At 61.8% G+C, this 115,343-nt stretch carries 96 protein-coding genes and 2 pseudogenes (1 of these 98 running past the window's edge); 50 read left to right on the plus strand and 48 right to left on the minus strand.

Going from position 1 to position 115,343, the window contains the following annotated elements:
• Positions 1–488 precede the first annotated feature (488 nt).
• From C6558_RS29435 to C6558_RS29460, 6 genes are all read left to right on the plus strand, one after another.
• Complete coding sequence (locus tag C6558_RS29435) at positions 489–1,715, plus strand: ABC transporter substrate-binding protein (protein WP_025425374.1); 1,227 nt, start codon at positions 489–491, stop codon at positions 1,713–1,715.
• 78 nt (positions 1,716–1,793) lie between these two features.
• Positions 1,794–3,425, plus strand: coding sequence for an ABC transporter permease (locus C6558_RS29440; protein ID WP_051509141.1), 1,632 nt, complete (start codon positions 1,794–1,796; stop codon positions 3,423–3,425).
• Complete coding sequence (locus C6558_RS29445; protein WP_025425372.1) at positions 3,426–4,091, plus strand: ATP-binding cassette domain-containing protein; 666 nt, start codon at positions 3,426–3,428, stop codon at positions 4,089–4,091. It begins immediately after the preceding gene.
• On the plus strand, positions 4,088–6,547 hold the full coding sequence (gene hrpB / locus C6558_RS29450; protein ID WP_025425371.1) for an ATP-dependent helicase HrpB: 2,460 nt from the start codon (positions 4,088–4,090) through the stop codon (positions 6,545–6,547). Before C6558_RS29445 ends, hrpB begins: the two co-directional genes overlap by 4 nt.
• Before the next feature lie 40 nt (positions 6,548–6,587).
• Positions 6,588–7,892, plus strand: coding sequence for an ActS/PrrB/RegB family redox-sensitive histidine kinase (locus C6558_RS29455; RefSeq protein WP_025425370.1), 1,305 nt, complete (start codon positions 6,588–6,590; stop codon positions 7,890–7,892).
• A gap of 83 nt (positions 7,893–7,975) precedes the next feature.
• The gene (locus C6558_RS29460) at positions 7,976–8,560 is read left to right on the plus strand and encodes an ActR/PrrA/RegA family redox response regulator transcription factor (protein ID WP_025425369.1); all 585 of its coding nucleotides are present in this window, start codon (positions 7,976–7,978) and stop codon (positions 8,558–8,560) included.
• On the opposite strand, the gene C6558_RS29465 is transcribed toward C6558_RS29460, so the two are convergent.
• Positions 8,561–9,100 carry an MmcB family DNA repair protein gene (locus tag C6558_RS29465; RefSeq protein ID WP_025425368.1) on the minus strand — a complete coding sequence of 180 codons (540 nt, stop codon included), beginning with the start codon at positions 9,098–9,100 and terminating at the stop codon, positions 8,561–8,563.
• A gap of 183 nt (positions 9,101–9,283) precedes the next feature.
• On the opposite strand from C6558_RS29465, the gene C6558_RS29470 reads away from it, so the two are divergent.
• Positions 9,284–9,973 carry a L,D-transpeptidase gene (locus tag C6558_RS29470; RefSeq protein WP_025425367.1) on the plus strand — a complete coding sequence of 230 codons (690 nt, stop codon included), beginning with the start codon at positions 9,284–9,286 and terminating at the stop codon, positions 9,971–9,973.
• 269 nt (positions 9,974–10,242) lie between these two features.
• Entirely contained in the window at positions 10,243–12,180 is a 1,938-nt protein-coding gene (locus C6558_RS29475; RefSeq protein ID WP_057206497.1) for a methyl-accepting chemotaxis protein, read from the plus strand.
• A gap of 134 nt (positions 12,181–12,314) precedes the next feature.
• Here the strand turns inward: C6558_RS29475 and C6558_RS29480 are convergent, their stop codons facing one another.
• Positions 12,315–14,486 carry a malate synthase G gene (locus C6558_RS29480; protein WP_025425366.1) on the minus strand — a complete coding sequence of 724 codons (2,172 nt, stop codon included), beginning with the start codon at positions 14,484–14,486 and terminating at the stop codon, positions 12,315–12,317.
• A gap of 115 nt (positions 14,487–14,601) precedes the next feature.
• The gene (locus C6558_RS29485) at positions 14,602–16,605 is read right to left on the minus strand and encodes a hydantoinase/oxoprolinase N-terminal domain-containing protein (protein WP_025425365.1); all 2,004 of its coding nucleotides are present in this window, start codon (positions 16,603–16,605) and stop codon (positions 14,602–14,604) included.
• A 144-nt stretch (positions 16,606–16,749) separates the two neighbouring features.
• Between C6558_RS29485 and C6558_RS29490 the strand changes: the two genes are divergently transcribed.
• The gene (locus C6558_RS29490) at positions 16,750–17,370 is read left to right on the plus strand and encodes a hypothetical protein (RefSeq protein ID WP_025425364.1); all 621 of its coding nucleotides are present in this window, start codon (positions 16,750–16,752) and stop codon (positions 17,368–17,370) included.
• On the opposite strand, the gene C6558_RS29495 is transcribed toward C6558_RS29490, so the two are convergent.
• From C6558_RS29495 to hslV, 5 genes are all read right to left on the minus strand, one after another.
• Positions 17,324–18,718 carry a cytochrome P450 gene (locus C6558_RS29495; protein WP_025425363.1) on the minus strand — a complete coding sequence of 465 codons (1,395 nt, stop codon included), beginning with the start codon at positions 18,716–18,718 and terminating at the stop codon, positions 17,324–17,326. The two genes, C6558_RS29490 and C6558_RS29495, sit on opposite strands and share 47 nt — an antisense overlap.
• A gap of 74 nt (positions 18,719–18,792) precedes the next feature.
• Positions 18,793–19,737, minus strand: coding sequence for a DUF1402 family protein (locus tag C6558_RS29500; RefSeq protein ID WP_025425362.1), 945 nt, complete (start codon positions 19,735–19,737; stop codon positions 18,793–18,795).
• A 217-nt stretch (positions 19,738–19,954) separates the two neighbouring features.
• On the minus strand, positions 19,955–21,259 hold the full coding sequence (gene hslU, locus C6558_RS29505) for an ATP-dependent protease ATPase subunit HslU (protein ID WP_025425361.1): 1,305 nt from the start codon (positions 21,257–21,259) through the stop codon (positions 19,955–19,957).
• The gene (locus C6558_RS29510) at positions 21,256–21,777 is read right to left on the minus strand and encodes a GNAT family N-acetyltransferase (protein ID WP_025425360.1); all 522 of its coding nucleotides are present in this window, start codon (positions 21,775–21,777) and stop codon (positions 21,256–21,258) included. The genes hslU and C6558_RS29510 overlap by 4 nt, the downstream gene beginning before the upstream one ends.
• Positions 21,767–22,324, minus strand: a complete 558-nt coding sequence (gene hslV, locus C6558_RS29515; RefSeq protein WP_025425359.1) for an ATP-dependent protease subunit HslV — start codon at positions 22,322–22,324, stop codon at positions 21,767–21,769. Before hslV ends, C6558_RS29510 begins: the two co-directional genes overlap by 11 nt.
• 223 nt (positions 22,325–22,547) lie before the next feature.
• Between hslV and hisB the strand changes: the two genes are divergently transcribed.
• Genes hisB through coaA form a run of 7 tightly spaced genes read left to right on the plus strand, consistent with a single transcriptional unit; the run spans position 22,548 to position 27,184 of the window.
• A complete protein-coding gene (gene hisB / locus C6558_RS29520; protein WP_025425358.1) occupies positions 22,548–23,156 on the plus strand; it encodes an imidazoleglycerol-phosphate dehydratase HisB in 609 nt (202 codons plus the stop codon).
• A gap of 24 nt (positions 23,157–23,180) precedes the next feature.
• Complete coding sequence (locus tag C6558_RS29525) at positions 23,181–23,651, plus strand: DUF2628 domain-containing protein (protein WP_025425357.1); 471 nt, start codon at positions 23,181–23,183, stop codon at positions 23,649–23,651.
• A complete protein-coding gene (gene hisH, locus C6558_RS29530) occupies positions 23,651–24,301 on the plus strand; it encodes an imidazole glycerol phosphate synthase subunit HisH (protein ID WP_025425356.1) in 651 nt (216 codons plus the stop codon). The genes C6558_RS29525 and hisH overlap by 1 nt, the downstream gene beginning before the upstream one ends.
• A 31-nt stretch (positions 24,302–24,332) precedes the next feature.
• The gene (gene hisA / locus C6558_RS29535; RefSeq protein WP_025425355.1) at positions 24,333–25,070 is read left to right on the plus strand and encodes a 1-(5-phosphoribosyl)-5-[(5-phosphoribosylamino)methylideneamino]imidazole-4-carboxamide isomerase; all 738 of its coding nucleotides are present in this window, start codon (positions 24,333–24,335) and stop codon (positions 25,068–25,070) included.
• Between the two features lie 4 nt (positions 25,071–25,074).
• Positions 25,075–25,851, plus strand: coding sequence for an imidazole glycerol phosphate synthase subunit HisF (hisF, locus tag C6558_RS29540; protein ID WP_025425354.1), 777 nt, complete (start codon positions 25,075–25,077; stop codon positions 25,849–25,851).
• Positions 25,852–25,868: 17 nt separating this feature from the next.
• Complete coding sequence (locus tag C6558_RS29545; protein ID WP_025425353.1) at positions 25,869–26,192, plus strand: phosphoribosyl-ATP diphosphatase; 324 nt, start codon at positions 25,869–25,871, stop codon at positions 26,190–26,192.
• On the plus strand, positions 26,189–27,184 hold the full coding sequence (gene coaA, locus C6558_RS29550; RefSeq protein WP_025425352.1) for a type I pantothenate kinase: 996 nt from the start codon (positions 26,189–26,191) through the stop codon (positions 27,182–27,184). The genes C6558_RS29545 and coaA overlap by 4 nt, the downstream gene beginning before the upstream one ends.
• A gap of 99 nt (positions 27,185–27,283) precedes the next feature.
• On the opposite strand, the gene C6558_RS29555 is transcribed toward coaA, so the two are convergent.
• From C6558_RS29555 to C6558_RS29575, 5 genes are all read right to left on the minus strand, one after another.
• Complete coding sequence (locus tag C6558_RS29555) at positions 27,284–27,895, minus strand: alpha-ketoglutarate-dependent dioxygenase AlkB (RefSeq protein ID WP_025425351.1); 612 nt, start codon at positions 27,893–27,895, stop codon at positions 27,284–27,286.
• Between the two features lie 10 nt (positions 27,896–27,905).
• Positions 27,906–28,355, minus strand: a complete 450-nt coding sequence (locus C6558_RS29560) for a hypothetical protein (RefSeq protein ID WP_025425350.1) — start codon at positions 28,353–28,355, stop codon at positions 27,906–27,908.
• Entirely contained in the window at positions 28,352–28,825 is a 474-nt protein-coding gene (gene lysM, locus C6558_RS29565) for a peptidoglycan-binding protein LysM (protein ID WP_025425349.1), read from the minus strand. Before lysM ends, C6558_RS29560 begins: the two co-directional genes overlap by 4 nt.
• A 93-nt stretch (positions 28,826–28,918) precedes the next feature.
• Positions 28,919–29,353 carry an alternative ribosome rescue aminoacyl-tRNA hydrolase ArfB gene (gene arfB, locus C6558_RS29570; RefSeq protein ID WP_025425348.1) on the minus strand — a complete coding sequence of 145 codons (435 nt, stop codon included), beginning with the start codon at positions 29,351–29,353 and terminating at the stop codon, positions 28,919–28,921.
• Between the two features lie 217 nt (positions 29,354–29,570).
• Complete coding sequence (locus tag C6558_RS29575) at positions 29,571–31,181, minus strand: phosphoenolpyruvate carboxykinase (protein ID WP_025425347.1); 1,611 nt, start codon at positions 31,179–31,181, stop codon at positions 29,571–29,573.
• Positions 31,182–31,510: 329 nt separating this feature from the next.
• On the opposite strand from C6558_RS29575, the gene chvI reads away from it, so the two are divergent.
• The 12 genes from chvI to trxA all read left to right on the plus strand — a co-directional run bounded on the left by chvI (position 31,511) and on the right by trxA (position 49,309).
• Positions 31,511–32,239: a two-component system response regulator ChvI gene (gene chvI / locus C6558_RS29580; protein WP_025425346.1), complete on the plus strand. Its 729-nt coding sequence runs from the start codon at positions 31,511–31,513 to the stop codon at positions 32,237–32,239.
• 228 nt (positions 32,240–32,467) lie between these two features.
• Positions 32,468–34,249: a sensor histidine kinase gene (locus tag C6558_RS29585; protein WP_025425345.1), complete on the plus strand. Its 1,782-nt coding sequence runs from the start codon at positions 32,468–32,470 to the stop codon at positions 34,247–34,249.
• A gap of 29 nt (positions 34,250–34,278) precedes the next feature.
• The gene (locus tag C6558_RS29590) at positions 34,279–34,701 is read left to right on the plus strand and encodes an HPr kinase/phosphorylase (RefSeq protein ID WP_051509138.1); all 423 of its coding nucleotides are present in this window, start codon (positions 34,279–34,281) and stop codon (positions 34,699–34,701) included.
• Positions 34,702–34,857: 156 nt separating this feature from the next.
• Complete coding sequence (locus C6558_RS29595) at positions 34,858–35,259, plus strand: PTS sugar transporter subunit IIA (protein ID WP_025425343.1); 402 nt, start codon at positions 34,858–34,860, stop codon at positions 35,257–35,259.
• Entirely contained in the window at positions 35,256–35,549 is a 294-nt protein-coding gene (locus tag C6558_RS29600; RefSeq protein ID WP_025425342.1) for an HPr family phosphocarrier protein, read from the plus strand. The genes C6558_RS29595 and C6558_RS29600 overlap by 4 nt, the downstream gene beginning before the upstream one ends.
• A gap of 168 nt (positions 35,550–35,717) precedes the next feature.
• Positions 35,718–37,118 (plus strand): adenosylhomocysteinase, encoded by a 1,401-nt coding sequence (ahcY, locus tag C6558_RS29605; protein WP_025425341.1) that lies wholly within the window; start codon positions 35,718–35,720, stop codon positions 37,116–37,118.
• A gap of 306 nt (positions 37,119–37,424) precedes the next feature.
• Positions 37,425–39,905, plus strand: a complete 2,481-nt coding sequence (locus C6558_RS29610) for a PAS domain-containing sensor histidine kinase (RefSeq protein ID WP_025425340.1) — start codon at positions 37,425–37,427, stop codon at positions 39,903–39,905.
• Positions 39,905–41,416 (plus strand): tRNA (adenosine(37)-N6)-threonylcarbamoyltransferase complex ATPase subunit type 1 TsaE, encoded by a 1,512-nt coding sequence (tsaE, locus tag C6558_RS29615; RefSeq protein WP_025425339.1) that lies wholly within the window; start codon positions 39,905–39,907, stop codon positions 41,414–41,416. Before C6558_RS29610 ends, tsaE begins: the two co-directional genes overlap by 1 nt.
• A gap of 10 nt (positions 41,417–41,426) precedes the next feature.
• On the plus strand, positions 41,427–42,158 hold the full coding sequence (locus tag C6558_RS29620) for a nucleotidyltransferase family protein (RefSeq protein ID WP_025425338.1): 732 nt from the start codon (positions 41,427–41,429) through the stop codon (positions 42,156–42,158).
• A gap of 2 nt (positions 42,159–42,160) precedes the next feature.
• Entirely contained in the window at positions 42,161–45,340 is a 3,180-nt protein-coding gene (addB, locus tag C6558_RS29625) for a double-strand break repair protein AddB (RefSeq protein ID WP_025425337.1), read from the plus strand.
• The gene (gene addA / locus C6558_RS29630) at positions 45,330–48,899 is read left to right on the plus strand and encodes a double-strand break repair helicase AddA (protein ID WP_057217170.1); all 3,570 of its coding nucleotides are present in this window, start codon (positions 45,330–45,332) and stop codon (positions 48,897–48,899) included. The genes addB and addA overlap by 11 nt, the downstream gene beginning before the upstream one ends.
• An 86-nt stretch (positions 48,900–48,985) precedes the next feature.
• A complete protein-coding gene (trxA, locus tag C6558_RS29635) occupies positions 48,986–49,309 on the plus strand; it encodes a thioredoxin (protein WP_025425335.1) in 324 nt (107 codons plus the stop codon).
• Positions 49,310–49,545: 236 nt separating this feature from the next.
• Here the strand turns inward: trxA and C6558_RS29640 are convergent, their stop codons facing one another.
• Genes C6558_RS29640 through C6558_RS29660 form a run of 5 tightly spaced genes read right to left on the minus strand, consistent with a single transcriptional unit; the run spans position 49,546 to position 54,621 of the window.
• Positions 49,546–50,889 carry a folylpolyglutamate synthase/dihydrofolate synthase family protein gene (locus C6558_RS29640; RefSeq protein ID WP_025425334.1) on the minus strand — a complete coding sequence of 448 codons (1,344 nt, stop codon included), beginning with the start codon at positions 50,887–50,889 and terminating at the stop codon, positions 49,546–49,548.
• Positions 50,890–50,916: 27 nt separating this feature from the next.
• Positions 50,917–51,834 carry an acetyl-CoA carboxylase, carboxyltransferase subunit beta gene (accD, locus tag C6558_RS29645; RefSeq protein ID WP_025425333.1) on the minus strand — a complete coding sequence of 306 codons (918 nt, stop codon included), beginning with the start codon at positions 51,832–51,834 and terminating at the stop codon, positions 50,917–50,919.
• 50 nt (positions 51,835–51,884) lie between these two features.
• On the minus strand, positions 51,885–52,724 hold the full coding sequence (gene trpA, locus C6558_RS29650; RefSeq protein ID WP_025425332.1) for a tryptophan synthase subunit alpha: 840 nt from the start codon (positions 52,722–52,724) through the stop codon (positions 51,885–51,887).
• A gap of 5 nt (positions 52,725–52,729) precedes the next feature.
• Entirely contained in the window at positions 52,730–53,950 is a 1,221-nt protein-coding gene (gene trpB / locus C6558_RS29655) for a tryptophan synthase subunit beta (protein WP_025425331.1), read from the minus strand.
• Positions 53,947–54,621, minus strand: a complete 675-nt coding sequence (locus tag C6558_RS29660) for a phosphoribosylanthranilate isomerase (RefSeq protein ID WP_057217168.1) — start codon at positions 54,619–54,621, stop codon at positions 53,947–53,949. Before C6558_RS29660 ends, trpB begins: the two co-directional genes overlap by 4 nt.
• A gap of 131 nt (positions 54,622–54,752) precedes the next feature.
• Between C6558_RS29660 and C6558_RS29665 the strand changes: the two genes are divergently transcribed.
• Positions 54,753–54,953, plus strand: coding sequence for a YqaE/Pmp3 family membrane protein (locus C6558_RS29665; RefSeq protein WP_025425329.1), 201 nt, complete (start codon positions 54,753–54,755; stop codon positions 54,951–54,953).
• 12 nt (positions 54,954–54,965) lie between these two features.
• On the opposite strand, the gene C6558_RS29670 is transcribed toward C6558_RS29665, so the two are convergent.
• From C6558_RS29670 to C6558_RS29710, 9 genes are all read right to left on the minus strand, one after another.
• Positions 54,966–55,721, minus strand: a complete 756-nt coding sequence (locus C6558_RS29670; RefSeq protein WP_025425328.1) for a M48 family metallopeptidase — start codon at positions 55,719–55,721, stop codon at positions 54,966–54,968.
• Positions 55,722–55,931: 210 nt separating this feature from the next.
• A complete protein-coding gene (locus C6558_RS29675; RefSeq protein ID WP_025425327.1) occupies positions 55,932–56,360 on the minus strand; it encodes a DUF2852 domain-containing protein in 429 nt (142 codons plus the stop codon).
• A gap of 148 nt (positions 56,361–56,508) precedes the next feature.
• Positions 56,509–57,783 carry a polyhydroxyalkanoate depolymerase gene (gene phaZ / locus C6558_RS29680; RefSeq protein ID WP_107028045.1) on the minus strand — a complete coding sequence of 425 codons (1,275 nt, stop codon included), beginning with the start codon at positions 57,781–57,783 and terminating at the stop codon, positions 56,509–56,511.
• A gap of 331 nt (positions 57,784–58,114) precedes the next feature.
• Positions 58,115–59,137, minus strand: coding sequence for a zinc-binding alcohol dehydrogenase family protein (locus C6558_RS29685; RefSeq protein WP_057206483.1), 1,023 nt, complete (start codon positions 59,135–59,137; stop codon positions 58,115–58,117).
• 31 nt (positions 59,138–59,168) lie between these two features.
• Positions 59,169–60,146: an ABC transporter permease gene (locus tag C6558_RS29690; protein WP_057206480.1), complete on the minus strand. Its 978-nt coding sequence runs from the start codon at positions 60,144–60,146 to the stop codon at positions 59,169–59,171.
• A 39-nt stretch (positions 60,147–60,185) separates the two neighbouring features.
• Complete coding sequence (locus tag C6558_RS29695) at positions 60,186–61,739, minus strand: sugar ABC transporter ATP-binding protein (protein WP_025425323.1); 1,554 nt, start codon at positions 61,737–61,739, stop codon at positions 60,186–60,188.
• Between the two features lie 110 nt (positions 61,740–61,849).
• Positions 61,850–62,839 carry an ABC transporter substrate-binding protein gene (locus C6558_RS29700; protein ID WP_025425322.1) on the minus strand — a complete coding sequence of 330 codons (990 nt, stop codon included), beginning with the start codon at positions 62,837–62,839 and terminating at the stop codon, positions 61,850–61,852.
• 236 nt (positions 62,840–63,075) lie between these two features.
• On the minus strand, positions 63,076–64,095 hold the full coding sequence (locus C6558_RS29705; protein WP_025425321.1) for an aldo/keto reductase: 1,020 nt from the start codon (positions 64,093–64,095) through the stop codon (positions 63,076–63,078).
• Positions 64,096–64,135: 40 nt separating this feature from the next.
• The gene (locus tag C6558_RS29710; RefSeq protein WP_025425320.1) at positions 64,136–65,641 is read right to left on the minus strand and encodes a UxaA family hydrolase; all 1,506 of its coding nucleotides are present in this window, start codon (positions 65,639–65,641) and stop codon (positions 64,136–64,138) included.
• 269 nt (positions 65,642–65,910) lie between these two features.
• Here C6558_RS29710 and C6558_RS29715 point away from each other — a divergent pair, with 269 nt between their 5' ends.
• On the plus strand, positions 65,911–66,789 hold the full coding sequence (locus tag C6558_RS29715) for a GntR family transcriptional regulator (protein WP_025425319.1): 879 nt from the start codon (positions 65,911–65,913) through the stop codon (positions 66,787–66,789).
• 20 nt (positions 66,790–66,809) lie between these two features.
• Positions 66,810–67,898, plus strand: a complete 1,089-nt coding sequence (locus C6558_RS29720) for a D-mannonate oxidoreductase (protein ID WP_025425318.1) — start codon at positions 66,810–66,812, stop codon at positions 67,896–67,898.
• Here C6558_RS29720 and hpaI read toward each other — a convergent pair.
• Both hpaI and gabD read right to left on the minus strand, forming a co-directional pair.
• Positions 67,892–68,698: a 4-hydroxy-2-oxoheptanedioate aldolase gene (gene hpaI, locus C6558_RS29725; protein ID WP_025425317.1), complete on the minus strand. Its 807-nt coding sequence runs from the start codon at positions 68,696–68,698 to the stop codon at positions 67,892–67,894. The genes C6558_RS29720 and hpaI overlap by 7 nt on opposite strands.
• Before the next feature lie 109 nt (positions 68,699–68,807).
• Positions 68,808–70,262: an NADP-dependent succinate-semialdehyde dehydrogenase gene (gene gabD / locus C6558_RS29730; RefSeq protein ID WP_025425316.1), complete on the minus strand. Its 1,455-nt coding sequence runs from the start codon at positions 70,260–70,262 to the stop codon at positions 68,808–68,810.
• Between the two features lie 276 nt (positions 70,263–70,538).
• Here gabD and C6558_RS29735 point away from each other — a divergent pair, with 276 nt between their 5' ends.
• On the plus strand, positions 70,539–71,135 hold the full coding sequence (locus tag C6558_RS29735; protein ID WP_025425315.1) for a nitroreductase family protein: 597 nt from the start codon (positions 70,539–70,541) through the stop codon (positions 71,133–71,135).
• A 166-nt stretch (positions 71,136–71,301) separates the two neighbouring features.
• Here C6558_RS29735 and gyrB read toward each other — a convergent pair whose 3' ends face one another.
• From gyrB to C6558_RS29760, 6 genes and pseudogenes are all read right to left on the minus strand, one after another.
• Positions 71,302–73,737 (minus strand): DNA topoisomerase (ATP-hydrolyzing) subunit B, encoded by a 2,436-nt coding sequence (gene gyrB / locus C6558_RS29740; protein ID WP_057206475.1) that lies wholly within the window; start codon positions 73,735–73,737, stop codon positions 71,302–71,304.
• Between the two features lie 135 nt (positions 73,738–73,872).
• Positions 73,873–74,250, minus strand: coding sequence for a helix-turn-helix domain-containing protein (locus C6558_RS29745; protein ID WP_025425313.1), 378 nt, complete (start codon positions 74,248–74,250; stop codon positions 73,873–73,875).
• A pseudogene (locus C6558_RS41760) lies at positions 74,247–74,594 on the minus strand (Smr/MutS family protein); the annotation flags it as partial. The pseudogene C6558_RS41760 and the gene C6558_RS29745, both read right to left, overlap by 4 nt.
• Before the next feature lie 110 nt (positions 74,595–74,704).
• A pseudogene (locus C6558_RS41765) lies at positions 74,705–74,816 on the minus strand (DNA mismatch repair protein MutS); the annotation flags it as partial.
• A complete protein-coding gene (locus tag C6558_RS29755; protein WP_025425311.1) occupies positions 74,809–75,915 on the minus strand; it encodes a murein transglycosylase A in 1,107 nt (368 codons plus the stop codon). The gene C6558_RS29755 and the pseudogene C6558_RS41765, both read right to left, overlap by 8 nt.
• A gap of 15 nt (positions 75,916–75,930) precedes the next feature.
• A complete protein-coding gene (locus C6558_RS29760; RefSeq protein WP_025425310.1) occupies positions 75,931–76,635 on the minus strand; it encodes a Tim44/TimA family putative adaptor protein in 705 nt (234 codons plus the stop codon).
• Between the two features lie 130 nt (positions 76,636–76,765).
• On the opposite strand from C6558_RS29760, the gene C6558_RS29765 reads away from it, so the two are divergent.
• Together C6558_RS29765 and secB are read left to right on the plus strand one after the other, a co-directional pair.
• Positions 76,766–77,272 (plus strand): FxsA family protein, encoded by a 507-nt coding sequence (locus tag C6558_RS29765; RefSeq protein ID WP_025425309.1) that lies wholly within the window; start codon positions 76,766–76,768, stop codon positions 77,270–77,272.
• An 80-nt stretch (positions 77,273–77,352) separates the two neighbouring features.
• Complete coding sequence (secB, locus tag C6558_RS29770) at positions 77,353–77,856, plus strand: protein-export chaperone SecB (protein ID WP_025425308.1); 504 nt, start codon at positions 77,353–77,355, stop codon at positions 77,854–77,856.
• A gap of 57 nt (positions 77,857–77,913) precedes the next feature.
• Here secB and dnaQ read toward each other — a convergent pair whose 3' ends face one another.
• From dnaQ to C6558_RS29795, 5 genes are read right to left on the minus strand one after another with little or no spacing between them, the layout of a single operon-like run.
• The gene (gene dnaQ / locus C6558_RS29775; protein ID WP_025425307.1) at positions 77,914–78,621 is read right to left on the minus strand and encodes a DNA polymerase III subunit epsilon; all 708 of its coding nucleotides are present in this window, start codon (positions 78,619–78,621) and stop codon (positions 77,914–77,916) included.
• A complete protein-coding gene (gene coaE / locus C6558_RS29780) occupies positions 78,614–79,213 on the minus strand; it encodes a dephospho-CoA kinase (RefSeq protein WP_025425306.1) in 600 nt (199 codons plus the stop codon). The genes dnaQ and coaE overlap by 8 nt, the downstream gene beginning before the upstream one ends.
• Positions 79,210–80,070, minus strand: a complete 861-nt coding sequence (locus C6558_RS29785) for a shikimate dehydrogenase (RefSeq protein WP_025425305.1) — start codon at positions 80,068–80,070, stop codon at positions 79,210–79,212. Before C6558_RS29785 ends, coaE begins: the two co-directional genes overlap by 4 nt.
• Positions 80,063–80,662 (minus strand): Maf-like protein, encoded by a 600-nt coding sequence (locus tag C6558_RS29790; protein ID WP_025425304.1) that lies wholly within the window; start codon positions 80,660–80,662, stop codon positions 80,063–80,065. The genes C6558_RS29785 and C6558_RS29790 overlap by 8 nt, the downstream gene beginning before the upstream one ends.
• 31 nt (positions 80,663–80,693) lie before the next feature.
• The gene (locus C6558_RS29795; RefSeq protein WP_025425303.1) at positions 80,694–81,515 is read right to left on the minus strand and encodes a pyruvate, water dikinase regulatory protein; all 822 of its coding nucleotides are present in this window, start codon (positions 81,513–81,515) and stop codon (positions 80,694–80,696) included.
• A gap of 406 nt (positions 81,516–81,921) precedes the next feature.
• On the opposite strand from C6558_RS29795, the gene hemE reads away from it, so the two are divergent.
• From hemE to C6558_RS29835, 8 genes are all read left to right on the plus strand, one after another.
• On the plus strand, positions 81,922–82,953 hold the full coding sequence (gene hemE / locus C6558_RS29800; protein WP_107028046.1) for a uroporphyrinogen decarboxylase: 1,032 nt from the start codon (positions 81,922–81,924) through the stop codon (positions 82,951–82,953).
• Complete coding sequence (hemJ, locus tag C6558_RS29805; protein ID WP_025425301.1) at positions 82,953–83,492, plus strand: protoporphyrinogen oxidase HemJ; 540 nt, start codon at positions 82,953–82,955, stop codon at positions 83,490–83,492. The genes hemE and hemJ overlap by 1 nt, the downstream gene beginning before the upstream one ends.
• A 191-nt stretch (positions 83,493–83,683) precedes the next feature.
• Positions 83,684–84,949, plus strand: coding sequence for a transcription termination factor Rho (gene rho / locus C6558_RS29810; protein WP_025425300.1), 1,266 nt, complete (start codon positions 83,684–83,686; stop codon positions 84,947–84,949).
• Between the two features lie 366 nt (positions 84,950–85,315).
• Positions 85,316–86,641 (plus strand): tRNA uridine-5-carboxymethylaminomethyl(34) synthesis GTPase MnmE, encoded by a 1,326-nt coding sequence (gene mnmE, locus C6558_RS29815; RefSeq protein ID WP_025425299.1) that lies wholly within the window; start codon positions 85,316–85,318, stop codon positions 86,639–86,641.
• Between the two features lie 95 nt (positions 86,642–86,736).
• Positions 86,737–88,620: a tRNA uridine-5-carboxymethylaminomethyl(34) synthesis enzyme MnmG gene (gene mnmG, locus C6558_RS29820; RefSeq protein ID WP_025425298.1), complete on the plus strand. Its 1,884-nt coding sequence runs from the start codon at positions 86,737–86,739 to the stop codon at positions 88,618–88,620.
• On the plus strand, positions 88,617–89,258 hold the full coding sequence (rsmG, locus tag C6558_RS29825) for a 16S rRNA (guanine(527)-N(7))-methyltransferase RsmG (RefSeq protein ID WP_025425297.1): 642 nt from the start codon (positions 88,617–88,619) through the stop codon (positions 89,256–89,258). The genes mnmG and rsmG overlap by 4 nt, the downstream gene beginning before the upstream one ends.
• A gap of 15 nt (positions 89,259–89,273) precedes the next feature.
• Complete coding sequence (locus tag C6558_RS29830; RefSeq protein WP_025425296.1) at positions 89,274–90,068, plus strand: ParA family protein; 795 nt, start codon at positions 89,274–89,276, stop codon at positions 90,066–90,068.
• A 35-nt stretch (positions 90,069–90,103) separates the two neighbouring features.
• Complete coding sequence (locus C6558_RS29835) at positions 90,104–90,991, plus strand: ParB/RepB/Spo0J family partition protein (RefSeq protein ID WP_025425295.1); 888 nt, start codon at positions 90,104–90,106, stop codon at positions 90,989–90,991.
• Between the two features lie 153 nt (positions 90,992–91,144).
• On the opposite strand, the gene holA is transcribed toward C6558_RS29835, so the two are convergent.
• The 3 genes from holA to leuS all read right to left on the minus strand — a co-directional run bounded on the left by holA (position 91,145) and on the right by leuS (position 95,434).
• Complete coding sequence (gene holA / locus C6558_RS29840) at positions 91,145–92,179, minus strand: DNA polymerase III subunit delta (protein ID WP_025425294.1); 1,035 nt, start codon at positions 92,177–92,179, stop codon at positions 91,145–91,147.
• Positions 92,180–92,292: 113 nt separating this feature from the next.
• Positions 92,293–92,817, minus strand: a complete 525-nt coding sequence (gene lptE, locus C6558_RS29845) for an LPS assembly lipoprotein LptE (protein ID WP_025425293.1) — start codon at positions 92,815–92,817, stop codon at positions 92,293–92,295.
• Complete coding sequence (gene leuS, locus C6558_RS29850) at positions 92,804–95,434, minus strand: leucine--tRNA ligase (protein ID WP_025425292.1); 2,631 nt, start codon at positions 95,432–95,434, stop codon at positions 92,804–92,806. Before leuS ends, lptE begins: the two co-directional genes overlap by 14 nt.
• Positions 95,435–95,658: 224 nt before the next feature.
• Between leuS and C6558_RS29855 the strand changes: the two genes are divergently transcribed.
• Positions 95,659–96,318 (plus strand): YggS family pyridoxal phosphate-dependent enzyme, encoded by a 660-nt coding sequence (locus tag C6558_RS29855; RefSeq protein WP_025425291.1) that lies wholly within the window; start codon positions 95,659–95,661, stop codon positions 96,316–96,318.
• A 113-nt stretch (positions 96,319–96,431) separates the two neighbouring features.
• Positions 96,432–98,339 (plus strand): AMP-binding protein, encoded by a 1,908-nt coding sequence (locus tag C6558_RS29860; RefSeq protein ID WP_107028048.1) that lies wholly within the window; start codon positions 96,432–96,434, stop codon positions 98,337–98,339.
• Positions 98,340–98,461: 122 nt separating this feature from the next.
• Here C6558_RS29860 and C6558_RS29865 read toward each other — a convergent pair whose 3' ends face one another.
• Positions 98,462–99,331 (minus strand): LysR substrate-binding domain-containing protein, encoded by an 870-nt coding sequence (locus tag C6558_RS29865; protein WP_025425289.1) that lies wholly within the window; start codon positions 99,329–99,331, stop codon positions 98,462–98,464.
• Positions 99,332–99,468: 137 nt separating this feature from the next.
• Here C6558_RS29865 and C6558_RS29870 point away from each other — a divergent pair, with 137 nt between their 5' ends.
• The gene (locus C6558_RS29870) at positions 99,469–99,855 is read left to right on the plus strand and encodes an ectoine synthase (protein ID WP_025425288.1); all 387 of its coding nucleotides are present in this window, start codon (positions 99,469–99,471) and stop codon (positions 99,853–99,855) included.
• 63 nt (positions 99,856–99,918) lie between these two features.
• Here the strand turns inward: C6558_RS29870 and C6558_RS29875 are convergent, their stop codons facing one another.
• The gene (locus C6558_RS29875; protein WP_025425287.1) at positions 99,919–100,620 is read right to left on the minus strand and encodes a DUF1013 domain-containing protein; all 702 of its coding nucleotides are present in this window, start codon (positions 100,618–100,620) and stop codon (positions 99,919–99,921) included.
• A 223-nt stretch (positions 100,621–100,843) separates the two neighbouring features.
• On the opposite strand from C6558_RS29875, the gene acs reads away from it, so the two are divergent.
• Entirely contained in the window at positions 100,844–102,793 is a 1,950-nt protein-coding gene (gene acs / locus C6558_RS29880) for an acetate--CoA ligase (RefSeq protein ID WP_025425286.1), read from the plus strand.
• 237 nt (positions 102,794–103,030) lie between these two features.
• Here acs and C6558_RS29885 read toward each other — a convergent pair whose 3' ends face one another.
• Positions 103,031–103,231 (minus strand): DUF1674 domain-containing protein, encoded by a 201-nt coding sequence (locus C6558_RS29885; RefSeq protein ID WP_038575773.1) that lies wholly within the window; start codon positions 103,229–103,231, stop codon positions 103,031–103,033.
• Between the two features lie 125 nt (positions 103,232–103,356).
• On the opposite strand from C6558_RS29885, the gene htpX reads away from it, so the two are divergent.
• The 4 genes from htpX to purH all read left to right on the plus strand — a co-directional run bounded on the left by htpX (position 103,357) and on the right by purH (position 109,496).
• Entirely contained in the window at positions 103,357–104,319 is a 963-nt protein-coding gene (gene htpX, locus C6558_RS29890; protein WP_025425285.1) for a zinc metalloprotease HtpX, read from the plus strand.
• Complete coding sequence (locus C6558_RS29895; RefSeq protein ID WP_025425284.1) at positions 104,319–105,731, plus strand: RsmB/NOP family class I SAM-dependent RNA methyltransferase; 1,413 nt, start codon at positions 104,319–104,321, stop codon at positions 105,729–105,731. The genes htpX and C6558_RS29895 overlap by 1 nt, the downstream gene beginning before the upstream one ends.
• A gap of 334 nt (positions 105,732–106,065) precedes the next feature.
• A complete protein-coding gene (locus C6558_RS29900) occupies positions 106,066–107,751 on the plus strand; it encodes a heparinase II/III family protein (protein WP_025425283.1) in 1,686 nt (561 codons plus the stop codon).
• A 134-nt stretch (positions 107,752–107,885) separates the two neighbouring features.
• On the plus strand, positions 107,886–109,496 hold the full coding sequence (gene purH / locus C6558_RS29905) for a bifunctional phosphoribosylaminoimidazolecarboxamide formyltransferase/IMP cyclohydrolase (RefSeq protein WP_025425282.1): 1,611 nt from the start codon (positions 107,886–107,888) through the stop codon (positions 109,494–109,496).
• A 145-nt stretch (positions 109,497–109,641) separates the two neighbouring features.
• On the opposite strand, the gene C6558_RS29910 is transcribed toward purH, so the two are convergent.
• A complete protein-coding gene (locus tag C6558_RS29910; RefSeq protein WP_057217162.1) occupies positions 109,642–111,075 on the minus strand; it encodes an MFS transporter in 1,434 nt (477 codons plus the stop codon).
• Positions 111,076–111,314: 239 nt separating this feature from the next.
• On the minus strand, positions 111,315–115,343 hold the 3' portion of the coding sequence (locus C6558_RS29915) for an NAD-glutamate dehydrogenase (RefSeq protein WP_025425280.1). The gene runs 765 nt beyond the window's last position; 4,029 of the gene's 4,794 nt are visible here — the last part of the coding sequence; its start codon lies beyond the right edge, outside the window — the gene reads right to left on this strand; its stop codon occupies positions 111,315–111,317.

Raw genomic sequence — 115,343 nt, forward strand, 5'->3', positions numbered from 1 at the left:
GTCCCGACCAATCAGCATCCGCCAATCAAGGAAACCTTAAAACGAAGGACATCGTCGCCAGCAGCGCCGCCGCCCTCGTTCAGTGATCGGGCTTATAGACCCCACTCACCGAACACGTCAACAGGCAATCGCAAAAAATCGACAAGATCGAACAACACATTGAAAATACACACGAATTGGAAGCGAGAGTTATCAACAGCCCAGCCGAAACCACCAAACCAGCAAAACCAGAACCAGAATCATTCGCCAATCGGTCGAAAAGCGTTGCCAAGAGCCAGGGAAACGCCGTCGCTCACGCTTACCTCTCCTTAGGAGCTTCGCAAAAAGGCCGCCCACCCGGCGGAAAACGCCCATCTTCACGGCAAACCGTGCTCATCGAGACTGCCGTCGTTTCACCGAAACGTGACGGTCGCCACCATCGGCGCGCATTGACGCCACAGGCGCTTGGCTTACCTTCGCGCCGAAACACGAATGCGGGGGAGTGCAGCATGATCGGATGGGTAAGACGATGGGCAGCGGCGGTCGTCGCCACACTTAGCCTTGCCTGCCCGGCGGCCGCTTTCGACATCGACAACTGGGCTTCGGTCGTTTCCGAGGCCAAGGGCGAGACGGTTTATTTCAACGCCTGGGGCGGTTCAGCCAATATCAATGCCTATATCGCCTGGGCGGGCGAACAGATGAAGGCGCGCTACGGCGTCAACGTCGTGCATGTAAAACTCGATGACACTGCCAAAGCGGTCGCAACCGTGCTTGCGGAGAGATCGGCGGGCAAGGATGCTGCCGGCACCGTCGATCTCATCTGGATCAATGGCGAGAACTTTGCCGCGATGAAGCGGCAGGGCCTGCTCTTCAGCCCCAGCTGGGCAACCCGGCTTCCGAACTGGGCCTATGTCGACCACGAGACGAAGCCGACAATCCTCACCGACTTCACCGTACCGACGGAAGGGCTCGAAAGCCCTTGGGGCGGCGCCAAACTGGTCTTTTTCTATGACAAGGCCCGCACGCCAACCGCGCAGCTGCCCACATCGGCAAAAGACCTGCTTGGCTGGGCAAAGGCCCATCCGGGACGCTTCTCCTATCCGCAGCCGCCGGATTTCGCCGGCTCCTCGTTCTTGAAGCAGGCGCTGATCGAGCTCATCGATAACAGGAGCAAGTTGCTGAAGCCCGTGGACGAGGCAACGTTTCAACAGGATGTGGCGCCGCTCTTTGCCTATCTCGACCAGCTGACGCCGTTGTTATGGCGCAAGGGAAAGGCCTATCCGCAGAACTACCCCGATATGAAGCAGAAGCTGGCCGACGGGGAACTCGACATCATCTTCGCCTTCAATCCCGCCGAAGCTTCGGCGGCTATCGCCAATGGCGAGCTGCCGGACACCGTCCGCTCCTTCGTCTTTTCCGGCGGAACGCTTGGCAACACCCATTTCGTTGCCATTCCCTATAACGCCAATGCTGGTGCGGGCGCGCTGCTGCTTGCGGATTTCCTGCTCTCTCCCGAGGCGCAGTTGCGCAAACAGGACGCCCAATACTGGGGTGACCCGACGGTGCTGGCGATGGTGAAACTACCGGATGCCGACCGTGCCGCCTTTGCAGCCCTCGATCTCGGGGTGGCGACATTGCCGCCCGATCAGCTCGGCCCGGCGCTTGCCGAACCGCATCCCGACTGGATGACGCGGATCGAAACCGAATGGATCCGCCGATATGGCGCCGCCAATTAACGGCGAGTGCCGGCGCCATCGACGGACATCCCTGTGAGGGACGCCCTGCAGCGGGGCATCGGCACAGGTGTGGCGGTCATGCTGTGCCTGCCGGTTTTGGCTGGTCTCGCCGGCACCCTGCTTCCGGCCTTCGGCTACCTGCCCGCACTCGGCGGTACGCAGCTCACGCTCGGGCATTTCGAGGCGCTGGTCGCCCAGCCGCATATCCTGCGCTCGGCTCTGATCAGTCTGGCGGCAGGGTTGATCAGCACGTTTGTCACCCTGATGGTGGTCTGCACCTTTGTCGCGGGTTTCGCCGGAACGCGACCCTTCGCCTTCATCCAGCATCTGCTTTCACCGCTGCTGGCCGTTCCGCACGCCGCATCGGCATTTGCGATCGCCTTCCTGATCGCGCCGTCCGGTTTTCTCATTCGGCTCGCCTCTCCCGAACTCACCGGCTTCGACCGACCGCCGGACTGGCTCGTGCCGAACGATCCGCTCGGGTTGTCGATGATATCCGGTCTTATTGCCAAGGAGATGCCCTTTCTGCTGCTGGTAATGCTGGCGGCACTGCCGCAGCTGCCCGTGGCGAATGCGCGACGTTTGATGTCAGCTCTCGGCTATGGCCGGGTATCGGGCTTTATCATCGCGCTCTGGCCGCTGCTTTATCGGCAGATCCGCCTGCCTGTCTTCGCGGTGCTGGTCTACTCGACCTCGGTGATCGACGTCGCGATGATCCTTGGGCCCCGATTGCCGCCGACATTGCCGGTACGTATCGCCCAATGGCTGGCCGACGACGACATCGGCGCCCGGTTCCTCGCTTCGGCCGGCGCCGTGCTGCAGCTAGCGCTCGGCCTGTTCGCGATCGTGGTCTGGATCGGCGTCGAACGGCTCGGTCGTCTTTGTCACCGGCGCCTGAGCGCTTCGGGAAAACGCCTGAGTGACGACCGACTTCTTCGCCGGACCGCAGCCGTGATCACGACCTTGTCCGCGGCGTTGATCTTTACCGGGCTCGGCCTGCTGGCGCTCTGGTCGATTGCAGGGCTGTGGCCATTCCCTGATAGTCTGCCGACAAGCCTCACCTTCAGAACATGGCAACGCGCCCTTGGAGGGTTCGCCGGACCTCTGGCCAACACTATCATCATCGCCCTGCTGTCATCGCTCCTCGCACTTGCGATCGCCATCGGCCTGCTATCGCGCAGTGCTCACGGCACCGCCGAGCGCTGGTTTCCCGTCTTCCTGCCATTGCTGGTCCCGGAGATCGCCTTCGTGTTTGGATTGCAGATCCTGGCAGCAATGGCGGGGTTTTCGCCGTCGATCGCCACCGTTGCCGCCGTGCATCTGGTCTTCGTTCTGCCCTATGTGCTTCTGTCACTAGCGCCGCCCTGGCGGGCGCTCGACCGGCGCTACGAACAGGTCGCATCGGGACTGGGTAAATCGCCACTCAAGATCCTCATGACCATTCGACTGCCCATGCTGCTTCGCGCCTGCCTGACGGCATTTGCCGTCGGCTTTGCGGTCTCCGTCAGCCTCTACCTGCCGACCGTGCTGATCGGCGCCGGACGGGTGACGACGATCACCACCGAGGCGGTGGCGCTTTCGTCGGGAGGAGATCGGCGCATCATCGGCGTTTATGCGCTGCTTCAGGCACTGTTGCCGTTTCTCGGTTTTCTCATTGCATCGCTCGTGCCGCAGTTGCTATTCCGCCACCGACGGGCAATGAGGATCTGAATGCGAACGCCAGGCAAGACGATGCCTCTGACTTTGTCCGATGTGACGATCCGGCTGGCCGACCGGCTGCTGCTTTCCGTTTCGGCGACGGTCATGCCCGGCGACGTCCTGACGATCATGGGTCCGTCGGGCTCCGGCAAGTCGACGCTGCTCGCCTATATCGGCGGATTTCTCGACCCTGCCTTTACCGCCAGCGGTGCAGTTCTGCTCGGGCAGGACGATCTGATCGCGCTGCGGCCGCAACAGCGCCACACCGGCATTCTCTTCCAGGATCCGCTGCTGTTCCCGCATCTTTCGGTCGGCGGCAACATCGTCTTTGCCATACCCGAGGCGTTCAAGGACCGAGACGTCAGGCGTCGGATGGCAGAAAACGCGCTCGATGAAGGCGGGCTTGGCGGGTTCTTCGACCGCGACCCGGAGACGCTTTCGGGCGGGCAGAAGGCGCGTGTCGCGCTCCAACGCGTGCTTCTCTCCGAGCCGCGCCTGCTGCTGCTCGACGAGCCTTTTTCCAAACTCGACATGGCCTTGCGCCAGCAAACGCGCGAGCTGGTCTTTGCGAAGGCGCGGTCCGCAGGCCTGCCGACAATCCTCGTGACCCATGACCGCGCGGACGCGGACGCCGCCGGCGGTGCGCTCATCCATATCGGAGCGGAGAGACAATCGTGACGCTTACCCTGCCCGCCTTGCCGGTTCGCGAGGTCCTGCCCGAGATCGCCGAAGCTCTCGACAAGGCCCGCTCCGTCGTGCTTTCGGCGCCACCCGGCGCCGGCAAGACGACGCTCGTGCCGCTGTTCCTGCTCGAGCAACCGTGGCTCGACGGCGGCAAGATCGTCCTGCTCGAACCCCGGCGGCTCGCCGCCCGGGCAGCGGCCGGGCGCATGGCGGAGCTACTCGGCGAGAAAGTGGGCGAAACCGTCGGCTATCGCATGCGACTCGACAACCGGATATCGGCCAAGACCCGGATCGAAGTAGTGACCGAAGGCGTTTTTGCCCGCATGATCCTCGACGATCCGGAGCTGGCGGGCGTCTCCGCGGTTCTCTTCGACGAATTTCACGAACGTTCACTCGATGCCGATTTCGGCCTGGCACTGGCGCTCGACGTCCAGTCTGCGCTGCGCGACGATCTCCGGATCATCGTCATGTCGGCAACACTCGACGTCGAGCGCGTTTCAAAACTGCTCGGTGACGCGACCGTCGTCGAAAGCCAGGGGCGTAGTTTCCCCATCGACATCCGCAACCAGGACCGCGGCGGCGAGAGCGTCGAGGACGCAGTCGTGCGCGCCATCGTCGAGGCGCATCGCAGCGAAGAAGGATCGATCCTCGCCTTTCTGCCGGGACAGGCCGAAATCACCCGGACGGCGGCACGGCTTGCCGACCGGTTTACAGCCGATACGACGGTCGTTCCGCTTTACGGAAACCTGACGCAGAAGGAGCAGGATGCGGCGATCCGGCCGGCGCCGAAAGGCACGCGCAAGATCGTTCTTGCCACCTCGATCGCCGAAACCTCGATCACCATCGACGGCGTGCGGATCGTCATCGACAGCGGCTTGCAGAGACTGCCGGTCTTCGAAGCGTCGACCGGCATCACCCGGCTTGAAACCGTGCGCGTCTCGCGTGCGTCGGCCGATCAGCGCGCCGGCCGAGCCGGGCGAACGGAGCCGGGCATTGCCATCCGCCTCTGGCATGCCGGCCAGACTGCAGCGCTTGCGGCCTTCACGCCGCCGCAGATCCTGGCCAGCGATCTTTCCGGACTGCTGCTCGACATGGCGCACTGGGGCGTCACCGATCCCGCAGCGCTTGCCTTCATCGACCCACCGCCGGAAACGACCCTGATGGAAGCGCGAAAGCTGCTGAGCGAGCTTGGCGCGCTCGATGGTTTCGGCGCGCTGACCCCAAGGGGACGCAAGATCCGTGATCTGGCCCTGCCGCCGCGCCTTGCGGCCATGGCGGTTTCGGCGGCCGAGGAGGGCCAGGGCGAGGCGGCCTGTCTGCTCGCGGTCATGCTGACGGAGCAAGGCCTTGGCGGCAACGCCATCGACCTGGAGGACCGGCTGCGCCGCTTTCGCCAGGAGCGCGGCGAGCGCGCCGAAGCCTCGCGCAATCTTGCCCGCCGCATGGCGGCGGAACTCAAAGGGGCGCGAAAGTCGAGCGAACCGGTCCAGCCCGGCGCCTTGCTGATGCACGCCTTCCCGGACCGCATCGCGCTTCAGCGCGGTGGCCGTGGGCGGTTCGTGATGGCAAACGGCCGTGGGGCCGAGATCGCCGAGACCGAGCGCCTCGCTGCGGCAAACATGCTTGTGATCGCCGACCTCACGGGCCGCGCCGGCGGCCAGCGCGTGCTGGCGGCGGCCGAGCTTTCGCGCGCCGACGTCGACGCGCATATGCCCGAAGCGATCGTGCGGGAAGAGCAAAGCGTCTTCGACCGGGCGAGCCGCCAGGTGCGCGCGCGCCGCGTCACCCGGCTGGGTGCGATCATCTTCGAGGAGGCGCCGCTTCCAAGACCGACTGGCGAAAGCGCAGCACGCGCGCTTGCCGATGGCGTTCGCCAGCTTGGACTGGCGGTCCTGCCGTTTTCCAAGGAGGCGATGCAACTGCGCGATCGCATCGGTTTCCTGTATCGCTCGCTCGGCGAACCCTGGCCGGACGTTTCCGACGCAGCCCTGCTTGCGACGCTCGAGGACTGGTTCGTTCCGTTTCAACACGGCGTCACCGCTATCGCCGACATCAAGGCCGGCGCGCTTTCCGAAGGATTGCTGTCGCTGGTCCCGCACGACCGGCAGCGGGAGCTGGCAAAACTGGCACCGACGCATTTCGAGGCGCCGACGGGACAACGGCATCCGATCCACTATGACGGCGACGAACCGCTTCTCTCCATCCGGGTGCAGGAACTCTTCGGGCTCAAAAAACACCCTGCTATCGGCGATGGCCGGCTGCCGCTGCTGCTCGAACTGATTTCGCCCGGCCGGCAGCCGATCCAGACCACGCGTGACCTGCCGGGTTTCTGGGCCGGGTCGTGGCGGGATGTCCGGGCCGACATGCGCGGGCGTTATCCCAAGCACCCCTGGCCGGAGAACCCGGCGGAGGCCGCGCCGACGACACGGGCAAAACCGCGTGGTACATGAGGCAATACCCTTGACGGGGGCCATAGGAACAAGAGCAGGCATGACGGCAGTGGCACTGGAACACAATGATCCGACTTCGAACAGAAGCCTGCGCCTGCAGACGCTCATTCGCCTGCGCTGGCTTGCGGTCGGCGGCCAATCGATCGCCGTCATCATCACAACGCTGTGGCTGCAGTTTCCGCTGCCCTTGCTCTTGTGCCTGGTGCTGATTGCCACATTGGCGCTGGTCAACACCTACCTCACCCTGCGCTTCCCCCCGACGCACCGGTTGCGACCGCCGGCCGCATTTGCCTTGCTCGGGCTCGATCTCGCGCAGCTGACCGGCCTGCTCTTCATCACCGGCGGGCTTGCCAATCCGTTTGCGCCGCTGCTTTGCGTTCCGGTCATCATTTCCTCGGCCTCGCAGCCGAAGCCGCACAGCATCGTTCTTGCCGGCCTTGCGGTCATCGGTGTGACCGTCCTTGCCTTTTCGCCGTTCCCGCTGCCCTGGTATCCCGGCACGCTTCTCTTGATGCCGCGGGTGCTGACGGCCGGCATCTGGTTCGCGATCGTGTCGATGACGGCCTTTGCCGCGTTCTATACCTACCGCGTCTCGCTCGAAGCGAGCGAACTGTCGGAGGCGTTGACGGCGACCGAGCTCGTGCTCCAGCGTGAAAAACACCTTTCGCAGCTCGACGGCCTGGCGGCGGCCGCTGCCCACGAGCTCGGCACGCCGCTTGCCACGATCAGTGTCGTTGCCAAGGAAATGGAGCGTGAGCTCGGTGACGACCCACGCTTCGGCGAGGACGTGCATCTGCTGCGCAGCCAGAGCGAGCGATGCCGCGACATTCTCAAGCGGCTGACGACGCTGTCCTCCGAAAGCGAAGAGCATATGCGGCTCTTGCCGCTATCCTCGCTGGTCGAGGAAGTGATGGCGCCGCACCGCGAGTTCGGCATTCACATCAATCTTGTCGAAAAGGGTGACAAGGCATCGGAGCCGGTCGGCAACCGCAATGCGGGCATTCTCTACGGGCTCGGCAATCTACTGGAAAATGCGGTCGACTATGCCAAGCAGGAGGTGACCGTGACGGTCGAGCACACCGCCGACCACGTCAAGGTGACGATTGCCGATGACGGCGATGGATTTGCCCCCGATATTCTGATGCGCATCGGCGAACCCTATGTCACGCGCAGGCAGAAGGATGACAGCGCCGGCGGCCTGGGGCTCGGCCTGTTCATTGCCAAGACCCTGCTCGAGCGGTCCGGCGCGCGCCTACGCTTCGAGAACGGCGGCGCCGATCGCCCCGGCGCCAAGGTCAGCGTCGAATGGCCGCGTGCGCTGATGGACACGAAACTGGCGAAATGACGTTTGGCAGTTTATTGAACGGGATGACAGGAAACCTATAATCTCGGTGAAAACGTCCCGTTTTTCGCCCAAGGATTGCGAGAATGACCGAAAAATCGACAGCTTCGCCCAGCACGCACGCCCAGGACGCCGAACTGATCGGACCGGACAGAACGCTGCTGCTCGTCGACGATGACGCGCCGTTCCTTCGACGCCTCGCCCGCGCCATGGAAGCGCGCGGCTTTACCGTCGATATCGCCGAGTCCGTTGCCGAAGGCATCGCCAAGGCGAAGGGCAACCCGCCGAAATACGCCGTCATCGATCTGAGGCTCGGCGACGGCAGCGGCCTCGACGTAATCGAGGCGATCCGCAGCCGCCGTGACGACACCCGCATGATCATGCTTACCGGCTACGGCAATATTGCAACGGCCGTGAATGCGGTGAAGCTCGGCGCGGTCGACTACCTCGCCAAGCCTGCCGACGCCGACGACATCTTCGCAGCACTGGTGCAGCGCCAGGGCGAACGGGTCGAACCACCGGAAAACCCGATGTCGGCCGACCGGGTGCGGTGGGAGCATATCCAGCGCGTCTATGAGATGTGCGAGCGCAACGTGTCGGAGACGGCGCGTCGGCTCAACATGCATCGCCGAACGCTGCAGCGGATCCTGGCAAAACGCGCGCCGAAGTAGTCAACCCTCGGCTGACCCGTCGCGGGAGCCGGAAACGATATCGCGAATGGAGTTGCCGAGTTCGCCATTGCGCTCGGCAGCCCACTCCGCCAGCATCAGCCGTTGTGCGGCGGTGCGGGCAAAGAGCTGCAGCACGGACTTGCGGGTTGCCGGTGCAAGCCGGTGTTCCGGTGCCTCGCGAATGATGTGTCCGTCGTAGCCATCCGACAGCAGCAATCCACAATCATCCGGAAAGATATCGAGCGGGACGTCACCATGGGTGGCGAAGAACAGCCGGTCGCAGTGCTGCCGATAATCAGGCCATTTGCGATCGACGCGGAAATCCTCGATCGACGTCTTGATCTCGACGATCCAGATTTCGCCCTTCGCCGACAGCGAGATGAGATCGGCACGCCGGCCGCTGGCGAGCGTCAATTCCGGCAGCACCGCGTGGCGCAATTCCGTGAAAAGCCGCTGAACCCCGCGGCGCACCATGAGCGCGCGATTCGATTGTCGACCGTCCACGAGAGGGTTGTCGTCATGGATAGAGAGAATTGTCATTCGTCTAGACTCTCGTCTGCCACCGCTTTTGTTGCAAAAAAGCCAGCGTCACGGAATTTACACTTTCCCGCCGCCTTGTTGCCACGCAATCCCTTGCATAGCAGCAACTAATCGAAAATAACCGTTGTCACTGATGGTCGGGCCGACCCAGTTTTTCTTCGCTTCTTATTTTAAGAGACTCCTATGCGCTTCCGCAATGCCTTCCTCCTGTGCAGCCTGGCGGCGACACTCGCCGTAGCCGGCTGCTCGACAACTTCGACCAAGTCCGAGACGGCAAGCGGTGAGCCTGCTCCCGTTGCGGAACAGGTCGCTTCGGATCAGATCTTTTCGGGCAATTATGGCGCAGTTGAGGATCACGGTTACGCGCTCCCTGCAGTTCCGATCAACAAGGTCGATGGCCGCTTCCATCGCCAGATCGTCGATTATTCGACGAGCGAGCGTCCCGGCACCATCGTCGTCAACACCCCGAACCGGTTCCTCTACTACGTGCTGCCCGGCGGCAAGGCCGTTCGCTACGGAATCGGCGTCGGCAAGGCCGGCTTTGCATGGGAAGGCGAAGCCTATATCGCCTGGAAGCAGGAATGGCCGATGTGGCACCCGCCGAAGGAAATGGCGGAACGGAAGCCGGAAGTGGCCAAGTATGTCGAGGCAGGCATGGGCCCGGGCCTGAAGAACCCGCTCGGCGCTCGTGCACTCTATCTCTTCAACGACCAGGGCAAGGACACGCTGTTCCGCCTGCATGGCACGCCGGAATGGTCGTCGATCGGCACGGCCGCTTCGTCGGGCTGCATCCGTCTGATGAACCAGGACATCATCGATCTCTACTCCCGCGTTCGTCCGGGCAAGAACGCACGCGTGGTCGTTCAGCAGTAAAACGCGACCAGGATCATGCAATCAGAAAGCCGCCGGATTCCTCGGCGGCTTTTTTGTTGGCCGAACGTCCGCGACGATATTTCCTCGACGTCGCTACGCAGAGTTGCCCCGCTTCCGGTGCTTCAAACCAGGGTGGCTGGCTTCCGGTTCCGTTGCGATTATTTGTTCAAAAAACGCGCAAGAAGGCCTGAAATTCAGCGCCTTATTAAGTAAGGATTATCTAATTAATTAAAAAGTGTGGCCGAGAGATACCTAACCAAGGGACCGCCATGCTGATCAAGACCAAGCTCCTGAGTGCGATTGCACTGTTGTCACTCATCGCGATCGGCATTGCCGTCTACAGCCAGCATGCGCTTGCCGAAAACAGCGCGACGATGGATGCGGTCTATGCCGACCGTATCGTTCCCTTGAAAAATCTGAAGGCAACATCGGACGCTTTTGCCGTCTCGATCGTCGATGCGGCGCACAAGGTGCGCAACGGAAACGAGACGATGGAGGCCGGTCTTGCCTCGGTCAACGACGCCCGGCAGGTGATAACCGCCAATTGGGACGCCTATGTCGCGACCTCTATGACACCGGAGGAGCAGAAGCTTGTCGAGAACGCCAAGCAGCAGATGGTGGTCGCGATGGACTCGATCGCAACGCTGACGAAAATCCTGTCTGAGCGTGATTCTGCGGCGCTCGACAGCTTCGTTCGCACCTCGCTTTACGAAACCATCGATCCCTTGACCGAGACCATCTCGGAAATTTCCGACCTTCAGGTGCACTTGTCGGACAAGGTCTTTCAGGAACAGCATCGCGAATTCGAAACGGTGCGAGCTGTCAGCATCGGCATCATCCTGCTCGTTCTCGCGCTGGCTGCTGGAACCTACCTGGTGGTTTCACGTGGCGTCATCGGTCCGCTCGCCAGGCAGATCGGGGCGATGCGCAAGCTGATCGACGGCCATCTCGAAGACGACGGATCGAATGTGACCGGCAAGGACGAAATCGCCGAGATGGCCCGCGCCATCCAGTCGTTCCGGGAAGCGGCCCGATCCAACCTTCGTCTGCAGGCCGAGGCCGAGGAAAGCCGCCGCAATGGCGAAGCGGAACGCACGCGGATGCAGGACGAGGCCGAAGAGGCCGCGCAGCAGAAATTGATCCAGGCGACGTCAGGCCTTGCGACCGGCTTGCAGCGGCTGGCCGACGGCGATCTCGCCGTGCGGCTGGAGGAACCCTTCTCCGCAGAGTTCGAGCAGTTGCGTCACGACCTCAACAAGGCCGCCGCGCAGCTCAACGATGCCATGCTCGCCGTCGCTGACAGCGCCGGCAATATCGGCATGGGCACCCGCGAAATCAGCCAGAGCGCCGACGACCTGTCGAAACGCACGGAGCAACAGGCGGCATCCCTGGAGGAAACGGCAGCGGCCCTCGACCAGATCACCGCCAATGTCAGCAATTCCTCGCGCCGGACGGAGGAAGCCCGCGACGTGGCAGGCGAAGCAAAGACCAGCGCGACGCAGTCGGCCGTCGTCGTGGCCAATGCCGTCGAGGCGATGCGGCGGATCGAAGAATCATCCAGTCAGATTTCCAGCATCATCGGTGTGATCGATGAGATCGCCTTTCAGACCAACCTTTTGGCGCTGAACGCCGGCGTCGAGGCAGCGCGGGCGGGCGACGCCGGCAAGGGATTTGCGGTCGTGGCGCAGGAAGTGCGCGAACTGGCGCAGCGTTCGGCAAAGGCAGCCAAGGAAATCAAGGAACTGATTCGCAGCTCCAGCTCCGAAGTCGAGAGCGGGGTGCGGCTGGTGCGCGACACCGGCGAGGCGCTCAAGACCATCGAGGCGCACGTCATCACCATCAACGAGCATATGGCTGCCATCGCCACCTCGGCCCGGGAACAGTCGGTAGGGCTGGCCGAGGTCAATACCGCCGTCAACCAGATGGATCAGGTGACGCAGCGCAACGCCGCCATGGTCGAGGAGGCGAATGCCGCGTCGGCGACGCTTGCCCAGGAAGGCACGAACCTTCGCGCCCTGATCGGAAGGTTCCAACTTTCCGGGGAAACCCGTGCCGCGGCCAAGCCAGAGGCGCGGCGGACGCCGCCCCGCGCCGTCACGCCCCAACAGCACGCGAACATCGGAAACCGACCGCCTGCGGTACGATCGGCTGGGTATGCGGTGCAGGGCAACGCGGCCTTGTCCACCGAAGGCTGGGCCGAGTTCTGATCTACAGCGTTTCCGCCCCAAACGGAGGCACGGAAACGCCCTATGTCTTTGGTTTTTCGCGTTTCCGGACGGAAAACCGCTTCGCAGTTTTCCTGGAAAGTCTCCGGCGTTGATGAAGCCCGGCGCCGCCTTGATCAGGCGGCCAGCCGGGCCTTCAACTCGCGGCGACGGCGATGCAGGACCGGTTCGGTATAACCGTTCGGCTGCTCGCGGCCCTTGAGCACCAGCTCGAGCGCTGCCTGGAAGGCAATCGAGCCGTCAAAATTGCCGGCCATCGCTGCATACTGTGCATCATCGGCGTTCTGGCCGTCGACGACGGCGGCCATGCGCTCCATCGTCTCGACCACCTGCGCCTCGGTGACGACGCCGTGATGCAACCAGTTCGCCATGTGCTGCGCCGAGATGCGCAGAGTGGCACGATCCTCCATCAGGCCGACATTGTTGATGTCGGGCACCTTGGAGCAACCGACGCCCTGATCGACCCAGCGCACGACGTAGCCGAGAATGCCCTGCGCGTTGTTATCGAGCTCGCGCTGGATTTCCTCTGGCGTCCAGTTCGGACGGGTCGCGACCGGAACCGACAGTATATCGCTGAGCTTGGCCCGTGCCCGGCTCTTCAAGCCGGCCTGAACGTCGGCGACATTGACCCGGTGATAATGCGTAGCGTGCAGGGTCGCAGCCGTCGGCGACGGCACCCAGGCGGTATTGGCACCCGCCTTCGGGTGGGCGACCTTCTGCTCCAGCATCGCCGCCATCAGGTCCGGCATGGCCCACATGCCCTTGCCGATCTGCGCATGGCCGGAAAGCCCGCATTCGAGACCGATGTCGACGTTCCAGTTTTCGTAAGCGCCGATCCAGGCGGCCTGTTTCATGTCGCCCTTGCGGATCATCGGACCGGCTTCCATCGAAGTGTGGATCTCGTCGCCGGTGCGATCGAGGAAACCGGTGTTGATGAAGACGACGCGTTCGCGCGCGGCGCGGATGCACTCCTTGAGATTGACCGTCGTGCGGCGCTCCTCGTCCATGATGCCCATCTTCATGGTGTTGGCGGGCATGCCGAGTGCCGCCTCGACGCGCGAGAAGATCTCGCAGGCGAAAGCGACTTCTTCCGGCCCATGCATCTTCGGCTTGACGACATACATTGAGCCGTCGCGGGAGTTCATGCGGCGGCCGCCCTGGCCGATATCGTGCAGAGCGATCAGCGCGGTTGCCATCGCGTCCATGATGCCTTCCGGCACCTCGTTTCCGTCGCGATCAAGGATAGCCGGATTCGTCATCAGGTGACCGACGTTGCGCACCAGCATCAACGAGCGGCCTGGCAAGGTCAGCGTGCCCCCACTTGGCGCCGTGTAGACGCGATCGGCGTTGAGGCGGCGCATGAAGCTGCGGCCGCCCTTGGCGACTTCCTCCTCGAGATCGCCCTTCATCAGGCCGAGCCAGTTGCGGTATACGACGACCTTGTCTTCGGCATCGACCGCCGCAACCGAATCTTCGCAGTCCATGATGGTGGTGATCGCGGATTCGAGAATGACGTCGGAAATATGAGCCGGGTCATCCTTGCCGATCGGAGTCGTCGCATCGAGAACGACGACGGCATGCAGATTGTTGTGCCGGAGAACGATCTGCGACGGCGCTTCGTGCGAACCCGCAAAGCCGGCAAACTGCTCGGAGTTGCGAAGCGTCGTCTTCGCTCCGCCCGCAAGCGCAACCGAAAGGCTGCCGGAAGCAATCTTCAGCGACGCAACATCCGCCCAGCTGCCGCTTTCCAGCGGCGCGCTTGCATTGAGGAAGTCGCGCGCCCAGGCAATGACCTTGGTGCCGCGCTTGGGATTGTAGCCGCGTCCCTTTTCCGCACCGCCTTCGTCGGAAATGGCATCGGTGCCGTAGAGGGCGTCATAGAGCGAACCCCAGCGTGCGTTGGCGGCGTTGAGGGCATAGCGTGCATTCATGACGGGAACGACGAGCTGCGGACCGGCGATCGTAGCGATTTCAGGATCGACATTATCAGTCGAAACAGAAAACTCGGGGCCCTCAGGCAGGAGATAACCTATCTCCTTCAGAAAGCCCTGGTAGGCTTCGAGGTCGCTCGGCGCGCCATTTTCGCGATACCAGGCATCGATCCTGGCCTGCAGATCGTCGCGCTTGGCAAGCAAGGCGCGGTTCTTCGGCGCGAGGTCATGGACGATCTCCGACAGCGCGGAAAAAAACCGCTCGGCGTCGACGCCGGTGCCCGGCATCGCCTCGTCGACCAGAAAGCCATGCAGACCTGCATCGATCTTCAATCCGTATTTCTCAATGCGGTCCATCTTTTTACTCCTTGAAACAGGCCACTCGCGCGCGTGAAAGGCCGGCAGTTTCTCACCAATTCATTCCCTGTCAATTCAGCAAGGATGCGAAGAATTATTTCCAAAATCGAAAAGATCAGCCATGGGCAATGCGCGGCCTGCCGCTCGCCGACGCGATGAAACGTGCCTCGACCAGCTTGCGGCTTCCTTCGACCTCGGGAGCGTCGATTTCTTCTCGCAGCATCGAAGCCGGCTCGTCGGCACCGTTGGTGCGTGCCGCCTCAAGCGCCATCGTCTCGGCGCGACGGCGGGCCGCTGAAAAGGCCTGGTCCTGATCGAGAAAACGCTCGCTCACCCCTGCTCCGTTGACGATGAAAATGCCCTCTTCCGGCGTGGTGACGAACACGGTGACGGTTGCCCGCACCTGGCCGACAACCGCACCGATGGCATTTGCGACATCGGCCTCATCAGGGATGGATGGCTCGGTGCCAAGCATGTCGGCAATAGCGGGATAATAGACCGGGGCCGAAGCCCCCAAACCGACGAGCGGGCGATCGAGACCGATCGAAAACCGCACGATACCAGGCGCGCGGGTCAGAGCACGATCGACTGCCTGCGAGACCGCCGGGTCGATGGCCCCTGCCCCGTCTTCGCCGAGACAGGCCTGCAGGATGACTTCGCACGATTGGCGCGTGACGCGATCGACGATCATCTCGGCCATCGCCTCGGCAGATGCAGCAATCGGCTGGCCGGAGCCGTCGCGGATGCGCGCTGCCAGTTCGATGCCGAGACGGGCAGCCTCGACGCTCCATTGCGACTGCCTGCCGAGCACATGCATTGCATCGGAGGGCGTCAGGCCGCAGATATGCACCAGGCCGCGTGCCACCAGCCGGTCCAGCGTTGCCCGCTGCGGCGTCGAGGTCAGCAGGTTTTCAAGCGAGATCGGCACTGTGCCGATGCGCTCGTAGAGCGCCTGCTCCTGTGGCTGCAGACCGCTCGCCAGATGGTCGGGTAGACCGGTGCGAACAGCCAGGCGGCCGTTGTTGCGGCCGGCATGTTGCGCCCGCAGTTGTTTTTCCAAAACGGACAGCACCGCATCGCCATGCAGCGCCGCCGCGAGGCTGAGCGGCATCAACCGCCTCGGCCCAAGGTCGATCTTCGCCTTCAGCCCACGATCATTGATGCGGACCTCCGAATCGCCGCCAAGGCCATAGGTGCGCATCGCCACCGCCTCGACCATGGTGCGGAAACCGCCGACCACCGCACCTTCGCCATCGAGCCGCGGACGACCGCGGTCAAGTACCGCGACATCCGTCGTCGTGCCGCCGATATCCGAGACCACGGCATTGTCGAGGCCGGTCAGGTGCCGCGCACCGACAAGGCTGGCGGCAGGGCCGGAAAGGATCGTCTCGATCGGCCGAAGTCTTGCCTCCTCGGCCGAGATCAAGGCGCCATCGCCGCGCACAACCATCATGGGCACATCGATGCCGCGGGACTTCAAAAAGCCCTCGCACGAGCCGATCAGGCGATCGATCATCGAGACGAGCCGGGCGTTCAGCAGTGTCGTCAGCGCCCGGCGCGGGCCGCCGAGCTTGGACGAAAGCTCATGGCTGCAGGTAACCGGCAGATGCGAGACTTCGCGGATGCGGTCGCGCACCCGCTTCTCGTGATCCGGATTGCGGACGGCAAAATAGCCGGCGATCGCAAAGGAGGAAACCTGATTGGCCAAGGTCGGCAGGGCCTCATCGAGCGCGGTCATGTCGAGCGGCGTCTCGCCGCCGTGAACGTTGTGACCGCCCGGCAGGAAGATCACCGGATCGGAGCCGAGCGCATCCTGCAGCCCGTCACGCTTGAGATCGTCTGGCCCGAAGCCGATCATCACCAGGCCGGCACGGCCGCCCTGGCCCTCGACGAGCGCGTTGGTCGCAAGCGTGGTCGACAGGGATACGAGGCCGATGGCGGAAGCCGGGACGCCGGCCTTCTCCAAGACGGATTCCACCGCGCCGGAAATCCCGACGGCCAGATCGTGGCGGGTCGTCAGCGCCTTTGCCTTGGCGACGACACCCGCCGTTTCGCTGAAGAGAACGGCGTCGGTGTAGGTTCCGCCGGTATCGATGCCGAGAAGAAAATGGGACGTCAATTCAAGCCAGTCCAGTGTTTCGGCCCGGGGTAGCGCCGGGTTCAATGGGGATCGATCCGGTGATATGACATATTGGAAGAGAAGGCCATCGTGTCGCGGACATTCGCAGTCAGCAGAGCGACACGATACGAACGGGGGTGCGGCATGACGTTTTCCAGAGCTTCGGCAGTCGCCGGCATTCTTGCGGCAGGTCTGCTCTTCGCCCAGCCGGGCGGCGCGCAGGACGCCGTGGAGGAGGAATACAAGCCGCAACTGCCCGACGTCTCGATCTACAAGGCGATGCTCGACGCCAACAAGCAGACCGGGTGGATCCAGTTTCGCAACTACGACGACCGGCAGCTGATCTATTTTACCGCGCTGCAGACGATGCATTGCCGGCTATCGGAAATCCGCTACTCGATCAACTCGGACGCTCTCGACAAGCGCTTCCCCTTGGCAAAATGCAATCCGCAGATCCCCTTCAACCTGCCCGCCGACGAAACGGCCGAGTATGTCTACATCTCGCTGCCCGCAAACGAGGCCAAGACATTGACGATCCAGGCGGTGTGGGACGACGGTGCCGGCAGCGAGATCGTCGTCTACAAGCCCTGCGACAATGTCGGGGATGCGACCTGCGCCGCGATCAAGACCATCAAGAAGCCATCGAAGCTGTTGCCGCAGCCGATGCCGGCGGATTCGCCGGTGCGTGGCGTGCAATCGGCTATTCCCGGCAAGACCTTCAGCGAGCCGAAACCCGCATCGGCAAGCCGCCCCGCGGTTGAGTAGTCAGCCTCTGCACCGGCCAGGGCCGGGTCTCGTCGGTGACGTCGAAACGGAACCGATGCATCAGGACGGCAAGCGCAATGACCGCCTCCTGCAGCGCGAAGGTCGCGCCGATGCAGATGCGCGGTCCGGCGCCGAAAGGCAGATACTGAAAACGATGCAGCTTCTCGCGGTTTTCCGGCAGGAAACGCTCGGGCATGAAGGCGCGCGGCCGGTCCCAGTAGAGCACGTGACGGTGCAACGTCCACGGCATCACCAGAACCGCGATGCCCTTGGGTATCCTGACGCGCTCGCCGGACGGTGACGTCCATTCGTCCTCCTCGATGGCGGCGCGATTGATCGACGGCGCCGGCGGGTAGAGACGCATCGCCTCCTCGAAGGCCGCCAGCACATGCGGCATCAGGTTCAGCCATTCGACCGGTTCGGCACCGCTCTTGAGCACGGTGTCGATCTCCGCCTCCATCGTCTCGCGGAAAGCCGGCGTGTTGGCGACGCAATAGAGCGTCCAGGCCAACGCCCGGGCAGTGGTCTCATGCCCGGCGCCGATGAAGGTGAGGATATTGTCCTCGATCTCTTGCGTCGAAAGGCCGTTTGCGCCCTCCGTCTGCAGCAGCAATGTGAGGAAATCGTTGGGCGTGCCTGCTGGGTCCGTCGCCATGCGCTGGCGCCTCATCGCCATCGTTTCCGAGACGATCGACCGGAACCGGTTCATGACCTTCTTGCCGCCGATGCGGGTCAATCGCGGCAGCCATTCCGGCGCCAGCAGGATATCCATCGGATCGACGCGCCCCATGCGGTGCAGAAGCTCTTCGACACTCTGGACGAAGCCCTCCCTTTCGACGGCGACCTCACCGGAAAACAGCGTTTCCGCCAGGATATCGAAGGTCAGTTCGGTCATGTCGCTGGCGACATTGGTGGTGAACGGCTTCACCTTCGCGTGCGCGTAGCGTTCGACGAACTCTTCCGACCGGCGCAGCATCTGCCCGGCGAATCCCTTGGCGTGGCGCGGGGTAAAAACCGGCGCAATGGCCTTGCGCGACCGTTTCCAGATCTCGCCTTCGGCCGTCAGAAGACCGTCACGCAGGATCGGGCGGAGGATCAGCCGCCGAACCTTCGACATCTCATAGTTGCTGACGTTTTCGACGAGGATATAGCGGATGAGGCCGGGATCGTTGACGATCAGGGTGCGCTGCGTGATGAACTTGGTCTCGATCCACGGCAGCGTGTAGGACGGCTCGCCCCAGAGTTCGAGCGGATTGCGCAGAACAGTCTTGATGATCTTCAGGTAGGACGGCACGCCGACCCGAGGAATGGGAGCCGGTGGTTCGAAGGGCTCCGGACGCATGTCCATGGTGATAGGCCTTTCTCGATTGCGCCAGGATTTCAGGTTTTTACGGCGCAATCAAGGAAAGTGCTTCACATGAATCACAACAGGCCTTCGAGCTCCACGAGCTTGTCGTTCACCAGCCAGCCGTAATAGTTTTCTTCGGGCCACTGGGTCTCGCCGCCCTGGTTCCTGGCGGCAAGGGCTGCTGCGCGTTGGTCCGGATTGCCGACATTGTAAAGCGTGGCGGTGACGCCGGGATTGCCTGAAATATCGACGCCGGCGATCGACTTGTAGACGTCGATCGAGTGGCGGATCGAGGCGGCCATATAGGCGAGCGAGACATCAGGATCCATGATCGCCTCGTAGACCCCGGCGGCGTTGTTCTCGTCGAGCCGTTCGTAGCCCGACGTCTTCGAGACGATATCGGTCAGCATCAGGGCGGTCAGCGGATTGATCTGCCCGAGGCCAAAGGTCTGGCCGGCAAAGAACGGCTGGAAGAAAACGGCGCTGAAACGGTTGTTCGGGAAGGACTTGCCGTCGACGGACTTGCCGCGGAATTCGCTGTCCCAGACCCGCTCGCGGCAGCTCCACAGCGAATAGGAGCTCTTCTTTCCGGTGCAGTCGGCAAATTGCGGGCGGGCGACGAACTCAGCCACCGTCTCGCCGTCATAGCCGAACTGGAAGCTGTTGCCGGCATAGGCTGCAGCCTTGACGTAGTAGGACTGCAGCCGATCGTAGGCATCGACATTGTAGGTATGTTCGCCGACGATGGCGCCGATCATGTGGATCGGTGCGATGCCATAGGCGCGCGACGTCGACTTGATCTTGCTGATCAGCTGCCGGTCATTGGCGAGCAGATCCCGCACCTTCTCGAATTTGGCATCGAAGGACGTGCGGCCGGCCTTGGTGCGGCGAACGGATGCGCCCGGGATGCCGGGTTGTTCGACGTTCCGGTTGCCCGGCGGAACAACATTGGCCGCCATCGTCTGGCCTGCGGTCAGGCAAAACGTGGCAATAGCGAGCATGCAGGCGGTAAAACGCACGATCTCTTCTTCCTATGAACGGTGGAGACGCCCTATCCGGCGGTGCGGCTCCTACGACAGGATCGTGTCGGAAAGATGCCTCCGGCCACGATCGATTGCGGTTTCCGTGTTAGAAAAAATGAAGGCGCCTGTCGAGAGACAGGCGCCTTGCATCTTCACGGTTGCCTGACGGCAAAGGATTGCCGCCACCTCCGCGTTACAGGATGCAACGCGTGCGTCACAGGATGTAACGCGACAGGTCGGTGTTGGCGGCGAGATCGCCGACGTGCTTGCGCACATATTCGGCATCGATCGTGATAGCCTGGCCAGCGCTATCCGGCGCATTGAACGAGATTTCATCCAGCACGCGCTCCATCACCGTCTGCAGCCGGCGGGCGCCGATGTTCTCGACGCTCGAGTTGAGCTGGACTGCCACGTCGGCAAGCGCATCGATGGCATCGTCGGTGAAGTCGAGTTTCACTTCTTCCGTCTCAAGCAGAGCCTTGTACTGACGGATGAGGCTCGCCTCGGTCTCCGTCAGGATGCGGCGGAAGTCTTCCTTGGTCAGGGCACGCAGCTCGACGCGGATCGGCAGGCGGCCCTGCAGTTCGGGCAGAAGATCGGAAGGCTTCGACACATGGAAGGCGCCCGAGGCGATGAAGAGAATGTGATCGGTCTTTACCGGTCCATACTTGGTCGCAACCGTCGTGCCTTCCACCAGCGGCAGCAGATCGCGCTGAACGCCTTCGCGCGATACGCCGGCACCCATGCCGCCTTCACGCGATGCGATCTTGTCGATCTCGTCGAGGAAGACGATGCCGTCGTCCTCGACCGCCCTCATCGCCTCGCGCTGGATCTGCTCGTTGTCGAGCAGCTTGTCGGACTCGTCGTTGACGAGCACCTCATAGGAAGCCTTGACCGTCGTCTTGACCTTCTTGGTGCGTGCGCCCATCGCCTTGCCGAACATTTCCGACAGGTTGAGTACACCGATATTGGCGCCCGGCATGCCCGGAATTTCGAAGCCGCCCGGCGCGCCGGTCTCGGCGATATCGACCTCGATCTCCTTGTCGTCCAGTTCGTTGGCGCGCAGCTTCTTGCGGAAGGAATCGCGCGTTGCCGGCGAGGCCGTGGCGCCGACCAGCGCGTCAAGCACCCGCTCCTCGGCATTCTGGTGCGCCCTTGCCTTGACCTCCGCCCGGCGCTTTTCGCGCACGAGACCGATGCCGACCTCGACGAGGTCGCGGATGATCTGTTCGACATCGCGGCCGACATAGCCGACTTCGGTGAACTTGGTCGCCTCGACCTTGACGAAGGGTGCACCGGCAAGCTTTGCCAGACGGCGGGAGATTTCCGTCTTGCCGACACCGGTCGGCCCGATCATCAGAATATTCTTCGGCATGACCTCGTCACGCAACTCGTCGCCGAGCTGCTGGCGCCGCCAGCGGTTGCGCAGCGCAATCGCCACCGCGCGCTTGGCGTCGTTCTGGCCGATGATGAACCGGTCGAGTTCCGACACGATTTCCCTAGGTGAAAAAGTACTCATGTATTCCTCTCAAACTCGGTCCGCGTCAGCTCCATCAGGAGTGTGCGGCCGGACGCATCTATCCATTCGCCAAAGGGCACGAAGCCAGCTTTCGCATAGGCCCTCACGGCCCTTCTGTTGCCCGCATCGGGGTCGATCACGATCCGTGGTGCGCCGGCGGCAAAAAGCGTCTGCGCAAAGGCCCTCAAGGCCAGCGACGCCACGCCTTTTCCGGTCATCTCCGGCGGGCCGATGAAGATATCGACGCCGGGGACATCGCCGGGCAGATCCTTCGCCCACGGCTCTTCGTCATATTCGGACGGTGTCCAGGACTGGATGTAGCCGGCGGGCTCGCCGGCTACATGGAAGATGAAGCCATCCACTTCGCCCGTGGCGCAGCCGTCGCGGATCAACACGACTTCCTTGTCCGGATCACCCCACCATTGCCGCACATGCGGCTCGCTCAACCAGGCATGCAGCATCGGCAGGTGGTCATCGGCCACCCGTTCGAAGCTGACATGAACCTGGTCAGTTGCCATCCAGCGTCTCCACCACGATATTGTGGTTGGTATAGACGCAGATGTCGCCTGCGATCTCGAGCGCCCGGCGGGCGATTTCTTCGGCCGACTTGTCGCTGTCCATCAGGGCGCGGGCCGCGGCAAAGGCATAGTTGCCGCCCGAGCCGATGGCGATCGTTCCATGTTCCGGCTCCAGCACGTCGCCATTGCCGGTAATCGCCAGCGTGATCGACTTGTCGGCGACCAGCATCATCGCTTCGAGATTGCGCAAATACTTGTTGGTGCGCCAATCCTTGGCGAGTTCCACTGCCGCGCGCATCAACTGGTCGGGATATTGCTCCAGCTTGGCTTCGAGCCGCTCCAGAAGCGTGAAGGCATCGGCCGTCGCCCCGGCAAAGCCGGCGATAACGTCGCCCTTGGCGAGACGCCGTACCTTGCGGGCATTGCTCTTCATCACCGTCTGGCCAAGGCTGACCTGGCCGTCGCCGGCCATCACCACCTTGCCGTCCTTGCGCACCGTGATGATGGTGGTCGCATGCATCGTTCCGTAGGGATTGTGTTCACTCATTGAAGATACCTGTCGGCCCCAGAACCAGGGGCGTTGGGGGCTCGAACGAGCCTGGTTGCTTGGAGCCTATGTAAGTGCGCCTTACGCGATTGCAAATCCCGGTGAGCCACGCAGTTGACCGTAAATCGGGCGCCTGCCCGAATCGTTCGAATCTCAGCCGCGGTTCTGGATATTTTCCGCCTCCCCTGATAAGGAGCGGCTCCAGCGCATACAGGAGAGCCTGATGGCAGAAGCCACGTCCAGCCGCACCGGCCAAGTTTCGCGAAAGACGAATGAAACGGCCGTGTCCGTATCCGTCAATATCGATGGAACCGGAACGTCGAAGATTGCGACCGGAGTCGGCTTCTTCGACCACATGCTGGACCAGCTTTCCCGACATTCGCTGATCGACATGGACATCAAAACCGATGGCGACCTCCATGTCGACGATCACCACACTGTCGAAGACACTGGCATTGCCATCGGCCAGGCCATTGCCAAGGCGCTTGGCGACCGGCGCGGCATTACCCGCTACGCCTCGCTCGACCTTGCCATGGACGAGACGATGACGCGCGCGGCGGTGGATGTGTCCGGCCGGCCGTTCCTTGTCTGGAACGTCGCCTTTACCTCACCGAAGATCGGCACGTTCGACACCGAACTGGTGCGCGAATTCTTCCAGGCGCTCGCCCAGAATGCCGGGATCACGCTGCATATCCAAAATATCTACGGCGCCAACAACCATCATATCGCCGAGACCTGCTTCAAGTCCGTCGCCCGCGTGCTTCGCACGGCAACCGAAATCGACCCGCGCCAGGCCGGACGCGTTCCCTCGACCAAGGGTACGCTTGCCTGAGCGGTCATTATCTGGCTGATGACCATGGCCTCTTACATGATCCTGACCCCGCCGGGCGCCCGCGCCGACGATGACCGAGCGCGTTTCGTCGCCGACGGCTTCTCGTGGGGCGCCTTTCTGTTTCCGGCGCTCTGGCTTTTCGCCAAGCGCATGTGGCTCTTCGGAATCGCAGTTGCTGTTCTGCAGATTTTGTTAATCTCTCTGTCGGTGATCGGTGGCGGCCTCCTGGCAGCGCTGCTGTTGCATCTGGCGCTCGGCCTCATGGTCTCGCTGGAAGGCCCTGTTTTCATCGCCCGCCGCCTGATCGCCCGCAACTGGACGGTGCGCTCGATCGTGCCGGCGCGCGATCTTGAGACCGCCGAGGAAATCTACTTCGCAAACGTGGCCCCGGCCGACCGAAAGGCAGCGGAGCGGCCATCTGTCGACTGGCCGAGACAGGCGCCGGCAAACACCGGCCCGGGTCTTGGGCTTTTTGAATCCTACGGAGAACGCTGATGCGCGTCGCCATTATCGACTATGGATCGGGCAATCTGCGCTCGGCAACGAAGGCTTTCGAACGGGCAGCGCGGGAAGCCGGCATCGACGCAGAGATCGACCTGACGGACAGGCCCGAGCGGGTGGCGACCGCCGACCGCATCGTCCTGCCGGGCGTGGGCGCCTATGCCGATTGCCGTCGCGGCCTTACGGCCGTCGACGGCATGGAGCAGGCACTGACCGAGGTCGTCGAAGAGGCCGGTCGCCCGTTTCTCGGCATCTGCGTCGGCATGCAGCTGATGTCGTCGCGCGGCCTGGAAAAGACCACGACCCACGGCTTCGGCTGGATCCCCGGCGACGTCGTAGAAATGAGGCCGGCGGATCCGTCGCTGAAAATCCCACAGATCGGCTGGAACACGCTGCGGCTTGCCCGCACGCACCCGCTGTTTGACGGCATCCGCACCGGCGACGACGGCCTGCACGCCTATTTCGTGCACTCCTACCATCTGGCCGCGGAAAATGCCGGCGATGTTGTGGCCGAGGCGGATTACGGCGGCGCCGTCACCGCCTTCGTCGCCAATGGCAACAAGGCCGGCTCGCAGTTCCATCCGGAAAAGAGCCAGGCGCTTGGCCTTGCCCTCATCTCGAATTTCCTGCGTTGGAAGCCCTGAAGGCTCCGGCGACCTCTGATCGGATAGATACATGATCCTTTTTCCCGCTATCGACCTGAAAGACGGGCAATGCGTGCGCCTGAAGCTCGGCGACATGGAGCAGGCAACGGTCTACAACCCGGATCCGGGCGCCCAGGCGCGCGCCTTCGAGGAGCAGGGTTTCGAGTGGTTGCATGTGGTCGACCTCAACGGTGCCTTTGCCGGCGAGACCGTTAATGGTGCTGCCGTCGACGCGATCCTCAAGTCGACCAAGAACCCGGTCCAACTCGGCGGCGGCATCCGTACGCTTGACCATATCGACAACTGGCTGTCGCGCGGGCTTGCCCGCGTCATCCTCGGCACCGTCGCGGTGCGCGACCCGGCACTGGTGATCGAAGCCTGCCGAAAATTCCCGGGCAAGGTCGCCGTCGGCATCGACGCTAAGGGCGGCAAGGTTGCGGTCGAGGGCTGGGCCGAGGCGTCGGAACTCGGCGTCATCGAGCTTGCGAAGAAATTCGAGGGTGCCGGCGTATCGGCGATCATCTACACCGACATCGATCGCGACGGCATTCTCACGGGCATCAACTGGCCTTCGACGCTGGAGCTTGCCGATGCGGTTTCGATCCCGGTGATCGCTTCGGGCGGTCTCGCTTCGATGGATGATATCCGGCGAATGATCGCCCCGGATGCGGCAAAACTTGAAGGCGCGATCTCCGGCCGTGCGCTCTATGATGGCCGCATCGACCCGCAGGAAGCCCTGGCGCTGATCCGCGCCACGAGAAAGGCATGAGCCGATGACCCTCAAAGCCCGCGTTATCCCCTGCCTCGACGTCAAGGACGGTCGGGTCGTCAAAGGGGTCAACTTCGTCGACCTGATCGATGCCGGCGACCCGGTGGAGGCAGCCCGCGCCTATGATGCGGCCGGAGCGGACGAGCTCTGCTTCCTCGACATCACCGCCTCGTCGGACAACCGCGAAACCATCTTCGATGTGGTGGCGCGCACGGCCGAGCAGTGTTTCATGCCACTGACCGTCGGCGGTGGCGTGCGTCAGGTGGCCGATATCCGCAAGCTGCTTTTGGCAGGCGCCGACAAGGTGTCGATCAACACGGCGGCGGTGAAGAACCCGGAGTTCGTCGCCGAAGCCGCCGACAAGTTCGGCAACCAGTGCATCGTCGTTGCGATCGACGCCAAGAAAGTCTCGAAGGACGGCGAAGAGAACCGCTGGGAAATCTTCACCCATGGCGGCCGCCAGACGACGGGCATCGATGCGGTGGACTTTGCCCGGCGCGTCGTCGATCTCGGTGCCGGCGAAATCCTTTTGACCTCGATGGATCGTGACGGAACGAAGAGCGGCTACGATATCGCGCTCACCCGGGCGGTTGCCGATGCGGTGCGTGCGCCGGTCATTGCGTCCGGAGGCGTCGGCACGCTCGACCATATGGTTGCCGGCATCCGCGACGGCCATGCGACGGCGGTTCTGGCCGCTTCGATCTTCCACTTCGGCACCTATAGCATTGGCGAAACCAAGCGCTATATGGCCGAACATGGCATCGCCATGCGTCTCGATTGAGTTTCAGGGTTTCGTTCATGAGTGATTTCTCCCTTTCCGACCTCGAGACCATCGTCGCCGCGCGCGCCAAAGCGTCACCGGACGAATCCTGGACGGCGAAACTGGTCGCAAGCGGCCAGCAGAAAGCGGCCAAGAAGCTGGGCGAGGAAGCGGTCGAAACCGTGATCGCAGCGATCCGCAACGACCGCCAGAATCTCGTCGATGAGAGCGCCGATCTGCTCTATCATCTCATGGTCGTATTGAAAATTGCAGACATTCCGTTGCAGGATGTGCTCGACGAACTTGCACGGCGGACAAGCCAATCCGGTCTGCAGGAAAAGGCTAATCGGCAGGATCCATGACCCTAGCTGCGCAAGACATCGAAACGGTCGATCTCCCGGACAATCTCCAGAACCGGGACTATTCGCCCTATCATCTGTTTTCTGCCGAAGAGTGGTCCCGCTTTCGCGCGGACACGCCCCTGACGTTGACGGCAGACGAAGTGCAGCGTCTGCGCTCGCTGAACGACCCGGTGGACCTCGGCGAGGTCAGGCAGATTTACCTGTCGCTGTCGCGGCTTCTGTCCGCGCATGTGGAATCGTCCCAGCTTTTGTTCGAGCAGCGCAAGCGCTTCCTCAGCATGTCCGGCGAGACGAAGACGCCCTTCGTCATCGGCATTGCCGGATCGGTCGCCGTCGGCAAGTCGACGGCCGCACGTATCCTTGCCCAGCTCCTGTCGCGCTGGCCGTCGAGCCCGAAGGTCGATCTGGTGACGACGGACGGCTTCCTCTATCCGAACGCCGTCCTGCAGCGCGAAAACATGATGGATCGCAAGGGCTTCCCGGAAAGCTACGACCTCGGCGCGCTGCTGCGGTTCCTCTCGGCGATCAAGGCCGGCCAGCCCAATGTCAAGGCACCGAGCTATTCGCACATGACCTATGACGTGCTGCCGGACCAGTACACGGTCATCGACCGGCCCGACATTCTGATCTTCGAAGGCATCAACGTCCTGCAATCGCGCAACCTGCCCGCCGACGGCAAGATCGTGCCGATGGTCTCGGACTTCTTCGACTTCTCGATCTACATCGACGCCGAGGAGAGCCTGATCCACAGCTGGTATGTCAGCCGCTTCATGCGCCTCAGGGAAACGGCCTTCAAGAATCCGGAATCCTACTTCCACCGCTATGCGACCATCAGCGAGGATGCGGCGCGCGCGATCGCCGAAGGACTTTGGCACAACATCAACCTGAAGAACCTGCACCAGAACATTCTGCCGACGCGGCCGCGCGCCGACCTCATCCTGCAGAAAGGCCCCAACCACCTCACCGAGAAGGTGGCGCTGCGCAAGCTTTGAGCGTGCAACATGCGTGCGACCCGAGAATACGCAGCGATGGCTTCGCGGAAAATGTGGGCGTGACGCGAAGGCTGCCGCTCTATTTTGACGCGACATGCCTTAGGGGTTCACCCGGCGCAGCGTCAGATTGAGTCGGCCACCGTTCTTGAGCAGCGTCGATGTGTTCGGATAGATCCGGTCGACGCCGTGGAAGGCCAGACGCCCCTCGCCGCCGAGCACGACGATATCGCCGCTTTCGAGCCTGAAGGATATGGTCTGGCTGCCGCGCTCTCTGCCGCCGACCCGAAACAGGCAGCTATCGCCAAGGGAAATCGAGACGACTGATGTTTCCAGATCGCGCTCGTCCCTGTCTTGGTGCAGACCCATGCGGGCCTCGTCGGAATAGAAATTCACCAGGCATGCTTCCGGCCGTTTGTCGCTGGCCGAAACCGCATTCCAGATTTCAAGGAGAACATCCGGCATCGGCGGCCACGGCCTGCCCGTCCCCGGATGCTGCGGCTGATAACGGTAGCCCTTCTCGCGGTCGGTCACCCAGCCGAGCGGGCCGCAATTGGTCATGCGCACCGACATCGGCTTACCGGTCTTCGGCATCGCCGGCACGAACAGCGGCGCTTCGTGCACCACGCCCCTGATCGCTTCAACGATCTGCTCCTGACGGGCCCGGTCGAGAAAGCCAGGGATGTGTTTTATTCCTTTCGGGAGAACCTGCATGAGGTTGCCCTCACTCCTCAAGCCCGAGCAGTTTTGCCGGGACGCCGTAGCGCTCAGACCAGCCGGCATAGGCGACATCCGTCGGACCAACGACGTGATCCACCAGATTCCATCGACCGCCCTGGAAGCTGACGAGCGCGAACACCGTCAAGCCATCCATCATGTCGGCCTCGTCGCGAAACCCGGTCTGCGCGAGATCGATGCTGCCGCCGCCCGGACGTTGCGGCTCGACCTGGACGAAGGCCCAGTTCGGCGCCGCTCGCATCGTCGTGACGACGAATTCAACCGAACCGCGCATCTCCGCCTCGACGGCAGGCCGCAAGGCATCAAGGATCGCTGCACGCTCCGAACTACCCTTAGCCGGCTCACGCAGCGATTGCGCGGTGCCGGCGGAGGCAAGTCCAAGACTTGCGACCACCAGAACGACGCTCGAAAATGCACGCATCGACAAGGCTGTCACGCGGCATCCAGATCCGGAATGCGCAGCACCTGACCGGGGTAAATTTTGTCGGGATGGGTCAGCATCGGTTTGTTTGCCTCGAAGATGACCGTGTGCTTGGCGCCCTTGCCCTTGCCGTACTGCGCCTCGGCGATCTTCCAGAGGTTGTCGCCCTTCTTGACGGTATAGAAGACGGGGGCCTTGGCGGGCGCGGGCGCTGCACCGGCATCCGCCACCTTCAGCTCAGACGCTTCGACCGAAGACACGCCGAGCGTGTTGCCGACGGCGACGACCGCCTTCTCGAACGCCGTCTGATCCTTGACGACACCCTTCAGCACCACCTTGTCGTTGACGACTTCGACCTGGACGTCCTTGGTGCCGAGATCGTGCGAAGCGAGTTCCTTCTGGACGCTGTCGGCATCAGGCGCATCGTCGTCACCGCCAATGCCCAACTTCTTGCCGGCGTTCTTGATAAAACTGAAAAGGCCCATGGATTTCTCCTTCTGCAAAAGTTCCTGCGCGATAAGAGAGGGCGCTTGGCGACAAAAGACAAGGGACAGCCGAAAAGAATCCGCAACCGCAAGTCACTCGCCAGTCGGGCGGCCGCGCAACTTCTTGGTCTCGCCGCGACCGGTTTTTTCCTTCAGTCGGCGCTCGATCGAGCCGCGTGTCGGCTTGGTCTTCCTGCGCGGTGGCGGCGGCGGCTCCGCGGCCTTCAGGATCATCTCCTTCAGCCGTTCACGGGCATCCTCGCGGTTGCGCTCCTGGCTGCGAAAGCGACTGGCCTCGATCATCAACACGCCGTCTTTCGAGGCGCGGCGACCGGCGAGCTTCAGGGTGTTGGCCTTGATGCGATCGGTGAGCGCGGGCGAGGCCTGGACATTGAAGAACAACTGAACGGCCGTCGACACCTTGTTGACGTTCTGTCCACCCGGCCCGCCAGCCAGCACGAATTGCTCGCTGAGTTCCCACCCGGCGATAACGATCTGTTCGTTGATGTATAAAGGGTCGCTGGCCATGATCGCTCCTGGCGCTTTCTACTGCATAATTCCTAAAACCGGAATCGATTTACGGAGAAAATTATGCAGCAGATCTCGAGCCTTACAGCGTCCTTTGCGCGTCACATTTGACGCGTGCGCTGCAGCGCACAGAGCGAACCGCTTGAAAACAAGCAACCACAAAAAGTGAAACCCGGCCATTGAGGCCGGGTTTCACGTGAATCATAGCCAGCAATGCTTATTCGGCGGCAATCTTCGTGCCGGGAGCTGCATCGCGGACGCTGCCATCGACATGGTCTTCGAACTTGGCGAAGTTGGCGACGAACATATCGACGAGGCGACGGGCCTGAGCGTCATAGGCGTTACCATCAGCCCAGGTCGAGCGCGGATCAAGAATGCCGTCGTCGACGCCCGGTACCGAAACCGGCACGGCGAAGCCGAAGTTCGCGTCAGTGCGCAGTTCGCTAGCGTTCAGCGAACCGTCGAGGGCTGCCGCGAGCAGGGCGCGGGTCACCTTGATCGGCATGCGGCTGCCGGCGCCATAGGCACCGCCGGTCCAGCCGGTGTTGACCAGCCAGCAGGTGACGCCGTTGTTGGCGATCAGATCCTTCAGCAGGTTGCCGTATTCCGACGGGTGACGCGGCATGAACGGCGCGCCGAAGCAGGTCGAGAACGTTGCTTCCGGCTCGGTGACGCCCTTCTCGGTGCCGGCGACCTTGGCGGTGTAGCCAGACAGGAAGTGATACATCGCCTGTTCCGGCGTCAGCTTGGCGATCGGCGGCATCACGCCGAAGGCATCGGCGGTCAGCATGATGATCGTGCGCGGCTGCGGCGCGGTACCGGTTTCGCTGGCATTCGGGATGAAATCGAGCGGATAGGCGCAGCGGGTGTTTTCGGTCAGCGAACCGTCGTCGAAATCGGGAACCCGGCGTTCGTCGAGAACGACGTTCTCCATGACGGTGCCGAAGCGGCGGGTCGTCGCGAAGATTTCCGGCTCGGCCGCTTCGGAGAGACGGATGGCCTTGGCATAGCAACCGCCTTCGAAATTGAAGACGCCCTGCTCTCCCCAGCCATGCTCATCGTCACCGATCAGCGTGCGGGTCGGATCGGCCGAAAGCGTGGTCTTGCCGGTGCCCGACAGGCCGAAGAAGATGGCGGTATCGCCTTCAGGGCCGACATTGGCCGAGCAGTGCATCGGCATGACGCCCTTCTTCGGCAGCAGGTAGTTCAGAACGGTAAATACCGACTTCTTCATCTCGCCGGCATAGGACGTACCGCCGATGAGAATGAGACCGTTGGTCAGATCGCAGGCAATGACCGTTTCCGTGCGGCAGCCGTGCCGCTCGGGATCAGCCTTGAAGCTCGGCAGGTCGATGATCGTCAGCTTCGGCAGGAAGGAAGCCAGCGCACCACGCTCCGGACGGATCAGCAGGTTGCGAATGAACAGCGAATGCCAGGCAAATTCCGTGACGACGCGGGTCGGCAGGGCATTGTCCTTGTCGGCGCCGCCAACGAGATCCTGGACATAGAGCGACATGCCCTTGGCATGATCAAGCATATCCTGGCGCAGCACGGCGAAATGCTCCGGCGACAGCGGCTTGTTGTTGTCCCACCAGATCTGATCGTCGGTGGACGCATCACGAACGACGAACTTGTCCTTCGGGGAGCGGCCGGTGTGCTGACCGGTGCGCGCAACGATCGCGCCGTGCGCCGTCAGCTGAGCCTCGCCGCGGCGAATGGCTTCTTCATAAAGCTCTGGGGCTTCGAGGTTGTAGCGGACCACATCGAGATCCGTAAAGCCGAGTTTTTCCAAGCCGTTCGCTGCATTGCGAGTGCCGAGTTGCTCCATGGTCAAGCTTCCTTCGTGTTTGGCCATTGGCGTTAAATCTGGCCGGAACATACTTGCATGCTCGCTCAAAAACAAGGCGACGTCAAAAAAAGAATAATGATTTCAGTATATTAATCGATTTAAAGAAAATTATCGTTTTTTTAATCGGTTGAATCCGAGTTCCCTGCGCCATATCTGCCTCTGGGCGACGGAGTGTACGCTTGAGCGCATTTTGGGCTTCGCCACAATTTGTTCCACCTTTATACTCAAGTAACGCACCCGTGACTCGCGGTTGCCGCAGATTCGGAGACGAAACCGGCGATCGGCCTCAAATGACGGAGTTGAACACGATGCAGACCATCGCGCTTGTCGATGATGACCGGAATATCCTGACGTCCGTATCCATCGCGCTTGAAGCTGAAGGCTACAAGGTCGAGACCTATACCGACGGCGCCTCGGCGCTCGAAGGCCTGTTGGCCCGACCGCCGCAGCTTGCGATCTTCGACATCAAGATGCCGCGCATGGACGGCATGGAGCTGTTGCGGCGCCTGCGTCAGAAGTCGGATTTGCCGGTGATCTTCCTGACCTCCAAGGACGAGGAAATCGACGAGCTCTTCGGCCTGAAGATGGGTGCGGACGATTTCATCACCAAGCCGTTCTCCCAGCGCCTGCTGGTCGAGCGCGTCAAGGCGATCCTGCGCCGGGCGGCCAACCGCGAAGCGGCTGCAGCCGGCGGCACCGCCGGAACACCCAAGACTTCCGACACGCCCTCGCGCTCGCTCGAGCGTGGGCAGCTGGCCATGGACCAGGAGCGCCACACCTGCACCTGGAAGAACGAGCCGGTCACGCTTACGGTGACCGAGTTTCTCATTCTTCACTCCCTCGCCCAGCGCCCGGGCGTGGTGAAGAGCCGCGACGCGCTGATGGACGCCGCCTATGACGAGCAGGTCTATGTCGACGACCGCACCATCGACAGCCACATCAAACGGCTGCGCAAGAAGTTCAAGATGGTCGACAATGACTTCGACATGATCGAGACGCTTTACGGCGTCGGCTACCGCTTCCGCGAGATGGCCTGAAGCGACGCGGGGTCTCAGCACTTGCCATCGCGTCGTTTGTGGAGCATTCAGAACCGACGCGATGGCGGCAGGCTTTGACCCGCCTCTTGGCTTGGCCGGTGGCATCGGATCCACGAGACCGAAGACCAGAAAGAACATCCGCGGATCTGCGAAACCCGACATCCGGGTGACGCCTGGTCGCAATCAGAAGATACGGCGGGGATACTCCCGCTGCGGGAGCGGAAAGACTTGGTGGAAGTCTTGCAAGGCGATGTCGATGAACTTGACGGACGGACATCGGCGAAAGGCCGGCGCTGGGCCTATTCGTTCACGCTGATTCGCCGCCTGTTCGGCAACGCCGTCTTTTCGAGCCTGACGCGACGGATCGTCTTCTTCAATCTCGTTGCGCTCGTGGTTCTGGTCGGCGGGATCATGTATCTCAACCAGTTTCGCGAAGGGCTGATCGACGCCCGCGTCGAAAGCCTGCTGACCCAGGGCGAAATCATCGCCGGCGCCATTTCGGCTTCCGCCTCCGTCGACACCAATTCGATCACCATCGATCCTGAAAAACTGCTGGAGCTGCAGGCCGGCCAGAGCATCACGCCGCTGCCGAGCGACGAAGACCTCGATTTCCCCATCATCCAGGAACGGGTGGCTCCGGTGCTCAGGCGGCTGATCTCGCCGACCCGCACCCGCGCGCGCCTGTTCGACGCCGATGCGGATCTGCTGCTCGATTCGCGCCACCTTTATAGCGGCGGCCAGGTGCTGCGCTTCGACCTGCCGCCCGTCGATCCCGAAGCCACCGGTATCGAGGAAAAGTTCGGAAGCTGGATCAACCGCCTGCTGCAGTCGGGCGACCTGCCGCTCTACAAGGAGCCGCCGGGCGGCAACGGATCGATCTATCCGGAAGTGATGAACGCGCTGACCGGCGTGCGTGGTGCGGTGCGCCGCGTGACCGAAAAGGGCGAGCTCATCGTCTCGGTCGCCGTGCCAGTGCAGCGGTCCCGCGCCGTTCTCGGCGTGCTGCTCTTGTCCACCCAGGCCGGCGATATCGACAAGATCGTGCATGCCGAACGCCTCGCCATCATCCGCGTGTTCGGGGTAGCCGCCCTCGTCAACGTCATTCTGTCGCTGCTCTTGTCGTCGACGATCGCCAATCCGTTGCGGCGCCTTTCGGCCGCCGCCATCCGGGTGCGTCGCGGCGGTGCCAAGGAGCGCGAGGAAATTCCTGATTTCTCGTCGCGCCAGGACGAGATCGGCAATCTCTCCGTCGCGTTGCGCGAGATGACGACCGCACTCTACGACAGAATCGCGGCGATCGAGAATTTCGCCGCCGACGTCAGCCATGAGTTGAAGAATCCGCTGACGTCGCTGCGCAGCGCAGTCGAAACGCTTCCGCTCGCCCGCACCGACGAATCGAAGAAGCGGCTGATGGACGTCATCCAGCATGACGTTCGTCGCCTCGACCGCCTGATCAGCGATATCTCCGACGCCTCGCGTCTTGACGCCGAGCTTGCGCGTAGCGACGCCAAGGTGATCGACCTCGAAAAACTGCTGGGCGACCTCGTCGATATCTCGCGCCAGATCCGCAGCAAGAAGAAGCCGGTGCTGCTCGATTTCGTCATCGACCGCAAGGACAGCCCCAAGGCGCGCTTCGCCATCAACGGCTACGAACTGCGCATCGGCCAGATCATCACCAATCTGATCGAAAACGCCCGCTCCTTCGTACCCGAACAGGGCGGCCGCATCGTCGTGCGCCTGACGCGCTCCCGGTCGCGCTGCCTCGTCTATATCGAGGACAATGGTCCCGGCATCCAGGCAGAAGACATCGACCGGATCTTCGAACGCTTCTATACCGACAGGCCGGAAGGCGAAGACTTCGGCCAGAACTCCGGTCTTGGCCTGTCCATCTCCCGGCAGATTGCCGAAGCGCACGGCGGCACGCTGAAGGCCGAGAACATCATGGGTCCGGATCGGCGGATCGTCGGCGCCCGCTTCGTGCTTTCCCTGCCCGCCGAGCCGCACGCGTGACGCCGCGGCACAACATTCACGGCACGGCAATGGTTCTCGGCACGACCGGCTTTCTGGTAACCGGACCTTCCGGCATCGGCAAATCGCGGCTGGCGCTCGCCTGTATTTCGGCGGCACAGCAGATGGGACACTTTGCGGCACTGGTCGCCGACGATCGTGTCGACCTGTCAATGGAGCAGGGCCGAATAATCGCCCGTTGCCCCGCGTCGATCGAAGGCCTGATAGAGATCCGCGGCGCCGGCATTGCCAGGCTCGAGACGGTGCATGCAGCGGTAATGGATTGGGCAATCCTGCCCGTCAACGCGCCATTCGATCCGCGCATGCCGCCGGAAAACGAGGAACTTCCCCTACCCGGCGGTGGCAGCCTGCCAATTGTTCGCGTCCCCATTGAAAACGGCGTACACGTGCTTGCTGTTCTGCGTGTGCTGCTACCCGAAAAATTAGGATTTTAGCTATAGTTGCAGGCAACTGGGCTGGTTTTTCGGCATTTTTGGCTTGCACTTCGCCTTTTCCTTGCCAAGATGGCCGCCCCAACAGGTGGACGAAATTGCTGCATTGCGATATCTGACCATCAGTGAATTGCGCGTGCAGTCGGAGAAAAGATACCCATGATCGGACTTGTGCTTGTCACCCATGGCAAGCTGGCTGAGGAATTCCGGCACGCGCTCGAGCATGTTGTCGGTCCGCAAAAAGCTATCGAGACCGTTTGCATCGGCCCCGAGGACGACATGGATCAGCGTCGGCAGGATATCCTCGACGCCGTGACCAATGTCGACGAGGGCCACGGTGTCATCATTCTCACCGATATGTTCGGCGGCACGCCTTCCAATCTTGCCATCTCGGTCATGCGCAGCGGCACGGTCGAAGTCATCGCCGGCGTCAACCTGCCGATGCTGATCAAGCTGGCCGGCGTGCGTGGCGAAAGCGACATGGACAAGGCCCTGCTGGAGGCTTCCGAGGCGGGACGCAAATACATCAACGTCGCCAGCCGCGTCCTGAGTGGAAAATGATGGACCATCGCACCGACATGTTGCTGACGCGCGAGCTCCTCATCGTCAACAAACGCGGCCTCCACGCCCGCGCTTCGGCGAAGTTCGTACAAACGGTCGAGGCCTACGATGCCGAAATCACGGTGTCGAAGGACGGCAGCACCGTCGGGGGCACCTCGATCATGGGCCTGATGATGCTGGCCGCCAGCACCGGCTCAAGCGTTTGCGTCACCGCCAGCGGTGCGCAGGCCGAAGAAGCGCTGAATGCGCTCGACGCGCTTGTGCGCGACAAGTTCGGCGAAGAAATGTGACCGACAATATAAAGATATAAAGACTTCTTTATATCGAGGTTGCCCTGCCCCAGGATTCCTGATAGATCGATCGCACTCTCACCGCGATGACATGCGCGGGAGGCATAGTCGTGCCGCCGGATGGCCAGAGGGCCAGAGCGGCTTGAAGAGATCAGCCTGGAGAATTTCATGACCACCACTCAGGATTACATCGTCGCCGACATCGGTCTTGCCGATTTCGGACGCAAGGAAATCACGATCGCCGAAACCGAGATGCCGGGCCTGATCGCCTGCCGCGAAGAGTTCGGCGCCTCCAAGCCGCTGAAGGGCGCGCGGATCACCGGTTCGCTGCACATGACCATCCAGACGGCCGTGCTGATCGAGACGCTCGCGGCTCTCGGCGCTGACATCCGTTGGGCCTCGTGCAACATCTTCTCGACCCAGGACCACGCAGCCGCAGCAATTGCTGCCAGCGGCATCCCGGTCTTCGCCGTCAAGGGCGAAACGCTTGAAGAATACTGGACCTACACCGACAAGATCTTCCAGTGGACCGACGGCGGCGTCTCCAACATGATCCTGGACGACGGTGGCGACGCGACCATGTACATCCTGCTCGGCGCCCGCGCCGAAGCCGGCGAGGACGTTCTCTCCAACCCGGGTTCGGAAGAAGAAGAGATCCTGTTCGCGCAGATCAAGAAGCGCCTCCAGGCTTCGCCGGGCTGGTTCACCAAGCAGCGTGACGCCATCAAGGGCGTGACCGAGGAAACGACGACAGGCGTCAACCGTCTGTACCAGCTCCAGGCCAAGGGCCTGCTGCCCTTCCCGGCAATCAACGTCAACGATTCCGTCACCAAGTCGAAGTTCGACAACAAGTACGGCTGCAAGGAATCGCTGGTTGACGGCATCCGCCGCGGCACCGACGTGATGATGGCCGGCAAGGTTGCCGTTGTCTGCGGCTACGGCGACGTCGGCAAGGGCTCGGCTGCTTCGCTCAGCGGCGCTGGCGCCCGCGTAAAGGTCACGGAAGTCGACCCGATCTGCGCCCTGCAGGCAGCCATGGACGGTTTCGAAGTCGTCCAGCTCGAAGATGTTGTTTCGTCTGCCGACATCTTCATCACCACGACCGGCAACAAGGACGTCATCCGCATGGACCACATGCGCGAGATGAAGGACATGGCGATCGTCGGCAACATCGGCCACTTCGACAACGAAATTCAGGTCTCCGCGCTGCGTAACCTGAAGTGGACGAACATCAAGCCGCAGGTCGACATGATCGAGTTCCCGAAGGGCAACCGCATGATCCTTCTGTCGGAAGGTCGCCTGCTCAACCTCGGCAACGCCACCGGTCACCCGTCCTTCGTGATGTCCGCTTCGTTCTCCAACCAGGTGCTGGCTCAGATCGAGCTTTTCACCAAGGGTGAGAACTACAAGAACGAAGTCTACGTTCTGCCGAAGGCGCTCGACGAGAAGGTTGCCCGCCTGCACCTGAACAAGCTGGGCGCGAAGCTCTCCGAGCTGTCGCGCGAACAGGCCGACTATATCGGCGTCGGCCAGCAGGGTCCGTTCAAGCCGGAACACTACCGGTACTAATCGTTACCCGGGCAATCCACAACATGTTGTGGCCGCGTTCTTGACAAGAGAGCGCGGCCTCTTTTTTGGGCAGCTCCCTTCCCGGCGATTCGTCAACGAAGTATGCTCTAACCCATTGATTCGTGATGCCGGTGCGGACCTTCGGGCATTGCGAGTGGGATGTCTTGTCGGCAAGCGGCAAACAGACGGAGACAGACCGGGGATGCAATCAGAACTGACGCGAACCCTTCAACCGGGTATCGCCGGAACTGCGCATGGCACTACAGGGCCGGCAGCACCCTTCGGGCAGACGGGGACGGCAGCGCCATGACAACAGCACAACAAACCTCATCGGGCGGTCGCCGCAAAGGTCCGGTATATCTCCGCCGCCTGATTTCTTGCACGGCGCTTTTCGCTGCGACCGATGCGGTCGCCCAGGTCTCGGCGCAGAAGGCGAATATCTTCGGTTCGTCGGAGGTCATCACCTTCTCCGTCCTCATCGGCGTCATTTCCGCGGCGATGATCTCGGCAATCTGGCTGATCCGCCAGCGCGGCAATATCGAGGCTGAAAACCGCGAGCTGCGATCCGACCTTTCGGACGCCAATCAGCGCCTCTCGCGCTTCCAGGCGCTCATTGCCGACAAGAACCGCCGCATCGTCATCTGGGATGGGCTTGCCGAGCGGGCCGAGTTGCTCGGCCAGTTGCCGGCAGAAACCGGCGCGCCTGCAGACGATCGCGAGTTCCTGGCCTTTGGGCGCTGGATTAAGGCGAATTCCGCCAGCGAGCTCGAAAAGGCGATCGACGCCTTGCGCACGCAGGCACGCAGCTTCGATCTGGTGCTCGAAACGACGCGCAACGAAGTCCTGGAGGCACAAGGCCGCGTTTCCGGCGGACGCGCTTTTGTGCGCTTCATCGCGCTTAACAACATGCGGGCTGAACTGGCTGAACTGAAGCTCGAACGCGATCGCCTCAACAACTCGCTGACGTCCTTCCGCACCCTGCTCGACGCGATCGACCTGCCGGTCTGGCAGCGCGGCACCGATGGAGCGCTGAGCTGGGTCAACGAGGCCTATGCCGACGCCGTGGAAGCCCCCAACGTCGCTGCAGCCATCGCCGAGGGCCGTGAACTGCTGGCGACCGTGGCACGCGAAAAAATACGCGCCGTCTCGACCTTCGACACGCCATTCCGAGACAAGCTGTCGACCGTGGTCAAGGGCAACCGCACATTCTTCGACGTCGTCGACGCACGCAGCCCGGCCGGAACGACCGGCATTGCCATCGACGTCTCCGGCGTCGAGGCTGTGCGGGAAGAACTCAATCGCACGCTCAAGAGCCACGCGGAAACGCTTGACCATCTCGCAACGCCGGTCGCAATCTTCGACGGCAATCAGCGCCTGCAATTCTACAACCAGGCCTTCCAGCGCCTCTGGAACCTGGACATGGGCTTCCTCGAGCGCAAGCCGGACAATGGCGAAGTGCTCGACCGTCTGCGCTCGGGCGGACAGCTGCCCGAACAGCTCAACTGGAAACAGTGGAAGGCGAACGCGCTCTCCGTCTACCAGGCGCTCGATACGCAATCCGACCTCTGGCACCTGCCGAACGGCCAGACGCTACGGGTATTCGCAACGGCACGGCCGCAAGGCGGCGTCACGTGGGTATTCGAGAACCTAACCGAGAAGGTCGATCTGGAAACCCGCTACAACACGCTGGTCCAGGTCCAGGGCGAAACGATCGACCATCTGGCCGAAGGCGTTGCGGTGTTCGGTCCCGATGGCCGCATCCGGCTTTCCAACCCGGCCTTTCGCGCGACCTGGGGCATCAACGAGACCGAGGCGAAGCCAGGCACGCATATCCGCGCGATCGAGCAGGCCTGCCTCATGTCCTACGACCAGCCGGACGGCTGGAAGCGGTTCTCCCATATCATCACCAGTTTCGACGACGAACGGCCCTCGAGTCGAGGCATTCTTGAACTTCGAACCGGGCTGATCCTCGACTACGCCGTCATTCCGCTGCCAAACGCCCAGACGATGCTGACCTTCGTCAACATCACCGACAGCGTGCGGGTCGAACGGGCACTGACCGAGAAGAACGATGCGCTGCGCAAGGCGGATGCGCTGAAGAACGACTTCGTTCATCACGTGTCCTACGAGCTGCGCTCGCCGCTTACCAACATCATCGGTTTTGCCGATTTGCTGAAGACGCCTGCCTTTGGTGACCTCAACGATCGGCAGGCGGAATATGTCGATCACATCGCCACGTCCTCGTCGCTGCTTTTGACCATCGTCAACGACATTCTCGATCTTGCGACCGTCGACGCCGGCATCGTCGAGCTCGACATGTCGGAAATCAATCTTACCGACTTCCTCGACGACATCGCCCATCAGATGGCTGACCGACTGGTCGAGGGCGGCGTCACACTGCGCGTTGCGGCACCCGACAACCTCGGACGCATGGTCGCCGACCAGCAGCGGCTGAAGCAGATTTTCGTCAAGCTGCTCACCAACGCCGCCAACTTTGCTCCTGACGGTAGTGTCATCGAGCTTTCGTGCCGGCGCGACGGTGGAGACTTCGTCTTTTCCGTTTCGGACAGCGGACCGGGCATTCCCCAGGACGTGCTCGATACGGTGTTCAACCGCTTCGAAAGCCACGGTCAGCGCGGCGGCGCCGGCCTTGGCCTGTCGATCGTCGAGAGCTTCGTCAGCCTTCACCACGGCACCGTGTCGATCCGCAGCCGTGAGGGCGAAGGCACCGAGGTCAGCTGCCGTATCCCTTCGGCAGAGGTCCCGAAGATCGTCGCGGCGGAATAATGAAGCCGATCGAACGCTTCCTGAAGGACGAGGCAGCCACGATCCAGCTTGGCGAAGACCTGGCTCTGGCGCTGAAAGTCGGCGACTGCCTGGCTCTCTCGGGTGATCTTGGGGCCGGAAAGTCGACCTTGGCACGCGCCTTCCTGCGCGCCGTCGCCGATGACGACGGGCTGGAAGTCCCGAGCCCGACATTTACGCTGGTGCAGAGCTACGACCTGCGCATTCCCGTGGCGCATTTCGATCTCTATCGGCTGGCAGATGCCAGCGAACTCGATGAGCTGGGCTTCGACGAGGCGCTGTCTCTGGGCGTCTGCCTGGTCGAATGGCCGGAGAGGGCCGACGGGGCGTTGCCTTCCGACAGGATCGTGCTGCAGATCACCCATGAGGCGGCCGGACGAACCGCCAGCATCGCCGGCCCCGAAGATGCCCTGCAGCGCATTACCCGCTCGCTGGCGATCCGCGATTTCCTCGCAGGTAACGGATTTGCGGACGCGCGCCGACGTCACCTGAGCGGCGATGCCTCGGTGCGAGCATACGAACGGGTCGACGGCCGAGACGGCCTTCCGAGCCGGATCCTGATGGATGCCGCGCGGCATAAGCCCGGTCCGATCCTCCAGGATGGCAGGTACTACCAGCAACTCGCGCATATCGCCGAAGATGTGATCCCCTTCGTCGCCATCGACGAGCTCCTCAGAGAACGGGGCTTTGCAGCACCTGTGATCTACGCACGCGATCTCGACCAGGGAATTCTGCTGATCGAGGACCTCGGCTCCGAAGGAGTACTCGACGAGGCCGGGAAGCCGATCGAGGCACGCTACGTCGAAAGCGCGCGCTTGCTCGCCCGACTTCACGCCACCCCGGCAAGGCGTGACATCGCGCTCTCCGGCGGCGTAGAGCACCATATCCCTGATTTCGACCGGAGGGCGATGAAGATAGAGACCCGGCTGCTCACCGACTGGTACCTGCCGTGGAAACGCGGCGAGCCGGCGACGGAACAGGAAAAGCAGGAATACGCGGCGATCTGGGACGACCTCATCGACCTCATCGCGACGTCGGAGAAGAACCTGCTCCTGCGCGACTTTCACTCGCCGAACATCATCTGGCGTCCCGAGCACGAGGGTCTCCAGCGTGTCGGCCTGATCGACTTCCAGGATGCGATGATTGGCCCGACGGCCTATGACGTGGCGTCACTGGTGCAGGACGCTCGGGTGACGATCGAACCGGCACTGGCAAGCCGCATGATGGATGCCTATCTCGGCGACCGCCGCGCTGCCGGTTCGTTCGACGAGGCCCTGTTCCTTCGCGACTGGCATCTGATGTCGGCGCAGCGCAACTGCAAGCTCGTCGGCATCTGGGTGCGGCTGATGCAGCGCGACGGCAAACCCGGCTATATGAAGCATATGCCGCGCACTTTCGCCTATCTCGAAGTCGCTCTCATGCACGAAGCGCTGAAACCCTTGCGCGACTGGTGTATGAAGACGGGAATCATCGTGCCCGAATCAGCGAACTGACAGAGAAGCAATGTCGATCAGCAATGCGATGGTGCTCGCGGCGGGCCTCGGTACCCGTCTACGCCCGATCACCAACTCCATCCCGAAGCCACTGGTGAAGATCGCCGGCAAGCCGATGATCGACTATGTTCTGGATCTGCTGGTGAACGCCGGCGTCACCAGGGCAGCCGTCAACGTCCACCACTTCGCCGACCAGATGGAAGCACATCTGGCGCAGCGCCCGGCGCCCGAAATCGTGATTTCCGACGAACGCGATGCGCTGATGAATTCGGGCGGTGGCCTGGTCAAGGGGCTGAAGCTGCTTGCCGATGGCCCCGTTCTGGTGATGAACGCCGATCTCTTCTGGGTTGGCGAGGAAGCGGGCAAGCCCAGCAATCTCGAGCGGCTCGCCGGCTTCTTCGATCCGCAGCGCATGGACATGGCACTGCTTTGCGTGCGCGACGAGGATACGACCGGGCACAACGGCAAGAGGGACTTTTCGCTCGGCACCGACGGCCGTCTGGTCCGCTATGCCGAGGGCATGGACAATCCCGTGGTCTATGCCGGCGCGATCGCGCTCGACAAGAAACTGTTTGCCGACGCGCCGGATGATGCGTTCAACCTGAACATCTATTTCGATCGGGCGATCGCCGAAGGCCGATTGTTCGGCATCGTGCTCGACGGCCACTGGATGACTGTGGGCACGCCAGAGGCGATCGAAGACGCTGAAGCCGCGATCCGCCGCTACCAGCCGGAAGGATGAGCATGTCCTATCGCGGAACCAACGTCTTTACGATTCCGCCGGGCCTGCCCTTCCTGAAGACACTTGCGCGCAAACTCTGCGACGGGACGCTGACGCCGGATTTTCGCTACGATCCCGCGGATCCGCTGCCGCTTGCCGGCGTGACGATTTTCGTCCCGACGCGTCGGTCCGCCCGCGTGCTGCGCTCCGAATTCGTCGATCTGCTCGGCGGCCGTTCGGCAATCCTGCCGACGATCCGGGCACTCGGCGAAACCGATGACGACAGCGGCTTCTTCGATGCGGAAGTGCCGGCGATCTTGGACCTGGCGCCGCCCCTTCCCGGCACCGCCCGCCTGATCGAACTTGGCCGGCTTATCCTTGCCTGGCGAAACCGCCTGCCGAAGGTGGTGCTCGACATTCACGCGGAAAGCCCACTGATCGCCCCCGCAAGCCCGGCGGACGCCATCTGGCTGGCGCGCAATCTGGCCGAACTCATCGATGCGATGGAGACGGAAGAACTCGACTGGGAGCAGCTCGACAGTCTCGATGCCGGCGAACATGCGCTGTGGTGGCAGCTGACGCTCGAGTTCCTGAAAATCGCCCGCACCTATTGGCCGGAGCGGCTGGAAGAACTCAAACAATCCTCGCCGGCACGACATCGCAACGCCATCCTGCAGGCCGAGACCCAGCGCATTGCCGCGGGCGCGCTTCAAGGGCCGATCGTCATTGCCGGTTCGACCGGCTCCATCCCGGCGACGGCCGCCCTGATTGCCGCGGTTCAGAAGCTGTCCAACGGCACGATCGTGCTGCCGGGGCTCGACCAGACGATGACCGACGCCGAATGGGGCATGATCGTCGGCGAGACCGTCACCGGCGGCAGATCCGATCCGGCCAGCCGCAGCCACCCGCAATACGGCTTTCACCGCCTGCTGCAACGCATGCAGGTGGAACGCCGCGATATCCCGACCCTCGACCAGGCCGATGCAGGGCTCATCGATCGCAGCGAAATCCTGTCGCATGCGCTTTTGCCCGCCAAGGCGACGAATGGCTGGACTGAAACCCGCAACGAACTTAAGCCCGAAACATTGCAACGGGCCTTTGGCGACGTCGCCCTGATCGAAACCGCCAATGAGCGCGAGGAGGCGACGGCGATCGCGATCGCACTGCGGCTGGCGCTTGAGGGAAGCGACGACAGCCAGGCGGCCCTGATCACCCCCGACCGCAATCTTGCGCGCCGTGTCGGCGCGGAGCTGGCACGTTTCGATATCGAGGCCGACGATTCCGCCGGCACGCCGCTCGCCTCTACGCCTGCCGGCACGCTGATGCGGCTTCTGCTGGAGGCAAGTCTCAGGCCCGGCGATCCGGTACCGTTGGTCGCTTTGTTCAAGCATCCCCTAGCCCGCTTCGGCCTGCCGCAGGCGGAGATGCGCCGCAGCGCCGATGTGCTGGAGCGCTTGGCGCTGCGCAGCGGCACCGATATCGCCGACATTTCGCTTCTGGTGCCGCTGCTCGAACAGGCAGCCGGCCATCACAGGACGGACCGCCATCCCCCGGAATGGCGGATCGGCATTACCGAGGACGACATTCTCGCCGCGAGGGGCCTCGCAGCGCGGGTAAAGGTGGCAACGGACCCACTCGCCGGCGCGCTGGTGCGGCGCAGCCATGGCCGCCGCCCCTTCTCCGAGATATTTACCTTTGCCGAATGGGCGACACGAACCGGCCAGGCGCTGGAGGCCGTCTGCGGCGACGAGCGCGCCGACCTCAGCGGTCTATGGTCCGGCGAGGCAGGCGAAGCCTTGGCGACGCTGCTGCGCGGCATCATCGAGACCGAAGGCCAGATGGATGCCGACGGACCGCAATGGTGCGACATCATGGAGGCGCTTGCCGCCAGTGAGGCGGTCAAGCCGCGCTCGATGCGCCACCCCCGCGTCTTCATCTTCGGCGCGCTGGAATCGCGCCTGCAGAGCATGGATCTCGTGGTGCTTGGCGGCATGAACGAAGGCAACTGGCCGGGGCAAACCGCCAATGATCCCTTCCTTTCCCGAACGATGAAAACCGGGATCGGCCTCGAGCCGCCCGAACGCCGCATCGGCCAGCTCGCCCACGACTTCCAGATGGCGTGCGGCACCCGCAAGCTGATCTTCACCCGCTCGATGCGCCAGGGATCGGCGCCGACCGTCGCATCGCGATGGCTGCAGCGGCTGCTGGCGCTGGGCGGCAAGCGGCTGGCAGAGAACCTGCGATCGAACGGCAGCGACTATCTCCTGTGGGCGCGGATGCTCGACAAGGGTGGGCGTCAGGCCTTGGCCGAGCGCCCGGCACCCAAGCCGCCGGTCGACCTGCAGCCACGCAAATATTCGTTCAGCGAAGTCTCGCGGCTTCGCCGCGATCCCTATTCGATCTACGCGCGCCGGATCCTGCGTCTGCATCCGCTCGACCCGTTCAATCGCGATCCGGGCGCGTCAGAACGCGGCACGCTCTATCACCGCATCGTCGATCGTTTCGTGCGCGGCGGCTTCGACATCCTGTCCGCGGCTGCAGAAGAGGCGATGGGCCGCCTGCTCAATGAAGCCTTCGACGAAGAACGGCTGCCCGCCCATATCGACACCATATGGCGGCCACGCTTTGCAGCGGTCGGCAAGGCGTTCGTCGCCTGGGAACGGGAGCGTGCGCGGTTTATCCGCAAGCCGTTGACCGAAGTTGCGGCATCGATGGAGATCGGGGTGGTGGATATTCGCCTGACGGGGATCGCCGACCGGCTCGACACGATGACCGACGGGACGGTGGAAATCATCGATTACAAGACCGGCTCCAGCCCGTCGATCAAGGAAGCCCGCGTGCTGCTCGATCCGCAGCTGGCGCTGGAAGCGGCAGCGCTGAAAGCCGGTGCGTTCAAGGGCATGGGTCCCGGCCACCCGCAATCGCTGCTCTATGTCCGGTTGAAGCCCGGCTCCCGCTTCAAGGTCGAGACCGTCAACAACGAAAACAGCCGCGCCAAGGAAACGAAATCGGCCGATCAGCTGGCGGACGACGCCCTGACTGAGCTTAGAAAGCTGCTGACCGCCCTGATGTCGGGCAGACATGGCTTTGCCTCACGACTGATCGTGCAGAAGGAACGCGACTACGGCGGTGAATACGACCATCTGGCCCGGGTTGCGGAATGGTCGACAGCCGACAGCGAGGATGACAGCGATGAGGGATGAAAGCGCCGGCCCCGACGAAAGGACGCCCGAAGCCTGGCTCGACTGGACGTCGCGCCGGCAGTCGCTCGCCTCCGATCCCGCTCGCTCCGCCTGGGTTTCAGCCAATGCCGGGTCGGGCAAGACCCACGTTCTGACGCAGCGCGTCATCCGGCTGCTGCTTGCGGGCTGCAGGCCTTCGGCCATTCTGTGCCTGACCTATACCAAGGCGGCGGCTTCGGAAATGTCGAACCGCGTGTTCGAACGCCTTGCCGAATGGGTGACGCTCGACGACGAGGCGCTGGAAAAGCGGATCGAAACCATCGAGGGCGAGTTGCCCTCGCGGCTGAAGCTCCAGGAGGCGCGGCGGCTGTTTGCGCGCGCGCTCGAAACGCCGGGTGGCCTGAAGATCCAGACCATCCACGCCTTCTGCGAGGCGCTGTTGCACCAGTTTCCGCTCGAGGCAAACGTTGCCGGGCATTTCTCGGTTCTCGACGACCGGGCGGCGGCCGTGCTGCTGGCAGACGCGCGCCGCGCCCTCTTGACCGCGACAACGGCTGACAGCGATGCACCGCTTGCCGATGCCTTTGCCACCGTGCTCGAGCTTGCCGACGACACCGGGCTTGAAAAACTGCTGGGTGCGATCGTCTCCAACCGCACGGCGATACAGGCATTTCTCGACCATGCTGACCTCCATGGCGGCGTCGCCGTGCAACTGCACGCGGCACTCAGGCTTGAACCTGAAGACAGCGTCGAGCGCATCCTCGAAAGCGTCTGGCCGCTTCCCGGCCTTAACGGCCCGGCCCTCGAACGCTACCTTGGATTGGCTGCCAGCGCCGGCGGCGCCAAGGTGCTCGATTTCGCCGAGGGGCTTCGCGCAACGGCCAAGCTTGTCGATCCGATGGCCCGATACGAGGGGCTGCAGGAGCTGTTCTTTACCGGCACCGGCAAGCCGCGCGCCGAATCGGCCTTCGTAAACAAGGCCATGCTCCAGGCCGCGCCGGATCTGATTGAGCTGGTCGAAGCCGCCCGCGATCATGTCATCGCCTGCGCCGACCGGCTGAGCATCATCCAGATGTACGAGGCGACACTCTCGGCGCTGACGCTCGCCGATCGGCTCAACAACGACTATGAAGCGCTGAAGCGCACCCGCAGCCAGCTCGACTTCGAGGACCTGATCAATCGCACCGCAAGCCTGTTTGCGCGCGGCGACGTCAGCGCCTGGGTTCACTACAAGCTGGACCAGGGCATCGACCATATCCTTGTCGACGAAGCCCAGGATACGAGCCCGACGCAATGGACGATCATCCAGGCGCTGGCGGCGGAATTCTTCTCGGGCGACAGTGCGCGCGGCAACGAGCGCACCATGTTTGCCGTCGGTGACGAGAAGCAATCGATCTACTCGTTCCAGGGCGCACGCCCCGAGCGTTTCTCGCGCGAAAGCATCGAGACCGAGCGGCGCGTGCGAGACGGCGGCAAGGCGTTCAGTCCGATCCGCCTGCAGCTCTCCTTCCGCTCCACCGTCGACGTGCTCTCCGCCGTCGATACCGTCTTTGCCAACCCGGCGCATGCGCGTGGGCTGAGCGCCCGGAACGAAGCGGTCGTGCACGCCTCGAACCGCATCGGCCATCCCGGCGCCGTCGACATCTGGGATGTGATCGCGGCCGAGCCGACGGCGACCGACGACGAATGGACGGCCCCCTTCGATGCCACGCCGGAAACGGCACCGGTCAACATTTTGGCACGGCGCATTGCCGCCGTACTCGATAGCTGGATCGGGCGCGAGACCATCATCGAAAAGGGCGTGCGCCGCGCCATGCGCCCGGGCGATGTCATCGTGCTCGTCCGGAAGCGCGACGCCTTTGTCAATGCGCTGACCCGCGCCCTGAAGCGGCGCAGCGACATCCCCGTCGCCGGTGCCGACCGGCTGGTTCTGACGAGCCATATCGCCATCCAGGACCTGCTGGCGCTCGGGCGCTTCATGCTGCTGCCGGAGGACGACCTGTCGCTCGCGGCGCTGTTAAAGAGCCCGCTGTTTAACCTCGACGAAGACATGCTTTTCGAACTCGCTGCCCGACGGGACGAAGGCGCTAGCCTCTGGCAGAGGCTGCAGGAATCCGGCGCCATCGAAGGCTCCCCACATGAGGGAACCGTCAAGGCGCTTCTTCGTTATGCCGCCCTTTCTCAACAATTGGCCCCGCATGATTTCTATGCCCGCGTGCTTGGCGTTCATGGTGGGCGCGCGGCGTTTCTCGCCCGGCTCGGCAGCGAAGTGAGCGACATTCTCGACGAGTTCCTGACCTTTGCGCTCGAACACGAAAGAAGCGGCCTGCCCGGCCTGCAGGCTTTCGTCTCGACGCTCGAAATCGAGGCGCCGACCGTCAAGCGCGAGCAGGACAAGGAGCGCGACGAAGTCCGGGTCATGACGGTGCATGCGGCCAAGGGGCTGGAGGCGCCGGTGGTGTTTCTGGTCGACGGCGGCGGCAAGCCTTTCAACTCCCAGCACGTGCCCGATCTTCGCTTCCTCGAGATGCCACTCGCCGATGGCTCGAGCTACCCGCTGCCCGTCTGGCGGGCGCCCGGTTCGGCTTCGAATTCACTCATCGCCGCCGACAGCGACCGGCTGAAGACGCTGGCCGAGGAAGAATACCGCCGGCTGCTTTATGTGGGCATGACCCGGGCTGCCGACCGGCTGGTCGTCTGCGGGTATCGCGGGCAGCGGCCAAGTGCGGACACTTGGCACGCCATCGTGCAGGCGAGCCTTTCGCAGGACGAGAATGGTCGCTGCACCCCTGTCACCTTCAAGGCGGGTGACGAAGAATGGCCAGGGCACTCCTGGCGGGAAACGCATGTGCCGCGCGAAGTGCCGTCAGGTGACGAGCTATCGGACCTCATGGCCCCCGCGAAGACCGGCCTGCCGATTGCTCTTTCGACGCCGCTGCCGCCGCCACGGCGGTTGCCGCGGCCGCTGAGCCCATCGGGCGTCGGCATTGCGGTCGATGAGGACGACGGCGACATGATCGTCAGCTCGGCGCTGTTTTCCGTGAAAACGCCAGCAAATTTCTCGATGCTGCGCGGCGCCATCCTGCACCGGCTGCTGCAGGTGCTGCCGTCGATCGCCCCGTCCGAGCGCCTGGCGGCGGCCGACCGATATCTCGCCCGCTCGGTGCCGCGTTGGCCCGAAACGCAACGCAAGCGCCTGCGTGATGCCGTCCTGCAGGTCCTCGATCATGGTGACCTGCGCGCGCTCTTTTCCGGCGCCAGCCGCGCAGAAGTCTCGGTCATGGGCACATTGAAGCTCGCAAACCGCGAATTTGCCGTTTCCGGCCGGATCGACCGGCTGTCGGTGGCGGATGGCGTCGTCACCATTGCCGACTTCAAGACCAATCGCAGCGTGCCCGCGTCAGCCGACAACGTCCCCGCCGCCTATAAAACCCAGCTTGCGATCTATCGCGAGCTGCTGCGGCCACTTTATCCCGCGCACCGCTTCCAGTGTGCGTTGATCTTCACCGAAGGCCCCGTCATCCACGTGCTCGAGGATGCGGCACTGGACAGGAGCCTTGAAGACCTCGCGACAAAGTGAGATACCCGATATTGAAAATCCAGTGGGACAGCCTCACATGAGACACAACATCTGGACACCGACATTTCGAACGCAAGGAGCAGCCGATGGCTACTGTAAAAGTCGATACATCCAATTTTCAGCAGGAAGTGCTGAACGCCGCCGAGCCGGTGGTTGTCGATTTCTGGGCTGAATGGTGCGGCCCGTGCAAGATGATCGCGCCGAGCCTTGAGGAAATCTCCAACGAGCTCGCCGGCAAGGTCAAGGTCGTGAAGCTGAACATCGACGAGAACCCGGAGCTGGCCGCGCAATACGGCGTGCGCTCGATCCCGACGCTTGCGATGTTCAAGGCCGGTGAAGTTGCCGACATCAAGGTTGGCGCTGCTCCGAAGACGGCCCTGACGTCCTGGATTTCGACTGCGGCCGCTTAAGGCCACCACATCGAAGTGACTTCAAAGCCCGGCTTGCCGGGCTTTTTTCTTGTCAAGAGCGTTTCCGATTTATGCGGAACCGCACAAACGCTCTATCTCTTTGTTTTTACGCATTTCCTGACGGAAAACCGCTTCGCACTTTTCCTGGAAATGCTCTAGAGGAAATTGCCCGGCTGCCAATTTTCGGGCGCCAGCGCAAATGGCGGCCTGTTGCGATCCTTGTCGCAGGCAACCGATCACTTCGGTGGCGTACCGTTATCGGCAAGCACGTCGCCGACGAGATAGAGCGAACCGCCGATCAGGATGCGTGGCGGCATCGGGTCTTCGTCGACGAGATTGGCGATGACGGTCAACGCTTCGGCCACCGATGACACGGCGGACGCCTCGAAGCCGACCGAGGCCGCGTCCTGCGCCAGGGCCACCGGATCCAGACCGGCATCGGAGCCACGAATCGGCACCGTGAAGACCTGTTCGGCCAGATCAAGGAAGGCGCGGAAGTAACCGAGCTGATCCTTGGTGCTGATCATGCCGATGATCAGGAACAGCGGGCGGGACTCCCGCTCCTCGAAATTCGCCATGGCTTCGGCGATCACCTGGCCGGCACCGGGATTGTGCCCGCCATCGACCCAGATTTCCGCATCCTGCGGGCCGTAGTGACCAAGCTTGCCACCGGCAAGACGCTGCAAGCGTCCGGGCCACTCGACGCCGGCGACACCGCGCTCGATGGCCGCATCCGGCACGTCGAAACCGGCGGCGCGGACGGCGCGGATGGCCGCGGCTGCATTGGCATACTGGTGACGGCCGGGCAGCTTCGGCAGGGGAAGGTCAGACAGACCCCGCTCGTCCTGATAGACAAGGCGGCCGAATTCCTCATGCGCCATGAAGTCCTGCCCGTAGACGGACATCGGGCAGCCGAGACGCTCGGCGGTCGAGGTCAGGACGTCGCGGACGCCTTCTTCTTCCTGCTGGCCGATGACGACGGAGCAGCCACGCTTCATGATGCCGGCTTTTTCCGCTGCGATCAGTTCGACCCGGTCGCCGAGATAGGCCTGGTGATCGAGCGAGATCGGCATGATCACGGAGACCGCAGGGCGGGTTATGACATTGGTCGCGTCGAAGCGGCCACCGAGACCGACCTCGATGATCGCGACATCTGCCGGGTGTTCGGCGAAAAGAACGAAGGTAACGGCGGTCAGGATTTCGAAGACGGTGATCTTCTCGCCGCCATTGGCTTCCGCGACGCGCCGAACCGCATCGGCAAGCACGGGATCGCTGACGAGCCTGCCCTTGCCACCCTTGACGCCAAGCCGATAGCGCTCGTGCCAGTTGACCAGATGCGGCGAGGTGTGGACGTGAACGCTCAAGCCCGCGGCTTCAAGCACCGCCCGCGAGAATGCGGTGACGGAGCCCTTGCCGTTAGTGCCGGCCACGTGAATGATCGGCGGCAGCCGATCCTGCGGATTGCCGAGCGCGGCCAGAAGCCGGGTTATCCTGTCCAACGACAGGTCGAAGCCTTTCGGATGCAAGGCAAGGAGTTTTTCGATCTCATAGCCTGCTTCGCTGGCTTCCACCGCTGTCATCTCGCCCTGCCCCGATAGGATCGTATGCTATGCGCTTGCCGCAACCGGCAAAGCCGCTGGTTCTGCACCGCCGCCGTTGAGTTTTACCGCATCGGCCGGCTTCTTCATCAGGATCTTCAGCACACGGGCCAGCGTCGAGGGAATGTCATGACGCTTGACCACCATGTCGACCATGCCGTGCTCCAGCAGGTATTCCGCGGTCTGGAAGCCTTCCGGCAGCTTTTCGCGCAGGGTCTGCTCGATCACGCGCTTGCCGGCAAAGCCGATTTCGGCGCCGGGTTCGGCCAGATGGACATCGCCAAGCATGGCGTAGGAGGCGGTTACACCACCGGTGGTCGGGTTCGTCAAAACGACGATATAGGGAAGGCCCGCTTCCTTGAGCATGTTGACCGCAACGGTCGTGCGCGGCAGCTGCATCAGCGACAGGATGCCTTCCTGCATGCGGGCGCCACCGGAGGCCGGGAAGATGACCAGCGGGCACTTCTCCGCAATCGCCTTCTCGAAGGCCTTCACGATCGCTTCGCCTGCGGCCATGCCGAGCGAACCGCCGATGAAGTTGAACTCATGCACGACGCCGACGAGCTTGACGCCCTGGACGCGGCCGACACCGGCCACGATCGTATCTTCCAGCTCGGTCTTGGCGCGACTGTCACGAAGGCGATCGGAGTATTTCTTGGAGTCGCGGAACTTCAACGGATCCTGCGCCACCTTGGGCTGCGGCAGGGCTTCATAGATGCCACCGTCGAACAGATCCTTCAGTCGCGCCTTGGCCGGCATCTTCATATGGAAGCCGGATTGCGGGATGACCCATTTGTTTTCCTCGAGATCGCGGTGATACACCATCTCGCCGGTTTCCGGGCACTTGATCCAGAGATTTTCCGGAACTTCCCTGCGGCCCAGCATCGAATTGATCTTCGGCCGAACGTAGTTTGTGATCCAGTTCACTTATAGACTCCTGAAGATTTTCTTCGGGTTGTGCGCGCTAATATAGGCAATTATTCGGCTGCTGCGAGCCGTGCGGACCGCACGCCAGCCGAAAGGCCCCTTACCAACGCTTCGACACCCGGTACCGTCGCGTCCGTTGCCCTGCCCTCTTCGGTCAGGCTCGACGCGATCTGATTGACGATCGCCGTACCGACGACGACGCCATCGGCGGAAGCACCAATGGCTCTTGCATGTTCCGCCGTCTTGACGCCGAAACCGACGCAAACGGGCAGTTTCGTATGGGCCTTGATGCGCTGAACGGCACCGGCAATCAACGACGGATCCGGCAGTGCCGAGCCGGTGATGCCGTTCATCGAGACGTAGTACACGAAGCCCGAGGTATTTTCGAGAACCTTCGGCAGACGACGGTCATCCGTCGTCGGCGTCGCCAGGCGAATGAAACTGATGCCCTTCTGCAAGGCGGGGATGCAGAGTTCATCGTCCATCTCCGGTGGCAGATCGACAACGATCAGGCCATCGATGCCTGCGTCCAAAGCATCCGTCAGGAAGCGATCGACGCCGTAGATGTAGATCGGATTGTAGTAGCCCATCAGCACGATCGGCGTGCGCTGGTCTTCCTCGCGGAAACGGCGAGCGATCTCCAGCGTCTTTGCCAGCGTCTGGCCGCCCTTCAGCGCGCGCTGGCCGGCAAGCTGGATCGCCGGTCCGTCGGCCATCGGGTCCGAAAACGGCATGCCGAGTTCAATGACGTCGGCACCGGCCTTCGGCAGCGCCTTCATGATGGAAAGGGACGTTTCGAAATCGGGGTCGCCACCCATGAAATAGGTGACAAGGACCGGACGTCCTTCCGACGCCACATCGGCGAACTTTCTGTCCATGCGTGCGGTCATGATCGTTATAGCCCCATACCCAGAATCTTGCCGACGGTGAAGATGTCCTTGTCGCCGCGACCGGAGAGATTCATCAGGATGATCTCGTCCTTGCCCATCTTCGGCGCACGCTTGATGACCTCGGCCAAGGCGTGCGAGGGCTCCAGCGCCGGGATGATGCCTTCAAGGCGGGTCAGCATCTGGAATGCCTCCAGCGCCTCGTGGTCCATGATCGGCACATATTCGACGCGGCCGACATCGTTGAGCCAGGAGTGTTCCGGGCCGATGCCGGGGTAGTCGAGGCCGGCCGAAATCGAGTGGCCTTCCTTGATCTGTCCGTCGCCGTCCTGCAGCAGATAGGTGCGGTTGCCGTGGAGCACGCCCGGCGAACCGGCCGTGATCGACGCGCAATGCTCGTCGCCGTCGAGCCCCTTGCCGCCAGCCTCGACGCCGACGATCTTCACGCCTTCGTCGTCAAGGAACGAGTGGAAGATGCCGATCGCATTGGAACCGCCGCCGACGGCAGCAATGACGAGATCGGGCAGCCGGCCTTCGGCCGCAAGCATCTGTTCCTTCGCCTCCTGGCCGATGACGGCCTGAAAGTCGCGGACCATTTCCGGATAGGGATGCGGACCGGCAGCCGTGCCGATCAGGTAATAGGTGTTGTCGACATTGGTAACCCAATCGCGCAGCGCCTCGTTCATCGCATCCTTGAGCGTGCCGTTGCCGGCGGTCACCGGCTTCACCTCGGCACCCAAAAGCTTCATGCGGAAGACGTTCGGCGCCTGACGCTCGACGTCGGTCGCGCCCATGTAGACGACGCAAGGCAGGCCGAAGCGGGCGGCGACGGTGGCCGAGGCCACGCCGTGCTGACCGGCGCCGGTTTCGGCGATGATGCGCGTCTTGCCCATGCGCTTGGCAAGCAGGATCTGGCCAATGCAATTGTTGATCTTGTGCGAACCGGTGTGGTTCAACTCTTCGCGCTTGAAGTAGATCTTGGCGCCGCCGAGTTCTGCGGTCAGCCGTTCGGCGAAATAGAGCGGGCTCGGGCGACCGATATAATGCGCGCCGAGATTGTCGAGTTCGGCCTTGAAGGCCGGATCGTTCTTTGCCTTGTCCCACTCGGCCTGCAGATCGAGGATCAACGGCATCAGGGTTTCAGCAACGAAGCGGCCACCGAAAATGCCGAAACGGCCGTCTTCGTCAGGGCCCGCCCGGAAGGAATTCAGTTTTGGCGCCTCGTTCACGTCTTGCTCCCTGACCGTGCCGTAACCGCCTCCGCCTGGCGAACGGCATCGAAAAACGATTCCATGAGCTTCAGATCCTTGACGCCCGGCGCGCTCTCGACGCCGGAGGAGGTATCGATGGCGCGGGCGCGCGTCTGCGCCAGGGCCTCACCGATGTTGTTCACGTTCAAACCACCGGAAAGCATGTAATCGACGCTGCCGTCAAGCGCATCGAGCAGCTTCCAGTCGAAGGAAACACCGTTGCCGCCGGGCAATTCCGATCCTGCTGGGGGCTTTGCATCGAAGAGAAAGCGGTCGGCGATCCCGATATAGGGCTCGACCTTTTTCAGATCGTCGGCGTCGCGGATCGACAGGGCCTTCATCACCGGAAGGCCGTAGACCGCCTTGACGGTGAGCACCCTGTCGGGCGTCTCGCTGCCATGCAGCTGCAGAATGTCCGGATTAAGCGCGGCGACGATTTCATCGAGATCGTCATTGTCGGCATTGACGGTCACGGCGACGATTTTCGCCTTGCCTCGGATTCTTTCCGCCAGGCGGCCAGCGTCATCGGGTTCCAGGTTGCGCGGGCTCTTGGCGAAAAAGATGAACCCCGTGTGCGTTGCGCCGAGCGCAACTGCGCGATCCACCGCTTCCGCGGTCTTCAGCCCGCATATCTTCACTTCGGTTTTCATGAGAAGCGACCTTGCATGAAATGTCGCTGGAGTCGAGCCAAAAACCACCCTGCACACCGTCGTCCAGAGGGTGCGGCATTGCGGTGTCGGCGTGCGCTCACCATATGCATTCTATCACAACGGAGAGACGAATGCGTCTGCTGCTTGCCCTCATTCTTCCCTGGCTTCAGTTCTTCACCATCGGCCGTCCCTTTGCAGGCATCATCTGCCTCATTCTGCAGATTACCCTGATCGGCTGGGTACCGGCAGCGATCTGGTCGGTCTATGCGCTTAGCCAGTACAAGACAGACGAGAAAATTCAGGCGGCACTCGCCGGCCCCAGCCGCGGCTAATTCCAAAGCAAATCAGTCGAAGTCGATGGCGTGCAGCATCGTGCCGTTGCGCCTTAGCCAGCGCTTGGCATCGTTGGTGTCGGGGCAAAGCTTTTCGCACAGCGCCCAGAATTGAGGGCCGTGGTTCATCTCCTGGAGATGCGCGACTTCGTGTGCTGCGAGATAGGCGATGACCTTCGGCGGCGCCATGACGATGCGCCATGAGAAGCTCAGGGCGCCATCGGCCGAACAGGAGCCCCAGCGGCTGCGCGTGTCCTTCAGGCTCAGCGATTTGGGCCGCCGGCCGATCCGGCCGGCATAGACCGCGACCAGGCGATCGAGATCGTGCCGCGCTTCCTTCTTGAGAAAGTCGACGATGCGGCGGCGCAGATGTTCCTCGCCGCCGCTGACACGCAATATCGCGTCTTCGCCGACGATGATTGCCTCGGTCAAACCTCTGATTTTTCCTGACCTTTCGATCCGATGCGCGATACCGCGGATCAGGATCGAGCCGCCCTCTTCCAGTTGGCTTTCGCCGGAAAACCGCGCCAGCTTTGTCATCAACCAGCCCTGATGGCGGTTGAGGAAGGCGTTTACCTCCCGATCGGCCAGCCCTTGCGGAACCGTCAGCTTCAGCGCCCGACCGCCGGGCTCGATGCGCAGCGTCATTCGTGTGGCGCGCGAATTCTGGCGGATGGTTAGCGGAAGCATCTTGCCCGCGACTTCGATTTCTCGGGTCGTGTCGACAGGAGCCGGGGGAATGCGCCGCCGCGTGAAAGAAGGGAACATGACGGCTTTCTATCCGATTCGCGGTCTTTTCGGCTAATGCATAATTCCCTAAGGCATCAACGATCCAGGGAATTGCCAGTGCCTGATGATCGAAGCGCCTGATGATCGATAAGGATCGGCCCGTTTTCTCATCGAGAGAGACACGTGGCCCGCATGGCTGATCGCGACATCCGGCGTTTCATGTGAAACACCGGATGTCTTTTTCGTCACTCAGTTTGCCTCGAACGGGGCTACCGGTCCGGAACCGCCGTTGCGGCGTTCGCGCATGAAGCGGTCGAACTCTTCCTGGTCCTTGGCGCGGCGAAGCTCGCGCACGTAGGAATCGAATTCCTCGCGCATTTCATCGAGCTTGCGACGCTCTTCATCGAGGCGGGTAAGCTCGGCTTGGCGCCAGTCATCGAAGGCGACGTTGCCGGTGCGATGATGCTGCGTCCAGTTGGCGCGATTGCCGCGCTTGAAGGCGGAGCACATGCCATCGACCGTGCTGTTGGCGTCCTTCTTGAACGTTTTCAGTTTCTCGCCGAAGAGGATGTAGGCGAGCATGGCCAGGCCGAGAGGCCAGAAGACCACGAAACCGAGCACCATCAATGCAATGGTCGCGGGCGTCCAATCCGGACGGATCAATGCAGATTGGTTCATCTTCAGGATTCCTCGCAATCACCCGGGCCACCCATTGCGGCCCGGTGAAAACGATGTGGGAAGGCGGGCTTTCGACTACAAGACGCCCTTCCCCGGAATCGGACAAACCCTTGACTCTAAGCGGGCAAAAGCCCGCATTTTACGGGGATCAGGCGGTTTTGCCGCCCTTGATCAGCTGCTTTACCGGCTTTGCGTGGCGTGCGTGCTCGCGCTGGAAGGCGACGATGCGCGGCGCGATCTCGCGACGGAAACGCGAACCGTTGAAGACGCCGTAGTGGCCGACGTCCGGCTGCATGTAGTGCATCCGCATGTGCTCGGGGATGTTGGTGCAGATCGTCTGCGCCGCCTTCGTCTGGCCGAGACCGGAAATGTCGTCATTCTCACCTTCGACCGTCAGCAGGGCCACCTTCTTGATCGCCGTGGTATCAACCCGGCGACCGCGATGCATCATCTCGCCCGTGGGCAAGGCATGCTGCATGAAGACGACCTGAACGGTCTGCAGGTAAAACTCTGCCGTCAGATCCATCACCGCAAGATATTCATCGTAGAAATCCCGGTGCTTCTCGGCCGCATCGCCGTCGTTCTTCACCAGGTGGGCGAAGAATTCCTTATGGGCGATCAGATGCCGGTCGAGGTTCATCGACATGAAGCCGGAGAGTTGCAGGAAGCCGGGATAGACCATGCGCATGAAGCCCGGCTGCGGCCACGGCACCGGCATGATCACGTTGTCGCGGAACCACTCGATCGGCCGTTCCTTGGCCAGCAGATTGACGGCTGTCGGGTTGATGCGCGTATCGATCGGCCCACCCATCAGCGTCATCGACGCCGGCGACAGCGGATCATCAGCCGCTTCCATCAGGGCGACGGCGGCAAGCACCGGAACGGCGGGCTGACAGACGCCGATGACATGGGTGTCGGGTCCGAGGAAGTGCAGCATCTGGATGACGTAGTCGATGTAGTCGTCGAGATCGAAGGTGCCCTCGCTCAAGGGAACCATGCGCGCGTCTATCCAGTCGGTGATGTAGATGTCGGAATGGGGAAGCAGGGCCTCAACGGTTCCACGCAAGAGCGTGGCATAATGGCCCGACATCGGCGCGACGATCAGCGCCTTCGGATCGGCAGCCCGCCCCTTGGGAAGCGCGCGCTCGAAATGGATCAGATTGCAGAACGGCTCGCGCCAGACGATGCGCTCGTGAACGCCAACGGGCTCGCCGTCGATCAGCGTTTCGGGAAGGCCGAATTCCGGCTTGCCGTAGCGGCGCGTCGACCGCTCGAAGACCTCGAGGCCAGCCGCCGTCGCGCGGCCGAAATAGGTGTGCGAGATCGGGTTCATCGGATTGCTGAAAGCAAGCCGCATGGCATCCGCCGCCGTTCGCCACGGCGCCATCATGGCATGATTCAATTCATAGAGCTGGTAGAACATAGGAAGCGTACCCCTTGGTTCAATCAACGACAACGCCGCTCCCAGTCGGACGCAAGCTTGCGATTGTTTGTCTTGGTGTCCGCAATCCCTGCCAGACTACCATGTTTCTTGTGCACTGCAACAAGTATACCCGTTTCGGTTCTAGACAAGCGACTTCTGCGAGAATGCGCCCGGATTACTGACAATTAACAAACGGACTTGCTCGGAGCTGGCCGAAAAGTCGCGTTTTCGTCAAAAATCGCGGATTTCGGCGAAGGCGTCTTACTTTCTCCGGCCGGCTTTCGATATCTGGCCGCCGATCCGCTTTCTCGCATCGCAGCAGAACGGGTCGTCACGCCGCCGCTATCCGGACGATCGCCTTGACCAGGCCCGACTTCTCATGCGCCCAGCGCGGCAGATCGTGGACCACCGCGTCCATCGTCGTTCGGTGGGTGATCAACCGCTCCACCGGCACCAGCCCCTCGCGTATCGAATTTACGACATGGTCGAAATCCTTGCGCGTGGCGTTACGGCTGCCGATCAACGTCATTTCCCGCTTGTGAAATTCCGGATCGGAGAAACGGATGCTGTCCTTGACGACGCTGACGAACACCAGTGTTCCCCCATGAGCCACATGGCCGAAGGAAGCCTCCATCGAACCGCCATGGCCGGTGGCATCGAAGACGACATCGAAACCATCGCCCCCGGTCGCCTCGGCGACGCGCCGAACGCACGCTTCGTCGGCAACGATGCCGGAACCGAAACCGAGCCGGTCGGTCGCAAACGCCAGCCGTTCGATGCTGGTATCCATCAGCGTCACCGCATGGCCGGCGATGCGCGAGAAGATGGCGGTTCCAAGCCCGATCGGCCCGGCGCCAATCACCAGAGCACGAACGCCGGCAGGGGCCGCAGCCCGGCGCACGGCATGGGCGCCGATAGCGAGGAATTCCACCGTCGCTGCCGCCTCTGGCGACAGATCGATCGCCGGATAAAGATTGCCCTCGGGAACGAGGATTTCCTCGCAGAAGGCTCCGTCGGTATGGACGCCGAGCACCTTGATCGCCGTGCAGCAGTTCGGCTTCCCCCGGCGGCAGGCGACACAGTCGCCGCAGGAAAGGTAGGGGTTGACCACCACAGGCGTTCCCGGCGCGATCGTCGTCGCCGGTCCGTTGGCAATTACCGTCGCGGAGATCTCATGCCCCATCACTCGCGGATATTCCAGGAACGGGTGCTTGCCGGCGAAGATGTGGTAGTCGGTGCCGCAGATGCCGACATGGCTGACGGCAACCCGCACCCACCCGGCCGATGGGGCGGGCGCGGGCGCGCGTTCAACAATCTCCAGGCGGCCGGGTTCCGGGCAGAGGACGGCTTTCATGTCATTTTCCGCATGTTGTCAGGGCCGGCGCCTAGCGCGCGCCGCGCCGCCTGAGCTGATCAAAATAGACGATCACGATGATGAGCACGCCGGTGATAATGCGCTGCCAGAACGAATTGACGTTGAGCAGGTTGGCGCCATTGTTGATCGTGGCGAGAATGAAGGCGCCAAGCAGCGGGCCGTGCACGGAGCCGACCGCGCCGAAGAGGCTGGTGCCGCCGATGACCGACGAGGCGATCGCCTGCAGCTCCCAGCCTTCGGCTTGCGTGGCGTTGCCGATGCCGATGCGGGAGGCGAGCAGCAGGCCGACAAAGGCCGCGCAGGTCGAGGACAGGATATAGGCAAGATAGATCGTGCGATGCACGTTGACGCCGGAAAGGCGGGCCGCCTCACTGTTGGAGCCGACGGCGAAGAGATAGCGGCCAAAGCGGCTCAAGTGCAGGAAGACATAGGCCGGGATCGCCACCACGATCACCATCCAGAACAGGCTGGGTACCCCGAGGAAGTTGGCGCGGGAGAAATTGGTGAAGGCCTCGTTGGTGATCGAGATCGTCGAGCCATTGGTGATCAACAGTCCGATGCCGCGCAGCGAGGTCAGGGTTGCAAGCGTGATGATGAACGGCGGCAGACCCATGCGGACAATACCGAAGGCGTGGAAGGCGCCGATCAGCACGCCGAAGGCGAGCGTCAGGATGATCGCAATCCAGAGCGGCACGCCGGCGGCAAGCAGCCAGGCGACGATCACGCTGGTGAAGCCGACAACGGCACCCACGGAAAGATCGATGCCCGCAGTGATGATGACGAAGGTCTGGCCGACCGCAAGGATCGCCGTCATGGCGCCCTGGCGCAACAGGTTGCTGATGTTGTTCGGCGTCCAGAAACTGTTGGTGGCAAGCCCCAAGAGCAGCCAGAGGAAAAGCAGGAGCCCGAGAAGCGTGAGCCCGAACAGGATGCTCACGCCTTTCCGCGGCGCGGGGCCGGCTCCGCTGTCGACCGTATCAGCACTCATCGTCGTCCTCCTGCTTCTTCTTGATTGTCATTGTCGCGATCAGACACCGATCGCCTGTGTCAGCACTTCCTCGTGGCTTGCCGCGTGATAGTCGTGGCTGGCGACCAGCCGTCCCCGGCGAAACACGTGCAGGCGATCGGACAGTTCGTAGACTTCAGGCAGGTAGGAGGAGATCAGGATGATCCCCGCTCCGTTTTCCAGAAGCCGGGCGAACAACCGGTAGATTTCCGCCTTGGTGCCGACGTCGACGCCGACCGTCGGCTCATCGAAGATGAAAAGCTTGGCGCCGTGGCTCAGCCACTTGCCGATGACGATCTTCTGCTGGTTGCCGCCGGACATCGCCGAGACAAGCACGCGGCGCGATGGCGTCTTGATCTTCAAATCCCTGATCTGCCGATCCGCATTCTCGATTTCCTTCTGACGGTTGATCGTCAGCCCGCGCGTCAGCCGACTGAAGATCGGCAGGTTGATGTTGAGGCCGATCGGCAGATTGAGGCAGAGGCCCTGATCGCGCCGGCTTTCCGGTGCCAACGCAATGCCGAGGTCTATCGCGATCCGCTCGTTGGCGATATTGACCTTGCGCCCCTGCCAGTAGACCTCGCCCGCAGTCGATGCATGGCGACCATAGAGGCCGAGCGCAAACTCGCTGCGTCCGGCACCGATCAGACCGTAGAGGCCGACGATCTCGCCGGCGCGAACGGTCAGCGACACATCCGCGAAACCGGGGCCGCTCAAGCCCCGGGTCTCGACGATCACTTCGCCGGCCGGAAAGTGTTCCTTGTGGTAGATCTGCTCGATGGTGCGATTGATCATCAGGGTGATCAGTTCGGCGTCGTTGGTCTCGCCGATCTTTCGCGTGCCGACGTGGGTGCCGTCGCGCAGCACCGACACACGATCGGCCAGCTCGAAGACTTCCTCCATGCGGTGGCTGATATAGACGATCGTCACACCTTCGCCCTGTAGCCGGCGAATGAGTCGGAACAGTTGCGCGGATTCCTGACGGGTCAGATAGGCGGTCGGCTCGTCGAAGATCAGAAACTGGGTGCCGCGCATGGCGGCGCGAGCGGTCGCGACCAACTGCTGCTGGCCGATCGTCAGGCTGCCGAGCGCCGCCGCGGCCGGCAGGTTGAAACCGAGATCGTCAAGGACGCTCTGGGCCGCCTCGGTCATGGCGCGCTTGCGCATCAGGCCGGCGCTGTTGATCTCGTCGCCGAGGAACATGTTGGCGGCGACGCTCAAGTGCGGGCATAGCACCACCTCCTGATGCACGGCGTTGATTCCGCGCGCAATCGCTTCTTGAGGATTGTCGAGCTGGACCGGCTTGCCGCACCAATAGACTTCGCCAGACGTGCGCCGGATGACGCCGGTCAAAAGCTTGATCAGTGTCGATTTTCCGGCACCGTTTTCACCAACGATGGCGTGAACTTCTCCTGATAGAAAGGTGATGGAAGCGGGCTTCAACGCTTCGACGGCGCCATATTTCTTCTGAAGCGCGCGCATTTCCAGGATCGGTTCGCCCCTCGGCACTGGGTGGCGGGCAGCCGTCCTCAAACCGTCGCTCTTGTTATCGCTGACCTCATCGAGACCTGGCATCTGCGCACTCCTCCCAATCGCACAGACTGCCAGCGGCCGGTCCTCGTATCCGGCCGCTGGCAACCGTATTCTCGGCGGCAGGCAATGCTCGCGCCTGCCGCCGATTGCCGTCAATTGACCTTCGGGTTCAGCAGTGCGTCGATCTTCGGTTCAGCCATGTTGGCCTTGGTCACCAGATTGGCGCCGGTATCGACATTGGCTTCGACCTTCTCCTTCTTCGAGACCGCAAGCGCCGTCTTCACGCCATCATAACCCATGCGGTAGGGATCCTGAACGACCAGGCCGGCCAGCACGCCTTCCTTGAGGAAGCCGACAGTCTTCTCGTCGCTATCGAAGCCGATCACCTTGATCTTGTCGCCGAGCTTGTTTTCGGCAATCGCCTGGCCGACACCCTGTGCCATGATCAGGTTGGAGGCAAAGACGCCGACGAGATTCGGGTTGGCGGTGATCAGGTCGGTCATCATGTTGAGACCGGTGGTTGCCTGGCCATCGGCATATTTGTCGGCCACGACCTTGAAGCCCGGATATTTCGTCTTGATCTGGTCGAGGAAGCCTTCGCGGCGCTGATCGAGCGAACCGACGCCCGGCAGGCTGGTGATGATGGCGATATCGCCTTCTTCCTTGCCCGACATTTCCTTGATCGCTGCAGCCAGACCATCGGCCGCGATCCTGCCACCCTGAACGTTGTCGGTCGTCAGGAACGAGGAGAACGCCTTGGAATCGGCGCCGGAGTCGATGCCGATGATCGGAACCGCCTTGGCAGCTTCGTCGATCGGCTTGCCCAGCGCCTTGAACTCGGTTGGTGAGATCACCACGGCAGCCGGAGAACCGGCAACGGCGTTTTCGAGGATGCTGATCTGACCGTTGATATCGGATTCGGACTGGGCGCCGAGCTCGGGAACGTTGACGCCGAGATCCTTGCCGGCCGCGCGCGCACCGGCCAGCACGATCTGCCAGTAGAAGGACGTGGTATCCTTGACGATGATCGGGATCGTGACATCCTGCGCGAAGGACGCGACGGGTGCCATCGCGGCGATCATCGTCGCGCCGGCCAGGGCAGTGAAGGCACGGCGGGAAAGAATGTGCTTGGCTATGCTCATTGGGGTTCTCCTCTCAGTGCACCTCGTTCCACCTTATGGAGATCGATTCGCCAGGTGCTTGCATATCGATCTTTTATCGATAAAAAACATATTGAAACGCTAATACAACGCTGTCCGCTTTGCAAGCAGTCGTTGCTGCGATTTACGTGACTGCACTGTCTCCTCCCAGATTACGTTTCGTTATGTGAAATTCGGGTTGTGCCTGCAAGGACCCGCGGGCTCGGCACCCTCAAGCATCAGGCCCGGACTGCCTCCAATCCAAGCTCCGGCGCCACAAGCGTGTAGGGCTCGAAAGCCGAGAAATCGTCCTTTGACATACGATGCCGCAGCGCATCGATGTTGCGCCTCAAGCTTTCCGGTTTCGCTGTCCCAAGCAGGACCGAGGCAACCACCGGATTGTCGAGCGGGAACTGCATGGCGGCAGCGGCCAACGGCACACCACGCTCCCGGGCAATGCGTTCCATCGCGCCGACCTTTTCGCGCACCTCGGCATTTGCTCGCATATAGTCGAAATGCGCGCCATCGACCGGGCCAGTCGCCAGGATGCCCGAGTTGAACACACCGCCGACGATCAGCGACGTCTTCTTTGTCTCGCAGAGCGGCAGGAGTTCGGCGACTGCGGAACGATCAAGCAGCGTATAGCGCCCCGCAAGCAGGATGCAGTCGATGTCGGCACGGCGCATCACCTCCAGGCAAACCGGAACCTCGTTGACGCCAAGCCCATAGGCCGCGATCACGCCACCAGCCTTTAGTTCCTCCAGCGCCTTAAGGCCGGAATCCAGCAATTGCCTGAGATAGACGGCGTTGCGGGCGACACCGTGCGTGTAGACGCCGATATCATGGACATAGAGGATATCGATGCGATTGAGGCCGAGGCGCGCATAGCTGAATTCCACCGAACGCATGATGGCATCGTAGCTGTAGTCGTAACGCACGTCGAAGTTCAGCGCCTTGACGTAGGAATAGTCCGGCACGGCGCCTTCAGGCACGGGATGCAGCAGCCGTCCGACCTTGGTGGACAGCACATAGTCACCGCGCGGCTTGTCGCGCAGGAAATCGCCGACCCGCCGCTCTGCAAGACCGAGCCCGTAATAGGGTGCGACGTCGAAATAGCGCAAACCAGAGCCCCAAGCGGCGTCCAGCGTTTCGATCGCCGCTTCGCGCGTGCATTCGCGGTAGAGCCCCCCAAGTCCGGCGGCGCCGAAGCTGTATTCGGTCACCGGCAGGTCGGTTCGACCGATCTTTCTCGTCTGCATTCCCTGTCTCCTCCCTCCTAGGATGCGCAAGCTCACATCATCAGAGTGTTGCCCCGAGATGCCAGGGCACGAATTCGTTGTCGCCGTAGCCGAAGAGTTCGCTCTTGGTCTTCTTTCCCGAAGCGGTATCGATGATGAGATCGAAGATCTCGCGACCGAGGTCGGCGATCGTCGCCTCGCCGGATGCGATCACGCCGCAATCGATGTCCATGTCTTCTTCCATCGCGCGGAACAGCGCGGTGTTGCTGGTCAGCTTGATCGACGGTGCCGGCCGACAGCCGAAACAACTGCCGCGGCCGGTGGTAAAGGCGATGACATTGGCTCCGCCGGCCACCTGGCCGGTCGCCGACACCGGATCGTAGCCGGGCGTATCCATGAAGACGAGCCCGTGTTCAGTGACGCGTTCGGCATAGCCGTAAACCGCATTGAGCGGTGAGCGCCCGCCCTTGGCGACCGCACCCAGCGACTTCTCCAGAATGGTTGTGAGGCCACCGCGTTTGTTGCCCGGCGAAGGATTGTTGTCGAGCGATGCACCATGCAGCGCGACGTAGTTTTCCCACCAGACAATCAGCCCGTCGAGCTTTGCGGCGACCGCCGCGCTGGCGGCACGGCTGCGCAACAGATGTTCGGCGCCGTAGATTTCTGACGTTTCGGAAAGGATGGCGGTACCACCGGCAGCCGCCAGGATATCCACCGCCGCTCCCAGCGCCGGGTTAGCGGTGATGCCAGACAGCCCGTCCGAGCCGCCGCATTGCAGACCGACGATGATTTCGCTGACCGGAATGGCGACGCGACGTTGCCTGCCGACTTCCTGGGCAATTTCATCGAGGATGCCGAGTGCACGCTCGACCGAGCGTCGGGATCCGCCGGCCTCCTGGATGTTGAAGTGGCGCTTTTCCTGCCCGGCTCCGCTCTGCCCGTAAAGCGTCAACTGGTTGACCTCGCAGCCGAGCCCGACCATCAGCACCCCGCCGAAATTGGCGTGGCGCGCGTAGCCCGCCAAGGTCCTGTGCAGGTTCATCATGCCGTCGCCGGTCGAAGACATGCCGCAACCCTGGTCATGCACGATCGGCACGAATCCGTCGATGCCATCATATTTCGGCAAGATGCGTCTGTTGGCCTCCTCGGCGATTGCCCGGCAGACGGTGGTGGAACAGTTCACGCTGGCAATGATGCCGATATAGTTGCGCGTCGCCGCCCGTCCGTCTTTGCGCCGATAGCCCATGAAGGTGCGCGCCCTGTCGGCGGCGCTCGCCTCTTCCGGCGCGCCTTGTGGACTGATGGCCAAGCGATCCTGATCGAAGGAGAGGTTGTGGGAATGGACATGCTCGCCGGCTTCTATATCGCTGGTCGCGCGTCCGATCGCCTGGGCATATTTGACCACGGGGTCGCCCGCACGAATCCGCCGTATGGCGACCTTGTGCCCCAGATCGATCTTCGTGGCGGTGCGAACTCCGCCCGGCAGGGCCTCGCCGGCAGCGATTGCCAACGTCGCCACGGCCACATTGTCCTCAGGAGCCAGAAGGATTGAAGACGGCACAGACACTCTGAATTTCTCCGTGAAAACTGCTGCGATTTTGAGAAGGGTCTATTTGTCTTTTATCCACAATAGACAGATCGCCGTCAATGGGTATTATGAAACGAGACAGCGCCGCCCGCCCGCAGGCACAGCAGCAACAGGGGAGAAACGTCATGATTTTGGTGCGAGAGCCAAAGACAAGCGCGCGCCGGCAGGTTAGATCGGCGGCCGACGAAAGCTGATCTTCCGATCAGCGGCTCATCGCTCGCGCAACCCCAACCGTCCGGATCCTGGCAATGGCAAAACAGAACACCGTCTTCAAGGATGCCTATAACCGCTGCCTGAAAGTGCTGGCGGAGACATCTTCCCTGCCCTCCGAGCCGGAACTCGGTCAGGTGCTCGGCGTGAGCCGGACGACGGTGCGTGCCATTCTCCGCCGCTTCGAAGAGGCGAAGCTGATCACCTGGGACAAGCGCAAGAAGATCGTGCTGCGCCAGCCGCAACCGGACGACTATTTCCCGACGGAGGAAACGGATTCGCTGGCCGAGATCATCGAGCGCAGCTTCATGCGCCGGATTCTGGCCGGCGGCGCCGAGCCTGGCATGCAGATCAACGAACTGGAGCTGGCACGCGAGATCGGCGCCGGTACCACGAGCGTGCGGGAGTTCCTGATCCGCTTCAGCCGGTTCGGGCTGATCGAGAAGCGACCGAACAGCCACTGGATCCTCAAAGGTTTCACCCGCGAGTTTGCGCTGGAACTGACCGAGGTCCGCGAGATGTTCGAGCTTCGCTCGGCTGCAAGTTTCGTTGCGCTGCCGGACAGCCATCCGGCCTGGCAGGAGCTGAACAGGATCGAGGCGCTGCACCACGAAATCCTGGCCGACATCGACAACCGCTACAAGGAATTCTCCGAACTCGACGAGCGCTTCCACCTCCTGGTGCACAAGTCGTCGAGCAATCGTTTCATCGTCGATTTCTACGACATCATCTCGATCGTGTTCCACTATCACTACCAATGGAACAAGACCAACGCGCGGCAGCGAAATGCGCGCGCGCTTGAAGAGCACCTTGCTTACATCGAAGCGCTCAGGTCTCACGATCCAAAACGTGCCGAGGAAGCCTGCCGGCGACACCTGCGCTCGGCACGCGAGACCCTGCTGCAATCCATTCCATAGCCAGCTACCGGAGCACCGGCATGAAGACCCCATTTGTGCAGTTTGGAACGAGCCGCTTTCTTCAGGCGCATGCCGATCTCTTCATCAGCGAGGCGCTGGAAAGGCAGGAAGCACCGGGGCGGATCACGGTGGTACAGACGACCGGCTCAGCGGAACGGTCGGGACGCCTGGTGGCACTGACGCAACCCGATGGTTATCCCGTGATGATCCGTGGCCTTGCCGACGGCAAGCCGGTGGACAAGATCGAGCGGGTCAAGAGCGTCGTCCGGGCCGTGTCAACAAACGACAACTGGGATGCTGTTTGCCATATCGTGGCGGACGAGGCCGAATTCCTGATCTCGAACACCGGTGATACCGGCTACGACGTTTCCGGCGACGACCTGTCGACATACGTGCCGCTGTCTTTTCCCGGCAAACTTCTCCTGCTTTTGAAAGCCCGCTTCGATGCCGGCGGCAAACCGCTGACCATCCTTCCGTGCGAACTGGTGTCGCGCAATGGCGACGTGCTGAAAGCCATCGTGCTGGAGCTCGCGCGCGAGCGCCTCGGCGACCCGCAATTCGTGTTCTGGCTGGCGAACGCGATAATCTGGGCCAACACGCTGGTGGACCGGATCGTCTCGGAACCGATCGAGCCCGCCGGCGCCGTGGCCGAACCCTACGCTTTATGGGCGATCGAGAAACAGCGGGGGTTGAGAGCGCCTTGCGCGCACGAATGCGTGATACTGGTCGACGACCTGACGCACTACGAAAAATTGAAGCTTCATATCCTCAACCTCGGCCACACGGTGCTCGCGGATATCTGGCTGAGGCAGGGCCGCGATCCCGACGAAACAGTCCGGCAGATCCTTGCCGATGCGGACGTCGCCAGGCGGCTCGAGGATATCTACGCACAAGAAGTCGTTCCTGCCTTTGCCGCCAAGGGCCTCGGGCGACAGGCGAGTGCCTATGTCGCAACGACGCTCGACCGCTTCCGAAATCCGTTCCTTGACCATCGCATGGGCGATATCGCCAACCATCACACTGAAAAGATCGTGCGACGGATTGCCGAGCTCCGGCGCTGGAGCCCTGAAGTTGCCATGCCGATGCTCAGCGCGATCTGCGATCAGTAGCCGGATTCCAGCTTGTCGGGTTTATGCCCCTGCTCGTCGGTAAATTCCTGGCGCAGCGCCTGTGTCGCCCGAACCAGGGATGTGACATCGGTGCCGATCGCCATGAAATCGGCCCCGAGATCGCGATACTCGCGTGCCTGCGCGAGATCGAGCGTCATGATTCCGCGCGCTTTTCCGGCCTTGTCGATGCGCGCGAAGGCATCGACAATCGCCGCCCGTACATCCGGGTGTCCTGGGCTGCCGAGATAGCCCATATCCGCGGCGAGATCCGACGGTCCGATGAACAGGCCGTCGACGCCTTCAAGAGCGGCAATCTCATCGATCGCCGCCAGGCCGGCGCGGCTCTCGATCTGCAAGAGAAGGCAGATCTGGTCATTTGCGGTGTGGAGATAGTCGGCTATCCGGCCGAATTGCGATGCACGCGCCAGTGCCGCGCCGACACCGCGAATGCCATGCGGCGGATAGCGGGTTGCTCGAACAAGTTCCCTGGCCTGCTCGGCGCTTTCGACCATCGGGATCAGCAGCGTCTGGACGCCGACATCGAGGATCTGCTTGATCAGCGCGGTATCGCCGACAGGAAGGCGAACGATCGGGTGGCTGGCGGATGCCGTCACTGCCCGGAACTGCGCCGACAACAGCGGCAGGTCGTTGGGCGCATGCTCGCCGTCGATCAACAGCCAGTCATAACCGCTGTTGGAGACGACTTCGGCCGCATAGGGGCTCGCCAGCGCGACCCAAAGCCCGAGTTGAAAGCGCTGCTCGCGAAGGGCGGCCTTGAAGGGGTTGGTTGGTGCCGGCATCGCGTCATCTCCTCTTTTCACGACGTCAACTTCTGTACCGGCAAACGAAAAAACCGGCCAGAGCTTTCCGGCCGGTTTCGCGATCAGATTGTATCGGACTGCAAATGCGTCAGGCGATGCCGCCGAGGCAGACATATTTGATCTCGGTAAACTCCTCGATCCCGTACTTCGAACCTTCGCGGCCGAGGCCCGAGAGCTTGACGCCGCCGAACGGTGCTTCCGCCGTGGAGATCAGCCCGGTGTTGACGCCGACCATGCCGTATTCCAGCGCCTCGGCCACGCGGAACACCCGCGCCAGATCCTTGGCATAGAAATAGGAGGCCAGCCCGAACTCGGTGTCATTGGCCTGTTCGACGACATCGGCCTCATCCTTGAAGCGGAACAGCGGCGCGACCGGGCCGAAGGTTTCCTCGCGGGCGACTGCCATCGCCTGGGTGACATCGGCCAGAACCGTTGCTTCGAAGAAGGTGCCGCCGAGCGCATGGCGCTTGCCGCCCTGGATGACGCGCGCGCCCTTGGCGGTGGCATCGGCGATATGCTCTTCCACCTTCTCCAGTGCCGCCTTGTCGATCAGCGGGCCGAGGATGACGCCCTGGTCGAGACCATTGCCGATCTTGAGCTTGGCAACGGCCGCCGCCAGCTTGTCGGAGAAGGCATCATAGACCTTGTCCTGCACGTAGATACGGTTAGCGCAGACGCAGGTCTGGCCGTTGTTGCGGAACTTGGCGATCAATGCGCCTTCCACGGCCGCATCGAGATCGGCGTCGTCGAAGACGATGAACGGCGCATTGCCGCCGAGTTCCAGCCCGAGCTTCTTGATCGTGCCGGCGCTCTGGCGATAGAGCTCGGCGCCGACCTCGGTCGAGCCGGTAAAGGTCAGCTTGCGCACCACCGGATTGGCGGTCATTTCGGCACCGATTTCGCGGGCCGAGCCGGTCACGACGCTGAAGAGCCCCTTGGGCAGGCCGGCGCGCTCGGCAAGAACGGCGATGGCAAGGGCCGAGAACGGCGTCTGCGACGCCGGCTTCAACACCATGGCGCAACCGGCGGCAAAGGCCGGGCCGGCCTTGCGGGTGATCATCGCGTTGGGGAAGTTCCAGGGCGTGATCGCAGCGACGACGCCGATCGGCTGCTTCATCACCATGATGCGCTTGTCCGGCTGATGGCCTGGGATCAGGTCGCCGTAGATGCGACGGCCCTCTTCGGCAAACCATTCGACGAAGCTGGCGCCATAGACGATTTCGCCGGTCGCCTCTGCCAGCGGCTTGCCCTGTTCGAGCGTGAGGATGCGGCCGAGATCGTCCTTGTTCTCGATCATCAGCTCAAACCAGCGGCGAAGCACACCGGCGCGATCCTTGGCGGTGCGGGCAGCCCAACCCTTCTGCGCCAGACGCGCCGCTTCGATTGCCGCCTTGGTTTCCTTGCCTCCAAGCTTCGGTACGCGGCCGACGAGTTCGCCCGTTGCCGGGTTCACCACATCGATCGCATTGGCGGCATCCGCTTCGATCCATTCGCCGCCAATCAAGGCAGCCTGGCGAAACAGTGACGGGTCCTTAAAAGTCATCGCGCGTCCTCTCTCAGAAAAATCTACAGAACTTATACAACTTTTTTATCGATCTCGACAATCACCCGAAACGCCGTTTCTGCATATTCCGTTTTAGCACCGGATCGGGCCGACAAAAGGACCGACGATCCGCGCGCAAAGCCGGTTTCATCGCTCCTCGATCCCATGTAGCGTCCGCAGCGAATCTCGCCCTACGTCTCGCTAACGACGGCAATCGTCATCGACGGCGGCGCGCTCCTCCCACGGGATTCCCGATACGATAAAAGAGGTATGTTCATGACGGAAAGCAATCACAGAACCGCCGACCACCCGATCGACACCATGTTCCTGAAACGCTGGTCGCCACGTGCGTTCACCCAGGAGGAGATCAGCGAAGAAGAACTGCTCTCACTGCTCGAAGCCGCCCGCTGGGCACCCTCGGCGAGCAACAGCCAACCCTGGCGGTTCGTCTATGCCCGCCGCGGCACCGAGCATTTCGCGCGCCTGCTGGATATTCTCAACGAGAGCAATCAGCGCTGGGCGAAGCATGCCGCAGCCCTGGTGATCGTTATCTCCAAGACGCACACGCAGGCAGCCACCGGCGAGATGCGGGCCGCCTACACCCATGCCTTCGACACCGGCGCCGCCTGGTTCAGCCTTGCGCTCCAGACAACCGCTGCCGGCTGGCACGCGCATGCAATGGCGGGCATTGATCGCGACAAGGCGATGACGAGCCTTGGCGTGCCCGCGCACTACCGGGTCGAGGCGGCGGTAGCAATCGGCCGGCTTGCCGACCCCTCGACGCTTCCGGACGATCTGCGTGAGCGGGAAAAGCCGAGCCAACGCAAGCCGCTTGCCGAACTGGCCTTCGAAGGCCGGTTCAAGGGGGAATAGAGCCTTTCCAAGAAAGGTGCGGAACGGTCTTCCGCCAGGAAGTGCGCAAAAACAAAGAGATAGAGCGTTTCTGCGTCTCAGTTTAAGCCGGAGACACTCCAGACAAAAAAGATCCCGGTGCCTTGCGGCACCGGGATCATTAGAAGTGCGGCTGATCGTATTGCGATCAGATATCGAGGTTGGCGACGCTCAGCGCGTTTTCCTGGATGAAGTCGCGGCGCGGCTCGACCTCGTCGCCCATCAGGCGCGAGAACAGGCCATCCGCGTCCGTCGCGTCGTTCACCCGAACCTGCAGCAGCGAACGCACGTTCGGATCGAGCGTCGTCTCCCAGAGCTGCTCGGCATTCATCTCGCCAAGACCCTTGTAACGCTGCATCGACAGACCCTTGCGGCCTGCTGCGAAGATTGCATCCAGAAGCGCGCGTGGGCCGCTGATATCTTGCCCACCATCGCGGCGGCGAAGCACCGGAGGCGCGGAATAGATCTCCTTGAGCTTCGATGTCAGCTGGTCGATGTGGCGGGCGTCGGACGAGCCGATCAGCGCCATATCGAGGATGGCGACTTCCTTGACGCCACGAACCATGCGTTCAAGCTTGAGACCGCCTTCGGCGGTGACCGCTCCGGTCCAGCCGCGTTCAGTCTCTTCGGCGATCACATCAAGCCTGCGCGCCACTTCGATCGCGACCTGCTCGTATTGTTCGCGCTGGCCGTTGAGTTCGACATTCAAGGCGCCGGCAATGGCTGCCTGTTCGACAATCGAACGATTGTAGCGCGAGTGAAGACCATCCATCAGGTTACGCACGCGCAACGCATCGTTGATGACTTCGCGCAGGTCCTGACCGGCGCGAACCTCACCGGAAGCAAGCTCCAGCGTAGCTTCCTCGAGGCCCATCGAGATCAGGTAATCTTCCAGCGCCTGCTCGTTTTTCAGGTACTGGGCGGACTTGCCGCGCGTCACCTTATAAAGCGGTGGCTGGGCAATATAGAGGTGGCCGCGCTCGATCAGCTCCGGCATCTGCCGGAAGAAGAAGGTGAGCAGCAGGGTGCGGATGTGGGCGCCGTCGACGTCGGCGTCCGTCATGATGATGATCTTGTGGTAGCGCAGCTTGTCGGCGTTGAACTCGTCTTTACCGATCGATGTGCCGAGCGCGGTGATCAGCGTGCCGATTTCCTGGCTCGAAAGCATCTTGTCGAAACGCGCGCGTTCGACGTTCAGGATCTTGCCACGCAGCGGCAGGATCGCCTGGTTTTCGCGCGAGCGTCCCTGCTTGGCCGAACCGCCTGCCGAATCACCCTCCACCAGGAAGACTTCGGATTTTGCCGGATCGCGTTCGGAGCAGTCCGCCAACTTGCCCGGCAGCGAGGAGATGTCGAGCGCGCCCTTGCGGCGCGTCAGTTCGCGTGCCTTGCGCGCCGCCTCGCGTGCGGCGGCCGCTTCGACGACCTTGCCGACAAGGATCTTGGCGTCGGAGGGATGCTCCTCCAGCCAGGTGCTCAAGGCTTCGTTGACGAGGCTTTCGACCACCGGACGAACTTCCGAGGAAACCAGCTTGTCCTTGGTCTGCGATGAGAACTTCGGATCCGGCACCTTGACCGAGAGAACGGCGGTCAGGCCTTCGCGGCAGTCGTCGCCGGTCAGCGTGACCTTTTCCTTCTTGGTGATACCAGAGCTTTCGCCATAGGAGGTGATCTGCCGGGTCAGCGCACCGCGGAAACCGGCCATGTGCGTGCCGCCGTCGCGTTGCGGAATGTTGTTGGTGAAGCAGAGCACGTTCTCGTGGTAGCTGTCGTTCCACCACATCGCGACTTCGACGGTGATACCGTCCTTTTCGCCGCGGATCGAAACCGGCTTCTGCACGAGCGGCTTCTTGGCCCGGTCGAGATAGGCAACGAAGGCTTCAAGGCCGCCGTCATACATCATCTCGTCCTGGCGCACGTCCGAATGGCGCTTGTCGGTCAGGACGATGCGCACGCCGGAATTCAGGAAGGCGAGTTCGCGCAGGCGATGCTCGAGCGTGCCGTAGTCGAAGTCCGTCTTGGTAAAGGTGTCTGTGCTCGGCAGGAACGTCACTTCGGTGCCGGTATCGGTGCCGGCGTCGCCGATCACCTTCAGCGGGCTGTCAGCCACGCCGTGGGTGAAGCTCATCTCATGGATCTTGCCCGCACGGCGGATCTTCAACCGCAGCATGACGGACAGCGCGTTGACCACCGAAACGCCAACGCCGTGCAGACCGCCGGAAACCTTGTAGGAATTCTGGTCGAACTTACCGCCGGCGTGGAGTTGCGTCATGATGACCTCGGCCGCCGAGACGCCCTCTTCCTTGTGGATGTCGGTCGGGATGCCGCGGCCGTTGTCGGTTACCGTCACCGAGCCGTCGGCATTGAGCGTCACCGTGACGATATCGGCGTGGCCTGCGAGAGCCTCGTCGATGGCGTTGTCGACCACCTCGTACACCATGTGATGCAGACCGGAGCCGTCGTCGGTGTCGCCGATATACATGCCCGGCCGCTTGCGTACGGCATCCAGGCCCTTCAACACCTTGATGGAGTCGGCACCATATTCGGCGGCGGCGCCGGTATCGGTTTCAGGAATATCGGTCATTCGGCTTCGGGTCTTTCCAGGTTCTTCGGACGGGGTGATTCGTTGCGAATCACGTCTCGGACGCCTCGCGGACTATAGAAAATTTGTCCACGGTTCCAAATCCCGGACCGCGCGCAGCGGCCGGAAAACAGCTGTTCATCCCCTGTCATTAGCAGGAAATGTGGCTTTTTCCAAAACATCTTCCAGGGCGCGGATCGTGTCGATGGACAAATAGCGGATTTGCCCTCTCAAGCGGTTGGCGAAGGCCGTGTATTCCGGCGCCAGCCCGGACGTATCCAGCACCACTTTCGGCGCGGAGACCTGGGCGATCTGGAACAATTCCTCGGCATCGTCCCAGATGACATTGAAATAGCCGGCGACCCTTTGCAGAAAATCGAAGCTCGGCGCGCCGCGCTTTCCATGTTCGAGCGCTGAGAGATAGGCGGCAGAGACGCCGATCGCCGCGGCCATCTGCTTCTGCGACACCCCCTTCTTGCGCCGCAACGCGCGCACCGCCACGCCAAAGGGGGTCACGTCGTGCTTCCCTTGCTGCGCGCCAGGCGGACATACAGCGCACCATCGCCGCCATGATTGCGGGCCGCGGGCTCGTAGCTCGAGATCAATGGCCGGAACTCCGGCAGCGAGAACCAGAGCGGCACGGCACGCTTCAAGGCGCCGTCGCTGCCGATCGACGTTCCCTTGCCGGTGATGACAAGAACGTGGCGCAGCCCGCGCTCATGCGCTCTCAAAAGAAAATGCAGGAGGAAGCCATGGGCCTCGCTCTGGATCATGCCGTGGAGATCGATCCGCGCTTCAAGCGCGAGGTGCCCCTTCGACAGCTTGCGCTTGACCGGCTTTTCAAGCGGATAGTGGTGTCTGCCGTTCGCGGTCTTGCTGAGGGCAATTCCCTGCTGGTCGTCGGCACCACTCGGCGAGGCCGTGGCCTGCGTCTTCTGCGGCTCGTCCTTGGGCTCGGCCGGAACATCCTCGCCGAGGAATTCCCGGAGATCGTCGAGACGGCCAGGCATGGGCCTGGTCGTGCGTGCCACCTTTCCCCAGAGGATCCGCTCTTCGGCCGAAAGCTTCTTGCCCCTAGCCATTGCCGTATCTTGCCGCGGCCGCACGAGGGATGAAGATGTAGAAATCGGCTTCGTTGCGAACCGCACCCGCAAGCTCGCCCGCCCTGTCACCGGATCCGGTGAAGATGTCGCCGCGGGCCGGGCCGACGATCGCCGATCCGGTGTCAAGCGCCAGCATCAGCCGCCGAAACGGCCGCCCGGCATCGAGACGCGTCAGGCTGTCGCTTGAGATGAAAAACGGCACGCCGAAGGTATGGATCAGCCGATCGACGGCAAGCGATCGTCCCGGCTCCAGCGAAACCTTGGCGGCAGCGACCGGCCCCAGCCGCTCGTCTTCGACGTCCGCCTCGCGGAAAAAGATGAAGGAACGATTGTGCCAAAGTACCTCGTCGATCTTATCCGGATTGGCGGCGAGCCAACCCCGGATGCTCATCATCGACACGGTGGCGGCATCGATCTCGCCGCGATCGATCAGCAGCTTTCCGATCGGGGAAAAATAATGACCGGTCTTGGCGGCATAGGTGATGCGCCGGCGCGAACCGTCGGGATAGACGAGCCGGGCAGCACCCTGGACGTGGACGAAGAACACATCGACCTTGGATCTGGCATAGGCAATCTCCAGACCGCGCCCCGCCAGAAAGCCCTCATCGATCGCGCGACGGTCGGGATATTCGCCAACCACGCCGTCATGCAGCCGGCCGAAGGCGAAATAGGGATCCATATCGGCCGGCCGGTTGGTGTCGTCGACGTCGACGAGATCGATTGGGCGCCGATAGATCGGATAGCGGAAGACTTCGTCGGGTGTCGCTCGCACGTCGATCTCGGGCTCGTAGAACGCCGTCACGAAACCGGTCTTGGCGTTTTCCGGCCTGATCCTGAAGGCGACGAACTGTTGCTCGAAGAATGCGCGGGCTGCAGCCGCGTCGGCAACATCTGCGCTTGCAGCCGAAAACGCGGGCACCAAATCATCGACAGAAATGCCCAGCGAACCGGTGCGGTAAGGCTTTGCCGTCGAGACATGGTGGTGACAGCGGCGCAGCGCGTCGATCACCGCCGTTGGATCGTCGTCCTGCCACCCCGGTAGATCGGAGAAGGTGACAGGCTCAAGTCGAAGCGTCATGGTCGCCCCTTCCGATCAGTTTTCGGATTCGGTAGCGATCAGCTTCCAATTCGGATCACGTGAACGAATGTCGCGCGAGAAAGTCCAGAGATCGTTGACTTCGGCCACCGACTCCGCGTCTCCATCGATGATGGCGCCCTGCTTGTCGTAGGTCGCCGAGATCAACTGGCTGACGATCCGGACCGTGATGTTTTCTTCGCTGTCCTTGACCTCGGCGTGGATGATGTCGGCCTTCTCGATGCCGACGAAGGTAGATTTCACCACCTCGCCCTTGCGCTCGCGCTCGGCAATCGCGGCGTCGAAGCCTTCATAGACCTCGCGCGACAACAGGTTCTTCAGCGTCTTTCGGTCGCCGTCGGCAAAAGCCATAACGATCATCTCGTAGGCCATCTTCGCCCCGTTGACGAACTCCTTCGGGTCGAAGCCGGTGTCGGCGTCGGTCAACGAACGGAGCTGATCGTTGAGCGGCGTCCCCGCCTTGGCAAAGGCGTCAATCGCGGCATAGCGGGCCGAATCGTCCTCGACATTGTCGCGGCGCGGCAGCTGGACGACCTTGCCATTGTCGGCCTTTTCAGGCCCCTGACTCATGTCTCTCGGAGAATAGGGATCAAACGGTGGCCGCTCGCTGCCGGTCCGGCGACCGAGAACGCTGCGCAACTGCAGGAAAATGACCACTGCGGCGATCAAGAAAAAAAACGTGATGAAGTCGAAAGAGCCCATTTCCACCTGAAACCGCTGTTAGAATTTCTCGTAGCTATTCCATATAGTCCGCAAGGATAGATCATTCAAACAGCGTTGTCGCACCCTTAGATCGGAGGTGACGATGCGAAGACCCTTTCAGGCACCGCTAATGCGCTCAATGTTAATTCCCCTGGTCGTTCTTGGACTGCCCCTTGCCGAGATTGCCGGCTTCGTCATCGTCGGCCGCGAAATCGGCCTGGCGATGACGCTGCTGCTCGTTCTGTCGAGCGCAATCGCCGGGGTCGTCCTCCTTCGCTTCCAGGGTTTCGCCATGATCAGGCGCATGCAGGAAGCAACGCGCACTGGCAGCGATCCCGGCCGCGAGGTCCTCGGCGGTGCCTTGATGTTCGTCGCAGCCCTGTTGTTGATCGTGCCCGGCTTCATCAGCGACATCTTCGGTCTGTTTTTATTTGTGCCGCCTGTCCGGCAGGCCGTGGCCGGCTATCTGAGGTCAAAAATGACGATTGTAACCGCTGCCTCGAGCCAGTCCTGGCGCGGACCGAGCCATTCACCGGAAGAGCGCGCCCAACCGCGCGTCATCGACCTTGGCGAAGGCGAGTTCTCAAGGACCGATGATGACGAACCAAACCCGTCCGAAGAGCGCCGGCGGCAATAGCAAAGGCCTGTGGCGCAGGGTTGTAAGCCCTATGACGAAATGCTAGATGGCCTCACCGAATTGAAGTCGAGGAAACCCTTATGACGACTGATACCGCATCCAACGGCAACGGCAGCGCGCAGCAGAGCCCGTCGCTCAACATCCTCGCCCAGTATGTCAAGGATCTCTCGTTCGAGAACCCGGGCGCACCGCGTTCGCTGCAGGCCCGTGACAATGCGCCGTCGATCAACATCAACGTCAACGTCAACGCCAATCCGCTTGCCGAGAACGATTTCGATGTCGTTCTCTCGCTGAACGCGGAAGCCAAGGACGGTGAGCGCGTTCTGTTCAACGTCGAACTTTCCTACGGCGGCGTTTTCCGTGTTGCCGGCTTCCCGCAGGAACACATGCTGCCGCTGCTGTTCATCGAATGCCCGCGCCTGCTGTTCCCGTTCGCGCGCCAGATCGTTGCCGACGCGACCCGCAACGGCGGCTTCCCGCCGCTGATGATCGACCCGATCGATTTCGCTCAGATGTTCGCCCAGCGCATGGCCGAAGAAAAGGTCCGTTCTCAGGTGTCGAACACCAACGAGACCGCCAACTGATCTTGTTCGGTCTGGATCGCAATTATTAGTAAAAAGCCCGGTCGAGCCGGGCTTTTTTCATTCCTGCAGATCGTATTTGGCCCAGATTGCCTTGGGCCCCAGCTTCGCAACCAGCGCGGCATGAGCCTCCTCATCCGCTTCGGACAATCGGTTCGGCAAAGGCCTTGGGCGCTGCGCAATGACGATCGGCGCATCGTCGTGTGCGACGGTTTGTCCCGCGACCTTGTTGCTCGACACCAGACCCAAGGCGGCCTGACGACCGCCGAGCATCTCGATATAGACTTCTGCAAGAAGCTCGGAGTCGAGAAGGGCGCCGTGCTTGGCGCGATGAGAATTGTCGATGCCGTAACGACGGCAAAGCGCATCGAGCGAGTTCGGGCCCATCGGGTGCTTCCGGCGAGCAAGCGCTAGCGTATCCGTCACCCGTTCGCCGGCAATGACCGGCAACCCGATGCGACCGAATTCGGCATTAATGAAGCCCATGTCGAAGGTGGCATTGTGCGCCACCCAGCGGGCATCGCCGAAGAAGTCGAGGATCTGCTGGGCAACATCGGCAAAAGGCGGCTTGTCCTTCAGGAAATCATCGGTGATGCCGTGAATGGCAAGCGCATCCGGATGAACCTTGCGATTGCCGGGATTGACGAAGATATGCAGCGTACGGCCGGTCGGAAACTGGTTTTCCAACTCGACGCCACCGATTTCGATCACCCTGTCCTCGCGATTGTCGAGGCCGGTCGTTTCCGTATCGAAAATGATCTCACGCATCGGGCGCTCCATTCGTGGTGAGGTCATCGACGATCGCCCTCACCTGTTGGCGTGTGTTGTCGAAGCTGTCGCTGGTATCGATGATATAGTCGGCGCGTTCACGCTTCTGACTGTCCGGCACCTGACGCGCCAGGATCATAGCAAATTTCTCTTCAGTCATGCCGGGGCGTTTCATCGCTCGCTCTCTTTGAATCTCGGGCGCGCAGCTAACCACGACCACTTTATCGACCCGCGCCTCGGCGCCCGTCTCGAACAACAACGGAATATCGAGCACGACGAAGGGCACCTCAGCCGCAGCATTCCTGTCGAGGAACTCGCGTTCTTTCTGGCGAACGAGCGGATGCACGATGTTTTCGAGTTCGCGTAGCCTTTCCGGTGTTGCCAACAACTGGCGGGACAGTTCGGCGCGATCGATCGCCCCGTCCCTGACTGTTCCCGGAAAGGCGGCTTCGACCAGTGCGACGGCTTCGCCGCGATAAAGCGCGTGCACCACTTCATCGGCGTCGTTGACCGGCACCCCGAACTCGCGGAACATCTGCGCCGTTGTCGACTTGCCCATTGCCATCGATCCGGTCAATCCGACAATCATCATGCGTGCGTCCCCATATCATCGATGACGAGTTGCCGGAGGTTAGCGTCGACCACGGGCCGGCGGCCGAACCAGAGCTCGAAACCAGGCGCAGCCTGGTGCAGCAGCATGCCAAGTCCATCGACGATGGCGTAGCCCTGCTCCTCCGCCTGGCGAAGCAAAGGCGTCTTCAACGGGACATAGACGATATCGGTGACCACCGCACCCCTGGCCATGACGGTGAAATCGATCTGCGGTGCATCCTGTCCATCCATGCCGAGAGACGTGGTGTTGATGAAGAGGCCAGCGCCGGTCATCACCTCGTTCAATGCCTCCATCGGATGCGCATGCACGGCCGACCCGAAACGGTCGGACAACTCCTGAGCCCTCGCCACCGTGCGATTGACGACATGGATGGTGCTAATGCCCCGGTCGCGCACGGCCTGGATGACGGCGCGGCTGGCGCCACCGGCACCGAGCACAACCGCGGTCGAACATTGGTCCCAGCCGGCCGCCCGTTCGTCAAGATTGGCAACGAACCCTTGGCCATCGGTGTTGGTGGCATGGACTTCGCCGGCCTCGAGCCAAAGCGTATTGGCGGCGCCGAGTTCCAGACAGAGATCGTCAGGGCGATCTGCCAACCGATGGGCGACTTCCTTGTGCGGGATGGTGACGTTGCCGCCGCAAAAACCTGATGTGCCTTGCTTCAGCTCTGCGATGAAGGCCGAGAAATCGGCCGGCTTCACCTCGTGCGCGCGGTAGCTGCCGTCTATCCCGAGCTGTTTCAGCCAATAGCCGTGGATCAATGGCGACCTGGAATGCTTGATCGGATAACCGGTGACGAAGGCGTGGTTAACAAATGTTTCACGTGAATCACGCATCGATCGTTCCCAATTCCCGAAGTTTTGCGAGCAGCGGCAGCATCGGAAGACCGAGGATGGTGAAATAGTCACCATCGATCTTGTCGAACAGCTGGATGCCCTCACCCTCCAGCTGGTAGGCGCCGACACTGGACAGGGCCTTGCTGCCGACACGCTGCAGATGGCGATCGACGAATTCCGGCGTCAGTGTGCGCACTGACATATTTGCGGACGAGACATGGCGCCAAAGGATCTCATCGCCGCGCAAGAGGACAATCGCGCTGTTCAGGCGATGGGTCTTGCCGGAGAGCGACAACAGATGCTGTCCGGCTTCGACCATGTCCTTCGGTTTGTGATAGACACGCTGGCCGAGCGACATGGTCTGGTCGGAACCGATCACCAATGCCTCGGGAAAATGCCGGGCGACATCCCTCGCCTTGGCTTCGGCCAGCCTCATCGCGACATCTTCAGGAACTGCACCTTCTTCCTCAAGTGGTTTTTCAAGCGCCCGCTCGTCGATCTCGGCGGCGCGTGCGGTAAACACCAAGCCGGCATTTTCCAGAAGCGCGCGACGGAACGGGCTTGCTGAAGCCAGAACGAGTGAAGGTGTCATCATCGAAGTTCCCGAATTGTTCGGATTCGCTCTATCGCAGCCGCGGACGCAGGGCAACAATTGCGGCGGCGGTTTCCTCGATCGAGCGGCGGGTGACGTCGATGAGCGGCCAGTTGTTGCGCGCGCAAAGCGCGCGGGCATATTTCAGCTCCTCGGCGATCGCTGCCCTATCGGTATATTGATCGCCGTGAAAGCCTTGCGTGGTGCCAAGCACCCGATGCTGACGAACTTGGGAAATGCGGTCGGCGGTCGCAATCAGGCCGACGACCAGTGGCTTGGTTGCCGCCATCAGCCGATCGGGAAGCGGCACGCCCGGGACGATCGGAATATTGGCCGTCTTTATGCCGCGGTTGGCGAGGTAGATGGATGTCGGCGTCTTCGATGTTCGGCTGATGCCGATTAACACCACATCGGCATCATCGAAATCGGCCGGCAGCTGACCATCATCATGGTCCATGGTGAAATTCAACGCATCGATCCGCGCGAAGTAATCGGCATCCATCACGTGCTGCGCGCCGGAACGGCGTCGCGACGGCGAGCCGAGATAGGACTGAAACAGTTCGATGATCGGATCGAGCACGGAGACGCACGGCACGCCCATCTCGCGACAGCGCTGATCAATGATATCAGCCAGCTCGCGATCGACGATCGTATAAAGCACGATGCCGGGGGCGCCATCGATCGCATCGAGAACCTGCAGCAACTGCCGGCGATTCCTGATCAGCGGATAGACATGCTCGAGCGCATGCGACGCCTGGAATTGCGCCGCTGCCGCCCGCCCCGCAGCGATCAAGGTCTCCCCCGTCGAATCGGAGATCAGATGCAGGTGGAAGTAGTTTTTCTTGTTCTCCACGCAATTCTCCGGGTGCTGTTGATAAACCGGGATAAAAGAGGCTACCGGCGCCGCGACGGCCGAGGCAAGGGGAAAACTGCCGACTTATTCACAATTGGTGCGACGCCGAAGAAAGCTTCGCGGGGGATGTGGACAAGACTCACAGCAATGACAAAGTGTCACGCGTTTCGACTCATTGTCCACAGCAAATCGCTTTCTCTCAAAGACGGCAATCCTCTGATTCAAATCGGATTTTTGCACTTATCCACGAAATGCATTCATGACCGCTGCTCTGCTTCCCACTCGGATTAATCCGATCGGGTGGCCGTGGATGAACTGTGGCCATCTTTTAATCCTTGATACCCACCGACTCTAAGAAATAGAAAGAGTCTAAATATCTTTGTTTATATATTAGGAGAGACCATCCGTGGCCGAGACACGAAGGAAAGTTCTGGAGGTTATGGAGGGGAAGACGGTCAGTCCTCCTCCCGTCTGGCTCATGCGCCAGGCCGGCCGGTACCTTCCCGAATATCGAGCAACGCGTGCCGTCGCCGGAAGTTTCCTCGATCTCTGTTACACGCCTGATCTCGCTGTCGAAGTGACGCTTCAACCGATCCGTCGTTATGCTTTTGACGCAGCCATTCTTTTTTCCGACATCCTCGTCATCCCGGACGCGCTGAAGCGCAACGTTCGCTTTGAGGAAGGCCATGGTCCGAGAATGGATCCGATCGACGTTGATGGCATCGATGCTCTGAAGGCTGACGGTATCTCCAATCACCTGAAACCGGTCTTCGAAACGGTATCGCGTTTGCGTGGGGAACTTCCGGCGGAGACGACGCTGCTCGGATTTTGCGGTGCGCCCTGGACCGTTGCGACCTACATGATCGCTGGTCAGGGAACACCGGATCAGGCCCCTGCCCGGCTGTTCGCTTACCAGAACCCGGAAGCCTTCGAACGGCTTTTGACGTTCCTGGCCGATGTGTCGGCGGACTATCTGGTCGAGCAGATCGATGCCGGCGCCGATGCGGTACAGATTTTCGACTCCTGGGCTGGCGTTCTGGGCGAAGAGGAATTCGAACGATTTGCCGTCAAGCCGGTCGCGCGAATCATCGCTTCGGTGCGGACGCGACGTCCGCAGGCCAAGATCATTGCCTTTGCCAAGGGCGCAGGGCTTCTCCTGAAGCATTATCGCCAGAAGACGGGTGCCGATGCCATCGGGCTCGATTGGACCGTCCCACTGTCCTTTGCTGTCGATTTGCAGAAGGACGGACCGGTGCAGGGTAACCTTGATCCGATGCGGGTCGTTTCCGGCGGTGCCGCCCTCGAGCAGGGCATAGATCGTATTCTCGATGCGCTCGGCAACGGACCGCTCATTTTCAACCTCGGTCACGGGATTACGCCGCAGGCCGATCCGGAGAACGTCTCGGCGCTGGTGTCGCGCGTTCGCGGAGCACGCTGATGGATGAACGCCAGAGGGATCGCGGTCCAGGCAACAGGGCGCGGGTCAGAGCAATGATTGCGCTTGGCGGTTTTGCCGCGTCGCTCATCGGGCTTTTCGTCTGGCAGCCCGACAGCCTCTATCTCTGGATCAAGGCGCTACACGTGATTGCGGTGATGTCGTGGATGGCAGCGCTGCTCTACATGCCGCGCCTGTTCATCTACCACACCGACGCAGCACCCGGTTCCGAACAGTCCGAAACCTTCAAAATGATGGAACAGCGGTTGCTGACGGTCATCATGAACCCGGCGATGATGATCTCCTGGGTGCTCGGGCTTTACCTCGCCTGGAGCGTCTACGACTTCCAGGGCGGCTGGCTTCACGCCAAGCTGCTATTCGTGGTGATGCTGACCGTCGTGCACATGCGCTTCAGCCGGGCGGTTCGGGCGTTCCAGCGGGACGAAAATCGCCGCACGGCACGCTACTGGCGGTTGATGAACGAAGCCCCGACGCTGCTGATGATCCTGATCGTCATCATGGTCGTGGTGAAGCCGTTTTGAATTTTAACGATTGCTAATTGTAATAGTTCTCGCTAATTTTCGTCAGCCCCTTGCGGCGTTTCACGTGAATCGCTATTTTCTCCCATCTCCTCTTCATGGCTTGTGACAAAGACCAGAGCCTGCCCCTCCTGCCGCAGCTCCCTTCAGAAAACACGCCGTCTTTCCATTCCCAGACGAAACATGGATCCTTCATGGCTGAAATGAAGCTACAAGAACTTAAGAACAAGACGCCGACCGATCTTCTGGCCTTTGCCGAAGAGCTCGAGGTGGAAAATGCGAGCACCATGCGCAAGCAGGAGCTGATGTTCGCAATCCTCAAGATGCTCGCCTCCCAGGATATCGAAATCATCGGTGAAGGCGTCGTCGAGGTTCTGCAGGACGGATTCGGCTTTCTGCGCTCTGCCAATGCCAACTACCTTCCCGGCCCGGACGATATCTACATCTCCCCCTCCCAGATCCGCCGCTTCTCGCTGAAGACCGGCGACACGGTCGAGGGACCGATCCGCGGACCGAAGGAAGGCGAACGCTACTTCGCGCTGCTGAAAGTCAACACCATCAATTTCGACGATCCCGAAAAGATCCGTCACAAGGTTCACTTCGACAACCTGACGCCGCTCTATCCAAACGAGCGCTTCAAGATGGAACTCGATATCCCGACGTCGAAGGACCTTTCTGCTCGGGTGATCGACCTGGTCGCGCCGCTCGGCAAGGGCCAGCGCGGTCTGATCGTCGCTCCGCCGCGCACCGGTAAGACCGTTCTCCTGCAGAACATCGCCCACTCGATCACCGCAAACCATCCGGAATGTTACCTGATCGTTCTGTTGATCGACGAACGGCCGGAAGAAGTCACCGACATGCAGCGCTCCGTGAAGGGCGAAGTGGTTTCCTCTACCTTTGACGAGCCGGCGACGCGCCACGTGCAAGTCGCCGAAATGGTGATCGAAAAGGCAAAGCGCCTGGTCGAGCACGGCCGCGACGTCGTGATCCTGCTCGATTCCATCACCCGCCTCGGTCGCGCCTATAACACCGTTGTTCCTTCATCCGGCAAGGTTCTGACCGGTGGTGTCGACGCCAACGCCCTGCAGCGCCCGAAGCGCTTCTTTGGTGCCGCCCGCAACATCGAAGAAGGTGGTTCGCTGACCATCATCGCCACGGCGCTGATCGATACCGGCAGCCGCATGGACGAAGTCATCTTCGAAGAGTTCAAGGGTACCGGCAACTCGGAAATCGTGCTCGACCGCAAGGTCGCCGACAAGCGCATCTTCCCGGCGATGGACATTCTCAAGTCCGGCACGCGTAAGGAAGACCTGCTGGTTCCACGCCAGGATCTGCAGAAGATCTTCGTTCTTCGCCGGATTCTGGCCCCGATGGGTACCACCGACGCGATCGAGTTCCTCATCGACAAGCTGAAGCAGACAAAGAACAACGGCGACTTCTTCGACTCGATGAACACCTGATACGGCCGAACGCCGATATCGTGATTGAGACCGGGCAGGTGATCTTGCCCGGTCTCTTTATTTCCAGCGATCACGTTGATTAGCCGGATTCAACGATGGACCGGCTTCCTCGGCGAGCCTTTCGATTCGCTATCGCAATGATCTTGGATCCCCTCATCCGGTGTCGCCTTCTGTCAGTTCAGTGATTCACGTGAAACACATTCGGGCGATCCCGCGGCTAAGGCTTGATCTTCTCCCGACTATTCGGCATAAGCTCGCAACCGCTCGACACCTCTGTGAACGCCGGGAACCGCCTCACCCGCCGGAACTTGTTTCCGGCGCAGGCGTGCGTAGAGCAGGAACTCTCTTTGGATCTCAGGTGACACGATGCCATCGGTGGATACGATATACGCGCTTTCCAGCGGGGCGTTGCCAGCCGGCGTAGCGGTGATCAGGATAAGCGGACCAGAAACAAACGCTGTCCTGAAGTCATTGTGTGGTGCCGTCCCTGAGCCGCGTTTGGCGTCACTGAAATCGATTCGCTCTCGCAACGGTTTCATGATCGATAGCGGCCTGATCATCTACTTCCGCGGCCCGGCCTCGTTTACAGGGGAAGACTGTGCCGAGTTGCACGTGCATGGCAGCCGTGCCGTTGTTCAAATGCTGCTGCATGAGTTGTCTGGCTTTGCGGGGCTGCGCCACGCTGAGGCCGGCGAGTTTTCACGGCGAGCCTTCCATAACGGCAAGATGGATCTTGTCGAGATTGAGGGCTTGTCGGATCTGATCGCTGCGGAGACCGAGATGCAGCGTCGTCTGGCGCTGGAGCATTCCGCCGGCGGCCAGTCTAAGGTCTATGACGATTGGGCCAAGCGTCTGACCCATGCGCGCGCGATGATCGAGGCGGAGCTCGATTTCGCCGATGAGGAGGACGTGCCGGGCTCGGTCAGTGACCGGATCTGGAAAGATATGGAATTGCTGCGTCGCGAGATCGACGCGCACATTGCCCAGGCGCCGATTGGCGAAATCATCCGGGATGGCCTGAAGATCGTCATTGCCGGCGAACCCAACGCCGGCAAGTCCAGCCTGCTCAATGCCTTGGCAAAACGTGATATCGCGATCGTGACAGAGATAGCCGGAACGACGCGCGATGTGCTTTCCGTCGACCTTTCATTAGCCGGATTCTCCGTCAAGTTGTTCGATACTGCCGGGCTGCGCGAGACCGACGAGACGGTGGAGCGTGAAGGTATTCGCCGCGCTCGCGATGTAATTGCAAACGCCGACCTTGTGCTGCTTCTTTCCGAAAACACAGAAGGTTTTAACACCCTTGACGACCTCGCTCTTACGGCTGTGCCGGTCTTGCGGGTCGCAACCAAGATCGACCGAGCCGGCAGCGATACCATTCCGGGCGCCGAGGTTTCGATTTCGACCACAACGGGTGCGGGGATGGACCAGCTCTTGAACGTCATATCGGGCTATCTACCTGATTTGTCTGGGGTTACCGCCCTCTCTATCCCCTCCAGACGCAGGCATGTTGACGCCTTGCGCCAAGCCAGCATTGCGCTTGCGGAAAGTTTGCGCCTGAACCAAGACGGCCTGGATATACGCGCTGAGCTGCTTCGTGTCGCAGGGGATGCAATCGGACGCATCACCGGGCGTGTGGATGTTGAAAACCTGTTGGATGTGATATTTTCCGAATTCTGTATCGGTAAATGATGTTCGACTAAAACAATACAACGCTAGCGAGTCATGCGAAGTGTTTCACGTGAAACGATTCGAATCCGGAACGCGTTTGATCGGAGATGATAAAAATGGTCCATTTTGACGTTATCGTCATTGGTGGAGGTCATGCCGGCTGCGAGGCTGCGGCGGCGGCCGCGCGCCTCGGTGCACGCACCGCTCTGATTACCCATAAGGCGTCGACCATTGGCGTGATGTCGTGCAACCCGGCGATTGGGGGTCTAGGCAAAGGCCACCTCGTGCGTGAGATCGATGCGCTTGATGGCTTGATGGGTCGCATCGCCGATGCGGCTGGAATTCAGTTTCGCCTGCTCAATCGGCGCAAGGGGCCGGCTGTTCGTGGCCCACGTACCCAAGCCGACCGGCGACTCTATCGCGAAGCCATGCAGCGAGAGATTGACGCCATTGAAAACCTGACCGTGATCGAAGGTGATGCTTTCGACCTTCTTGAACAGGACAGCAAGATTGCCGGCGTGGTGATGAAGGATGGCAGATCCTTTGCTGCGGCGGCGGTGGTGCTGACGACCGGGACCTTTCTAAAGGGACTGATCCATATCGGCGACCAGAAGATACCGGCGGGTCGTATTGGCGAAGAGCCGTCGCTTGGCCTCTCCGCCACCTTGGCGCGCTACGGCCTTCGTTTGGGACGGTTGAAGACGGGGACGCCAGCACGCCTGGACGGCAAGACTATTGATTGGGATCGCGTCGGACGCCAGGGGCCTGACGAAGATCCGGTGCCCTTCTCCTTCATGACCGATCGGATCGTCAACCGACAGATCGACTGCGGTGTGACCCGAACCACCGAAGCCACGCATAAGATCATTGCCGACAATATCGGCAAGTCGGCGATGTATTCCGGTCAGATCGAAGGTGTCGGTCCGCGCTACTGCCCCTCGATCGAGGATAAGATCGTTCGCTTTGGCGAACGGGACGGTCACCAGATCTTCCTTGAACCGGAAGGCCTGGACGATGATACCGTCTATCCCAACGGCATTTCGACATCCTTGCCGGCAAACGTTCAAGCCGCGTTTATTCGCACAATCCCCGGCCTTGAGAGTGTCGTGATCCTCCAGCCGGGTTACGCGATCGAATACGATCACGTCGATCCGCGTGAGCTTGATGCGACGCTGGCGGTGCGCAAGATGCCGGGCTTGTTCCTCGCCGGCCAGATCAATGGCACCACGGGCTATGAAGAGGCCGGGGCACAAGGCCTGGTCGCCGGCTTGAATGCTGCCAAGGCAGCGACGGGGCGCGAAGCCGTCATCTTCAGCCGCACCGATTCCTATATCGGCGTGATGGTCGACGACCTGACCTCTCGGGGTATTACCGAACCCTATCGCATGTTCACGTCACGCGCCGAATACCGATTGTCCCTGCGTGCCGACAATGCAGACGTGCGCCTGACACCGAAGGCAATCGAAATCGGTTGCGTGTCTGAAGCGCGGCAGGCGCGCTTTGTCGAATGGAAGGCGCAGTTTGACAGCGGTCGGGCATTGCTCAAGCAATTGTCGGTGACGCCGGCAGAAGGCAACCGTCATGGACTCAAACTGAACCAGGATGGCCAGCGGCGAACGGCGTTCGAAATCCTATCCTATCCTGACCAGAGTGTTGGTGCCTTGCTGATCCTGTGGCCCGAGTTGAAAGACATTCCGTCCGCGGTGGTGGAGGCACTCGAAATCGATGCTGCCTATGCCGTCTATATGGACCGCCAGGCATCGGACATTGCTGGCATCCGCCGCGAAGAGGATTTAGCGATTCCAAGCGATTTTGACTTTTCGGCATTAGCTGGTCTATCGAATGAGCTGAAGCAGAAGTTGACGCTGCAGGCGCCGCGGAATCTGGCCCAGGCGCTGAAGGTCGATGGGATGACCCCGGCCGCGGCCTCGTTGATCTTGGCTTGGTTGAAACGAATGAGTCGTTCCGCGGAACGGGAAGAAAAGGTAAGTGCGCAATGAAAACGAGTCCCTTCGCTGGCTTGAACGGACTGCGTGTTTCACGTGAAACGAAGGAACGACTAGAGCACTTCGCAGCGCTGTTTCAGAAATGGGCGAAGTTCATCAATCTGATTGCTCCGTCGACGCTCGACGACCTGTGGCGGCGGCATATCGTCGATAGTCTACAATTGGCGCAACTTGCGCCGGGTCCGAAGACCTGGGTCGATCTCGGTAGCGGTGGTGGATTTCCCGGAGTGATTACCGCCATCTACCTCCAGGAATTTTCCGACGGCTGGGTACATTTGATCGAGAGCAACAACAAGAAAGCCGCTTTCCTGCGCGTTGCGTTGACGGAGACCGGTGCGCGCGGATCCGTTCATCCGATTCGAATCGAAGATGCCAGCTCTGTCGCACCAAAATGCGATGCGATTTCCGCCCGTGCGCTGGCGGATCTGAGCCTACTGCTCGATTATTCATCGCCTTGGCTGACGGCCGAAGGTGGCAAAACGGTCGCCTACTTCCACAAAGGGCGGGATTACCAGCGTGAGATCGACAAAGCCGTTGGCCGCTATGCGTTTGATCTGGTAAAACACCCAAGCATCGTTGAGCCAGATTCTGTTGTGCTCGAGATCGCAAATCTTTCGCGAAGAACTCAGTGATTGGCGAGCGGAAACATGTTTGGCGCAAAAAATCGGATCATCACGATAGCGAACCAGAAGGGGGGCGTCGGCAAAACGACGACGGCGATCAATCTGGCAACGGCATTGGCCGCCATCGGCGAAAAGGTTCTGATCGTTGATCTGGACCCGCAGGGCAATGCCAGCACCGGCCTCGGCATTCAGCGCCGCGATCGCCATCTCTCCTCCTATGAATTGATGGTTGGATCGCACTCGATAGGTGAGATCGTCCAGCAGACAGTTGTGCCGAATCTGGCTATCGTGCCCTCGACGATGGATCTGCTCGGCGTCGAAATGGAAATCTCCAGGGAGGTCGATCGCGCCTTTCGTCTTCGCAAGGCCTTGGAGAGCCCCGAGGCATTGGAGTATTCATACGTTCTCGTCGACTGCCCGCCATCGTTCAATCTGCTGACGATGAACGCTATGGCTGCCGCACATTCGGTACTGGTGCCGCTTCAGTGCGAATTCTTCGCGCTGGAGGGTTTGAGCCAGTTGCTGGAGACGGTTGACCAAGTGCGCCAAACGGTCAACCCGAACCTGGACATCCAGGGTATCGTGTTGACGATGTTCGATTCTCGCAACAATCTGGCACAGCAGGTGGTGAGCGATGTCCGCACCCATCTTGGGGATAAGGTCTACCACACGCTCATTCCGCGGAATGTGCGTGTATCGGAAGCACCGTCCTATGGTAAGCCGGCCATCCTTTACGATCTGAAATGCGCAGGCAGCCAAGCCTACCTTCAACTCGCATCGGAAGTAATCCAGCGCGAGCGGCAGCGCAAAGCCGCATAATTGTTTCGGTACCGGAATTTAAATCGGGTGACACTATGAACGACGACAGCTCGAAGAGAAGGCTTGGCCGGGGACTGGCTGCATTGATCGGCGAGATGGATCAGCCGATACAGGCCGGCGCCTCCCCTGCTCCGGTTAACCCCGATCGGAAAGTGCCGATCGAGTTCGTATCGCGCAACCCGCGAAACCCGCGTCGACAGTTCGACGAAGGTGAACTGCAGGACCTCGCCAGTTCCATTCGGCAGCACGGCATCGTCCAGCCGGTCGTCGCTCGCACGATCGGCACTGACCGTTACGAGATCATCGCCGGGGAACGCCGCTGGCGTGCAGCGCAGCTCGCCGGCTTTACCGAAATTCCGGTTATCATCCGCGACGTTGACGATCGCACGGCGCTCGAAATCGCGATCGTCGAGAACGTGCAGCGGTCCGACCTTAACCCGCTCGACGAAGCGCTTGGCTACGAGCAGCTGATTGCCGAACACGGCTACACCCAGAACGATCTCGGCGAGATCATCGGCAAGAGCCGCAGCCATGTCGCCAACAGCCTGCGGCTTTTGAAGCTGCCCGAGCCGGTGCGGGACATGTTGTCAGAAGGAAGCCTGTCGGCAGGCCATGCGCGCGCGCTGATCCCGACGTCGGATCCGGCAACGCTCGCCCGCAACATCGTCGCAAAGGGTCTCTCCGTTCGCGACGCTGAGCGGCTGGCGCAGAACGATATTCGCGCCCAGAACGATCCCCACTACGCCAAGGCCGCACGTCGTGACGAGAAGGACGCCGATACGTTGGCGCTGGAGCGGACACTGTCCGACAGCCTCGGGCTTGAAGTCACCGTCAGTCACAAGGCTTCAGGCGGGCACCTCAGGATTTCCTACAAGACGCTTGATCAGCTTGAAGAGATCTGCCGCCTGCTCGAGCGCCGCTAGAGTGTTTTCGATTTAAACCGAACTACAGAAACGCTCTATCTCTTTGTTTTTACGCATTTCCTGACGGAAAACCGCTTCGCACCTTTCCTGGAAAGGCTTTAAGCGCGCTTCCAATTGCCCGATAGGCTGATTTGAGCCTGCTTTTGCGGGCTCTCAGCGTCTGGCTGACTGCACGGCAATCGCCAACAGGTTCTGCAGCACCATGCTCTCCTCGAGGCTCTGGCGCGTGCGGCTCTGATAGATCGTATTTTGAAGCCGTGTCAGTTCGCGGCGGATCGCCGGCGAAGACCAATGTCTGAGGGCTGCTTCGATGATGGGCTTGCGACGAAAATGCAGGTGCCGGCCCATGGTGGCGATAACCTGGCCGGCCTGCTGGCGGCTGGCATCCATTTCGGCGCGCATCAGATCGAGCTGCTGAAACTGCCTGAGGCACCCCTGCAAAACGAGGAAGGCGGGCGTTTTTGACGTGGTTATCTTCTGCATCGCATGCAATAGACCGTCAAGGTCACCCTTCAGGACCGCATCGACAGCATCATCAACGGAAATGGCGCTGGCATCGCCGACAATGTCGGTCACATCCGATTCGTCGACGGTGCTCTTGCCACGGCAATAGAGTGCAAGCTTGCGTACTTCGTTGCGCGATGCCAGGCGGTCGCCGCCAAGCGCTTCCATCAGCCGTTCACGTGCCGCCGGAGTAATGCCGAGTTTTTCTTCGCCCAATTCCTTGTCGATCAACGCCTGCAGGCTGCGGGCGTCGTCGCTGTAGCAGGCGATAGTCGCGATCGAACGTGCCGTCTCGGCCACCTTGCGCAGCGCCGATCCCTTCTTGAGATCACCCGCTTCGACGACAACATAGCTACCGGTCGGCGGTTCGCCGGCCAAAATCTGCAGACCATCGACCAACGCCTTCTCGTTGGCGGCTCCGCGGACCCAGATGAGCCTTTCGCCACCGAAGAGGCCGATCGAATTGACCTCGTCGAGCAACCGGCCGGGGCTCTGTTGCAGATCCCCGGCATCGAGCTTGGTGATGGAAAATGGGTCGTCGAGCGCAACGCCGCTGCGCGACGCGATCGCCTCTGCCCGCTCCGAAACCAGCCCGCGGTCTGGTCCGTAGAGGACAAAGAGGCGATAAAGTGCCGCTGACTTCTGTAGGAAAGAGTCGAATTCGTGCGACTTGACTTCGCTCATTCCGTCACCGCCTAGAGCGTTTCCAGTTTAGACTGACTCCCAGAAACGCTCTATCCCTTTGTTTCAACGCAATTCCTGCCGGAAAACCGCTTCGCACTTTTCCTGGAAATGCTCTATCGGCTGAGGGCCGCGGCGATATCGGCCCGGATCAGCTCTGCCAGTTCCCTTGCAGCGCGGTTCTCGCCATCGCGGACGGCGCGGACCTTGGCAAACTCCTGGACGGGAAAGTCGACAAGCGCGACGGCCGTGCGGTTGCCTGACTTGATGGTTTCGCCCGTGCCGGCCCTGGACAGGTTATAGTCCGCTTTCACGACGATACGCCCTGCGGCTGCCCGGTCCCGTGCCTGATCAAAGAGCGTGCCCATGACGCGGGTCGTGACGTTCAGCGCCAGATGATATTGCGGGTTCGCCGGTTCTCCCTGGCCGCCGGCGGCCAGGAAGATCAATGCGTTGCGCACCTCCTGCTCAACACGGTCATCCGCATCGGAGATTTCGATCGACGCAAGCGCTGCCGATGTGCCGACCGCATCGGAATAAAGTGGCCTGACCTGGCAGCCGGCGAGCGCGGTCAACATAAGAACACCAGCCAGCATCGGGAGCGACCGGATGCTGGAGCCAGCTCTATCAGACAACGACATTGACGATCCTCTGAGGCACGACGATGATTTTCTTGGGGCTGCTGCCGTTGAGAACGGACTTGACGGCATCGAGAGCGAGAACGGCATTCTCGATCGCAGTCTGATCTGCATCGCGCGCGATTGTCAAATCCGCGCGCTTCTTGCCGTTGATCTGGACCGGCAGCGTGACTTCATTCTCAACGACGAGCGCCGCATCAAACTTCGGCCAGCCGCTTTCGGCGATCAGGCCCTTGCCGCCGATCGCCTGCCAGCATTCCTCGGCCAGGTGCGGCATCATTGGGGCGATCAGGTTGACCAGGATCGATGTTGCTTCCTTTGCAGCCGCTGCCAGCGCCGCATCGGCCTTGCCGGCAGCAACCTGGGTCAAGGGGGCCGCAATCACGTTCACGAGCTCATAGATACGTGCCACGGCCTTGTTGAAGGCCAGCTTGTCGTAATCGGCTTCAACCGCGCGCAGCGTCCTGTGGGCCGCCTGTGAGAGAACGAGTCCGCTGCCTTCATGGGCTGGCGCCGCCTCGACTGTGCGAAGTGTTTCCGCCGCCTCGCCGATCAGGCGCCAGACGCGCTGAACGAAGCGATGGGCGCCTTCGACGCCAGACTCTGACCAGATGACGTCACGGTCGGGCGGCGAGTCGGACAGAACGAAGAAGCGTGCGGTATCGGCGCCGTAGGAGGCGATGATATCGTCAGGATCAACGACGTTCTTCTTCGACTTCGACATCTTCTCGATCGAGCCGATGGTGATGTCTTCGCCGGTCTCGAGCAGAACGGCGCGGCGCTGTCCGTCGACCTCGTCGATGCGGATTTCCGCCGGCGTGATCCATTCGCGCTGGGCGCCTTCGCCGCGGCTGTAGGTCTCGTGCACCACCATGCCCTGGGTGAACAGGCCCTTGAACGGTTCGTCCAGGGCAACATGGCCGGTCGCCTTCATCGCGCGGGTGAAGAAGCGCGAATAGAGCAGATGTAGGATCGCGTGTTCGATACCGCCGATATACTGGTCGACGGGCAGCCAGTGGTTGGCCGTCTTCGGATCGGTCGGGTCGTCCTCCCAAGGAGCCGTGAAGCGCGTGAAGTACCAGGACGAATCGACGAAGGTGTCCATCGTGTCGGTCTCGCGACGGGCGTCCTTGCCGCAATGCGGGCAGGCCACGTGCCGCCAGGTCGGATGGCGGTCGAGCGGGTTGCCCGGCTTGTCGAAGGTGACGTCCGGCGGCAGGATGACGGGCAGGTCGGCCTTGGGAACGGGAATGACGCCGCAGTCATCGCAATGGATGACCGGGATCGGGCAGCCCCAATAGCGCTGGCGGGAAATACCCCAGTCGCGCAGGCGGAAATTGACCTTGCGTTCGGCGCGCGGCGCGCCGGCCAACACGCACTTTTCCAGCTTCGATGCCACGGTTTCGAACGCGTCTTCCGTCGACAGGCCGTCGAGAAAACGCGAATTGATCATCACGCCGTCGCCGATATAGGCCTCGTCACCGATCGCGAAGCTTTCGGCATCGGCATCCCTCGGCATGACGACCGGAACGACTGGAAGCCCATACTTGCGGGCGAAGTCGAGGTCGCGCTGGTCGCCGGACGGGCAGCCGAAGATCGCGCCCGTGCCGTAGTCCATGAGGACGAAGTTGGCGACGTAGACCGGCAGCTCCCAGCTTTCGTCGAGTGGATGCCTGGCGCGGATGCCGGTGTCCATGCCCTTCTTTTCAGCGGTCTCGAGCGCTGCAAGTGAGGTCCCGGCGCGCCGGCACTCCTCGCAGAAGGCCTCGATTGCCGGATCCTTTGCCGCTGCCTGCCTGGCAAGCGGGTGATCGGCGGAAATCGCCAGGAAGGAGGCGCCGAACAGCGTGTCCGGACGGGTAGTGTAAACGGTCAGTTCCGTGGTGTCGGCGGCGGCGGTGCCTTCGACGATCTGCCAGCGAATGGACAGGCCCTCGGAGCGGCCGATCCAGTTCTTCTGCATCAGGCGTACTTTTTCCGGCCACTGGTCCAGCGTGTCCAGAGCGTCCAGCAGTTCCTGGCTGAAGTCGGTGATGCGGAAGAACCACTGCGTCAGCTCGCGCTGCTCGACGAGCGCGCCGGAACGCCAACCGCGGCCGTCAATGACCTGCTCGTTGGCGAGAACGGTATTGTCGACCGGGTCCCAGTTGACCTTGGACTGCTTGCGGTAAACCAGGCCCTTCTCGAGAAAATCGATAAACAGGTGCTGTTGGCGCTGGTAGTATTCAGGGTCGCAGGTCGCGAATTCGCGGTTCCAGTCAAGCGACAGTCCCATGACCTTCAGCTGCGCCTTCATCGAGGCGATGTTCTGATAGGTCCAGCTGGCCGGATGCACGCCGCGCTCCATGGCGGCGTTTTCCGCCGGCATGCCGAAGGCATCCCAACCCATGGGGTGAAGCACGTTGAAGCCCCGGGCGCGCTTGTAGCGGGCGACGACGTCGCCCATCGTGTAGTTGCGCACGTGGCCCATGTGGATGCGCCCGGACGGATAGGGGAACATCTCGAGCACGTAATATTTTTCGCGCGGATCATCGTTCTCGGTCTTGAAGACCTCGCCGTTTTCCCATTCCTGCTGCCAACGCGGCTCGGCATCACGCGGATTATATCGTTCGGTAGACATGTCTTTTAGGTGTTCCGGAAGTTCTGCGGGGCAAGGGAGCGCCCTCATGATAGTTGGGGTGACCTTCATCATGAAACCGCTTGGTGGTCAAGTTTTCGAAGGGTTTGGCGCGACACTTTGGCGGATTTGGGCCGGCTCGAGCGGCGATGGCCTTGGCAAGGCGCGCAAGTTTGCCTAATCCGCTAGTTATCGCCCGGAAGGTCGTTATGTCGGAGAATATATCCATGGAAGTTCAAGAGCGGTTACAGGATGTCGTGAGCCGGATTCACACGGCGGAAAGGGCGGCAAAGCGCCCAAAGAATGCCGTCAGCCTCGTTGCCGTTTCCAAGACATTCGACGCTGACGCGATCCGTCCGGTGATCGAGGCCGGCCAACGCGTGTTCGGCGAAAACCGCGTGCAGGAAGCACAGGGCAAATGGCCGCTGCTGAAGGGCGAAAGCCCCGATCTGGCGCTGCATCTGATCGGGCCGCTGCAGTCCAACAAGGCGGCAGAAGCCGTTGCCCTGTTTGATGTCATCGAGACCGTCGATCGCGAGAAAATTGCCCGGGCGATCTCGGCGGAAATGAAGCGCCAGGACAGGACGCTTCGTCTATATGTCCAGGTCAACACCGGTCTGGAACCGCAGAAGGCCGGAATTGCGCCTGCAGAAACCATCGCGTTCGTGACCTTCTGCCGCGAGGAACTGGATATGGTTATCGAGGGTCTGATGTGCATTCCGCCTGTCGACGAGAACCCCGGTCCGCATTTTGCGCTGTTGGCGAAACTAGCCGGCGCGTGCATGCTCGACAGGCTGTCGATGGGCATGTCCGGAGATTTCGAAACGGCGGTCCAGTTCGGCGCGACCAGCGTGCGCGTCGGTTCGGCAATTTTCGGATCACGCTGACGGCCAAAACGTCGCATTACGCTTTCGTCGGGGTTCACCTTCGTTCTCATTAGCCTATCCTTGTGCACGAGGAGGCCGGGCATCGCCCGGCATGCATTGGGAGGAGAACGGATATGGCGAGCCGCTATTCCGAAGTGTACGGCGCGTGGAAGACGGATCCGGAGGGGTTCTGGTCTGAGGCGGCAGAGGCGATCGACTGGTTCGAGAGGCCGGAGCGCGCCTTCGAGGCTGAAGGGGGCATTTATGGCCACTGGTTTCCCGGCGGGCTGACCAACAGCTGCTACAATTGCCTGGACCGGCATGTCGAAGCCGGTCGTGGCGAGCAGATCGCCTTCATCTACGACAGCCCGGTCACGTCTAGCATCGAGCGCATCTCCTATGGAGCGTTGCTCGACGACGTCAAGGCGCTGGCCGCCGTCTACCGCAAGCTCGGCGTCGACAAAGGCGATCGCATCATCATCTATATGCCGATGATCCCGCAGGCGGCGGTGGCGATGCTTGCCGCCGCGCGCATCGGCGCGGTGCATTCGGTGGTGTTTGGCGGCTTCGCCGCCAACGAACTCGCCGTTCGCATCGACGATTGCCGGGCCAAGCTCATCGTGTCGGCCAGCTGCGGCATCGAGCCCGGTCGCACGGTCGCCTACAAGCCGCTGCTCGATGCGGCGCTGACGATCGCCGAACACAAACCGGCGCATTGCCTTGTCTATCAGCGCGAGATGCTGCAGGCGGATATGACGCCGGTGCGCGATATCGACTATGCCACAGCGCTTGCGGCGGCAAAGGATGCGGGCGACGAGGCCGGTTGCACGCCGGTGGCGTCCACCGATCCGCTTTACGTGCTCTATACCTCCGGCACCACAGGCCAGCCGAAGGGCGTGGTGCGCGACAATGGCGGCCACATGGTTGCGCTCAAATGGTCGATGCAGAATTTCTTCGGCGTTCAGCCCGGTGAGGTCTTCTGGGCGGCGTCCGACATCGGCTGGGTCGTCGGGCATTCGTTCATCGTCTATGGGCCGCTTCTCAACGGCAACACCTCGATCCTGTTCGAAGGCAAGCCCGTCGGCACGCCGGATCCCGGAACCTACTGGCGGATTATCGCGGAACACGGCGTGGCCGTCATGTTCACCGCTCCGACGGCGCTGCGCGCCATTCGCAAGGAGGATCCGGATGCGTCGCTGGTGACGAACCATGATCTTTCTCGGTTTCGTGCGTTGTTTCTGGCCGGTGAACGGGCCGACCCCGACACGATCTGCTGGGCGGAAAGGGCGCTCGGTGTGCCGATCATCGACCATTGGTGGCAGACGGAAACGGGCTGGCCTGTTGCCGGCAATCCGCTCGGACTCGGACTCCTGCCTGTCAAATACGGATCACCGGCTGTTCCGTTACCCGGCTACGATGTCCAGATCCTCGACGACGCCGGTCATCCGGTCGAAGCGGGCACGCTGGGCAACGTCGTGGTCAAACTGCCTTTGCCTCCAGGGTGTCTGCCGACACTCTGGAATGCCGACCATCGGTTTCGCGCGGCCTATCTCGAGGAGTTTCCCGGCTACTACAAGACGGCCGATGCCGGCTACCTCGACGATGACGGCTATGTCTTCATCATGGCGCGCACCGACGACATCATCAATGTCGCCGGTCACCGGTTGTCGACGGGCGCCATGGAGGAAGTGTGCGCCAGCCATCCGGATGTGGCGGAATGTGCCGTCATCGGCATCGCCGACGCGCTGAAGGGTCAGATCCCCGCCGGCTTTCTGGTCATCAACTCGAATGTTTCCCGTGAAACATCCGAGATCGAACGGGAGGTCATCAGCCTCGTGCGTGATCGCATCGGGCCGGTGGCCGCCTTCCGCATGGCGATGTGCGTCAAGCGGCTGCCGAAAACCCGATCCGGCAAGATCCTGCGCGCGACGATCCAGAAGATCGCCGATCGCCAACCGTGGAAAATGCCGGCGACAATCGACGACCCAGCGATCCTCGATGAGATTGCCGCGGTGCTTCATTCCAAGGGTATCGGCATCTGATCGTGCATTCTACAGCGCCGCGCGTCTTATTAGACGCGCAAAGGTCGCTGTAGCACTTTGAATGGCTGCATGTTTTTATCCTTAAATCGAATAGGATTTAAGGAAACATGCAGGAGCATGCCTCAGATTCGAACGACGGAACTGAACCACGTGCTGAAGGCCGCCACCGGTTTGCTGCGCAGGTTCTTGGTGATGAGGTAGTAACTCTCGTCTTCAAGTGTGGCGATCGGCGAGAGGACGATGAGATCGCCGTGCTCGATCTCGCGGCGAAAGACTTCGACCGGGCAGAGCGCCACGCCATGGCCGGCGATCACGGCCGTCGCCAGCAGGTTGAAATCCTGGAAAACCGGACCGCGGCGCGGCGGTCGAGCCATGGGCAGGCCGGCTGTCGCAAACCATTCTTGCCACCGCGCGATCGTCTCGTCGTGAAGCAGGTCGGCGGTGGTGATTGCCTCTGGTGTGTCGAGCGCGCCTTTGCGCTCGATGTAACGAGGGCTGGCGACCGGGCGGTTCGCACGCGAAAACAGCCGGTCGCATTGCGTCCCGACGGATAGGTCCGCACCGAGCGTGATGAGCACGTCGCAACCCGTCTCCCGCAGCCTCTGCTCGGCCATCGCGTAGATTACCTTTACATCGACGTCCGGGTGCCGTTCGAGGAAATCGCTGAGCGCCGGTATCAGCCAGCGCGTGGCGATCGATGGGATGCAAGCGACGGTGATCGATGATTTGGCGTTGGCGCGCAGCATTTCTGTTTCGATCGCGATGCGCGCAAAACACGATGTCAAGGCGTCGGCCAACCGCTCGGCGTCAGGAAGGAGACCGACGCCGCGCTTTTCCCGCCGGAACAACGGCCGGCCGAACCATTCCTCGAGCAGCCTTATCTGATGGCTAACTGCAGCGTGTGTGACATGCAGCTCGTCCGCGGCACGTGAAAAGCTGGCGAGCCGGGCGGCGGCCTCGAATGCGCGAAGCATGCCGAGTGGCGGAAGCATCTGCAAATTCTCCTCAACCACCTCTTGAGAAATCGTTGTTTTTCTATCGAAAAGTCCCGTGGGATAAGGATTTCAACATCACGAGAACGCATTCCGGTCTTCGTCATGTAAGAATTTCTCATAGGAGGATATAGCACATGTTCGTGCGCAGCCTGCAGGATATCGAGGCCACCGATCATTTCGTCGAATGGGGGAGCGGCACCAGCCACCGACTGCTGACGGAAAAAGATGGCATGGGTTTTACCGTTTGCCACACCGTCGTTCGCGCCAATACGGTCTCATTGCTGGAGTACCGCAACCATCTTGAGGCTTGCTACTGCATCGCCGGCCAGGGCGAGGTGGAGGATATGCAGGGCAATGTCTTTCCGATTCGTCAGGGCGACATCTACGTGCTCGATCAGCACGACAAACATTTCCTGCGGGGAGGAAAAAATGAGGATCTCATCCTCGTCAGTGTCTTCAATCCACCGCTCAAGGGGACCGAGCGCCACAATCTGAAGGACCAGTCCGGTTCGGCCTACTGAATCTGGCAAACAAAAAAGCCCGGATCGAGCGATCCGGGCTTTCGTCAGGTCATGACAAGTCGATCAATATTGATCGTCTTCGTCCTCGTCCTTGCGATCCGACTTCAGCGACTTGAGCTTGGCGAAGACGGCATCCGCATCGATTTCCTTCTCTTCTTCGCGCTCGTAGCTGAAGTTGAGCTTTTCTGTTTCCTGGGCTGCTTCGAGCGTCGCGCCGAGCTCGGCGGCTGTCGGCAGCGGACGGCCCTTGGCGGCGCGTTCGACTTCAAGGTCGAGATCGATCTGCGAGCACAGGCCAAGCGTTACCGGATCCATCGGCGTCAGGTTCGTCGAGTTCCAGTGGGTGCGCTCGCGAATCTGCTCGATCGTCGACTTCGTGGTGCCGACGAGGCGGGAAATCTGCGCGTCCTTCAGCTCGGGATGGTTGCGAACCAGCCAGAGAATGGCATTCGGGCGATCCTGGCGCTTGGAGACCGGCGTGTAGCGCGGGCCCTTGCGCTTGGAGTCGGGAACACGGACTTTCGGCTCCGAAAGCTTGAGCTTGTGGTTCGGATTTGCCTCGGCGCGGGCGATCTCGTCGCGCGACAGCTGTCCGGTTGCGATTGGATCTAGACCCTTGATGCCCTGTGCCGATTCACCGTCTGCGATCGCCTTCACTTCGAGCGGATGCAGCTTGCAAAACGTTGCAATCTGTTCGAACGACAATGCCGTATTGTCGACGAGCCAGACGGCTGTTGCCTTGGGCATAAGCAGTTGCTGAGCCATGGATATAGTCCTTTTGTCCGCCGCGCCGGTGTCGCGGGCCGTGGAGTCTACCACTGATTTCCGGGAATTGAGCGCCTCTATAGCGTCGTTGTCTCAAAATTGCAATTCTCCAGTTCCAAATGTCCTTTTGTCTAATTGCGGCGCGGCTTTGACCTGCTATGACTCGTCGCCGAGGCGGGGTCCCCGGGAGGGACCTCAGACAGGAATGCGCAGGGAGGAACGAATGTCCGCCAAGATCTATCCGGTGTTGAAGTCTGCCAAGAGCCGGACGCTGCTCGATAACGCGACCTATCTGAAGTGGTATGAGGAAAGTGTCGAGGACCCGGCCAAGTTCTGGGGCAAACACGGCAAACGGATCGACTGGTTCAAGCCCTATACCAAGGTCAAGAACACCTCTTTCAAGGGCAAGGTCTCGATCAAGTGGTACGAGGACGGCCTCACCAACGTCTCCTACAATTGCATCGACCGCCACCTGAAGACGCACGGCGAAAAGACGGCGATCATCTGGGAAGGCGACAACCCCTATATCGACAAGAAGATCACCTACAACCAGCTCTACGAGCAGGTTTGTCGGCTTGCCAACGTCCTGAAGAAGCATGGCGTCAAGAAGGGCGACCGCGTCACCATCTACATGCCGATGATCCCGGAAGCATCCTACGCGATGCTTGCCTGCGCGCGCATCGGCGCCATTCATTCGGTCGTGTTCGGCGGCTTCTCGCCGGACGCGCTCGCCGGCCGCATCGTCGACTGCGAATCCACCTTCGTCATCACCTGTGACGAGGGCGTGCGCGGTGGCAAGCCGGTGCCGCTGAAGGAAAATACCGACACCGCGATCGACATCGCCGCCAAGCAGCACGTGATCGTCAACAAGGTGCTGGTCGTGCGCCGCACCGGCGGCAAGATCGGCTGGGCGCCGGGCCGCGACCTCTGGTACCACCAGGAAACTGCGACCGTGAAGCCGCATTGCGAGCCGGCGAAGATGAAGGCGGAAGACCCGTTGTTCATCCTCTACACCTCGGGCTCGACCGGCAAGCCGAAGGGCGTGCTGCACACCACCGGCGGCTACCTCGTCTATGCCTCGATGACCCATGAATACGTGTTCGACTATCGCGACGGCGATATCTATTGGTGCACGGCGGATGTCGGCTGGGTGACCGGCCATTCCTACATCGTCTACGGACCGCTCGCCAACGCGGCGACCACCGTGATGTTCGAGGGCGTTCCGAACTTCCCCGACGCAGGCCGCTTCTGGGAAGTCATCGACAAGCACAAGGTCAACGTCTTCTACACCGCGCCGACGGCAATCCGCTCGCTGATGGGCGCCGGCGACGATTTCGTCAAGCGCGCCTCGCGCTCGTCGCTGCGCCTGCTCGGTTCGGTCGGCGAACCGATCAACCCGGAAGCCTGGGAATGGTACTACAACGTCGTTGGCGATCAGAAATCGCCGATCGTCGACACCTGGTGGCAGACGGAAACCGGCGGCATCCTGATCACGCCGCTGCCGGGCGCGACCGATCTCAAGCCCGGATCGGCGACGCGGCCCTTCTTCGGCGTCCAGCCGCAGCTGGTCGACAACGAAGGCAACGTGCTCGAAGGACCTGCCGACGGCAACCTCTGCATCACCGACAGCTGGCCCGGCCAGATGCGCACGATCTATGGCGATCATGCACGCTTCGGCCAGACCTACTTCGCCACCTACAAGGGCAAGTATTTTACGGGTGACGGCTGCCGTCGCGACGAGGATGGCTACTATTGGATCACCGGCCGCGTCGACGACGTGCTCAACGTCTCCGGACACCGGCTGGGCACGGCCGAAGTCGAATCGGCGCTTGTCTCGCACCATCTGGTGTCCGAGGCAGCCGTCGTCGGCTATCCGCACCCGATCAAGGGACAGGGCATCTACTGCTACGTCTCGCTGATGGCGGGTGAGGTCGGCAATGACGATCTGCGTCAGGCGCTGGTAAAGCACGTCCGCTCGGAAATCGGCCCGATCGCGACGCCAGACAAGATCCAGTTTGCCCCCGGCCTGCCGAAGACCCGCTCGGGCAAGATCATGCGCCGCATCCTGCGCAAGATCGCGGAAGACGATTTCGGTGCGCTTGGTGACACCTCAACGCTTGCCGATCCGGCTGTTGTGGAAGACCTGATCGCCAACCGGCAGAACAAGGCTTAACAGCAACGCACGGTAAAAAGGGCGGCTTCGAGCCGCCCTTTTTTGTATGATGTTTCGTACCGAGGCGGTGGACTGAATAGACGACTGGGTCATCGACGGGCGTTTGTGAGCCGGATTCCGATTGACGGTAAGCGGAGTTCCCGGGCGGCAGCAGGAGATCGATATGACCCACGGTTGTTTTCGGACGATCCCAAAGAAGGAAATGTTCCTTCGCTTCAAACCCGTCTGAGAGCATTCTCAGAAATCGATCGCCCTACCCTTGATTTCCCAGTCGCCGAAGCGTGCCGGGTCGGCGCCGCCGCGGCCGCCGATTTCTGTCGGCATAACCTTCTCCGCTTCAGCCTGCCGACGCTCCTCCGCTTCCTTCAGCGCGCGCATGGCCGCGGCAGGCAGCGGCTTTTTCGGGCGGTCGGGGGCATTGTCGTTGTCGTTCTGCATCTCGCCAGTATCCGGATTCGTGCATCTGTATTGAAGAACGGGGCATTTGCACCCATCATATAAGGCGCCGTTGTCCGAACGGAAACCCTGATTCACGTGAAACGTCGACGACCCGGAGCCTCTTCATGAACCTCGTTCGCACCGCCATGCTGCTTGCAGTGATGACCGCCCTGTTCATGGCGGTTGGCTTCGCCATTGGTGGACGTGGCGGCATGATGATTGCGTTCGTCATCGCCGCCGGTATGAATTTCTTCTCGTACTGGTATTCCGACCGCATGGTGCTGCGCATGTACCGTGCGCAGGAGGTCGATGAACGCAGCGCCCCGGAATATTACGGCATCGTGCGCGATCTCGCTGAGAATGCCGGCCTGCCGATGCCGCGGGTCTATGTCATCGACAACCCGCAGCCGAACGCCTTTGCAACCGGACGCAACCCGCAGAACGCCGCCGTTGCCGCCTCGACCGGACTGCTCAACGCGCTCTCCTACGACGAGGTCGCCGGCGTCATGGCGCATGAACTGGCGCACGTCCAGAACCGCGATACCCTGACAATGACGCTGACAGCCACGCTTGCCGGCGCCATTTCGATGCTGGGCAACTTCGCCTTCCTGTTTGGCGGCAATCGCGAAAACAACAACAACCCGCTCGGTTTTGTCGGGGTGCTGATTGCAATGATCGTCGCGCCGATGGCGGCCATGCTGGTGCAGATGGCGATCAGCCGTACCCGGGAATATTCCGCCGATCGCCGTGGCGCCGAAATCTGTGGCAAGCCCCTGGCTCTCGCCTCGGCGCTGCAGAAGATCGCTGGTGCTGCCCATCGGATTCACAATGACGATGCCGAGCGCAACCCGGCAACCGCGCATATGTTCATCATCAATCCGCTCTCAGGCGAGCGCATGGACAACCTGTTTTCGACCCATCCGAACACTGAAAACCGGATTGCGGCCCTGCAACAGATGGCGCAGGAGATGTCCATGGGGTCGACGCCGCCGGTTCGGGCTGATAATCCGGTGCGCAAATCGCGCTCTGTTCCCTCTACCGGTTGGGGTCGCGGTGGTTCCGAACCGCCGAAAGGTCCCTGGTCCTGATGTCTGCCGAAAACAACAACGATTCACGTCCGAAACAAAACCGCTCGCGCAAGGAGCCGGCAAAGTCGAAGAGGCCTGCGCAAGAGCAGCGCGGTCCGGAGAAGCCCGGACTGCGCACGCGACAGGCAGCGGCCAAGATTCTCGGGGCGGTCGTCGATCGCAAGACCTCGCTCGATGGCATGCTCGATCATGAGCACGGAAATCCGGCCTACCGCGAACTGAGCGAGGCCGACCGGGCGCTGGTGCGCGCCATTCTCAATTCGGCATTGCGTCATCTGCCGCGCATCCAGGCGGCAATCGGCTCGATGCTGCAGACGCCGCTTCCGGAAGGCGCGCGCGCTCTCGACCATGTGCTCGCAGTGGCTGCCGCGCAGATCCTCTATCTCGACGTTCCTGATCATTCCGCCGTCGATCTTGCCGTCGAGCAGGCGCAGGCCGATCCGCGAAACCGCCGGTTTGCCAATCTGGTCAATGCCATCCTTCGCCGCCTGTCGCGCGAGAAGGACACGATCCTGGAAAATCTGCGAACCGTTCCTGCGATGCCGGACTGGTTCTTCGACAGGCTGGTCGAGCGTTATGGACGCGAACAGGCCGATCTCATCGCCGAAGCGCAACTGACCCCAGCGGCGATCGATCTGACTGTCAAGTCGGATCCGGATGCCTGGGCCGAGCGGCTCGGCGGTACGGTGCTGCCGACAGGCTCAGTCCGCCTTGCAGAATTCTCGGGCTCTATCCCCTCCTTAGCCGGATTCTCCGATGGCGAGTGGTGGGTTCAGGATGCGGCCGCATCCATCCCTGCCCGTCTTTTCGGGTCGATTGCCGGGAAGACCGTCGTCGATCTCTGCGCGGCACCCGGTGGTAAGACGGCGCAGCTTATCCTCGCCGGTGCCGAGGTGACGGCGCTTGATCAGTCGTCGAGCCGGCTGAGGCGTCTGAAGGGCAATCTCGAGCGATTGGGCCTGGAAGCGCAGATGAAAGAGACCAACATGGCCGACTTTCGGCCGGACGAACTTTTCGATGCCGCCTTGCTCGATGCCCCCTGTTCGTCGACCGGAACGACCCGCCGTCACCCGGATGTGCTTTGGACCAAGGGTCCGGAGGACATCGAGAAGCTTGCGCTGCTTCAGGAGCGCCTGCTGCGCCACGCGCTGACGGTGGTCAAGCCGGGCGGCATCGTCGTGTTCTCCAATTGCTCGCTTGACCCACGCGAAGGCGAGGAAGTGGTCGACCGGGTGGTCGCAGCCGGCGATGATTATGAGCGGGTGCCGGTTCTGGCTGAGAATTGGCAGGGCCTTGAAGATGCGATCACCCCGCTCGGCGAAGTGCGCACCACGCCATCGATGTTCCCGCTCGATCCACCCTTTGCCGGTGGACTCGACGGATTCTACGCCGCCGTGATTCGCCGCAAATAAGTCTGGAAAAGTCGATTCGTTCTTCGGAAAGGCTCGGCCACGGGCTGTTTTGGCGCGTCATTTGACGCTTTAAGGCCATGAGCCTATCAAAGACGATAAAATTGATAAAAGTTTAATGATCTTTCCGGCACCATCCAGAGTTCACGCGGAGCGCCGCGCGTCCTTTCGGACAGAGAAGAACGCTCTGACATTTTGAAACGGCGCATCGTGCGTACCGGAGATCGAATAGGGATTTTCGGGCAACCCTGCGCGAGTGATACTGGCGCGAAGCCGATGCAGCCGTTCGTTCGTCTCGAACGGCTTGCTTCAGGATTAAGGAAATCGACGGGCGTTGATGGTGTTTTCCGGCAGGCGAAGGCTTTCTTATCTGTATGCGCGCGAAGGTTGGCGCCGCGTGTCGCGGCGACTTTCGGTCGGCCGCGTCTCGTCGCTGCGCTTTACCGGATCGACGCCCGGCCGCCTGATCGTTGCGCCGACGGACCTCAGAGCCGTCGATCCCTTCGTTGCCGAGGAGATCCTCGAGGGTCGCTTTCCGCTGGCTGGGCGGGTGCTCGACACCGAGGGCGAATCGCCCTTCGAGATCGACCTGCCGTCGCTGGAATTTGCCACCCGCCTGCATTCGTTCGGCTGGCTCAGGCATCTGCGGGCGATCCGCGAGGATGCCGGCTTCGTGCGCCTGCGGCAGATCGTTGACGACTGGATTGCCACCCACGGCCGCAATTTCGGAGGCATTGCCTGGGATGCCGACGTCATCGCCCAGCGCATCATCGCATGGCTCTCGCATTCGCCGGTGGTCCTGCGCAATGCCGAGCACGGCTTTTATCGCCGCTTCCTGAAAAGCCTGGCCTTCCAGGTTCGTTATCTCCGTCACATTGCCGAAACGGTCAGGGATGGCGAGGCTCGCCTGCGTGTGCGGATGGCGCTTGCCATGGCATCGGTTTCGATGCCGTCGACGCCGTCGGCGATCCGCAAGGCGTCGCGCCATCTCGATTTCGAGCTTGATCGGCAGATTCTCGCCGACGGCAGCCACTTTTCGCGCAGCCCGCGGGCCGGGCTTGAGTTGCTGCTCGACCTGCTGCCGCTGCGCCAGACCTATGTCAATCTGGGGCATGACGTGCCGTCGCGCCTGATCCCTTGCATCGATCGTATGTATCCGGCACTGCGCTTCTTCCGCCACCAGGGCGGCGAACTGGCGCTTTTCAACGGCGCGACCTCGGTGCTGGCGCATGAGCTTGCCTCGGTGCTGCGCTATGATGAAACCGCCGGCGAGCCATTCCGCTCGCTGCCTCTCGCGCATTACGAGCGCCTGTCGATCGAAAACACCGTGGTCATCGTCGATACCGGCCGGCCGCTTTCAGTCGACCTGTCGCGTAGCGCCCATGCCGGCTGCCTCTCGTTCGAAATGTCCTCGGGCAAGACGCGTTTCGTGATCAATTCGGGCGCGCCGAAATTTGCCGGCGAACGATTCCGCCAGATGGCACGGATGACCGCCGCCCACTCCACCGTGACCGTCAACGACACGTCCTCCTCACGCTTCTCGCAGTCACGGTTTCTGGGCCCGATCATCACCAGCGGCGTCTCGCGCGTCGTCGTCGAGCGCAAGGACGAACCGGGCCGCCAGGAATCCGTCATGGCAAACCATGACGGTTATCTCTCGTCCTTTGGGCTCCTGCACGAGCGCGACATCGGCGTGCTGAACGGCGGCCGGATGATCCGTGGGCGTGACCGGCTTTCGCGCGCCGACGGCAGCGATCCTGATGAAACGAACCTGGCCGTGGCAGTCGCCCGCTTCCATATCCACCCGGCCGTCACTATTCGCCAGAACAACGGCCGCGAGATCTATCTGACCGCGCCCGATGGTGAAATCTGGCTGTTTGCCTGCCAGGACGGCGAGCTGGCGGTCGAGGAAGACATCTTCTTTGCCGATCCCTCGGGCATTCGCGCCTCGTCGCAGCTGACGGTGACCTTCGCCGTTGCCAGGCAGCCGGAGATCCAATGGACCTTCTCGCGCACGAACTGAGGCCAACTGCGCCCCTTATTTTAGGATGTTGGCCTGCCGAGGTTTCTTCGGCCGGCAAGCTATGCTAACGGGCAGCCATCCCAATCGCCGGAGCATCCTCCCGGGCGTCCGGCGCCGCCAAAGGAGCATGGTTGATGGCTGTCGCCTCCAAGAAAATTCCCGCCCCGAACGAGGTTCCAGTCCGGACCGCTCTTCTTTCCGTGTCCGACAAGACCGGTGTCGTCGAGCTTGCCCGTGCGCTGCATGAAAAAGGCGTACGTCTGGTTTCGACCGGCGGCACCCACAAGGCACTGTCGCAGGCGGGGTTGCCAGTCAGCGACGTCGCCGAACTCACCGGCTTTCCCGAGGTTATGGATGGCCGGGTCAAAACCCTTCACCCGGGCGTGCATGGCGGCCTGCTGGCAATCCGCGACGATGCCGAGCATCAGGCGGCGATGTCGGCACATGGCATCACCGCGATCGATCTGGCGGTGATCAATCTCTATCCCTTCGAGGAGGTTCGCGCGCAGGGCGGCGATTATCCGACGACGGTCGAGAACATCGATATCGGCGGCCCGGCGATGATCCGCGCATCCGCCAAGAACCACGCCTATGTCACAATTGTCACCGATCCGGCCGACTATCCGGTCCTGCTCGAAGAACTTGCAGCAGGCGCGACGACCTATGCCTTCCGCCAGAAGATGGCGGCCAAGGCCTATGCCCGCACGGCCGCCTATGACGCAGCCATTTCCAACTGGTTTGCCGAGGCGCTCGACACGCCGATGCCGCGCCACCGCGTTCTCGGCGGCGTCTTGAAGGAGGAGATGCGCTACGGTGAGAATCCGCACCAGAAGGCGGGCTTCTACGTCACCGGCGAGAACCGTCCGGGCGTTGCCACAGCTAAGCTGCTGCAGGGCAAGCAGCTTTCCTACAACAACATCAACGACACCGATGCCGCCTTCGAACTCGTCGCCGAGTTCCTGCCGGAAAAAGCCCCGGCCGTGGCGATCATCAAGCATGCCAATCCTTGCGGCGTGGCCACGGCCCCGACGCTGGTCGAAGCTTATCGACGCGCGCTTGCCTGCGATTCCACCTCAGCTTTTGGCGGCATCATCGCGCTCAACCAGATGCTCGATGCGGAAACGGCCGAAGCGATCGTCAAGCTCTTTACCGAAGTGATCATCGCGCCTGAGGTCAGCGATGAGGCCAAGGCCGTCATCGCCCGCAAGCCGAACCTGCGGCTCTTGACCACGGGCGCCCTGCCGGATCCGCGCATCCCCGGCCTTTCCGCCAAGACCGTATCCGGCGGCCTTCTCGTCCAGACCCGCGACAACGGCATGGTCGAAGACCTGGAGCTGAAGGTGGTGACCAAGCGTGCACCGACGGCGCAGGAACTGGAAGACATGAAGTTTGCCTTCAAGGTGGCAAAACACGTCAAGTCGAACGCCGTCGTCTATGCCAAGGATGGCCAGACCGCAGGCATCGGCGCCGGGCAGATGAGCCGGGTCGATTCGGCCCGCATCGCCGCGATCAAGGCCGAAGAAGCCGCCAAGGCGCTCGGCCTCGCAACGCCGTTGACGCGCGGCTCGGCCGTCGCCTCCGAGGCTTTCCTGCCGTTTGCCGATGGCTTGCTGTCGGCGATCGCTGCCGGTGCCACGGCGGTGATCCAGCCCGGTGGTTCGATGCGCGACGAGGAAGTGATTGCCGCGGCCGACGAGCATGGCGTTGCGATGGTCTTCACCGGTATGCGCCACTTCCGCCACTAAACCGGATCGGTTGCATTTTCAGTTGCTACTGCATGTTTCCATAAATCCTATTCGATTTAAGGATAAAAACATGCAGCAATTCAAAGTGCTACAGCGACCTTTGCGCGTCTAATGAGACGCGCGGCGCTGTAGTAAAGTCCGAGTTTTATTCCTCAGAGCCGTCGCGTCCCCAGGACGCGGCGGCTTTCGTATGTCCGGCATTCGCCGGATAAGGCGTGCGCAGCAGGATCAGAAAACCGAGGACGAGGAAGACGACGAGCGCCATCATGCCGATGCGGGCGGAGCCGGTCATGAGCGTGATCGTGGCGACCGACGCGGGCGCAAGAAACGACGTCGCACGGCCGGAAAGTGCATAGAGACCAAAGTAGCGCCCTGCTTCGTCCAGGCTGACGCTGCGCGCCAGATAGGAGCGCGACGACGCCTGAACCGGCCCGAAGGCGATACCGACGAGCAGGCCGTAGACGATATAGGCCTTCTCGGCTGCAGTGCCGAAGATGCCGCCCGAATCGTCCGTCGGCAGGGGAAGCAGACCGAAGAAGGTGAAGCCCGGTCCTGTCGAGACGATGCCAAGCGTGGCAATGATCAGGCAGACCAGGCTGGCGATCACGATGGTCTTTGAACCGAGCCGGGCATCGAGCTTGCTTGCATAGAGGCAGCCACCGATGGCAACGACGTTGAGGATGATGCCATAGATGCCGAGTTCCATGGTTTGCCAGGCGAACATGGCGGCGGCGAAGGTGCCGCCCAGTGCCAGCAGGCCATTGACCCCATCCTGAAAGATCATGCGGGCGATGAGGAAGCGCAGGACGCCGCGCCTTTGCCTGAGTTCGCCGAGTGTGCCTTTCAGTTCGCGCAGTCCCGTTCGGGTCGCCCCTGCAAGCGACATGGTCGCCTTGGTCGCATCCGGCGTGAACAGGAACATCGGAATGATGAACACGAGGTACCAGAGCGCCGATATCGGCCCGGTGATGCGCGCGTCCTCGCCCTTTGCCGGATCGAGCCCAAACAGCGGATCGATGCCGAGAGCGGTCTTGCCGGTTTCCGGATTTCCGGCAAGAAGCGCCACGACAGCGATGAGCACGATCATCCCGCCGAGATAGCCGAGGCCCCAGGCGATGTTGGAAATGCGGCCGATGTCCTTCTCGTCCACAAGTCGCGTCATCATCGAATCATTGAACACGATCGAGAATTCGGCAGCGACGGTGGCCAGCACCATGAAGATGACGGCGTAGATGATCGGTGAGCCGGGGGCGGCAAACCAGAGCATCGCCAGCGATACGATCTTGATGATGGCGAAAAAGCCGATCCACGGCTTGCGCGGTCCGGTGGCGTCGGCGATCGAGCCGAGAACCGGGGAGAGAATGGCGATGATGATGCCGGAAATGGTGAGCGTATAGCCCCACATCGCCTGGCCGATAGCATGATCCTCAGTCAGCCGGGAAACGAAGTAGGGGCCGAAGATGAAGGTGGTGATCACCGTGAAGAACGGTTGGGCCGCCCAGTCGAACAGCATCCATCCGGCAATGCCGAGACGGGTCGTTCCCGGCTTGTCTGCAGCCCTGTCCGCCGAAATCGCCAATTACCCCTCCCGGAAATGACTGCGCCGTGCGTTCTAATGAACGCGCGGCGCAGAAAGATCGTCATATCTCGCTCATCGAGACCGGGTTGACGGAGCATCCCCGGCCCGATCTTGCGCTACTGCATGTTTCCTTAAATCCTATTCGATTTAAGGATTAAACCATGCAGCAATTCAAACTGCTACAGCGACCTTTGCGCGTCTAATAAGACGCCCGGCGCTGTAGTCCGGGGCGGACTGTGTCATTTCACCCTGCCGCGTGCAAGGTCGTTGAGCAGACCCGCGGCAACCGTGATCTTGGCAAGCGTGGTCTCGCCCTTCTCAGTCAGGAGCGTCAGCTGGCCGCCCGCGCGTGAAACGCGTTCGCGGTCGTTTTCCTGCCAGGCCTGGACGGGATTGCGCTCGCTCTTCTGCTCGCGCAGCGCCGCTGCGGTGATGTCGCGTCTGGCGCCGGCAATGTCCGAGATCGCGCGCGACAGCGCCATTGCCTCGAACTGCTCGGTTGCCGGTACGCGGTCGGCTGCCGCCAGCAGGCGGTTGATCCGCAGCGTTTCGGTGACGGCAAAATAACCCTGTGCCGTGCGGCTCAGCGTCTCGCCGGTTTCAGCTGATATCTGCATGATTTCGGGCACGAGGGTCATCAGCGCCAGTTCCAGGATCTCATCCGCCAGTTTCTCCGGCACGCCGCCCTCGACGAAGGCTGCGGTCTTTACCCGAGCTTCGTCGGCGGTTTCGCCTGAAATCGCGGTGCGCATGGTGCTGCGCAGCTTCTGCAGCCCGTCGCGCAGGCGCGTCACGGCTTCCGAAACCGAACCCGTTGCCGCATGGGTGCGCAGGGCCCGCTCCGTCACGAGCGTGAAGATGCGCCCGACTTCCTGGTAGAGCGCATTCTGGAGGGCGCCGCTGATGCGATTGTCCAGGGCATCGATCTCGTCATAGATCCGCGGCAGGTCGAAGCCATCGAGTGCCAAAACAGCCGCCTTGACGACGTCTGCCGAGAGGAAGCCGGTGGCATCCGTCAAGGTCGAGACGAAAGCGGGGCCGCCGCGATTGATGGTTTCGTTGGCCAGCACCGTCGCGATGATCTCGCGGCGCAGCCGGTGGCCGTGGATGTCGCCGGCATAAGTCTTGCGCATCTTGCCGGGGAAGTAGCGTTCCAGGGTCGCCGTGAAATACGGGTCGTCGGGAAGCTCGCTGGCGATCAGCTCGTCGAACAGCACCAGCTTCGAGTAGGACAGGAGGACGCCGATCTCCGCGCGTGTCAGCGGCTTGCCGGCCTGATAGCGCTCGGTCATGACCTGGTCGGTCGGCAGCGTCTCAACCTTGCGGTTGAGGTGGCCGTCGGCTTCGAGTCGCGTCATCAGGCGGCCGAGCGTCGTGCGGTTTCCGGTACCCTGCAGTTCGGTGAGCGAGATTGCCAGCGACTGCTCGTAGTTGTTGCGCAGTACGAGATGGCCGACTTCCTCGGTCATCGACGCCAGCAGCGTGTTGCGCTTCGGCCGGGTCAGGCGACCGTCGCGCATCGCCGAGGCCAGCGCGATCTTGATGTTGACCTCGACGTCGGACGAGTTGACGCCCGCCGAGTTGTCGATGGCGTCGGAGTTGCAGCGACCGCCATTGAGGCCGAAGCCGATACGGCCCTTCTGGGTCACGCCGAGGTTTGCGCCCTCGCCGATGACACGGGCGCGGACCTCTTCGGCGACCACACGGATCGCGTCGTTGGCGCGGTCGCCAACCTCGGCATCCGTCTCGTTGCTGCCGCGCACATAGGTGCCGATGCCGCCGAACCAGAGAAGATCGACCTGGCTCTTCAGGATCGCGTTCATGATCTCGAACGGCGTGGCCTTCTGCTTGTCGATGCAGATCGCCGCCATGGCTTCCGGTGTCAGCGTCACCGACTTTTCGGCGCGGGAAATGATCATCCCGCCTTCGGAGAGCGTCTTGCGATCATAGTCCTGCCAGCTCGAACGTGGCAGGGCGAACATGCGCTTGCGTTCGGCGAAGGAAACATCCGTATCCGGATTCGGATCGATGAAGATGTCGCGATGGTCGAAGGCCGCGAGCAGACGGATCTTTTCCGAAAGCAGCATGCCGTTGCCGAAGACGTCGCCCGACATGTCGCCGACGCCGGCGACGGTGAAGGGAGTGGTCTGGATGTCGATGTCCATCTCGCGGAAGTGCCGCTTGGCGGTCTCCCAGGCGCCACGGGCGGTGATGCCCATCTTCTTGTGGTCGTAGCCGGCCGATCCGCCTGAGGCGAACGCGTCATCGAGCCAGAAGCCTGCTTCCTGGGCCAGGCCGTTGGCCGTGTCCGAGAAGGTCGCCGTGCCCTTGTCGGCGGCAACGACGAAGTAGGGATCGTCACCGTCGCGGCGCAGCGTGTCGGCCGGCGGCACGACATCCTGGCCGACAATGTTGTCGGTGACCGACAGCATCGTGCGGATGAAGGTCTTGTAGGCTTCGGTTCCGGCCTTGAACACCTCGTCGCGGTTGCCGCCAACCGGCAGCTGCTTCGGGTAGAAGCCACCCTTGGCGCCAACGGGCACGATGACGGCGTTCTTGACCTGCTGTGCCTTCACCAGGCCCAGTACTTCGGTGCGGTAGTCCTGTGCGCGGTCGGACCAGCGAAGACCGCCACGGGCGACCTTGCCGAAACGCAGATGCACGCCTTCGACTTCGGTGCCGTAGACGAAGATTTCGCGGAACGGACGCGGCTCGGGCAAGCCTTCGAGCTGCTTGGGATCGAGCTTGACGGCAAGGACCGCACGCGGCTTTCCGTCGGCATCCTTCTGGAAGTAATTGGTGCGGAGCGTCGCCTCGATGGCGTTGACGTAGCGGCGCAGGATCCGGTCCTCGTCGAGGCTCGGTACCGCCGACAGTGCGGTCTCGATCGATGCGATCAGGGCGTTGCACTTCTTGGCACGCGGCTTCTCCTCGATCGCCGGGTCCATGCGGGTGACGAACAGCTTGAAGATATCGGCGGCAATCGCCGGATATTTGTTCAGCGTGTCGGCGATATAGCCCTGCGAATAGGTGATGCCGGCCTGGCGGAGGTAGCGGGCATAGGCACGCAGCACCGTCACTTCGCGGGCGTTCAAGCCGGCGAGCAGGATCAGCCTGTTGAAGTTATCATCCTCGATCGTGCCGTTCCAGGCGGCGAGGAAGGCTTCCTCGAGCGCCGCACCCGACTTGTCGAGATTGAGCGCATGGCCGTCGCGATGGATCAACTCCATGTCGTGCAGCACGACGCGATGCTGGTCCTCGCCATGCTTGCCGACGTTGAGGTCGTAGGTCTGCTCGCTGATGACCCGGAAGCCGAGATTTTCGAGCAGCGGCACGCGGCGCGAAAGCGATACGGGTTCGCCGGCGTGGAAGATCTTCAGCTCGGCCGTATCAGGACGATTGACCGGGCGGTTGTAGTGGTAGAACGAGATCCGGATCGGATCTTCCGCCTTGCAGGCGGCGATATCGGCGAGATCGGCATAGGCTTCGGCCGGTGCAAAGGCCGCCTGGTAGGCTTCGCCAACGCTGAGCTCGATGCCATCCTTGCGGGCAAGCAGGTCGAAGCGATCGATCCAGCGCGTGACGATGCCTCGCACGGCCTCCTCGAGCTTGGCCTGGGGGATGCGCGGCGTCTTGCCGCTGGTCCGGCCGATGATGAAGTGCACGCGCGCCAGACCGCCCTCGGGGAAGGCCGGGTAGTAGGCCGAAACACGACCGTCATAAGCCGTCTTCAGATAGTCCCCGATCTTCTCGCGAACGTCGGAATCATATTGCTCGCGCGGTACGAAGACGATGACCGAAACGAAGCGGTCGAAATGGTCGATGCGTGGCAGAACGCGGATGCGCGGACGGTCGCCGAGCTCGTTGATCTGTTCGCAGAAGGCGGCGAGCAGGCCGACGTCGATCTGGAAGAGATCGTCGCGCGGGTAGGATTCGAGCGTGTTGTCCAGCATCTTGCCGGAATGGCTCTGCGGATCGTAGCCGAAATGATCGACGATCTTCTCGATCTTGTGGCGCAGCAGCGGGATTTCCGCGGCCTGACGGGTATAGGCCGAGGAGGTGAACAGGCCGACGATGCGCAGCTCGCCGGCGACATTGCCGTCGGCATCGAAACGCTTGACGCCGATGTAGTCCATATAGGCGCGGCGGTGCACGACCGACTTCACATTGGCCTTGGTGACGATCAGGAAATCCGGGCTTTCGAGGAAGGCCAGAATCTCCGGCGTGGTCAGAACTGCGTCCTTGCCCTGGCGCAGCACGCGCACATC

This window comes from Ensifer sp. NM-2 (genome assembly GCF_003024455.1).
GTDB classification, from domain to species: Bacteria; Pseudomonadota; Alphaproteobacteria; order Rhizobiales; family Rhizobiaceae; genus Ensifer; species Ensifer canadensis.

What these genes read in the sequence shown, in the direction of transcription:
- hisA (WP_025425355.1), top strand. Translation starts at nt 24,333, where the DNA reads ATGATCCTTTTTCCCGCTATCGACCTGAAAGACGGGCAATGCGTGCGC.
- C6558_RS29675 (WP_025425327.1), bottom strand. Translation starts at nt 56,360, where the DNA reads ATGAACCAATCTGCATTGATCCGTCCGGATTGGACGCCCGCGACCATT.
- mnmE (WP_025425299.1), top strand. Translation starts at nt 85,316, where the DNA reads ATGCCATCGGTGGATACGATATACGCGCTTTCCAGCGGGGCGTTGCCA.
- addB (WP_025425337.1), top strand. Translation starts at nt 42,161, where the DNA reads ATGTCCTATCGCGGAACCAACGTCTTTACGATTCCGCCGGGCCTGCCC.
- hisH (WP_025425356.1), top strand. Translation starts at nt 23,651, where the DNA reads ATGCGCGTCGCCATTATCGACTATGGATCGGGCAATCTGCGCTCGGCA.
- C6558_RS29700 (WP_025425322.1), bottom strand. Translation starts at nt 62,839, where the DNA reads ATGAGCATAGCCAAGCACATTCTTTCCCGCCGTGCCTTCACTGCCCTG.
- htpX (WP_025425285.1), top strand. Translation starts at nt 103,357, where the DNA reads ATGAACCTCGTTCGCACCGCCATGCTGCTTGCAGTGATGACCGCCCTG.
- lptE (WP_025425293.1), bottom strand. Translation starts at nt 92,817, where the DNA reads ATGTCGTTGTCTGATAGAGCTGGCTCCAGCATCCGGTCGCTCCCGATG.
- C6558_RS29790 (WP_025425304.1), bottom strand. Translation starts at nt 80,662, where the DNA reads ATGACACCTTCACTCGTTCTGGCTTCAGCAAGCCCGTTCCGTCGCGCG.
- rsmG (WP_025425297.1), top strand. Translation starts at nt 88,617, where the DNA reads ATGAAAACGAGTCCCTTCGCTGGCTTGAACGGACTGCGTGTTTCACGT.
- C6558_RS29480 (WP_025425366.1), bottom strand. Translation starts at nt 14,486, where the DNA reads ATGGACCGCATTGAGAAATACGGATTGAAGATCGATGCAGGTCTGCAT.
- leuS (WP_025425292.1), bottom strand. Translation starts at nt 95,434, where the DNA reads ATGTCTACCGAACGATATAATCCGCGTGATGCCGAGCCGCGTTGGCAG.
- C6558_RS29755 (WP_025425311.1), bottom strand. Translation starts at nt 75,915, where the DNA reads ATGACGCTTCGACTTGAGCCTGTCACCTTCTCCGATCTACCGGGGTGG.
- C6558_RS29885 (WP_038575773.1), bottom strand. Translation starts at nt 103,231, where the DNA reads ATGCAGAACGACAACGACAATGCCCCCGACCGCCCGAAAAAGCCGCTG.
- chvI (WP_025425346.1), top strand. Translation starts at nt 31,511, where the DNA reads ATGCAGACCATCGCGCTTGTCGATGATGACCGGAATATCCTGACGTCC.
- C6558_RS29555 (WP_025425351.1), bottom strand. Translation starts at nt 27,895, where the DNA reads ATGCAGGTTCTCCCGAAAGGAATAAAACACATCCCTGGCTTTCTCGAC.
- C6558_RS29855 (WP_025425291.1), top strand. Translation starts at nt 95,659, where the DNA reads ATGGAAGTTCAAGAGCGGTTACAGGATGTCGTGAGCCGGATTCACACG.
- C6558_RS29760 (WP_025425310.1), bottom strand. Translation starts at nt 76,635, where the DNA reads ATGGGCTCTTTCGACTTCATCACGTTTTTTTTCTTGATCGCCGCAGTG.
- C6558_RS29860 (WP_107028048.1), top strand. Translation starts at nt 96,432, where the DNA reads ATGGCGAGCCGCTATTCCGAAGTGTACGGCGCGTGGAAGACGGATCCG.
- C6558_RS29575 (WP_025425347.1), bottom strand. Translation starts at nt 31,181, where the DNA reads ATGGAGCAACTCGGCACTCGCAATGCAGCGAACGGCTTGGAAAAACTC.
- C6558_RS29865 (WP_025425289.1), bottom strand. Translation starts at nt 99,331, where the DNA reads ATGCTTCCGCCACTCGGCATGCTTCGCGCATTCGAGGCCGCCGCCCGG.
- C6558_RS29715 (WP_025425319.1), top strand. Translation starts at nt 65,911, where the DNA reads ATGGCAAAACAGAACACCGTCTTCAAGGATGCCTATAACCGCTGCCTG.
- C6558_RS29765 (WP_025425309.1), top strand. Translation starts at nt 76,766, where the DNA reads ATGCGCTCAATGTTAATTCCCCTGGTCGTTCTTGGACTGCCCCTTGCC.
- C6558_RS29455 (WP_025425370.1), top strand. Translation starts at nt 6,588, where the DNA reads ATGACGGCAGTGGCACTGGAACACAATGATCCGACTTCGAACAGAAGC.
- C6558_RS29600 (WP_025425342.1), top strand. Translation starts at nt 35,256, where the DNA reads ATGATGGACCATCGCACCGACATGTTGCTGACGCGCGAGCTCCTCATC.
- C6558_RS29665 (WP_025425329.1), top strand. Translation starts at nt 54,753, where the DNA reads ATGCGTCTGCTGCTTGCCCTCATTCTTCCCTGGCTTCAGTTCTTCACC.
- C6558_RS29785 (WP_025425305.1), bottom strand. Translation starts at nt 80,070, where the DNA reads ATGCGTGATTCACGTGAAACATTTGTTAACCACGCCTTCGTCACCGGT.
- C6558_RS29690 (WP_057206480.1), bottom strand. Translation starts at nt 60,146, where the DNA reads ATGAGTGCTGATACGGTCGACAGCGGAGCCGGCCCCGCGCCGCGGAAA.
- C6558_RS29870 (WP_025425288.1), top strand. Translation starts at nt 99,469, where the DNA reads ATGTTCGTGCGCAGCCTGCAGGATATCGAGGCCACCGATCATTTCGTC.
- C6558_RS29595 (WP_025425343.1), top strand. Translation starts at nt 34,858, where the DNA reads ATGATCGGACTTGTGCTTGTCACCCATGGCAAGCTGGCTGAGGAATTC.
- coaE (WP_025425306.1), bottom strand. Translation starts at nt 79,213, where the DNA reads ATGATGATTGTCGGATTGACCGGATCGATGGCAATGGGCAAGTCGACA.
- C6558_RS29545 (WP_025425353.1), top strand. Translation starts at nt 25,869, where the DNA reads ATGAGTGATTTCTCCCTTTCCGACCTCGAGACCATCGTCGCCGCGCGC.
- C6558_RS29445 (WP_025425372.1), top strand. Translation starts at nt 3,426, where the DNA reads ATGCGAACGCCAGGCAAGACGATGCCTCTGACTTTGTCCGATGTGACG.
- tsaE (WP_025425339.1), top strand. Translation starts at nt 39,905, where the DNA reads ATGAAGCCGATCGAACGCTTCCTGAAGGACGAGGCAGCCACGATCCAG.
- C6558_RS29610 (WP_025425340.1), top strand. Translation starts at nt 37,425, where the DNA reads ATGACAACAGCACAACAAACCTCATCGGGCGGTCGCCGCAAAGGTCCG.
- trxA (WP_025425335.1), top strand. Translation starts at nt 48,986, where the DNA reads ATGGCTACTGTAAAAGTCGATACATCCAATTTTCAGCAGGAAGTGCTG.
- C6558_RS29435 (WP_025425374.1), top strand. Translation starts at nt 489, where the DNA reads ATGATCGGATGGGTAAGACGATGGGCAGCGGCGGTCGTCGCCACACTT.
- C6558_RS29900 (WP_025425283.1), top strand. Translation starts at nt 106,066, where the DNA reads ATGGTGTTTTCCGGCAGGCGAAGGCTTTCTTATCTGTATGCGCGCGAA.
- C6558_RS29830 (WP_025425296.1), top strand. Translation starts at nt 89,274, where the DNA reads ATGTTTGGCGCAAAAAATCGGATCATCACGATAGCGAACCAGAAGGGG.
- C6558_RS29495 (WP_025425363.1), bottom strand. Translation starts at nt 18,718, where the DNA reads ATGGACATGCGTCCGGAGCCCTTCGAACCACCGGCTCCCATTCCTCGG.
- C6558_RS29465 (WP_025425368.1), bottom strand. Translation starts at nt 9,100, where the DNA reads ATGACAATTCTCTCTATCCATGACGACAACCCTCTCGTGGACGGTCGA.
- C6558_RS29660 (WP_057217168.1), bottom strand. Translation starts at nt 54,621, where the DNA reads ATGAAAACCGAAGTGAAGATATGCGGGCTGAAGACCGCGGAAGCGGTG.
- phaZ (WP_107028045.1), bottom strand. Translation starts at nt 57,783, where the DNA reads ATGTTCTACCAGCTCTATGAATTGAATCATGCCATGATGGCGCCGTGG.
- C6558_RS29510 (WP_025425360.1), bottom strand. Translation starts at nt 21,777, where the DNA reads ATGGCAACTGACCAGGTTCATGTCAGCTTCGAACGGGTGGCCGATGAC.
- mnmG (WP_025425298.1), top strand. Translation starts at nt 86,737, where the DNA reads ATGGTCCATTTTGACGTTATCGTCATTGGTGGAGGTCATGCCGGCTGC.
- C6558_RS29695 (WP_025425323.1), bottom strand. Translation starts at nt 61,739, where the DNA reads ATGCCAGGTCTCGATGAGGTCAGCGATAACAAGAGCGACGGTTTGAGG.
- C6558_RS29895 (WP_025425284.1), top strand. Translation starts at nt 104,319, where the DNA reads ATGTCTGCCGAAAACAACAACGATTCACGTCCGAAACAAAACCGCTCG.
- gyrB (WP_057206475.1), bottom strand. Translation starts at nt 73,737, where the DNA reads ATGACCGATATTCCTGAAACCGATACCGGCGCCGCCGCCGAATATGGT.
- C6558_RS29875 (WP_025425287.1), bottom strand. Translation starts at nt 100,620, where the DNA reads ATGGCTCAGCAACTGCTTATGCCCAAGGCAACAGCCGTCTGGCTCGTC.
- C6558_RS29590 (WP_051509138.1), top strand. Translation starts at nt 34,279, where the DNA reads ATGGTTCTCGGCACGACCGGCTTTCTGGTAACCGGACCTTCCGGCATC.
- C6558_RS29460 (WP_025425369.1), top strand. Translation starts at nt 7,976, where the DNA reads ATGACCGAAAAATCGACAGCTTCGCCCAGCACGCACGCCCAGGACGCC.
- hisB (WP_025425358.1), top strand. Translation starts at nt 22,548, where the DNA reads ATGGCAGAAGCCACGTCCAGCCGCACCGGCCAAGTTTCGCGAAAGACG.
- C6558_RS29620 (WP_025425338.1), top strand. Translation starts at nt 41,427, where the DNA reads ATGTCGATCAGCAATGCGATGGTGCTCGCGGCGGGCCTCGGTACCCGT.
- C6558_RS29720 (WP_025425318.1), top strand. Translation starts at nt 66,810, where the DNA reads ATGAAGACCCCATTTGTGCAGTTTGGAACGAGCCGCTTTCTTCAGGCG.
- arfB (WP_025425348.1), bottom strand. Translation starts at nt 29,353, where the DNA reads ATGGCCAGCGACCCTTTATACATCAACGAACAGATCGTTATCGCCGGG.
- C6558_RS29735 (WP_025425315.1), top strand. Translation starts at nt 70,539, where the DNA reads ATGACGGAAAGCAATCACAGAACCGCCGACCACCCGATCGACACCATG.
- C6558_RS29685 (WP_057206483.1), bottom strand. Translation starts at nt 59,137, where the DNA reads ATGAAAGCCGTCCTCTGCCCGGAACCCGGCCGCCTGGAGATTGTTGAA.
- secB (WP_025425308.1), top strand. Translation starts at nt 77,353, where the DNA reads ATGACGACTGATACCGCATCCAACGGCAACGGCAGCGCGCAGCAGAGC.
- dnaQ (WP_025425307.1), bottom strand. Translation starts at nt 78,621, where the DNA reads ATGCGTGAGATCATTTTCGATACGGAAACGACCGGCCTCGACAATCGC.
- hisF (WP_025425354.1), top strand. Translation starts at nt 25,075, where the DNA reads ATGACCCTCAAAGCCCGCGTTATCCCCTGCCTCGACGTCAAGGACGGT.
- hslU (WP_025425361.1), bottom strand. Translation starts at nt 21,259, where the DNA reads ATGAGTACTTTTTCACCTAGGGAAATCGTGTCGGAACTCGACCGGTTC.
- hslV (WP_025425359.1), bottom strand. Translation starts at nt 22,324, where the DNA reads ATGAGTGAACACAATCCCTACGGAACGATGCATGCGACCACCATCATC.
- coaA (WP_025425352.1), top strand. Translation starts at nt 26,189, where the DNA reads ATGACCCTAGCTGCGCAAGACATCGAAACGGTCGATCTCCCGGACAAT.
- lysM (WP_025425349.1), bottom strand. Translation starts at nt 28,825, where the DNA reads ATGGGCCTTTTCAGTTTTATCAAGAACGCCGGCAAGAAGTTGGGCATT.
- holA (WP_025425294.1), bottom strand. Translation starts at nt 92,179, where the DNA reads ATGAGCGAAGTCAAGTCGCACGAATTCGACTCTTTCCTACAGAAGTCA.
- C6558_RS29490 (WP_025425364.1), top strand. Translation starts at nt 16,750, where the DNA reads ATGACGTTTTCCAGAGCTTCGGCAGTCGCCGGCATTCTTGCGGCAGGT.
- ahcY (WP_025425341.1), top strand. Translation starts at nt 35,718, where the DNA reads ATGACCACCACTCAGGATTACATCGTCGCCGACATCGGTCTTGCCGAT.
- C6558_RS29470 (WP_025425367.1), top strand. Translation starts at nt 9,284, where the DNA reads ATGCGCTTCCGCAATGCCTTCCTCCTGTGCAGCCTGGCGGCGACACTC.
- C6558_RS29705 (WP_025425321.1), bottom strand. Translation starts at nt 64,095, where the DNA reads ATGCAGACGAGAAAGATCGGTCGAACCGACCTGCCGGTGACCGAATAC.
- C6558_RS29835 (WP_025425295.1), top strand. Translation starts at nt 90,104, where the DNA reads ATGAACGACGACAGCTCGAAGAGAAGGCTTGGCCGGGGACTGGCTGCA.
- rho (WP_025425300.1), top strand. Translation starts at nt 83,684, where the DNA reads ATGGCTGAAATGAAGCTACAAGAACTTAAGAACAAGACGCCGACCGAT.
- addA (WP_057217170.1), top strand. Translation starts at nt 45,330, where the DNA reads ATGAGGGATGAAAGCGCCGGCCCCGACGAAAGGACGCCCGAAGCCTGG.
- trpA (WP_025425332.1), bottom strand. Translation starts at nt 52,724, where the DNA reads ATGACCGCACGCATGGACAGAAAGTTCGCCGATGTGGCGTCGGAAGGA.
- C6558_RS29475 (WP_057206497.1), top strand. Translation starts at nt 10,243, where the DNA reads ATGCTGATCAAGACCAAGCTCCTGAGTGCGATTGCACTGTTGTCACTC.
- C6558_RS29670 (WP_025425328.1), bottom strand. Translation starts at nt 55,721, where the DNA reads ATGTTCCCTTCTTTCACGCGGCGGCGCATTCCCCCGGCTCCTGTCGAC.
- C6558_RS29640 (WP_025425334.1), bottom strand. Translation starts at nt 50,889, where the DNA reads ATGACAGCGGTGGAAGCCAGCGAAGCAGGCTATGAGATCGAAAAACTC.
- gabD (WP_025425316.1), bottom strand. Translation starts at nt 70,262, where the DNA reads ATGACTTTTAAGGACCCGTCACTGTTTCGCCAGGCTGCCTTGATTGGC.
- hemJ (WP_025425301.1), top strand. Translation starts at nt 82,953, where the DNA reads ATGGATGAACGCCAGAGGGATCGCGGTCCAGGCAACAGGGCGCGGGTC.
- C6558_RS29525 (WP_025425357.1), top strand. Translation starts at nt 23,181, where the DNA reads ATGGCCTCTTACATGATCCTGACCCCGCCGGGCGCCCGCGCCGACGAT.
- purH (WP_025425282.1), top strand. Translation starts at nt 107,886, where the DNA reads ATGGCTGTCGCCTCCAAGAAAATTCCCGCCCCGAACGAGGTTCCAGTC.
- C6558_RS29440 (WP_051509141.1), top strand. Translation starts at nt 1,794, where the DNA reads ATGCTGTGCCTGCCGGTTTTGGCTGGTCTCGCCGGCACCCTGCTTCCG.
- acs (WP_025425286.1), top strand. Translation starts at nt 100,844, where the DNA reads ATGTCCGCCAAGATCTATCCGGTGTTGAAGTCTGCCAAGAGCCGGACG.
- hpaI (WP_025425317.1), bottom strand. Translation starts at nt 68,698, where the DNA reads ATGCCGGCACCAACCAACCCCTTCAAGGCCGCCCTTCGCGAGCAGCGC.